The sequence below is a fragment of the Desulfomicrobium salsuginis genome, from assembly GCF_054657795.1.
In genome coordinates this window covers 284,049-396,345 of the sequence record NZ_BAAHYA010000001.1, presented here as the reverse complement: position 1 = coordinate 396,345, position 112,297 = coordinate 284,049, and the positions used below count along the sequence as shown (strand labels likewise).

Here is a 112,297-nt window from a genome sequence, read left to right as displayed (position 1 = left end):
CCTGGACGGCCACACGGACATGGACCAGGTCCGGGCCGTGAGCGGGTAGCCATGATTCTTTCCTCCAGCCAGCTTCGGGCTCTCAAGGAGCGCAACGACGAAGAGCTGCGCAAGGGCAAGCACGGCAAATACGGATACCCGGCCCACACCATTCAGGACCTGCTGCAGACCATCGAAGCCGTGAAGAAGGAAAAGAAGAAATGGAAGCAGCTGGCCCAGGACAGGGGCAAGGCGCTGCAGGAGATCTTCGCCACGGCCGCCAGGGCCGTGCCCGCGTCTTCCGAGGCCGAGAACGACCTGTAGTTCCCTCTTCCCCGGCTTTTCTCAGTAATCGTGCTTCCAGTTGATTCCGGCGCCCTGCCGGGAGTCCGTCCCGACCTCGGTCTCGACGCTGATCTTCGGCGTCAGCTGTACCTCGACCTTGGTCCGGTCCTGGCCGGACACGCTGCGCTGCGTCCGGATGTAGTATTTCCCGCCGACGTACCCGCCGACCCCTACGGATGTTTCGTCCTCCTCGTCCTTGCGCACATCGACCTCCTGCAGCCCCAGACGGGACTTGACGGCCCCGAGCACGTCCAGGCCGGTGCCGACACCCGTCATCTCGGCCGCCGCCTGGGCCAGGGCCACGGCCTGCAGGGGCGAGATCTCGCGCATGGAGCGGCCGAAAAGGATCATGGCCAGGAGTTCGTCCTGGGGCAGGGCGGGGATAGAGGTCAGGTTCAGGCGGAAATTCCTGGCCGGTCCGTTCAGATGGACCTGCACGACCGTATCCAGGACGCGGGTTTCGCCGAGCATGTCCAGGAAGGGGTTGGGCGGGCTCTCCCCTGCCATGAGCAGGGAGCCCTTGGTCAGGTCGAAGGTGCGGTCGAGGAAGTCGAAGGTGCCGCGCAGGAGGTTCATCTCCCCGCTCAAGGCGGGACGGGCGTGGTTTCCGCCGATGTGCAGCCGGCCGCCCCATTCCGAATCCAGGCCGCGTCCCTTGACCGTGAGCCTGGCGGGAATGTCCACGTTCAGGTCCATCCCGATCAGGAAGCGTGGCTCGACAACGGGTGTATGGTTCCCCGTGGCGTTGGCATTGATCTCGCGGATGTCGATGTGCGGCGCTTCCTTGGCCGTGGACCTGGGCAGGGCGATGGTGGCGGGGTCCAGGGTCAGGTTGCCTGTGAGGTCGGCCGCGTCCAGGTCGCCGCTGAAGCGGAAGGGGCCTGCGGCCGTGCCCTGGATCAGATCCAGCCGCAGCAGGCGGAAGGCCTTGAGATTCACGTCGAAGGCATAGGTCAGGGCGCCCAGGTCCACCGTGCCGCGTCCGGCGGCCCTGCCCGTCCCGCCGTCGGTGGCCGTGGCGTTCAGCTCGATGGCAGTTCCCGTGGCCAGGGCGTCCACGTCGGCGGACTCCACGGCCGTGCCGCTGCGGAAGTTTTCGTAGCGGCCGCCGCGGACCTTGGCCGTGCCGGTCAGGGCTGGGTTCGACCATGTCCCGCCGACCCGCAGGTCGAGTTCGCATTTGCCCGCCACGGCCTGGTCGTCCAGGCGCAGGAGGGTGGGCAGGATGCCGAGTTCGGCGTATCCGCCGATCCGGCCCGAGAGAGGGGCGTCGGGGCTCACGTCGACGGATGTCAGTTCGGCCCGGACGGGGCAGGCCAGTTCCGCGTCCAGGGCGATTCCGCTGGCCGAAGCGATGGAGGCCCGCGCTTCCACCCTGTCGCGTCCGAGGCGTGCCTGCGCTGTTGCGCCGAGGTCCTGCAGGTTGCCGATTCCGCCGCCTCTGACGCGGATTTCCCGGGCCTCCATGTCCAGCACCGCATCGGGATTCAGCGGAGAACCCTGGACATGCAGCCGTGCGTTGACGAGGGCCCCGGGCATGCCCGGAAAGGCGGAGCGGAGCATGGCCGGGTCAAGGTCCCGCAGCTCGGCCGAAATGTCGGTGCTGTCCGGTGCGACGGCTCCCCGGCTGGTCAGCCTGGCGCGGCCGAAACTCAGGACCGCCTCCCGCCACTCGGTTCGGCCGGCGTCCCAGGTCACGTCGAGCGGGGATTCGAGACGCACCCGTTCGCGCAGAAGGGTGCCCTGCAGGCTGTCGATCCGCAGCCGAGCCGGGGACGGCGAAAGGAACCCTTTGGCCTCGATGTCGGTGTGGGCCGAGGCGCGGCTCAGACCCAGGTCGAAGGCCAGCCCCCGATCTGCGCCTCGCACCGATGCGGTGATCCGGTCCGCCCTGAGCGAGCCCGTGTCCACCGCGTCGAGGGAGACCCGCATGTCCGTCCCGCGCAGCGGGTCAGGCCAGACCGTGGATCCGTCGACCGACGCCCGGCCGATGTCCAGGCCCATGAGGCCGATGCCACGGCCGCGGCCCTCGACCCGGACATGCTGTGCTCCCTTGCCTCTGGTCAGTTCGGCATGGGCGGCGAGTGTCCCCCGCAGGTCCTGGCCCAGGATCAGCCCCGGGACGCCAAGGTCCTCGCTTGAAACGTCCACGGTTCCGGCAAAAAGCAGGGTGGCCGGGTCGAGGTCGCCTGTGGCCTGGATTTTCGTGCCCGGCGCTTCAAGCAGGAAATGGGAGACGCGCACGTCCCGGCCGGCCGGCGTGGCCTCGATGTGCAGGCTTGCGGGCTGGCCAGCCGCTTGCGCTGCGGCCGTGAGGCTCACGGCCGGGAGCTTCGGGAGATTCTGCAATGTCGCGCTGGCCCGCAGTCCGTTCAGTTCAAGCCCCGAGGCCGCGAATGCGCCGCTTTGCGCCGTCAGCTTAAGGGCGAAAGAGGCCGGCGCGCCTTCGGCCGTCCCGCGCACGGATGCGCCGTTCGGCAGGCTCCGGCCATCCCGGCGCAGGGTGGGCAGGGTGGCGTCAAACTCGGTCCGGAAGCGCGACGAGGCCGGGTCGAGTTCTCCGCTCATGGTGACCTGGGTGCGTGCGCGCAGCGTGGCTTCACGGATCAGGACGCGCTCGGCTCCGGCTTCGAAGACGGCCTGGAGGCGGCCGTCGCGGCCCAGCAGCTCTTCGATGTCCCGGGGAAGCCCCGCGATGCCGGTTGCGTTCACGGCCAACTCCCCCGACAGGCTTCGTGCGTCGGGCGCCACAGCGCCCTTGAGGGCCGAAACGAAGGACCCAGAAAGGCCGGATGTCCCGATGCCCAGGGGGATGTCCCGCATGTCGATCCTGGCCGCGATGTTCATGTCCCGGCCGACCCGGCCGTTGAGGTCGCCGGATATTTTTTCCGAGGTCAGGTGAAGCTCGTCGATGGAGATGGTCGTGAAATCGCCGCCCAGCGTGGCGTTGGCGTTCCACGTGCGCATGCCTTCGGGCAGGCTGGGGGCCGTGGCGCGCATTTCCCCCCGCCCCTGCCAGCGGTTCAGCCCCGTCGGCATTTCCAGGACGAGGTCCGCCGCCGCTTCGGACAGGGCCTGGCCGGAGACGTTCCAGGCCGCAAGGCTGGCTTGCACGCTGGCACGCAGACCGTCGCCGTCCAGACGCAGGGCGGCCAGCGCCGACGCCGCGCCGGGACTGACGGCGGGCGGCGTGACGGCGCCCAGGTCCTTTGCCCGCCCTTCGAGCCGGGCGTCGAGCGTGCCCGACCCGCTGTCCCAGGTGGCGTTGCCCCCGATGTTCGCGATGCGGCTGCGCACGTCGAAGCGGGTCAGGTGCAGGATCGGATCCCGCCACGAGCCGCTGGCGGCGATGTCGGCCTTCTCGGGCGGCAGCCCCGACCACCCGGTCCAGGCGGGTCCGGGCGTGAAGCCGGCCTGCAGAGCCACCCGCGGTCCATCATCGAGGTCCAGGGTGGCGTTGCCGGAGAGCTGCAGGACATCGGACAGCCGGGCCTCCAGGGTCAGAGGACAGTCGCGGAACGGTCCGCTTCCGGATACGGCCAGGGAAATGCCTTCGGTCCCGTTCACATGGGAAAGGGAATGCAGCAGGCCCCCCGGTGCCTCCCGCAGGTCCAGGCGTACGTCCATCTCGCGCCTGGCGAAATGGGCCCGCCCCTCCAGGTCGAAGGCGTCCCCGTCGCGGTCCAGCCGCGTCAGCTGCAGGCTGGCCCGGGCTTCCCGCGCGTCAAGCGCGACCGCGCCGTGGAGGGAGAGGAGCGCCGCGTGCCCGGCCACCGCCTGTCCGACCCGGATCGTGCCGGCATCAATGCTGCGGATGCGAAGCCCCGGCAAGCCCGCGCCGCCCGAGGATTCCCCGGCGGCCGGGAGGCGTTCCAGGGCGAGGGTCCCCACGCCCAGATGGTTCAGGGTGACGCGGCCGAGGAACAGCTCCCCCAGGACCGGGCGGATGGTGATGTCCTCCGCGAACAGCCATGGCCCAGCGGCGTCGCTGACGGTCAGTTCTTCGAGTTTCCACTGTGCCCCGATGCGCAGGCCCTGCATTTCGAGACGGAAATGCGGCCCGGCCGCCAGGCCGCCGATGGCGTCCAGAAGTGCCTGCCTGCCGCGCTCGGTGCCCAGGGTGACGGCCGCGAACATGGTCGCCGCAACGACGACGGCGGCCAGGGCGAGAAGGAGACGCCTGCGTATGGGCTGTGCAAGCGCCGCCATCAGAAGGCCTGCCCCAGGCTGATGTAGAGTTGGAATGGGTCGTCGATGCCGTCCCTGCGGTCCAGGGGCACCGCCACGTCCAGGCGGATGGGGCCGATGGGGGTGTAGTAGCGCAGTCCCGCGCCCGTGCCCCAGAAATATGCCTCCTTCTCGGCCGGACTGCGCCCGGAGAACGCGCCACCGCCGTCGCCGAAGATGACGAACCCGTACTCCCTGTTGATGCGCCAGCGCAGTTCCGCGGAGAAATCCACGGCGCTCACCCCGCCCAAGGGCTCGTCGTCCTCGTCGAGCTGGCCTGCGTACTGGTAGGCGTACCCGCGGATGGACCCGCCGCCGCCGGCGTAGAGGAGCATGTCCTCGGGAATGCTCTCGCGGCTGGCGCCGGCCAGGAGGCTGTAGCGGCCGCGGGTGGCCAGGACGAGGGACTTGTCCCTGGTCAGGGGCAGGTAGTGGCGGCCCGAGACGTCCCAGAAGACGAAGGACGTCCCACTCTGATCAATGCTGGCGAACGGTTCCATGCGGGCGGCCAGGGTCAGCCCCGTGGTGGGCTCCAGCGGGTTGTCGGCGCTTGAGAACTCCGCGATGAGCGGCGTCGAGATGAGGTTGAAGGTGCGCACTTCGTCGTTGTCTACGCGCGAGAGACGGTAGCCGAGGCCGTAGCCGACCTCGAGTTCCGAAAGGGGGCGCCGGACCATGGCGGACAGGATGAGGTTGGTGGCGTCGTAGACGTCGGTCTGTTCGCTCTTGTACCTGGCCGTCAGGCCCAGGCTCTGGCGGGGCTGGCCCATGTTGGGCAGGATCAGTTCCGAGCCGGCCTGCTGCAGCTTTTCCGAGACGGACGAGTCCAGACGCAGTTCCTGGCCAGCGCCGAAGATGTTGCGGTGCGTCCATCCCAGCCCGGCTCCGAGGCCCAGGTCGGAATAGTGCCACAGGCCCGCGCGGACGGTGCGCGGCGGGGCTTCGAGCAGGGACACGCGCATGGTCACGCTGTCTGCGCCCGGCTGATGGATCGGGTCGATGCGGACCGAGCGGAAGAGCCCCGTGCGGATGAGGTTTTCCCTCGTCCTGTCCACCAGCCGCCGGTCATAGGGGGCGCCTGCGCTCCATGCCAGTTCCGGGGCGACGAAGGCTTCGGAGATGGTCTCCAACCCGGAAAATTCGGTCTCGCCGAACGTCGCGGCCCGGCCGGGATCGACGACGTACGTGACGTGCACTTCCCGGGTGGCGTGGTCGGCCGCCACATCGCGCGAAATCAGGGCCGGAGAGGGGTGGCCGTATTCCTTGAGGCGTTCGAGAAGGGCAGTCTCCACATCGAGGACCGTACCGGAGGAGTAGCCGGAGCCGGTCTGGATGCCCATGAGCGTGTCGCTCATGAGGCTGGCCGCAGCGGGGTCTGCGGGCCGCAGGATCAGTTCTGGCCTGGCGAAGACGAAGCGGGAGCCGGGGTCGATGCGGAAGCGCACCGCCGCAGGACGTGCCTGGGTGTCGAGCTCGCCCTCGATGGAGGCCTGGAAATACCCCCTGGAGTCGAGGGCGCGGGCAAAGGACTCGACATCGCCGCGCATGCGCTTGCGCAGCAGGCCGGGGGAGTCCGGCGGATTCTCCCGCAGCCCCACGCAGTCCGAGACCGAGGCCAGCAGAGGGGTGAGGTCTTCGGGCAGCGGCGGGATATCCACCGTGTACTCCATGGGCGCCGCGACGCCGGGCCGCGGGCCGAGACAGACCGCAACGGCAAGGCAGAGCGCGAGGAGAAACCGGACCTGCGATGCTGGCATTCGGGCTTCCTAAGGTCGGGTTGGCGGTGCGTCCGGGCCGGGGAGCCAGGATCGGACGAAACGGTCGACGTCGAATTTCCGGCGTGCGCCGGCCAGATTCATGTACCTGATCTTGCCGAAAACCGGCCGTTCGGTCCAGCCGCGGTCGTGCACGCCGCCGATGGACCAGGCGATGCCCGTGTACCCGTTGCTGTCGCGGCCGTCGAGGCTGTAGCGGTCGTTGAGGAGGATGGCCGCGCGCATGGCGTCCTCGGCCGACGGCGACCACTCCAGGATCTTCTTGGCCCAGTACATGCGCAGGTACCCGTGCATCTTGCCGCAGCGGACCATCTGGGTCTGGGCCGCGTTCCACAGGGGGTCATGGGTGCGGGCCCCTTCGAGTTCCTCCGGGGAATAGATGGCCGGCCGCGGGTCCTTGCGGTGCCGGTGCAGGGTTTCCCGGGCCCAGGCCGGGAAGCCGGATTCACGGTCGTAGTCCGGGGTGTGGAGGCAGAAGTTGTCCGAAAGCTCGCGGCGGACGATCAGTTCCTCCAGAAACGAGTCCACGTGCTCGCCGGACAGCTTGCGGGCCATGATTTCGAGCGCCACGCGCTGGACCGAGATCATGCCGAAGTGCAGATGCGCCGAAAGGTTGGAGCAGACGTCGCGGTTGGGGTCATTGCGATCCGGGTAGCCGCGCAGTCGGTGTTCCAGGAACTCATCGAGCAAGGCCAGCCCTGCGGCTTCGCCCGGCTTTACGAGCAGTTCCTGGCGCATGAGGGCGGGGCTCAGGCCGGCCCGCAGTCCCGCGATGTCCGTCGGGCTCAAGCCTCTCGGCCACGGGTGCGGGTGGGGCGGCAGGGCGGGGAAGTCGTCCAGGAATTCGTGCAGCTGCCGCCGGATTCTGGGCCGGATCGTCTTGGCCATGTACTCGCGGCGGTCCGTGGCCACACGTGCCGGGACGATGTTGCGGGAGTCCACTTCCCAGACCGGCTGGGTGCTCGCGTCCAGCAGATCACGGGTCCAGTCTCTCTTGGCTCGCAGGGGGTCGAAGTCCGTGACGACGAGGGCCGCGTCGTGGGCGCGGGCGAAGGCGGCGGCCTCCTTGCCGGGCTCCCCGCGCAGCGCGAAGAGGGGGATGCCCTCCCGGCGCAGGGCCGCGCCGGTTTCCTCCAGGCCCTGCAGAAGGAAGTCGAAGTGCGCGGTCGTGGCGGCGCCAAAGGACGGCGCCAGGCAGAAGACGACGGCCACGGGCCGGCCCAGGCGCAGGGCTTCGAGCCTGGCGCAGGTCAGGCCCCAGTTGTCGGCCGCGCGGAAGTCGCGGTGCATCCAGTACACCACCGGTCCCCTCCCTTCCGGGGCAGCCCTGAGAACGTGCGCGCGTCGCGGGTTCATGCTCGTGTCTCCTGCTGCGTGCAGCCCGTCCCCGCGTCGCCCGCGCGGTGGCGTCCGCGCAGCTGGCCGCAGGCGGCCATGATGTCAGGGCCGTGGCTGCGCCGCACGAAGGCGGTGCGGCCCAGGGCCTTGAGGGCGGCCGCGAAGCCTTCGGTTCGTTCCCGGTCCGGCGCCCGGTGGGGGGCGCCGGGTACGGGGTTGCACGGGATGAGGTTGATCTTGGCGCGCATGTCCCCGAGGAGTTCGTGGAGTTGGCGCGCGTGCCGGTCGGCGTCGTTGGCGTCGCGGATGAGGATGTACTCGACCGTCATGCGCTCGCGTCCGGGCAGGGGGTAGCGCAGCATGGCCGGAATGAGCTCCCGCAGGGGCCAGGCCCGGGCCCCGGGCATGAGCCTGTCCCGCAGATCCTGGGTCGGGGCGTGCAGGGAGACGGCGGGCAGGGCCAGCCGCAGTCGCCCGAGTTCGTCGAGGCGTTCCGGGATGCCGATTGTCGACACCAGAATCTTCCTCCAGGAAAGATGGGGCCCGCTGGCCCGCGCGAGGTTTTCCAGGCAGCCGCGCAGGGCCGTGAAATTGAGCAGGGGTTCGCCCATGCCCATGAACACGGCCCGCTCGGGCAACCGGCCCGTGGCGGCGCGGAGTTCCTCGGCGGCGGTTGCGATCTGGGCCAGGAGTTCGCCTGCTGTCAGGTTGCGGACGAAGCCGGAACCGCCCGTGCGGCAGAAGGTGCAGCCCACGGGGCAGCCGACCTGCGTGGAGAGGCAGACGGTGTGCGACTTGGGCATGTCCATGATGACGGTCTCGACGGACTGCCCGTCGGCGAGTTCCAGGAGCAGCTTGCGGGTGCCGTCGGCGCCGGTCTGCCGGTCGCGCACGGGCAGCAGGTTTTGGGGCGGCCACAACCCGGGCGCGCGATCATGCTTCGGAAGGTGTGTCTGCAATGGGCGGGCGCTTGGCATCGTCAATATTTGTCCAGTTGTCCGGAGGTGTCAACCGGATGCCCGGATGCGCCCGTTTCGTCTTTCTACGCATAAGACAACGCATCAACTCGCAAGAGATATGCATGCTCTTGCATGACGTGTTGAAGAGAATTCATGATATGGATTGCTTTATTGATAAAGATTGATAATGATATCTCGCATATCCGACGACAATGGGAGGATGGATGGCCGCAAGCGTCGCGGGTGAGGTCATCGACAGCGCGACGGACCGGGTAAGGCTGCATCATGCATGGCGGGCGCCGGGCTCCGGCGCACCCGTACCGGGAGAGCCCCATTTTCCCTTGAAACATGCGGCAGTGCGTGACATCAACGGCACTATCCGACGAGATGGACCCGGCGGCCGTTCGTGACGGCGCTGCGGAAACTGTGCGAGGCCAGCGGCGACGACGCCTGATGGCGGCCTGTCCCGGCGTTTTCCCGACCTGCACACTTCAACACGAGACAGCACATAATGAATGAAAGCAAATCATCGGATGTCGAAGTTTTCGTGCACAGGAAACTCGTCGTTTCCTTCCGCTGTCCGTCCTGCAATCTGGAAAAATCCATCAACGTCGAAAAGATCAAGGACGTCTCTCATTGGAAAGTGAACGCAACGTGCCGTCGTTGTGCGCACAAGTTCAAGGTGTCTTTCAATTTTCGCAAATACTATCGCATGGAAACGTCCCTGCACGGGCTCCTGTACGCGTCGTTCGAGACACTTGAGCCTTTGGGGGATGTGCACGTCACCGATCTGTCGCTGACCGGGATCGGCTTCGAATCCGAGAGGTGTGCGCTCGGCGTGGGCGATATCGTGGTCGTACGTTTCCTGCTGGACGACGAGGACCAGTCTCCCCTGGAAAAGGAAATCGAGATCACCTCCGTCCGGGGCTCCAAGGTTGGTGCCGTTTTCCGGGACACGAGCGGCTTCGATACGGTACTGGGCAGATACATTCTCCCCTGACGGGGTGCACGCATATGGCGATGCGAGAAAGGAGCTCTTTCGATGACTGAAGTGGAGGGCGCGCGTTCCGCGGGCAAAACATGGTGTGTGGTGCTTGTCCTGGTGGCGCTGATCGGCGTCGGTTTCGCCGTGGCGCTGGCCGTCTGGCCCGATCTGCTGTCCCTGGGATCCGGGCGCATCGTCGGGCAGGTCTCCATCGCTCCGCAGGAGGCGGCCCAGGCCGGCGGACAGTGGCGGGTGGTCAGCCAGTGGCAGGCCGCGGGTGAAATGCAGGACGCCGGGAACATCTATCTCGTGGAGTTCAAGGCCATTCCGGGCTGGGAAGCCCCGGCGCCCGTCGTGCTGAAGAAGGGCGAAGCCGGAGGGCGCGTCGAGGGCGTGTACATTCCGGCCCCCTTTGCGGAGCAGACCATCCTGACCTGCACCGGTGCGAGCACCCTGGCGGGGAGGCTCGCGCCCGAACTCGCGCAGCTCTATCTCAGACAGTCTGGCGCCGACGAGGTCAAGGTCGTCCCGGGAGCGGGGGCGGACGAATTTTCGGTGCAGGGCATTTTCTTTGCCGCCAAGGAGATCCGCAAGATCGAGATCCAGGGGCGCGGCACGCAGTTCGGCTTCATGGCCCTCAAGGACGGGCAGTGCGACGTGGCTCTGGCCGCGCACAAGCTCTCGCCCGTCGACGCCAGGTCCATGGGCGCCGACGCCATTACCGGCGAGAGCGAGCACCGGCTCGGCATGGACGCGGTGTCCGTGGTCGTGCACAGGGACAACCCGGTCAAGGCCCTGACTCTGGAACAGGTGGGGAAGATTTTCGCCGGCGAGATCACCAACTGGGAGCAGGTCGGCGGGCCGTCGGCGAAGATCAACGTCTTCGCCCTCAAGGATACCTTCGCCACGCGCGGCTTCTTCGAGAGCGTCTTCCTCGGCTCGCGGCCGATTTCGCCTGATGCGCGGGAAGTCGATGTGCAGTCCCAGCTGCCCGAGTTCGTGGCCCGCGATCTCTGGGGCATCGGCTTCTGCAGCATCACCCTGGCCGGCCCGTGCCGCGAGATGCCCCTCAAGGCCAACGCCGATTCCGAGGCCGTTCTTCCCGGCCCCGAAAGCATTCGCGCCCTGACCTACCCGGCCAGCCGGAGCATGTATCTCTATGTCCGGGGCGATTCGAAGAACGTCTACGCCCAGGAGTTCGTCAAACTGTGCCTGTCCGGCGCCGGACAGGGACTCGTCGGGAAATTCGGCTTCGTGACCCTTGGCGAGCTTGCGGGCTCCGCTGCGGCCGAAACGCACGTTTCAGGGGCGCAGCAGGCCGCGTCGAACCTTCCGTCGATCTTCCGCCCCGGAGCGCCGTCGGTCCTCAAGGCCCCGGCCATCACCGGGCCCCTGCCGAGGCTGGTGCAGCTCGACGGGGAAGTCGTGCCCGACGAGGCCCGCAAGGCCGTCCTGCAGGAATATCTGGACGGGGTGTACGGCGCCGAGCGGCTGCCCATCGTGTTCCGCTTCCAGTCCTCGAGCCTGGAGCCTGACGCCCAGGCCATGCAGGACATCGGCCGCGTCGCGGCCCTGATGAAGGAACCGGCCAATGCGGCCAAGGCCGTCATCCTCGTCGGATTTTCCGATTCCGTCGGCGAGTACGCCTCCAATCTGGCCGTGGCCGTCAAGCGCGCCGAGGCGGTCGCCGACAAGCTCCGGGCCAGGGGGCTGCGCAACATCACCGTGCTGGCCGCAGGCGAGGAGGAAGCAGTGGAACCCAATGAATCCCGCATCGGCCGGGAAAGAAACCGCCGTGTCGAGATATGGCTGAAATAGCGAACACCCCCCCCGAAACCGGCGAGCCCGCCCCGAAGGCCGCCGTGCAGCGAATCCTCGTCATCGACGACGACAAGCTCATGTGTCTGGCCCTGGCCAGGATTCTCGTCTCCGCCGGGTACGAGGTGGTCCAGGCCTACAACGGCGAGGAAGGGCTGCAGAAGTACCGCAGCGGGAAATTCGACCTGGTCATCACGGACCTCATCATGCCGGACAAGGAAGGCATCCAGATCATCCGGGAGCTGCGCAAGGAAGACGGCGCCATACGCATCATCGCCATGTCCGCCGGAGGACGCGGCGGTGCGACGGATTACCTGAAGTGGGCCAGGCTCATGGGCGCCAAGCAGTGCCTGAGCAAGCCCATCAGGCGCGAGGAACTCCTCGTCGCCGTCTCCTCCGTGCTGACCGCGCCGTGACGGGCGCGCCCCATACGACCACATGAACCTTTGCCCCTGCCGCATGCGGCAGACCGCGCGAGTCGCATATGGAAAAAAAGACGTCTCTCTTCAATCTGCTCCAGTTCAAGATCCACCTCGGCGTGCAGTTCATCCTGGCTGCATGCTTCTTCGGGCTGGGATATTTCATCTACGTCACCCAGCTGGACTTTCTGGTCAGCGACATCCGCAGGCAGGGCGAGGAGCAGGCCGAGATGGTCGCCTCGGCGAGCGTGACGGCCATCCAGCGTCAGAGCGTCTTCCTGCTGGAGGAGCTGGCCGCCAAGGCGGAATATTCACCGCGGGTCGCCTACTGCCAGATCGTCGACGTGGTGGGTAAATCGTTCCTGACGGGGCAGGTCAGGACAGGGCTGACCCGTGACGACCTCATCAGCGCCTACACGCCCAAGGACGTCATCATGGTCACGCGCGACGTCCTCTCGGACGGCAAGCGCATCGGCCAGGTCAAGCTCGGCATGTTCATCGACAAGGCCCGCAAGGAGGTCCAGCGCACCGCCCTGCAGCTCGTGGCAGCCTTCGCCGCGGTGCTGAGCGTCATCGCCATCTTCATCTACGTTTTCCTGAACCGGGTTCTCATCAGTCCCGTCGTCAACCTCTCCTCCCTGACCAAGAGCCTCGCCCGGGGGCAGTTCGTGACCACGGACCTGGACCAGCGCCAGGACGAGATCGGCGTCCTGGCCGAGGGCTTCAACATCATGAGCCGCAACCTCAAGGAGGTCTACGAGGACCTGGAGAAGAAGGTCGACGAGCGGACCCAGGACCTGAACAACGCCTACCACGAGCTGCAGGCCATCTTCGACAACTCCCTGGTGGGCATCGCGGTCTTCTCCTCGGACCACAAGGTCATCCGGGCCAACAGCCGCTTCGCCGCCATCTTCGGCTACTCCATCGAGGAAATGCCGCTGGTCGGCCCGGAGCGCTTCCACATCTCGTCCCGGAACCACGAGGATTTCGTGAACAGGTTCTACGGGCGTCTGGCGGAACGCGAGATCGCCCAGATGGAGTACCAGTTCCGGCGCAAGAACGGCGCCGTGTTTTGGAGCCAGGTCTCGGCCAAGGCCATCGACCCCAAGGACCTGTCCCGCGGCGTGATCCTGGTCATCGAGGACATCTCCGACCGCAAGAAGGCCAGCGAGCTGCTGCGCCAGCACGCCGAGGACCTGCGCCAGGCCAAGGAGGAGGCCGACAACGCCACGCGCTCCAAGAGCGAGTTCCTGGCCAGGATGAGCCACGAGATCCGCACGCCCATGAACGCCATCCTGGGCATGGCCGAAATGCTGCAGGAGACGAGCCTCAACGACGAGCAGCGCGAGTACGTCAAGACCTTCAGCTCGGCGGGCGAACTGCTGCTCGGGATCATCAACGACATTCTCGACTTCTCCAAGATCGAGGTCGGCCAGATCAAGCTCGAGACGATCTCCTTCAACCTGCCGGAGCTGGTCGAGGACGTGGGCAAGCTCTTCGCCTACCGCGCCGAGGAGAAGTCCCTGGCCCTGACCCGCAGGGTCTCGCCGGGCCTGGCCAACCGCTACATGGGCGACCCGACCCGCATCCGGCAGATCATCATCAACCTGCTCGGCAACGCCATCAAGTTCACGAGCAGGGGCGGCGTGACCCTGGCCGTCGGCGAGTCCGTCATGGACGACGGGGCGCCGTGCTGCCTCTTCGAGATCCGGGACACCGGCATCGGCATTCCCGCCTCCAAGGTGGACGCCATCTTCGAGAGCTTCGCCCAGGCCGACTCCTCCACGACCCGCGAGTTCGGCGGCACGGGCCTGGGGCTGGCCATCTCCAAGAAGCTCGTGGAACTCATGGGCGGCAAGATCTGGGTCGAGAGCGAAGTGGGCAAGGGGACGTCCTTCTTCTTCAAGCTGCCGCTGAAGCCCGATTTCCAGATGCAGCCTGCCGAATTCAAGCTGAAGATCCCGGTCGACACCCGCCTGCTGGTCATCGAGGACATGCCCGAGGGGCACGAGAGCATTTCGAGCCTGGTGCGCAGCTGGGGCATCGTGCCCACGTCCCGCAAGTCCGCAGCCCTGGCCGTCGACGCCTTGAGCGCCAACAAGGGCGACCGGGCCTTCCAGGCCATCCTCGTCGATTCCGTGGTGGACCACGAGCAGGGCTTCGACATCGTCCAACTCCTCATGGGGCAGGGCATGCAGCTCACCAGCGTGGTCCTGGTGGCCGATTCCGAGGCGGAGCTGGCCAAGCTCCCCGGGACGTCGGACATGCCCGGCCTGTCAACCATCCTGCGCAAGGACTGTCCGGCCACGCTGCACGACAGGCTCTTCGAGGCCATTTCCGAGGCCCAACGCAAACGTCTGACCGGGCTCCAGGACAGAAGCTGGAAGATCCTGCTGGTCGACGACGTCGAGGCCAACAGGCGCGTGGTGGAGCTGTTCCTGAAGTCCCTGAGCGTGACGCTGGTGCAGGCCGAAAACGGCCGCATCGCCGTCGAGAAGTTCATGGAGGAACCTTTCGACCTCGTGCTCATGGACATGGAGATGCCGGTCATGGACGGCCTGGAGGCCACCCGGCGCATCCGCATGTGGGAGGCCGAGAAGCGGGAGTACAAGACCCCCATCATCGCCCTGACGGCACACGCCTTCCAGGAGCACCGCCAGAAGACCATGGACGCCGGCTGCACCGAATTCCTGGCCAAGCCCATCAAGAAGCAGGCTCTGCTCGAAGTTGTCGACCGCTTCGCCGGCCAGCTCGAGTCCCTGGTCCCCGAGACCCGGGAACCGGTCAAGCCTCTGGCGGCCCACGTGTACGAGGAGAAGGACTCCCCGGTCCAGATCGATCCGGAGCTCGAGGACCTGCGGCCGCTGTTCCTGCGCACGGTGCGCGACTTCCAGTCGCAGCTGGCCGACGCCATCACCACCAAGGACTTCGTGACCATGCAGCGCAGCGGCCACAGCCTCAAGGGGCTTGGCAGCACCTACGCGGTGGATGAGATCAGCCAGGCGGGCAAGATCATCGAAAGCGCGGCCAAGGGCCGGCAGCTGGAGGTAGTCATCGAGGCGGTCAACCACCTGGCCGTGTTCATGAACACGGGCGAGGCGCCGAAGATCCAGACCGCCGAGGAGCCCGAGGAGATGGCCGCGACGGACGTCCTGCCGGAACCCGTTTCGGGCCGTTATCAGGTCCACGTGGCGCCGGAGATGTCCGAGCTCATCCCCTTCCTCATGGACGCCATGCAGAAGGACCTCGAACTCATGAACAAGGCCCTGGTCCAGAAGGATTTCCCGACCCTGCGCCGCTTCGGGCACAGCCACAAGGGCTTCGGCAGCACCTACGGCTTCGACTACATCAGCATCATCGGGCAGCGCATCCAGACGGCTTCCGACGCACGGGACGCCGAAGAGCTGACGGCCCTGCTGTCCGCCCTGGGCAACTATCTGGAGCGCGTCGACATCCTCTACGACATCAAGGACGAACTGGTCGAGGAGGAGGCGCCGGAACCGGTGTCCGGCGGGGTGCAGATCGAACCGGTGATCGAGCCGGTCGTGGAGGAGCAGGATTACTCGGTGGAGGTCGACGAGGAACTGTACGAGCTGGTCCCCTTGTTCATGGACACGATGCGTACGAACATCAAGGAAATGCGCGAGGCGGTGACCAAGGGCAACTTCGATCTCATCTGCCGGCACGGGCACAGCCAGAAGGGGCTGGGGAGTACCTACGGCTTTGATTATCTCAGCCATCTGGGGTACAGAATAGAGACGGCAGGGATGCAGAAGAACCCGGAGGAAATCGAGCTGCTGCTCGACGAAATGGCAGGATACATGGAAAAAGTGCAGATAGTGGAGCGCAAAGCATGAGTATGTACAATCAGGACATTGACGCCATTGCGTCGCAATACGTGACGCCCATACCCATTTCGGTTCTGCTCATCGATGACGAGTTCCTCATCGGCGAGGCCATGCGCATCAAGCTGTCCGGCGAGACGGACATCACCTTCCATTACTGCAAGGAGCCCGACAAGGCCTTGGAGACGGCCATCTCGGCCCAGCCGACGGTCATCATGCTCGACCTCGTCATGCCCGGCGTGAACGGGCTGACCATGGTCAAGTTCTTCAAGAGCAGCGAGGATTTCAACGATGTCCCGCTCATCGTGCTCTCGGCCCGCGAGGAGCCCGAGCTGAAGAAGAAGGCCCTGGCCCTGGGCGCCAATGACTACATGATCAAGCTGCCGGACAAGCCCGAGCTCATCGCCCGCATCCGCTGCCATTCCGATCGCTACATCTTCAAGCAGCAGCGCGACGAACTGATCATGAAGATCAGGGCCATGCGCGAACACAACGGCGCCGGTTCGGCCCCGACGTATCTGGTCTGATCGTGCGCGGGGATGTGTCGTTCACGGGGCCGGAGCGTTCTTACCCGGTCCCGTTTCTCGTTTTTTAAGGTATTTCGACGTCTCGAACGCGAGGATTCAGGATGCCCAAGACCCAGCTCATAGCCATCAAGAACATCTTTCAGGAAGCCCAGGCCTTCGAGATGGCCTGGAACAAGTGCCTGCCCGACCTCAAGGCCCTTTTCCAGGTCGACCAGATCCGTCTCTACCGCTGCGACGAGAAGAACTCCGAGCTCTACTCCGTGGTCCTGAAGGACGGTCGGCCGGCGGAGGTCCGGCTGCAGATTTCGGCATCCAGCGTGGCCGGGTACACGGCCATGTCCCTGCTGCCCCTCATCCTGAAGGGCATCGAGCCCGCCGACCTCGAGGCCGTGCACCCCAGCCTGCGCTTTGACCGGGAGTACGACAAGCTGGTCGGGTTCGACACGGAGAACCTCATCTCCATGCCCATCCAGTACGAAGACTCCCTGTTGGGCGTCCTGCAGCTCCTCAACAAGAAGGGCGGCGCGTTTTCACGGGAGGACGAGGCCTTCTGCCGGCTCATCGTCAGCATCATGGGCCAGAAGATGTACGAGGAGCGCAAGCTCCCCAAGGGGCCCTACGAAAACCTCGTCATGCGCGGACTGGTGACCCGGCAGCAGCTCGACGACGTGCTGTCCAGGTCGTCCAAGCGCGGGGTCTCGGCGTCGCGTCTGCTGCAGTACGATTACGGGGTCAGGGCCGAGGACATCGGAGCCTCCCTGGAGCTCTACTACCAGACGCCCTTCGTGCGCTTTCAGGACAATCCCGTTTCCGACCAGGTCCTCAAGGGCATGAACCGGCAGTATCTGCTCAACAACCTCTGGGTGCCGCTGCAGGTCCGTGGCGACAGGGCCGTGGTCCTGGTGCACAACCCCCACGACTCCGAGATGATCGAGGAGATTCGCCGGACCATGAATGTCCACGAATTCGAGTTCAAGGTCGGCCTGCCCGAGGAGATCCTGGCCTTCCTGGGCGACCGCAGCCAGCTCCCGAAGAACGGCGGAGCCGCCAAGACCAAGTTCGAGGCGAAGCTGCCGGAGGAGATGGACGAGGACGAGGGTGAGCTGTCCGTGGACGACGACTTCGGCGAGGATCTGGCCGACACCTTCGCCGATCTGGAGGAGATCGCCGAGGAAGGGCTCGAGGTCTCGCAGGTCGAGGAGGAGGACATCTCCCAGGAGAGCCGCCAACTGGCCGTGCGCTTCGTGAACAAGGTCATCATGCACGCCCACAAGGCCGGCGCGTCGGACATCCACATCGAGCCGGCCAAGCCCGGCCGCCCCGGCATGGTGCGCATGCGCATCGACGGCTCCTGCGAGCGCGTCCTGTCCATTCCCGAGAGCATCATCAAGCCCGTCATCTCGCGCATCAAGATCATCTCCAACCTGAACATCTCCGAGCGCCGTCTGCCCCAGGACGGCAAGGCCAAGGTCCGCTTCAAGGGCCGCGAACTGGAGCTGCGCATCGCCACCCTGCCCACGGTCTACGGCGAGAGTGCGGTCCTTCGCATGCTCTCCTCGGGCCGGTCCATGCCCTTCGACAAGCTCAACCTGAGCGACGCCAACCGGGCGCACATCGAACGGCTCGTAGTCAAGCCCCACGGCATCTTTCTGGTGGTCGGCCCCACGGGATCGGGCAAGACCACGACCCTGCACTCCATCCTGGCGCGCATCAACACGCCGGACAGGAAGATCTGGACCGTCGAGGACCCGGTTGAAATCACCCAGCCGGGCCTGCAGCAGGTGCAGGTGGACCCGGCCATCGGCCTCGACTTCCCCCGCATCATGCGCTCCTTCCTGCGCGCCGACCCGGACGTCATTCTGGTCGGCGAAATGCGCGACCTGCAGACCGCGCAGATCGGCGTGGAGGCCTCCCTGACGGGCCACATGGTCTTTTCCACTCTGCACACCAACTCCGCGGCCGAGACCGTGACGCGCCTTCTGGAGATGGGCATCGAATCCCTCAACTTCTCCGAGGCGCTGCACGGCATCCTGGCCCAGCGTCTGGTCAAGACCCTCTGCCCGCAATGCAGGGAGGAACATGCGCCCACGGACGAGGAATGGACATTTCTGGTCCAGCAGTACGGCGAAAAGTATTTCCCGGAACTCGGCCTGGACCGTGCCACGGCCAGGACGTACCGGGCCAAGGGGTGCGGGCGCTGCTCCATGACGGGATACCGCGGCCGGACGGGCATTCACGAACTGCTCGTGGCCACGCCGGAAATACGCAAGGCCATCTCTCGCCGCATGACGGCCGACGAGATCGCCGAAATGGCCATTGAACAAGGCATGCGGACCTTGTATCAGGATGGCATCGCCAAGATATTCAAGGGGGACATCGACATCCTCCAACTGCAGAAAGTTACCCTGGCGGAGTAGCGCATGGAAGAGCCTGCCGAAAAGACCGAGGCGACGGCCGTTGAAGAGCCGGTGGTCATCCCGCCGAACCTCAAGCTGCGGCTCGAGAAGTGCCCCAAGTGCGACTACGAGCGGAGAAAGGGGGATGACGATTTCGCCTCCCCCTTCGAGTGCCCCAAGTGCGGGGTGGTGTACGCCCTGGCCATGGAGGAGGTGCGCCGACGCGACCGGGGCCAGGAGATGCAGGACGAGGCCGAGGCCGACGCGCTGCGCCGTCTGGCCCAGGCCCAGGACGAGAACCTCCGCAGCTCCCAGGTGGGCAGTGCCATGTTCGTGGGCCAGGAGAAGACGAAGGTTTGGATGATCGTGGCCGGGGTGCTGATCCTGGCGGCCGTGTGCGCGTTCCTTTTTCTGTGATGCCTGCCGCCGCCCCGTATCGGGGGCGCAGGCGCGATGCAACCGTGTGACCGATGGTGAGGTATGGCCAAGCTTTTTCCCTGGGATCCGTGGCTTGAGATGGAGTGCCTGAAGGAGGACATGAAGAGGCTGGTGGAGGATTCTGTCTGCCCATCGCCCTTTGCCGAGGGCCTCAGGAGGCTGGGGCAGTTCCGCCCCCTGGCCGATGTGGTGGAGACGGCCGATGGATTTCTCATCATGGTGGAGTTGCCGGGGCTGGAACGCGAGGACGTTTCTCTGGAGGTGCACGGAAGCGAACTGGCGATATTCGGCGAACGCAAGCCGCCCGCCGATCTCGCCGGGGTCGCCTTCCAGAGCATGGAGCGCTCCTACGGCTGTTTTTCGCGTCGTTTCGCCCTGCCCATGGAAATCGACCCGCCGTCCGTCGAAGCCAGGATGCGGGCCGGGCTGCTGCATGTTTTCGTTCCAAAACGCGTCGCCAAGCCGGAGAACAGGACCATCTCCATCACCTTCGAGGAAGAGTGACGCTTCGGGGGGTGACTGCATCCCTGCGTTGAGGACGTTCATCAAGGAGAAGATGCTGTGAGGATATCGCGACTTCTGGCCGTACTCGTTTTCTGGGCGCTCACGAGCGCCCATTTTGCTGCGGCGTCGACCCCCGACGTGCGCATGACCCCCGTCGTGCGCACGGTGCGGGAGGTGGCCCCGGCCGTGGTCAACATCCATACCGCGCGCATCGTCGAGCAGGAGGTCAACCCCTTCGGCACGCTCTTCGACGACCAGCTCTTCCGGCACTTCTTCGGCGACCAGGACCTGACCAAGCGCTTCGAGCAGCGCAGCCTGGGCTCGGGCGTCATCATCGACGGTCGCAAAAACTTGGTCCTGACCAACGCCCACGTCATCGAGGGCGCCTCGACCATCCGGGTCCGTCTGCTCGACGGGCGGCAGTACGACGGCGAACTGGTGGGCTCTGACCCGGATTTCGATCTGGCCGTGCTGCACCTCAAAGACGCCCGGGACCTGCCCCAGGTGGCCATGGGGGACTCGTCGGACATGATGATCGGCGAGACGGTCATCGCCATCGGCAACCCCTTCGGCTTCGGCAACACCGTGACCACGGGCGTGGTCTCGGCCATGGGCCGGACCATCGAAACCAAGCAGGGCACCTTCACGGATTTCATCCAGACCGACGCGGCCATCAACCCCGGCAACAGCGGCGGCCCCCTCATGAACCTGGCAGGGGAACTGGTGGGCATCAACACGGCCATCTACGCCGAGGCCCAGGGCATCGGCTTCGCCATCCCCATCAACAAGGCCCGGCGCGTTGTCGACGAGTTGGTCAGTCTGGGCCGGGTCCAGGCCGTGTGGCTCGGGCTGGAGGGGCAGGACGTGGACGAGCGCATCGCCAGCTACCTCGGTCTCGCTGAGGCCCGCGGCATGGTCGTGACCCAGGTTCACGAGCCCGCCGTGGAGCGGGCCGGGATCAGACCGGGCGACGTGATCATGGCCGTGGGCCGGGTCGACGTCGAGGACCGCGACCACTATCTGCGCATCCTCAGGAACTACACCCTCGGCCAGGACGTCCCCCTCGACGTGGCCGGCCAGGGCGGCCGGCGCACGGTCACGGTCCGCATGCAGCCCTTCACGGACGAGAAGGCCCTGGAAATGGCCGAAAAACGCTGGGGACTGACCGTGCAGGTCCGGGACCGCGGCCTGGTCGTGGCCGGCGTGCGGCCCGGCAGCCCGGCCCAGCAGCTCGGTCTCAAGCCCGGCGACGCCCTGGTCAAGGTCGCCGGGGAGGCGCAGGCCTCGGTCACGGATTTCGCACGAGCCTTCAAGCGTTACCGCATGGCCAACACCGTGATGCTGCTCGTTGCCCGCGACGGCCGGGGCTATCACGTGCGCCTGCGGGTCTGACCCGACAACCTAAGGAAACACCGATGAGCATCTGGTACAATCATGTGCGCACGCGCATCCGCATGGGCGCGATCGTCGATAATTTCACCCTGATCCGCGGCCGCGCGGCCAACCCCGCGCCGGTCATCAAGTCCGACGCGTACGGGCACGGCCTGCGCGAGACGGCCAGGGCCCTGTTCGCCGCCGGGGCGCGGACCATGGCCGCAGGCACCGTGGGCGAGGCCGCCGTCCTCAAGGAGACGACGCCGGGCGCGGAGGTCATCTCCCTGCTTGGTCCCATCGACGCGGCGGATTACGGGCTGGTCTGCGACCACGACATCATCCCCTTCGCCGGCAGCTCCGAGCAGCTGCTCCTGCTGGAAGAGGCCGCGTCCAAGGCGGGCGTGCCGGTCCGGGTCGCCCTCAAATTCGACACGGGCATGTCCCGGCTCGGGTTCGGGACCGACGAGGCCGGCGGGGTGGCGGATCTTCTGGAGGGGCTCGGCAACGTCCGGGCGGTCATGGCCGCCTCGCATCTGGCCACGGCCGACGGCCCCGACCAGGACGGGTACGTGCAGGAGCAGGCTGGGCGCTTCGAGGGCATCCTGCACGCCCTGCATGCGCGGGGCCTCGACGTGCAGGGCAGCCTGGCCAATTCCGCGGCCATTTTCGGACACCCACGGACGCACCACGGTCTGCAGCGGCCGGGTATAGCGCTCTACGGCGGCAACCCCTTCCACGGCACGGGCCTTGCGCATCTGGGCCAGGGGCTCAAGCAGGGCATGGACGTGGCCAGCCGTCTGGTGCAGGTCCGGACCATCCCGGCCGGCCGCACCGTCAGCTACGGGCGGACCTTCACCGCCACGCAGGAGACGCGCGTCGGCATCGTCGCTGTGGGCTACGCCGACAACTACTCCCGCGGGTTGTCCTCGCGGGCCCAGATGCTCGTCCACGGCCGCAGGGTCGATGTGCTCGGCCGGGTCTGCATGCAGCTCACGGCCGTGGATCTGGGGCCCGTGCCCGAGGCCGCCGTGGGGGACGAGGTCTTCGTCCTCGGCGGGCCCGGGGGGAACGCCATCAGCGCAGATGAAGTGGCCGCGTGGTGGGGGACCATCACCTACGAGGTCTTCTGCCTGCTGGGGCAGAACCCGCGCGAATACGTCGAGTAGGCGCGCTGTCTGGCGGCTCGAAACACATCGCGCCGTTCCCGTGCACGCGGGGACGGCGCGTTTTCATTCCGCGAGCCAGCCCAGCCCCTGGCACAGGTCGTCCAGCAGGTCCTGCGGGTCTTCCAGGCCGATGTTCAGGCGGATGAGCGTCCTGTCCTGCAGCGGGCCGCCGAAGCGCCGCGCAGGGCGCCCCGTGGTCGCCAGGCTCATGAAGCCGCCCCAGCTGTAGCCGATGCCGAAGAACTGCAGGCTGTCGAGGAAGCGGCCGAGGGCGTCGTCAGGGTATTCCTTTTTCAGCGTGATGGCGAAGAGCCCCGACGAGCCGCGGAAGTCCCGCTTCCAGCGGTCGTGCTGGGGGTGGGAGGGCAGGGCCGGGTGCAGGACCGTGTCCACCAGCGGGTGTCCGGCCAGGCCCGAGGCCACGGTCAGGGCCGAGGCCTGGTGCGCGCACATGCGCACGCCCAGGGTCTTGAGCCCCCGCAGGGCCAGGGCGCAGTCTTCGGGCGAAGCGTAGATCTCGCGGCAGGCATAGAAGTCGGCCAGGGTCTGCGCGTGGTCCGCGTTGGCTGACACCGAGCCCATGAGCAGGTCCGAGTGGCCGCAGATGTACTTTGTCACGGACTGGATGACCACATCCACGCCCAGCGCGAAGGGGTCGAGAAACAGGGGCGTGGCCCAGGTGTTGTCGAGGACCGTGACGATCCCGCGCCTGCGCGCCTCGGCGGTCACGGCCGGGATGTCCTGGATCTCGAAGGTGATGGAGCCGGGGGACTCCAGGAAGACGAGGCGCGTCTCGGGACGCAGGAACTGCGTGATATCCGCGCCGACGTCCGGCGGGACGGCGTCGCAGCGCACGCCGAATTTCCCGAGGACCTCGCGGCAGAAGCGGGTCGTGGGCCCGTAGACGTTGTCGCAGACCAGCACGTGGTCGCCGGCCTGCACAAAGGCCATGAGCGTCTCGGAGATGGCGCTGATGCCCGAGGGGAAGACCCGCGTCAGGGCGGCCCTCTCCAGGTCCTGCAGGGCTTCCTCCAGCATGCGCTGCTGGGGCAGGCGGTCTGTGCCGTAGGTGATGCCGGGGTATTCGCCCCGTCCTGCCCGCAGGAAGTCGGCGTGGCTGTCGAAGAGGACGGTGGAGCCGCGCTGGACCGGAGGGCTGACGGTGCGTGCGGCCGGGCAAGGCGTCAGGGGGGCGTGGATCAGTCGTGTGGAGGGGCGCATGGGGGGAACTCCCGTGTTTAGCAAGAACCGTGCGGAAGAAAATCGGGCTTGAGGTTTTGACGAAAGGGATTTCCTCGTGTAGGTACTCCCGAAATATTCTGGAACAGGAGGGGAAGCTATGGGTTTTCGACACAGTGGGCAAGGCCCTGTTGACTGGCTGCATGTGCTGTGCGCGTTTCTCTTCGCCCTGGCCCTCGCCGGCGGGGGATGCGCCCCCAAGGCTGCGGGACCTGGTTCCGCAGGCATGCAGGCTCCGGATCAGCAGACCGCCTGTGCGCCTGTGACGACCCCGGAAAACGCTCCCGTTCCCGCTCCGCCCCGCGAGGCCGACTTCTCGGCAGTTTTCGACGAACACGATCATCTTTTCGGCGACATGTCCCTGAACGGGGACGTTGAAGACGGCGAGCAGGAAGACGCGGCCATGACGCAGGACTCCCTCGAATCCGTCGAGGACGTTCCCTCGGTCAGCGATATCGTGCTGGCCGAGTACGAGGATTGGCAGGGTGTCAGATACCGTCCCGGGGGGACCGACTACCGCGGCGTGGATTGCTCCGGGCTGGTCCAGGCCATCTTCCGGGATGCCTTCGAGGTGGACCTGCCCCGCTGCTCCACCGACCAGGCCAGGCTTGGAGAGGCCGTGCCCAAGGGCGACATCCGCCCCGGTGACCTCCTGTATTTCATCGACCGCGGCCGCAAGCACGTCGGCGTGGCGGTCAACGATCATCAGTTCATCCACGCGTCCCGCCGCAAGGGCGTGATCATCTCCAAATTCGAAGGCTACTGGTCCAAGCGTCTCATCCGCGTCCGCCGGATTCTCGACGAAAAGGACCAAGACGCGCTGATGCGCAAGGGCGGCTGAGGCCCGAGCCTCGCCCCGATCCCGCCCCGGCGGCGGCACATGGGAAAATGGGCATGCGCTGTCTCACGTTTCCGATTCCCTTCATCCGACCGCTCCTCGTTCTCGCCGCCTGCGCCCTTTTCCTGTCCGCCGGCTGCGCATCCAAGACCGTCATCCAATCTGTCCCGTCTCCTTCTCCCGTACAGCAGCCCGCCAGGCAGCCTGCCGTGACGGAAACCCTCCTGGCCAGATACGAGGCCTGGAAGGGCGTTCCGCACCGCATCGGCGGCACGGACCACCGTGGCGTGGACTGTTCGGGGCTCATGCAGATCGTGTTCCGGGAAGCCTTCGACATGGAGTTGCCGCGCACCTCGCGGGAGCAGAGCAGGCTTGGGCAGAACGTGCCGCCGGCCGACATGCGGCCCGGCGACCTGGTCTATTTCATCGACAAGCGCGGCGATCACATTGGCGTGGTGGTCGAGCGCGGCAGGTTCCTGCACGCGTCCGCGACCGTCGGGGTGACCGTATCGCAGTTCGACGCCTACTGGTGGCCGCGCCTCAAGCGGGTGCAGCGCGTGCTGCCGCCCTCCCTCACCGCGGCCCAGTCAGGTTTCTGAGCCTCCTGGCCAGCATCCATCCGTACATCCCCCCATTGATCAGCAGCACAGCCGCGGCCAGGGCCAGCTGAACCCCGCGCGTCAGCCCTTCGGGGTAGATGACCGCCAGCAGGTAGTGCTCCAGGAAACTCCCGTCGTACCCGGCCTGGCCGGCCCGGCGCAACAGCTCGTTTTCCAGGTCCGTCAGGGGGCAGTACCAGCCCGCGGCCTCGACCAGGAAGCCCCAGACGACGGCGGGAAGATGGATGAAGGCGAAGCGCGGCCGGCGTTGCACGGCCAGGGAGCCGAAAACCACCAGGCAGATGAAGAGCAGGTGCAGGGCAAGGACGGCGTTTGCGGCCAGGAGATGGAGCATTGCGGCCCCCGCAACGTGAAGCGGGGAAGGAGTCGCCCCCTTCCCCGCGTGTTCGGTTCTAGACTTCGAAGAGCATTTCCAGGTCCGACCTGGTGAGGCTCTTCCAGGCCGTCTGGCCGGGTATGATGGAGTCGGCGATGCCTTTCTTGGACTCCTGGAGCTTCAGGATCTTCTCCTCGACCGTGTTCTCGCAGATCATCTTGTAGGCGAAGACCTGGCGGGTCTGGCCGATGCGGTGCGTGCGGTCCGTGGCCTGGTCCTCCACGGCCGGGTTCCACCACGGGTCGTAGTGGATGACGTAGTCGGCCGAGGTCAGGTTGAGGCCCGTGCCGCCCGCCTTGAGCGAGATCAGGAAGATGGGGATCTCGGGCGTGTTGTTGAACTTGTCGACCTGCTCGAAGCGGTCCTTGGATGTGCCGTCGAGGTAGCAGAAGGGGATCTCGACCATGTGCAGCCAGTTGCGGATGATATGCAGCATCTGCACGAACTGCGAGAAGACCAGCACCTTGTGCCCGTCGTCGATGATGGAGGTCACCAGGTCCTTGAAGGCCTCGAACTTGCCCGAGGACAGGTTGGCGTTGAAGCCGGGCATGTCGAGCTTTAAGAGGCGCGGATGGCAGCAGATCTGGCGCAGCTTCAATAGCGCGTCCAGGATGGAGATCTGGCTCTGGCCGATGCCCTTCTCGTCCACGTCCTGCAGGACCTGTTCTTTCAGCTTCTTGGCCAGGGCGGCGTAGAGGTCGCGCTGGTCGTCGAGCAGGGCCGAGTAGTAGATGTTCTCGACCTTGGGCGGCAGGTCCTTGGCCACCTCGTTCTTGGTGCGGCGCAGGATGAAGGGTTTGACGCGGGCTTTGAGGTAGCCCAGGCTGTCGTCGTCGCCGTCCTTGATGGGCTTGACGAAGCCCTTCTGGAAGGAGGCCTGGGAGCCCAGGAAGCCGGGCATGAGGAACTCGAACAGGGACCACAGCTCAAGGAGCGTGTTCTCGATGGGCGTGCCAGACAGGCACAGGCGGAAGCGGGCCTGCATCTTGCGCACGCTTCTGGCCGTGATGGTGTTGGGGTTCTTGATGTTCTGGGCCTCGTCCAGGATGATGGCGTTGAACTCGAACTTCATCAACTCGTCCAGGTCCCGGCGCAGCAGGGCGTAGGTCGTGATGATGAGCTCCGAGGACTCGATCTTCTTGAAGAGGTTCTCGCGCCGGGCGCCGTAGATGACCAGGCGCTTCATGTCCGGCACGAACTTCTGGGCCTCGCGTTCCCAGTTGGGCAGGACCGAGGTGGGCACGATGATGAGGTTGGGGCCCTTGTGCCCCTGTTCCTTCATGTACTGCAGGAAGGTCAGGGTCTGGATGGTCTTGCCCAGGCCCATCTCGTCGGCCAGGATGCCGCCGAAGTGGTACTCGCGCAGGAAGTTCAGGTAGCTCACGCCCTGCATCTGGTAGGGGCGAAGGGTCGCGGTCAGGCCCTTGGGCTGGGTGATCTGCTTGATCTCCTGGAAGTCGTTGATCTTGTCACGCAGCGTGTTCCAGAACCCGTCGGACGTGGTCTCGGGGATGTCTTCGAGGATCTTGTCCAGGACCGGGGCCTCGAAATTCTCGAAGCGCTTCTTGGGTGGCTTCTCGGGGTCCAGGCCCAGGGCGATGAGCTTGTGACCGAGCTTCTCCAGCCACGACTCAGGCAGGCTCGTGTAGGAGCCGTCCTTGAGTTGCACGTAGCGCTTGCCCTGGGTCCAGGCCTTCCAGATCTTGTCGATGGGCACGGAGATGTCGTCGTATTCGACGTTTATCTCCAGATTGAACCACTTGTCCTCTTCCTGGGTCTCCACCGTGGCCACGACGTTGGGAGGCGTCAGGCGGACCTTGTAGCGGGTCAGCTCCTTCTCGCCGTAGACGCGGTAGGCCTCGACCAGCTTGGGGTAGGCGTCCAGCAGGAAGGTGATGGCCTCTTCGGGCTCCAGGAACCATATGGAGCTGCTTCTGGGCTGGAAATTCATGTCCACCAGGGTCGTCAGCAGGGCCTCTTCCTCCTCCTGGTCGCGGCGGATGAGGAAGGACTTGCCCTCGAACTGGTAGCTGCCGGTCTGCAGGTCCTGGTTGGGGCCAGGCAGGGAGATGTCGCCGTGCTCGGTCTCGTAGATGTTCTGGATTTCGAGCGTCAGCAGGCTCCCCTCTTCGTTGAGGTAGAGCTTGGGGTTGTAGGTGGCCGGCACGAAGATGGGCTGCATGCGTTCCAGGAACTCGTCCTGGCCGTGCAGGTCCGAAGCCGGGATTTGGGTCCAGACGCGGTCCAGAAACTCCGAGATGTCGGCGTGGGGGATGACCGGCGGCGCGGTGACCAGATCCTGGATCAGGCTCGGACGCAGGCCCGTCTGCACGGGGTAGAAGCTGTGCTTCAGGCAGACCCACAGGGGCAGGTGGCCGTAGAAGGACACGTTCTGGTTCAGGATGGAGAAGGGCACCTTGCCCTCGCGGCCGAGCATGATGTCGAAGGTCAGGCCCTCGTCCGTGAACTTGGGGCGCAACTGCAGCCGCATGGGCGTGCTCTCGATGCGCACGGGCTGCTCGGTCTCCTCCCAGAGCTGGTAGTACTCGTTCTTGATGGCCCAGAAGAACCAGGTCATGAGGCCGAAAGGTATCTCCACCCGGTGGCCGTAGTAGTCGAGGTACTGACCGATCTGCTCGCAGACCCTGGGCAGTTCGGGCGAGATTTCGCACCAGTCGGGGTTGCGGACGATCTGCTCCAGGGTCACGGGGTTCTGGACCGTGGACAGGCCGGACTTGTTCTGGCGCGCGCGGAAGAACTCGACCTGCAGGCGGCCGGGTTCGGCGAAGAAGCGGTAGATGAAGTAGTGGTGGCCCGGTTCCGGCTCCAGGGCGGTGGAGAAGAAATAGCGGAAGCTCTGCTTCCATTCGGACTTGACGGGCTGGGCCTCGTTTTCATGTTTGACGTCCATTTTCGAGAGCAGGCCCAGGGCCGTGGCCGCCACGTGGCGGCAGATGCCGGAAAAGGAATCTTCGCAGTTGCAGTAGGAATGGACGCTGCCGTGGTCCAGATTGATGCCCAGTTCGGACGTATAGGTCTGGAATTCGTCTCCCTGGATCTGACCCTCGACGTCCCAGGTCTCCTCGTCGCGGCGGACGTCGATCTTCTGGATGCCGCCGTCGGCAATGAGATACTGGGCCCCGTCGCGGATATGCTCGGGGATGTTGTCTGACAAAAATGAGTTCAGGATGTGCTGAACGCGTGATTCGACGGAAGTAGGCATTTTGAGGGTTTATCTCCTAAAACCGCATTGGCGGTGATGTGGGCCGTGTCCGCGCGGGGCGGCGGAAATCAAGAGCTGCCGGAGTTCGCACGGTACATCGGTCCATCTAATCAAATCAGAATTCTTTATCAAGAGCCCGGAGAACTTTGGGCGCATCTTTTTCCGTCTTGCCGAAAAAATACATTATCTTTTGCTTATGTAGCAGGAATTGGTGGGGGAAATCCCGACGGATCAGGGGGGGGCGTATGACAATTTGGTCGGTGCCCGCTGGGGAGGAAAGCGAAAGAGAAGTTGACTTTTTGGGGGCCGAAGGCCAATTTCAGGCTGGAAGCGACTCCATCCCCTTGGGGCCAAAGGACAAAACATGATCCGCATTACCGACATTCTGGACCAGGCGTCCACGTACCTCTCCCCGACGGATGTGGCGCTCATCCAGAAAGCCTATGTTTTCTCCGCCGCGGCCCACGCGGGGCAGATTCGCCTTTCGGGCGAGCCCTATCTGTCCCATCCCCTGGAGGTCAGCAACATCCTCGTGGACCTGCGCCTGGACGCGGCCACCATCGTCGCCGGCCTGCTGCACGACACCGTGGAGGACACGGACGCCTCGGTGCCGCAGATCGTGGAGCAGTTCGGGCCCGAGGTCGGCGCCATCGTCGAGGGCGTGACCAAGATCAGCAAGATGAATTTCGAGTCCAAGGAGCAGGCCCAGGCCGAGAACATCCGCAAGATGATCCTGGCCATGGCCGACGACATCCGGGTCATCCTCGTCAAGCTCGCCGACCGCCTGCACAACATCTCCACCCTGGAGTTCCAGAAGGAGTACAAGCAGCGCGCCATAGCCCAGGAGACGCTGGGCATCTACGCCCCCCTGGCCAACCGACTGGGCCTCTACCGCATCAAGGTCCAGCTCGAGAACTACGGCCTGCGGTATCTGAAGCCCGACGTCTACGCCCAGATCTCCGAGGGCATCAACCGCTACCAGGACCAGGGGCAGGCCTACATCGACAAGGTCTGCGCCATGATCCAGGACATCCTGGAGCAGAACGACATCAAGGGCCGCGTCAAGGGCCGCGTCAAGCACGTCTACTCCATCTACCACAAGATGAAGCAGCGCGGCCTGACCCTGGACCAGATCTTCGACATGATCGCCTTCCGCGTGGTGGTGAACAACCTGCGCGAGTGCTACACGGTGCTGGGGCTGGTGCACTCCCTGTGGAAGCCGGTGCCGGGCAAGTTCAAGGACTACATCTCCATGCCCAAGGCCAACATGTACCAGAGTCTGCACTCCACGGTCATCGGGCCCGACGGCGAGCGCATCGAGATCCAGATCCGCACCGAGGAGATGCACCAGCTGGCCGAGAACGGCGTGGCCGCCCACTGGTCCTACAAGGAGCGCGGCAGCAAGAAGGCCCAGGACGCCGAGCGCTTCAGCTGGCTGCGCCAGATCCTGGACTGGCAGGGCGACCTCAAGGACTCCCGCGACTTCATGTCCACCCTGAGCCTCGACCTCTTCCAGGACGAGGTCTACGTCTTCACGCCCAAGGGTCAGGTCAAGGAATTGCCCGAAGGGGCCACGCCCGTGGACTTCGCCTACACCATCCACACGGAGGTCGGGAACCACTGCGCCGGGGCCAAGGTCAACGGCCGCATCGTGCCCCTCAACACGCCGCTCAAGAACGGCGACACCATCGAGATCATCACCGACTCCTCCCGCAACCCCAGCCGCGACTGGCTGCACTTCGTCAAGTCCGGCAAGGCGCGCTCGCGCATCAAGCACTGGATCGGCACCGAGGAGCGGGCCCGCAGCCTGGCCCTGGCCAAGGAACTCCTGGAGAAGGAGGGTCGGCGCATGGGCATCAACGTGGCCAAGGCCATCAAGAACGGTGAGTTCGACCCGGTGGTCAAGGAATTCTCGTTCCGCCACATCGACGATCTCTTTTCCGCCGTGGGGCATGGTCGCATCACGGCCCGCCAGCTGCTGAGGAAGCTCCTGCCCAAGGAGGAGCAGAAGCCCGAGGAGCGCAAGCAGGCCGACAAGGCCGCCGCGGCCCCGGCCAAGCCCAAGGACTCCTCCGACGCCATCAGCATCAAGGGCGTGGACGGGGTGCTCATCCGCTACGCCCAGTGCTGCAACCCCCTGCCCGGGGACCCCATCATCGGCTACATCAGCCGCGGCCTGGGCGTGACCATCCACACCCAGGACTGCCCCAACGTGGCCAACATGGAGGTCGAGCGCCTCATCGACGTCAGCTGGGGCGGCGAGGAGGAGTCCAAGGTCCTGCCGGCCAGGATCAAGGTCATCTGCAAGAACCAGCGCGGCGTGCTCGGCATGGTCAGCGGGCTCCTGGCCAAGGAGGGCATCAACATCGACTCGGGCCAGTTCACGTCGGGCGTGGACGGGATGTCGGAGCTCGATTTCGTCATCGAGGTCAAGACCACGACCCAACTTTACGGGATCATCGAGAAACTGCGCAATCTCGAGTCCGTCCACGAGGTGACGCGCTCCTCGGCGGGGTGAGATAGGGGGCCGTGACGCTCACGGCGTCAGGAACAGGAAAGGGGTTTCGGCATGCGGCTGGAATCCCTTTTTGTCATGGACTGAAGGCTTTTTCGGGTTGAGGAGGTGCGTTGAAAGGCATGGATTCCCGCCTTCGCGGGAATGACTCGATACTGACTCGTAACGATATGTCATTCCCGCGAAGGCGGGAATCCATGGGCGAAGGTCCGAGCGTTTTCGTTTCGGATGGCGTCATTCCCGCGAAGGCGGGAATTCATGCCGTTTGTCCGAAACGACCGCGCTGGGGCGCGGTCAGCCCACGCTGACCAGTTCGATCTCGAAGGTCAGGGCGAAGCCCGCCAGGGGGTGGTTGGCGTCGAGAGTGACGTCGGTGTCGTCGAGTTCCACGATCAGGGCCGGGACCTCATTGCCGTCGGGGGAACGCAGGACGAGCTGCTCGCCCAGGGCTGGCTTGATCTCCGCCGGGAAGGACGTGCGCGGGATGCTGATGACCATCTCCTCGTTGTGGGCGCCGTAGGCCTCCTCCTCGGGGATGGTCACGGTCACGCTCTGGCCCGGTTCCAGCCCGACGATGGCCTTTTCGAAACCGGGAATGACCATGTCCTGGCCGAGGATGACTTCGAGGGGTTCGCGGCCCCGGGAGGAGTCGAACTGGGTGCCGTCGTCCAGGGTGCCGGTGTAGTGAACCAGAACCCTGGTTCCTGCTGCAAGTGCCATGATGCGTCCTTCTTCGGTAAGAGTGTTGGGAAAGTTATCCGGCGCGTTCGAGGTCCCTGAGCCAGACCTCCAGGGTGTTGGGCTGTCCGGGCTGGTGGTCGTCGGGGTAGAGCAGGGCCGACATGTAGAAGACGCTGCCGATGTCCAGGCTGCGCCGGGCGCTTTGGGAGAACATGTCCAGCCGGTTTTCGACCATGGGACGCCGTTCGGGGCTCATGGCCTGCAGCAAGGGTGCGGCGTCCTCCGCCAGGCTCGCCAGGAGTTCGGCCTTGCGGCGCATGCCTTCGCGGTATCCGTCGTCGTCGCCCTTGTTGTGCAGGAGATCCAGGGCGGTTTCCTCCGCCTCCCGGACCAGTCGAATCCGTTCACGCAGAAAATCGAGTAAATTCCTCATGGAGACCTCCGTGTTCTTTCAGGCAGGCTTCAAGCCGCGTGTCCAGGGGGAAGATCAGTCCATCCCCGTGAGCCGTGTAAAAGGAGCGTTGCCTGCGTTGGAATCTGCGGATCTGGCTCAGGTTTGAGCTGCCGATGGGGTCGCATTCCAGTACCGGCGAACGCATGGGGTTCTGCAGAAGATCGAAGACCAGGTCCTGGGCATAGGAGATGGCCTCGGAGATGAAGACCTTCTTGCTCGAAAACGGCAGCAGGTCGCGAACGACGCGCAGGGAGTTCTTGTAGGTGCGCTTCTCCACCAGCCGCAGGCTCTGGCGGAAGATGCGCTTCTTGATGAAGAAAGGGACCTTTCTCTGTCCCATGGTCGCCACCAGCGTATCGTCGGCGTCGGGGTGCGGCACGCGGAATATCCGCGATGCCTGCTTGCGCGGGCATTCGACCTGCAGGTCCGCGAGCATCTCGACGTAGGTGTGGGCGAACTTTCCCCGCCCGGCCGAGAATCCGAGCATGTTGGGCACGAAGTAGTTGTGGGCGATGACGTCGGCGGCCAGGTGGGACAGGTAGCCATAGGCGTAGGCCTGAGCTTCGGCACTCTCGGCCTGGCGCAGCAGGGCCCGACCCATGTCCCAGTTGTGAGAGTGCTTGGGCGTGTAGGCGCAGCCCTTGCCGATGAAGATGTCGGCCGACAGGCAGCCGTAGAGATACTGTTCGGGGTGTGACGCCAGGACCGAAGCCAGGGCCGGCGCGAAGAGGTGCAGATGGGCCAGGACGTTGTTGCCGATGGCCATGTGCACCCCTGGTCCCCAGGCCAGGGCGTCCTGGGGAAGGAGAAGGAGAAGAAGAAAGGCGAAGAGAAGGGCCATGTTCCCCCGGGTCAGTTCTTTTCCCGCGTGGCGTGGAAGGTGATGTCCGGCCATTGTTCCATGATGTATTCCAGGCGCCAGGCGCTGTCCACCAGCAGGGCCAGGTTGCCCTCGGAGTCCGTAGACAGGGAGTGGAGCAGGTCCTTCTGGAAGCGGCCGAGCAGGGATTTGTCGTCGCAGTGGACCCAGCGCGCGGCCGAGAGGTTGACCGGGGCGTAGATGGCGTCCACCGAATACTCATCTTTAAGACGCGAAACGATGACGTCAAACTGCAGCACGCCCACGGCGCCCAGGATGTAGTCGTTGCCGATCATGGGCCGGAAGACCTGCACGGCGCCTTCCTCGGCCAGCTGCTCCAGGCCCTTCTGCAGCTGCTTGGCCTTCAGCGGGCTCTTCAGGATGACCTTGCGGAAATGCTCGGGCGCGAAGTTCGGGATGCCCGTGAACTTGAGCTCCTCCTTGGTCGAGAAGGTGTCGCCGATGCGGATGGTCCCGTGGTTGTGCAGGCCGATGATGTCGCCCGCGAAGGCCTCCTCCACGCCCGTGCGATCCTGGGCCATGAAGATGGTGGCGTTCGATATCTGCACGTCCTTGCCGATGCGGTGGTGGCGGATCTTCATGCCCTTGACGTACTTGCCCGAGCAGATGCGCATGAAGGCGATGCGGTCGCGGTGGGCCTTGTCCATATTCGCCTGGATCTTGAAGACCACGCCCGAGAACTCCTCCTCGAAGGGCGAGACCTCCCGCGTCACGGCCGGGCGGGGGCGCGGGTGGGGAGCCAGCTCGACGAAGGAGTCGAGCATCTCCTGCACGCCGAAATTGTTGATGGCGCTGCCGAAGAAGACCGGGGTCTGGGTCCCGGCCAGGTAGCGCTCCACGGAAAAGGGGTTGCCGGCGCCCTCCAGCAGCTCTAGGTCGCGGCGCAGGTCCTGGGCCTGCAGGCCCAGCAGTTCGTCGAGCTTGGGGTCGTTCACGTCGCTGATGACCACGCCCTGCTGGATGCGGCCGCCGTGGGTGGCCGAGAAGAGGTGGATCTGCTTCTTGTAGATGGAGTAGGTGCCCTTGAAGCCCTTGCCCATGCCGATGGGCCAGCTCAAGGGGGCGCACTCGATGCCCAGGTGCTCCTCGATGTCGGCCAGCACGTCCAGGGGGTCCAGGCCGTCGCGGTCGAGTTTGTTGATGAAGGTCATGATGGGCGTGTTGCGCATGCGGCAGACGTCCATGAGCTTGCGGGTCTGGGCCTCGACGCCCTTGGCGCTGTCGATGACCAGCAGAGCCGAGTCCACGGCCGTCAGCACGCGGTAGGTGTCCTCGGAGAAGTCCTCGTGGCCCGGCGTGTCCAGGAGGTTCACGTCGAAGCCGTTGTACTCGAACTTCATGACCGAGGTGGTCACGGAGATGCCGCGCTCCTGTTCCATCTTCATCCAGTCGGAGGTGGCGTGGCGGGACGCCTTGCGCGACTTGACCGTGCCGGCCATGTTGATGGCGCCGCCGAAGAGCAGGAGCTTCTCCGTCAGGGTCGTCTTGCCCGCGTCCGGGTGGCTGATGATGCCGAAGGTCCGGCGTTTTTCCACGTTCTGTCGAATTTCTCGTGCGAGTGCGCTCATGAGTCTCTCCCGATGCAATCTGGCCCTGTGCTGGGCCAAGGAGGCAGTAGGCGCGATATCGGGAACAGTCAAGGAAGGCCGGGTCCGTTCAAATTGTGAAAATTTTCGCCAATCCCTTGACCCCGCTTCCGGCTCTGCTATGCTGAACCAAAATACTTTCCTATCATTCAACCAGTTATGGAGGTGTGCCATGCAGTATGCGGAAAAGGATCTGCCCGTTCGGCTGCACGACGGGGAAATGCTCGTGCTGGACGACGGCAACGAACTGCGCTGGGAGAGCAATGGCGAGGCCAAGGCGGTGTTTGTCGGCAGCAGTTTCGATGCGGCCATGGAGCTTTTCCCCGGTCAGGAGGAGACGGTCAACGTCGGAGGCAAGAACTTCGTGCTGACCGCCTTTTTTGAGGACGCCATGGAGGTCAAGAAGGCCTGACGCGGGCTGCCGCATCATTGTTCGTGTTCGCGTGCAGGGAGCGCGGTCCGGGTCCCCCGATCGGTCGAGGCCGATGAGGGGGATCCGGCTTTTCCAGCCCCCTGTCGCGGCTTGCGGGCTCTCCGGCCATGGCGTAGAAGCGCGCCATGACAACAGGAGGTGCCCACATGAAGTGGTACGCATATTTTATCGTGATCGCGGCCGTGCTCTGCGCGTCGGGGGCAGGGGCCGCCGAGACGCCGGCCGCGTCCCTGGCCAACGTGCAGCGGGCCATCGACGGCAATGACCAGGTTCTGCTTGAAAAGTACGTCGACGTGCGGGGAATCATCGCCCGCGGGGTGGACGTCTTCGTCAAGGACTACGCGGCGCACCCGGCCGGAGAAGGGGGCGACCCCATGCTCGACATGCTGTCCGGTGGGCTGGCCGCCCAGTCCGGCACGGCCGCCGACCAGTCCATGAAGCTCATGCTCATCGAGGAGACGCGCAAGTTCGTCATCCGCGGCGTGGCCTCGGGTGATTTTTCCGGACGGCCGTCCCAGCGGCAGGACTTGCCCGAGGGCGGCATCTTTTCCGTACTCTTCGCCGATGTGTCCACGGCCCGCAAGGAACTGCGCGGCGTGCAGGTCCAGCCGCCCAAGGGGGAACTGGCATCGGCATCGGCGACCATGTTCGATCACGGCAGCAAACGCGGCTATCCGGTCAAGCTGGGCCTCAAGCGTCAGGCCGAAGGGTACTGGAAGGTCACGGACGTGACGAACATGGCGGAGCTCATCCGCATCGTGCGCAAGGAGGCCGAGGCGAGGTAGCCCGCTTTTACCCGTTCGCCGGCCATGAAGCCCCGCCCGTGCGGGGCTTCATGCTTCCTGGGGCACGGGCAGGGACGGGCGGCGCAGGTCGGCCAGCTTGATGGCGGCCACGCCCGAGAGGAGCAGGGCGCTGCCCAGGACCTGCACCGGCGTCAGGATCTCGCCCAGGACGAGAAAGGCGAAGACGGCGGTGAAGGCCGGCTCCAGGGAGACGATGATGTTGGCGATGCTCGCGTCGAGCAGGGTCAGGCTGACGTTGTAGAACCCGTAGCCGCCCACCGTGGGGATGGCGCCCAGCAGGATCATCACGGTCCAGCCGCGCACGCTGTCGCCCAGCCAGAAAAAGTCCGCGGCGCGAACCGCAGATCCGGGGATGCTCCCGCCCGTCATGTTGATCAGGAAGAGGAACGAGCCGGCAAAGGCGAAGATGTAGAGGAGCGTCGTCCACGGCGAAATGCCGCGTTCGGAGGTCACGCGGCCCATGAGGCTGTAGGCCGTGTAGCACAGGCCCGTCAGCAGTCCGGCCACGACGCCCAGGAGGTTGACCTGCCAGGTCGCGGCCTGCAGCGCGCCGGAAATGAGGGCGCAGCCGGCCATGCACAGGGCGATGGCCGAGATTTTCAGCCAGCCCATGCTCTCGCCCAGGAACTTCCAGCCCAGGACGGCGGTGTAGGCCACGGAGCAGTAGACCATGACCGTGGCCACGGCCGCGCCGTTGTTGGCCACGGAAATGGCCCACAGGCCGTTGAACCCGGCCAGCATGAGCCCGAACAGGGCCAGGAAGGGCAGGTGAGCCCGGTCCACGCGCAGGAGGCGGGGGCTGGCCACGAGCATGACCGGGAGCAGGGTCGCGACCACGAAGACGTTGCGCCAGAAGGCCAGGACCAGGGGCGGCATGTCGAAGTTCGTGACCAGGTAGCGGATGAAGATGGAGGTCGTGGACAGGAAGACGGCGCTGACGAGGGCCGCGGTGTATCCTTGGGCGGAGCGGGACATGGCCATGGGGGATCTCCTTCTTGTGCAGGGCTGGAAGGTGGTCTAGAGGGAAATTGGCCCTGCAAGAAGGGGCAATTTTTCAGAAAAACGACCAGTCCAATTTTTTCCCGGAGAAAACAGTGCGCCTCGCCCTCGACTTCGAATCCGAACAGCCCCTCTATGCCCAGATCGGCCGGCACTTCCGCGAGGCCATCCTGTCCGACAACCTGCGTCCGGGCGTGCGCCTGCCGGCCGTGCGCACCCTGGCCGCGAGCCTCGGCGTGAACCGGGCCACGGTGGAGAGCGCCTATGCCGAGCTCGTGGCCGAAGGGCTCGTTGCCTCCCGCCAGGGCAGTGGCTTCTACGTGCTGGCGCACGCGCCGGGCGAACCGGCCGCGGCGTCCCGTTCCGGGGACTGGCCCGCCTGGCAGGGGCGCCTGCGGTACGGCGGCTACGAGGCCATGAGCGCCTACCTGCCCGAGGCCAGCCGCCAGACGGACTGGATCGCCCTGGACGGCGGGGCCTGCGACCCGAGGCTCTTCCCCATGGACGAGTTCCGCAGGCTGCTCGGCCAGGTCATGCGCCGGGACGGGGCCGCGGCCGTGGAGTACGGGGAGATCGGCGGCTACCGGCCCCTGCGCGCCACCCTGGCCCAGGTCCTGGCCAGCCAGGGCGTGCAGACGAGCGCGGACAGCATCCTCATCACCGCGGGCTCCCAGCAGGCCCTGTCCCTGGTCGCCGCGCTGCTTCTCTCGCCCGGCCAGGGCGTGGTGGCGGAACGCCCGACCTACGCAGGGGCCCTGGACGTCTTCCGCGCCCGCGGCCTGGCCGTCCACACCGTGGGCGTGGACGAGGACGGCATGGACGTGGACGAGCTGGAGCATATCCTCGAACGCCACCGCCCAGGCCTGATCTACACCATCCCCAATTTCCACAACCCCACGGGCGCCTGTCTCGACGGGCAGCGGCGCAGGCGGCTCATCAGCCTGGCCGGGCGTTACGACGTCCCCATCCTGGAGGACGACTACGTCGGCGACATCCGCTACGAGGGCCGCGCCCAGCCCACCCTCAAGTCCCTGGACCCCGACGGCCGCGTCATCTACGTCGGCACCTTCTCCAAGATGCTCATTCCCGGCCTGCGCGTGGGCTTCGTGGTGGCCGACGGCCCGGTCTACGACCACCTCCTGCGCTCCAAGCGCTGCCACGACCTGGCCACCTGCAACCTCATCCAGCGCGCCCTGCGCGAGTATGTGTCCGTGGGCCGCTATCACGCCCACCTGCAGCGCTCCTGCACGGTCTACCGCCGCCGTCGGGACGCCATGCTGGCAGCGTTGGAGCGGCACATGCCCGCGGGTTCGTCCTGGGTGCGTCCCAAGGGCGGCCTCTTCGTCTGGGCCAGGCTGCCGGAGGGCATGAAGGCCTCGGAGGTGCTGCCCTGGGCCTGCGAGGAGGGCATGGTTTTTGCGCCGGGAGGGAATTTCCATCTCGACCCGGCCGAGGGCGAGGGGTGCATGCGGCTGAATTTCGCCTCGAATAGCGAGGCGGTCATTGAAGAGGGGATCAGGCGGCTGGGACGGGCCGTCGGTCGCCAAGACAGTCCGGGGCGTTGTTGATCCCGTGGCCGCCGGGTATTACGTAACGGACGTTTACGATTCGGACTATGACAAGGAGGCGTTCATGCCCGAAATTCCATCAGCCGAAGCCTGCGACCTTTGCGGCCGCAGCGGCGACACCCAGAACCTTGTGCCCATCTCCGCTCTGCGGCCTTCGCTGCAGCGCTTCATTCTGTCCCTCCATCCCGTGCTCAGTGCCGAGGGTCGGATCTGCCCCGAGGACGTGAACGAGTACCGGAACCGGTACCTGTCGGAAATGTTGGAGGAGGAGAAGGGCGAACTGACGCGGCTGGAGGAGGACGTCCTGCGCAGCCTGCGGGACGAGGAGCTGCTCTCCTCCAACATCAACGAGGAGTACTCGGAATCCCTGACCATGGGCGAACGGCTGGCGGACAGGCTGGCCGACTTCGGCGGCAGCTGGAAGTTCATCCTTATCTTCGCCGGTACGCTCGTGGTCTGGATCTGCTGGAATGCGTACCAGGCGGCGCAGGCCTTCGACCCGTATCCCTTCATCCTGCTCAATCTGGTGCTCTCGTGTCTGGCCGCCCTGCAGGCCCCGGTCATCATGATGAGCCAGAACCGGCAGGAGGCCAAGGACCGCCTGCGCTCCGAGAACGACTACCAAGTCAACCTCAAGGCCGAGCTGGAGATCAAGCACCTGAACGAAAAGGTGGACCACCTGCTGACCCGCCAGTGGCAGCGACTGCTGGAAATCCAGGACCTTCAGGTCCAGCTCATCGAGGACCTGCGCAGCCGGTCCGGCGAAGCCCCGGCGCGTCGGGAGAGGGCCTGATGATCCTGCCGCCGATGGCTGAACTCCTGGCCTCGTACGGATACGCGGTGCTGTTCGTGGGGACGTTCCTCGAAGGGGAGACCGTGCTCGTCGCTGCCGGCTTCCTGGCGCACCGCGGCTACATGGACCTGTGGCTGGTCGTCCTGTGCGCGTATCTCGGCAGCCTGGCGGGGGATCAGCTCTTTTTCTTTCTCGGCCGCCGGCACGGGCAGCAGTGGCTCGCACGCCACGAGGGGTGGCGGGCCGGAATCGAGCGCGTCGACCGGCTCATGTCGCGGTACGGCTGGGTTGTCCTGCTGGGCTTCCGCTTTGCCTACGGGCTGCGCTCCGTGACCCCGTTCGCCCTGGGGTTGAGCGGGCTGCCGGCCGTGAAATTCGCGGCCTTCAATCTCGTCGGGGCCCTGATCTGGGCGGTAGTCGTGGGAGGTGCGGGGTACCTGTTCGGCTCCACGCTGGCGCTCTTCCTGGACCGGCTGGCCCACTACGAGCATCTCTTGGCCGCCGGAATCCTGGCGGCGGGCGTTGCCATCTGGGCCGGTCGCCGTTGGCTGAACAGGCGGAGAAAGGCCTGACGTCGTAGGGACGAAAAATTTGTCGCCCCTACAGATACGTGGGGGGCGGGGCGGTTAATCGTATGTTCAGACCTGTCGTCCGCCTGCCCATTTTCTGCACACGATCACGAATACACGGCCTCGGGCGATACCGTGGTGTCTCTATTTTTGCCTTTGTGTCGACCTGTTTTTGACCGAATTTGTCGTGACGCGTCATGATTCCCGCACGGAGGACTGATGCCGTACAATTCAAAAATCCATCGTCGACGTTCCATTCGGTTGCCGAATTATGATTATTCCAGACCTGGTGCGTATTTTGTGACCATCTGCGTGCAGGGCCGATCGTGCCTGTTTGGCGACGTGGTGGGCGGGGAAATGCGGTTGAACGATGCTGGTGTGATGTTGAATCGTTGGTATAATGAATTAATGCGCAAATTTGATGACATTGCCTGCGACGCCTGGGGGTGCATGCCGAACCATGTCCATTTCATCGTCATGAATACCGGCCCCGTAGGGGCGGACCTGCGTGTCCGCCCTGCCTTAAACACCCGTCCTGACATGGACGGATACGTGGTTTCGCAGAAAATGGGCGAACACGTAGGTTCGCCGAAAACGGGCGAACACGTGGTTTCGCCCCTACGGCGTGTGGTGCAATGGTTTAAAACGATGTCCAGCAATGAATATATTCGCGGCGTGAAACAACACGGGTGGCCACGGTTTTTCGGTCGGTTATGGCAACGCAATTATTGGGAACACATCGTGCGCGACGAACCGGAATTGAACCGCATCCGGGAATACATCGCCAGCAATCCCGTACGATGGGAAATGGATCGTTTGCATCCGGGCCAGGAATTGCGGGAAACTCGGGCCGTGTATGGAATTGGTCATCCGGCGGATGATGCGGATTGGATGAAATGACGCCCCCTCGCCCCGCCGTTATTCGCGACGCATTGTCCATGACCGGGCGGACACGCAGGTCCGCCCCTACGAACCGCCGTTTTTGGCGATGCGCACGATGCGCTGAATCTGACGGCACAGGCCCATGAGCTGGTGGTATTCGTTCAGCCGCGGGTTGACCCGGTTCAGCAGGCGCTTGATGGACAGCATGAAGTAGTCGGGGTTCTCGGGCTTCAAGTAGTCGATGTCGATGAGGGTTTCGCGCAGTTCCGTGAAGAGGATCTCGCGCTCTTCGTGGTTGATGTAGCGGTCCTTGGGCTGGCCGGCCGCCTTGAAGGGTTTGCCGAGGGCCTTCTTGAAGCACTCGTAGAGCACGACCATGACGGCCTGGCTCAGGTTCAGGGAGGTCAGGTTCTCCGTGGTGGGGATGGTCATGAGCTGGTTGCACTGATCCGTTTCGTCGTTGGTCAGCCCCCTGTCCTCGGGGCCGAAGACGATGGCCACCGTGCCGCCGGTGTTGCGCTGCTCGACGATGAGCGGCGCCGCTTCCTCCGGCGTGTGGATGGCCTTGCGCCAGCCCCCTGTCCTGGCCGTGGTGCCGTAGGAGAAGGAATACCGGGCCAGTGCCTCGGCCAGGGTGGCGTGGACGCGCACGTTGTCCAGCAGGTGCCGGGCGTGGTGCGTGGCCAGGGGCAGGGCCTTGTCGATGTTCCAGTTCCACGGGTCCACGAGCACGATCTGGCCGCAGCCCATGTTCATGCAGGCCCTGGCCACGGACCCGATGTTCTCGGGGTACTTGGGCCTGAAGAGGATGACGTCGATGTTGTCGAGCATGTTCATCAAATCCAGAGGTTGAGGGCGTTCAAAACCCGTTGTGGCAAGGCTCGAGCCGATTTTGAAGGGTGAAGTGCAGCCGACTGCATGAGCCTTTCAACATCGGTGAGCAACGAGGTCCGGAACGGGTTTGGGGCGGCCTCCTACACGTTGAAGAGGAAGTGGACCACGTCCCCGTCCTTCAGGACATATTCCTTGCCCTCGACCCTGAGCACCCCGGCGGCGCGGCATTTGGCCTCGGTGCCGTGCTTGACGTAGTCGTCGTAGGCGATGACCTCGGCCCGGATGAAGCCGCGCTCGAAGTCCGTGTGGATGACGCCCGCGCCTTGGGGGGCCTTGGTGCCCTGGCGGATGGTCCAGGCGCGCACTTCCTTGGGACCGGCCGTGAAGTAGGAGCACAGGCCGAGCATCTCGTAGCCCGTGCGGATGACCAGATCGAGGCCCGACTCGGTCACGCCGTAGGACGCCAGGAACTCCTGGGCCTCCTCGGGGCTGAGGCCCACCAGCTCCTCCTCGATGCGGGCCGAGATCTTCACGGAACGGGAGCCGCGGGCTTCGGCCAGGGCGCGCACCTGGCGCACGTAATCGTTGTCCTCGGCCAGCCCCTGCTCGTCCACGTTCATGCCGTAGATGACGGGCTTGAAGGTGATGAGCAGCAAATCCTTGCGCAGCTCGGCGCCGAGGTCGCTTTTTAGCTCTTCGAGTTCGGAGGCGGGTTTGCCGGCGTTGAGATGCGTGATGAGCCTTTGCAGCAGTTCGATCTGCACGCCCAGCTTCTTGTCGCCCTTGAGCTGCTTGGAGAGACGGTCGGCCTTGCGCTCGGCGGCCTGCAGGTCGGCCAGGATCAGTTCGGTGTCGATGATGTCGATGTCGCGGATGGGGTCGACCGTGCCGCTGACGTGGATGACGTCGTCGTTCTCGAAGCAGCGCACGACATGCAGGATGGCGTCGCATTCGCGGATGTTGGCCAGGAACTGGTTGCCCAGACCTTCGCCCTGGCTCGCGCCCTTGACCAGCCCGGCGATGTCGATGAAGTCCACCGTGGCCTGGATGATCTTCTGCGAGTTTACCAGCTCGACAAGCTTGGCCAGCCGCGGGTCCGGCACCGGGACGACGGCCTTGTTCGGCTCGATGGTGCAGAAGGGGTAGTTGGCGCTTTCGGCGTTCTGTGCCTTGGTCAGCGCGTTGAAGAGGGTGGACTTGCCCACGTTGGGCAGACCCACGATGCCGATGCTCAGTCCCATGATATCTCCTTCATGCCGCTCTCCTGTACGCATTTGCAGCGCGCGCCGGGTGCAACGCCGATGAGCGCAAACTCACCGCTTGCGATGCGCGGGGCGACGTCGACGGGAAACGGAATGGAATTATTGTGGTGTGCTCATGCGCCCGGCGGACGGACGCGAGGTGGCGAAGCCATAATATGATAGGCGGCGGGAGGCAAGGCGCGGTTTTGGGCCGGTTTTCGCCGTGACCTGGGGACTGGATTTGACTTTTGTCACGTGACGCATTACAGGGGCCCGCATGATCAAGTCGTTCGCGGACAAGCAGACCGAGCAGTTCTGGGTGAGCGGAAAGGCGGGACGACTGCCCCCTGACATCGCCCGCCGCGCTTTGCGAAAGCTCTCCGCTATCGACGCCGCATGTCAGGTCGAAGACCTGCGTGTTCCTCCCGGAAACCGCCTGCACCTGCTTGAAGGCGATCGAACCGGCCAACATTCGATCTCCGTCAACGATCAATGGCGCATCTGCTTCCGTTTTGCGGACGGTGACGCCTTTGATGTCGAGATCTGCGACTACCACTAAGGAGGTGTGCCTCATGAGCATTCCCAATAAGAGACCATTGCAACGCCGCCCTGTCCACCCCGGTGAGATCCTGCGCGATGAATTTATGACCGATTACGAGCTCACCGTCAGCGGGCTCGCTTCCGCCCTGGGAGTTTCCCGGCAGTCGATCAATGAGTTGCTGCGCGAGCGTCGCGCGGTCAGTCCCGAGATGGCTCTTCGGCTGGCAAAGTTCTTCGGCAACTCGGCTGATTTTTGGTTGAATTTGCAACGGGCCGTCGATCTCCATCAGGCGAAGCTGGCTCTTGCGGACGAAATGCGCAACATCAAACCGTTGCGTGTGGCCTGACGCGAATTATTGGATGATTCCTTCCTGCCTTGCCGACCTTTCTCTGACTTCCTTAAAGATTGGTGGGAAATCCCTCGCATCACGGCTGACTACTCTCGTCTAAGAATTTGAGCTTTCCCCCGAACGGGTATAAGCGGCCCCTATCACAACTTGCGAGGGGGATTTTCATGAACGAATGCCGCATCAACCCGTGCTGCCAGGACCTCAGTTCCTTCAAGGTCATGGACGTGCTGGAGCGGGCCTGCGCCCTGGAGAGCCAGGGGCGGGACGTCGTGCACCTGCAGATCGGCGAGCCCGACTTCGACACGCCCGAGTGCGTCAAGGACGCCGCCTGCAAGGCCATCCGCGACGGCCGCTGCCAATACACCCACTCCCTGGGCATCATCGAGCTGCGCGAGGCCATCTGCGCCCACTACCACGCCAAGTACGGCGTGGACGTCCATCCCGACCAGGTGCTCGTCACCTCGGGCACGTCGCCGTCCATGCTGCTGGTCTTCTCGCTCCTCTGCCGGCCAGGCGAACGGGTCCTGCTGTCGGACCCGAGCTACGCCTGCTACCCGAACTTCATCCGCTTCACCGGCGCCGTGCCGGACTTCGTGCCCGTGCGCGAGGCCGACGGCTTCCAGTTCCGCGTCGATCAGGTCAAGGCCCGCATGGGCGAGGACGTGCGCGGCATCCTGGTCAACTCCCCGTCCAACCCCACGGGCACGCTCGTCAGCCCCGAGGTCTACTGCGGGCTGGCCGAGCTGGGGGCGCCGCTTTTCTCCGACGAGATCTACCACGGCCTGGTCTACGAAGGGCAGGAGCACACGGCGCTGGAATTCACGGACAACTGCTTCGTCTTCAACGGCTTCTCCAAGCTCTACGCCATGACCGGCTGGCGCCTGGGCTACGTCATTGCGCCCAGGGTCTACATGAAGCGCCTGCAGACCATGCAGCAGAACTTCTTCCTGTGCACCAGCTCCATCGCCCAGTGGGCCGGCGTGGCCGCGCTGACGCAGGCGGGGCCGGACGTGGAGCGCATGAAGGCCGTCTACGACCAACGGCGCAGGTACATGATCGGGAGGCTCAGGGAGCTGGGCTTCGGCATCGAGGTCGAGCCGACGGGCGCGTTCTACGTCTTCGCCAACGCGAAGAAGTTCACGAACGACTCCATGCAGTTCACCTTCGACCTGCTGGAGAAGGCCGGCGTTGGCGTGGCGCCCGGCGTGGACTTCGGTCCCGGCGGCGAGGGCTACATCCGCTTTTCCTACGCCAACTCCATCGAGAACATCGAGGAGGGCATGCGCCGTCTCGAAAAATATCTGGGAGGCCTCAAATGAACATGGTCGAAGTGGCCCTGAACCGGCCGTGCTGCTCGGGCTGCCTGGCCTGCGTGGAGCTGGCCCCGGAGATTTTCGCCTACGACGAGGCCGCCCACGTGGCCGTGATCCTCAAGAACCCCTGCGAGGAAGACCTGGCCCGCAAGGCCGCGTCCTACTGCCCGGACGACTGCATAGAGGTCATAGAATAGTGGACATTGGAAAATGAACACAAAAGGGGCGCCCCGCATGGAGCGCCCCTTTTCGTTGCAGGATATGACTCGCTTAGGCAGCGCTGCGAGGGTTGACTTCGCTTTCCAATTTTTCCCCAAGATTTTGAGCTGCAACCTCAAGCTCATAGTGCGATTGCAGGTTCATCCACGACTGAGGATCCACGCCGAAATAGCGGCCGAGCCTTAGCGCCGTGTCCGCGCTGATGGCTCTTTTCCCGTGCACGATCTCGTTGATGCGGCGGGGAGGAACGCTGATGGCCTTGGCCAGCGCGTACTGGGTAATGGCCAGGGGCTTCATGAAATCCTCGAGCAGAATTTCTCCGGGATGGATGGGGCCTGGAATCAGGTTCTTCATGGTGTTGTGCTCCATTAGTGGTAATCCACGATTTCCACATCGTGCGCATTGCCGTCACGCCATGTGAAACAGATGCGCCATTGTTCGTTGATGCGTATGCTGTGTTGTCCGGAGCGGTCTCCAGACAGGCTTTCGAGCCGATTGCCTGGTGGCACGCGAAGAAAATTCAAGTCAACCGCCGCATGCAGTTGCAGCAGTTTGCGCAAGGAAACTCGTTGAATGTCCGGGGGAATTTTTCGCGAAGTTCGCTCACGGAAGAGTCTGTCGGTTTCCTTGCAAGCAAATGAGATGATCATGAAGTGCTAATAACGCGTCGCGTTCATATTGGCAACTCCGCTTGACTGCGTGGTGAATCTTCTTACTGAGAAATTTTATTATTTATTGTCAAAACATACCGGAGGCAGTCATGACCGCCATTTCCAACGATACCCTGGCCAACATCCTGTTCCGCCTGCACTGGGAAGAGCACGGGGTGCGCCATGAAGACAGTTTTTATGCCCAGAACGTGAACCTGTGGCGCGATGTATTTCCTGCGGGGCTGGAGAAGGAAATCCTCGGCCTGGAGGAAGGGGGATCCCGGCATGTGGACCTGAAGCCTGGAGTTCATGTGCCGGTGCGGGACATGCGCAAGGTCGTGACCGTGCCGCGAAAGGCCTTCAAGGTTGCGCCGGACCTTCCCCCCATTGTCCCGGCCCAGGGCCGTTTCTACCCGCAGGGCTTGCTGCGCGGCCTGCCCGGCATCTATCCGCAGAACATCCAGCCGTTTCGGGTCATCAATACAGGCGAGGACACGCTGACCGTCGATCTGAACCATCCCCTGGCCGATGTGCAGGCGCGGCTCGAAATTACGCCGCTGGCCGTCTGGACCAAGCAGGCGGAGTTCGGCGGGCAGTGCCAGGACTGGATCTGCGCCCTGACCGATGGGCCGGGGCTCAAGCGCAAGGCGGACAGGGGGACGGATTTCGGCCTGGCCGCGCCGCTGGAAAAGCCGTTGGGGGAGGGCGACGCCGCGTTCTACGCCACGCCGCGCAAGGTCGCCCATGTGGACAGCCAGGCGCGCGAGAACATTACCAAGGTCTATGCGCGCCTTTTGCCCGGCAGGAAGCGCATACTGGACCTCATGGCCGGCTGGCAGTCCCATCTGCCGGAAGGCGTCACGGCCACGGGCCTGGGTATGAACGCGGAGGAGATGGGCGAGAATCCGGCCCTGTCGTCCCACGTGGTACACGACCTGAACGCCGACCCGGTCCTGCCGTTCGCGGACCGCGCTTTCGACGCCGTGATCTGCAGCCTGTCCGTGGAATACCTGACCCGGCCCGTGGAGGTCTTCCGCGAGATCGCGCGGGTGCTGGAACCCGGAGGGCTGTGCGCCGTGGTCTTCTCCCACCGCTGGTTCCCGGATCAGGCCGTACGGATTTGGACCGAACTGCACGAGTTCGAGCGGGTTGGGCTGGTCACGGAATATTTTCGAAAGAGCGGCCTCTTCAAGGATTTGTCCACATTGTCCGAGCGCGGCTGGCCCCGGCCCATGGACGCACGGGACCGCTACTATCCCATGATCCAGCATTCGGACCCGGTGCACGCGGTCTGGGGCGCCGCGGGCTGACGGCCGCATCCCTGCTGCCCGAAAAAGGTGACGGCCGCTCCTGTGCGGGGCGGCCGTCGTGTCGAGGGTTGGATTATTCCATGTCCGAGAGACGTTTCTGGATGGCGTCCAGTTGGGCCTGCAGTGCCTCGGCCTGGTTTTTCAGAGCCTGTTTCTCCATGGTCGGGTCAAGCCCGGCGCGGGGGGCGAAGCGGCCCTGGTAGCCGGCCCCAAAGAAACGGTTCCTGCAGCCCCGGCCGCCGCCGAAACCCATCCCGCGGCCGTACCCGTAGCCGGCATTGCCCGGCATTGCCGCGCCGGAGCAGTATCCGGCTCCCCTGCCTGTCATGGCGCCCATTCCCATGGGTCCCGTTCCGTCACCAGCTGGCATGACGATCCTCCTTCCCGCGGTCGCGCGGGAGCGGTTGTGTGGAAAAATGTCATCCTTCCTTGGAGTCGGGGCGCATGTGCCTGTTCACGGCCTCGTGCAGCGATGTCACGGCCAGGAAGGCGCAATGGTGGTGGTCCTCCGGAATCTGCCCGGCCCGGGCCAAAACCTCTTCGCCGGTGATGTCGAGGATCTCCTCGGCTGTTTTGCCCACGGCCATCTCGGCGGCTATGGACCCACAGACCACGCTCGGCCCGCAACCGTCCGTCTCGAAGGACGCGGCGCCGACCCGCTCGCCGTCGAACTTGAGGAAGATGGCCATTGAGTCGCCGCAGGGCCCCCGAAGTTCCGCCGCGCCGTCGGCGTTCGCAAGGGCGCCCCGGTTGGGCGGATCGATCCAGCGCTGAAAGGCCTCCTCGCCCCATGCCTCCCTGGTGTCCTCGTTGATGGTCTCCTGCAGGACCGCGACGATGCGGTCGAAATCATCACCCATGTGCGAAGCTCCTCGTGTTCTTATGTGAAAATGTCGGGACGATAGCCCTTGGGCAGGTGCGCCGTGCCCAGCACGCAGGGAATCCCCGCCGCGCGGGCCGCGCCCCCGGCCAACCGGGCAGCGTCCGGGCACAGCCCGTCGCCTTCGACCCAGCCGTCTTTGTCCTTGTGGGCGAACATGCACGTGCAGAAATGGATCTGTTCGGCCCCCTTGCTCTTCAGAATCCTGGCCATGTCCGCCACGCCGTCCCCAGGGCAGCGGCAGGTGAAAACCCCCACCAATTCGTGCCCATCCCCGTCCTGAAAGCCTTCGCGGCCCTGGTCCAGGGCCTTGAGGCACGAGGTCAGGGGGCATCGTGTTTCGTTTTTTTCGCAGCGGATAATGCCGATCTGTTTCATGTTTTCTCCGTGGAAAGATGTGCTGTGCCCGGCCAGTTTCAGATGGCGGCCATGCTTGGAAGGGCTGAAGCAACAGCAATGCCATTGCCGAAATATGGGCGGTTATCTTTCAACTAACCGGCATAACAGATAAATTATTTCAGGAAGCGCAGCGGCATCAAGGCAGGGACGCATTATCGCAACCCTCGGGACCGCCAGGGTTGCGGCACTGCAGTGCTCAACCTGCCCATGCAAAAATTAGGGGCGCATGCAAAATTTGATGGGTGACCCCTGATTTTCGTGGCCCATGATGTACGCGAATGGGTCGTATCGCATGGGCAGATCCGCGTGTCTGTTCATTTTCCATACGGCCACCCGTGCGGTTTGTAGTGCGAATTTTTTTTTTTCGCCTCGTCCTAATAATGGTAACAAAGCTGGGCGATGAACAGAACCTCGTCCGTGGTCTTGTAGACGAAGCGGTGTTCGTCGTTGATCCTTCGGGACCAGTACCCTTTGAGAGCGTGCTTGAGGGACTCGGGCTTGCCGATGCCGGTGAACGGCTGGCGGGAGGCTTCGCGGATGAGCTGGTTGATCCGGGCCAAGGTCTTTGTGTCTGTCTTCTGCCAGTAAAGGTAATCCTCCCAGGCGGTTTCGGAGAAGACGAGTTTCATTCCGCCAAAGCTCTTTCCAGGCCCTGGCCGGATTCGAGTTCGGAGATGGCCTTGAGCAAGCGCATCGCGTTTTTTGGGCTGCGCAGGAGATAGGCCGTTTCTTCCAGGGCTTCGTAATCCTCCAGGGACATCATGACCACCGACTGGTCCTTGCCCCGGGTGATGATGATCGGTGCGTGGTCCTCGCAGACTTGGGTCATGGTCTGGGCCAGATTGGCGCGGGCATTGGTATAGGTGATGGCGTTCATTGGTTGTCTCCGTATGTACAATATTCTGTACATAATTCGTGCGGAGATGACAAGGGTCGGGGCGAATGATTTTTCGCCCCGACAACTGTGGACGTTTTGACTGCGTGACGTCCAGCGTAAGTCTGGGGGGCGTGGTCAGAGCGTAGCAGTGCGGGATGCGAGCAGCGCCTTGGCGCAGCCGCTGGCCATGATTGTGGCGCAGCCTGCCAGTTGCAGGGCAGACAGGTTTTCCCCGAAGATGGTCCAGCCGAAGAAGACCACGGCCAGGGGTTCGAAATAGGCCAGGGTGCCGAAGGTGGCGGCGGGCAGGCGGCTGAGGGCCGCCACGGCGAAGGTGATGGCCAGGAAGCCGGGGATCAGGCCCGTGGCCAGGAGCCATAGGCCGTTTCCGGGGGTGATTTCGGGCCGGGAGTGCAGGAAGAAGGGCAGCATGACCAGGGCCCCGGTCAGGAGTTGGTAAAAGGCGCGGGTCATGACCGGAACGTGGGGGCGGATGCGACGGTTCATGAGGATGAAGCCCGCGTAGCAGAGCATGGCCAGGGTCGCCAGGCCAAGGCCCGCGGCATGGTTGGAGCCGTCCGCGAAATCGAGCCGGAATTCCATCATGGCCGCGAAGCCGAGCATGGCCAGGCCGATGAGAATCCAGCCCGCGGGATTCAGCCGCTCCCCCATGAAGAAGTGCGCGAAGACCGAAGCCGCTACCGGGGCCAGATAGACGAGCATGATGGCGTTGGCCATGGAGGTCAGGTTCATGGCCTGCACGTAGAAGATGATGAACCCGGCCAGGAGCGCGCCGTTGGCGATCACGGGCCAGGTCGGCCAGCGTCTGAGCGTCACGGCCTGACGGGTGGCCAGGAGAAAAATGGCCAGGAACCCCGCACCGAGCAGGAGGCGGAAAAAGGTGACGGTTTCGGCGGGCAGGCCGGTGATTCTGGAGAAGACGCCGATGGTGCCCATGAACAGGGCCGAGAGGATGGCCAGGGCGATGCCGGTTGTGTCCAAAGGGAAATTTCTCCGTTGCGCAAAAGGAAAGGACCGGAACGCATGCGCGCGCCGGTCCTTTTTCTATTCGAGGATGTTGACCGTGGCCGGGCCCCGTTTGACGGGACGGTGGTACTGGACGTCGGGCCTGCCGAAGAGCATCGCGTAGCCGATGGCGTGATCGGCCGGGATGCGCAGGGTTTCGCGCAGCTGTGGGCAGATGGCCAGGGCCATCATGAACATGCCGTCCCACAGGGTGCCAAGGCCATGGGAGCTGGCCAGGAGCTCGAAGGTGGTCAGGGCGATGTGCGCGTCCTGCACCGCGCAGGGCACGCCGGGCGGGGTGCTCGTCAGCAGCATGTGCGGCGCGCCGCGGAAGATGGCGTCCTTGCCTGCGGTCCTCCAGGCCTTAACGGCGAAGCCCAGGTACTGCGAGACGATGCCCTCGGGCAGCCTGCCCGCGTCGGCCAGCGCCCCAAGGCGGTCCAGGGTCTCGCGGCGAAGCTGGTCCATGAAGGCCTTGTCCCGGACCACCGTGAACACGACGCCTTGGGCGTTGACCCCGCTCGGCGCGTGGCAGGTGGTGTTGACGAGCTCGTCGATGAGGGCCGCGGGGACGTTTTCGTCCCTGTAGCGCCGTACGGAGCGACGCCACTTGATCAGGTCGGTCATCTGCGCCGGGGACGGCAGGTCTTTCGCCGGTTCGCTCCCTTCGGGCGTCAGGCCGAGGATGGACACGGCCCCCGTCGGGCAGACCGTGTAGCAGTGCTGGCAGCGGTAGCAGCGGCCCTCGTCGGTCATTGCGGGGAATTCGTCCATGGCGATGATGCCGGCCGGACAGTCCGCCGCGCATTCGCCGCACTGGATGCATTTGTCCTTGTCGATGTTAAAGTCGATCATCGGCGTCCCTCTTATCAGGCCGTTGAAAAATGGCGATCTGCTGCGTCAGCGGAAAAAGCCAGACCGCTTATGTATGCACAATACACTGCGCGTCCTGGCTTTTTCCGCTTCCTTGCATCTCACCATTTTTGAACGGCCTGCGAATTTTGAATTTTTCAACAGTCAGTTATTCGCTGACGCTTTCCAGGGCCGGAAAGCTGTCCAGATGCGGTTTGATCGCCGCTCCCAGCCAGGCGATGGTCTGCCCCAGATTCTTCATGTTGCCAAGCCCTTCGGCGTCGCCCTCGACCTCGCCCTTGTCGCGGCCGTAGCCCATGTTCCAGTAGACCGAGCCGGGGATGAGCATCTGGTTCATGAGGAACATGTGGTTGATGGTGTCGTAGACGTGGGTCGCGCCGCCGCGCCGCACGGCCACCACGGCCGCGCCGATCTTGCCCTTGAAGGCCCGGCCGTTGGCCAGGGCCACGAGGCCCGCGCGGTCAAGCAACGCCTTCATCTCGGCCGAGACGTCGGTGAAGTAGGTGGGGGAGCCGAAGATCAGGGCGTCGGCCCGCAGGAGCTTCTCCATGACCGGGTTGAAGACGTCGTTCTTCATGGCGCAGCGGCCGTCCATGTTCTCGAAGCATTTGTAGCAGGCCTGGCAGCCGCGGATCTTTTGTCCGCCGACCTGGACCAGCTCCGTCTCCCACCCGGCCGATGCCAGGGGCTCCAGAACCCTGTTCAGAAGAATTTCGGTGTTGCCGCCCTTGCGTGGGCTGCCGTTGACTGCGATCGCGTACATATTTCGTCCTCCATGTTGGGATTGACTGCGTGTTTCGGGCCAAGCTAGAGCACATATCGACGTTTTTGAAAAGTATTGTCTTGAATGTCTGGTACGTACACGGAGTATAGTAATGAGCAACGACCGACCTGCGCCCTGCAAGATCAAGGAGATAGGCGGAAAGCGCTACCGCTGCTATTTTGAGCTGACCCTGTCCGTCATCGGCGGGAAATGGAAGCCCATCATCCTCTACCACCTCTCCCTGGCCGACGCCGTGCGCTTCGGGGAGCTCCGGCGGGGCATGCCCGACGTGACCGAGCGCATGCTGACGCGCCAACTGCGCGAACTGGAGGCCGACGGCCTGGTGCACCGCGAAGTCTACCGCGAAGTGCCGCCCCGGGTCGAGTATTCCCTGACGGCCATGGGCGCGAGCCTGATCCCGATTCTCAAGCAGATGCAGGCCTGGGGGGTGGAATACGAGGAGTTTCTTGGCGGGGAAGGGCGTTTCGGGGAGGAAGGTTATGAGCGTCCACCGCTCGCGGATACGTCTGTCTGCACGGCGGCAGGGGCGGAGTGACAGAAGGCGTGCGGAAGGTGGCGCCGCCTCGTTGTCGAGGAGTCGGCTGACGCGGGAGCCCGGATTAGCCCCCGATCCCCTTGGCTCACGTCAAAGCCTGGCCTGCACGCCGCCCAAGTACTCGCCTGACGGGGCGATAATGTTGTCGCCGGCCTTGATGGCCAGTTCCGAGCCGGCCTCGGCAGCGAGCTTGTGTCAGGACGACGAGTTGATGTCGCGGTCTACCGGACAGGTCCGGCCTGTATTCTCTGTTTGTCAGTTGCCGCCCAGCCTGTCCCTGTTCAGAGGAATCGGCGGAAAGTCGGCTCCTGGTAGCCATTTCACGTCGGAATAGATGACGAAGTCGCCACCTTTGCCGTGCTTCTCTCGCTACTGCCGAAAATGGTGGTTAAAAACATGGAACACGGGTTTGTTCAGTTTGAGGATTTGCGTGCCGACCGCGGACGTTGCTGCCGACAGACGTGAGAGCATCTCGGCTTTTCCCAACGCCTTGGTTTTGGTCCAGGCGCCGAGAAACGGAGTGCCCTCAAACTCATATCGATCCTTCAGATACAGCCCAACGTTCTCGATGATGAACAATTCTCCAATTTTGCCACGATGCACATGACCGACAACGGCCATCTGCACCATCCCTCTCCCGATTGCCCCGTAAAAATCGTCGATAGTATCCGTAAGTTTGCCGCAAGGTACTGTCTGGATCTGGCATGTCGCGTTCAGTTCGCGGGCCGTCATGGATGTATTGCCAAGTTTTGGCAATTTCGTTGGCCATCCGCAGCGGCGCAGTTTTTCTTCAAGAACCAGTGTTGACCTCTCTGTTGAATAGTGATTGATTATTGTTTCATATGCTTCCGCGAAGCGATCAAATTGAAGGGCCCAATCCATGGTCACAATCTCATCGTCGTAATGTTCCGGTTGCATGGAGAACGGATAATCATCATATGTTGTTATCAAATCTTCATGCAGCACGAAGGCGTCTCCTTGAAACCATCGCTCCATGAGCTTCGGCGCGACGACCCATCCCATATTGCGCATCACTCCCGGCAAATCGCTCAGTTTCAACATGTCAATTTCGACTTTCTTGCCTTGCGTAATGTACGCAGGACTCAATTTTGATTCGAAAGACAGTGTGCTCTGGATTTTCACTGGATTCTTTTCTTCTTGATACCGCATCACTCCTCCAACTCCAGTCGTTGTGTTTCAAAGCAAAAATTAAATATTGTTGGTCGCATTTCATGCTGAAACCATGTTGTACCGCAATCAAAACCATCATAAACAGGGCTTTCGTATATATATTTATCATTTTTTTTGTCATAAACCTTCGCATATCTGCCATAATGATCATATTTTGTTATCAGTGTTATAAATTCATTGAGCTTATAAAATTCAACTCTGTATCTACCTTTTGGGCTAATTCGTTCATAATTAATTTTTCTTGATCCTAATTTGTAAAAACTGTCGAAATAAAAATCAAAATTAAATAAAATGTGAGCAATAATTATAAGAAAAACAATTTTGTTGTTACTAAAATATTTTGTCATAATATTTCTATTCATTATTTACGTTACGTATGGGTCGATAAAGCAATTTAAATTCAGCGTAATATTTTTCGAAACATCATCAATTTCCACATGCGTATCGCCCTCACCATTCGTCGTTCCTTGGACGATTCCCCCGCTCTCCAGTTCCATTTCGTAGGCGACATCAACCACGGGCCGGCCGTTGCTTTCCAGAATGAAATGTTCCGTGAATTTGTCGACATGCTCCGGGACAATGGGCAGCAGCGGCCTCGCTCCCGACCCCACGCCCGGACTCCCTTCCGAGTTGATTTTGATCTTGGCTCCCCCAACGTACACGCCCGAAGGGTCGATCTTGATAAAGCCTGAGCCGGCCTTGATGGTCAGTTCCGAACCGGCCTCGACGACGATCTTGCGGCCCGCCGCCACGTGGGTCTCCCGGCCCGTGGCCACGAGCCATTTGTCGCCGATCCGGCAATGGCTGCTGCCACGGACCGTCAGGTGGTCGTTCGACAGGAGTTCGACCTTGCGGTCCCGGTGGACCGTCTGCTGGTCTTCGCCCTTCACCAGGGAATAGGAGAAATTGTCGATGGTGCGGTGCTGGTCGTGGAGGATGTGCTCCTTCCAGTCGTTCTTCACGTAGACGTTCACGTCCTTCTCGGCATGGACGTAGATCTCCTCCTGTCCCTTCCTGTCCTCCACGCGCAGTTCGTTGAACCCGCGCGGTTCGCCTTGGGTCCCCGGCGTGGACATGGATTTGAAGACCGTGCGCGTCTTGTGCTCGGGGAGAGGGTACGGGACCGGGTTGAAGCTATTGATAGGTGATTATTGGCCCCAGAGATTCAGGCATCCAAGCCCAGACTCTCAGGGTCTTTATTGGCAGCCCAAAAGTTTAGACGTAAATCTATGGCAATGAATATGGGAGCGGAACTCCCCGGTGTGGATAAAATGTATCTGGATCGTCTTCGCTAAGTACTCTCATGTCAATAATATCAATGAGAAGCGTGACATCAAGCGGGTTGTGCTTGATTTCTTTCAAGTACCCATCTTTCGATATTCTTTTGCAAATATCTTCTATTACAGAATTATGTATTGCAGCTATTACAGCAACATTTTTATCTTTTTTAACATGGAAATACTTCAATATGTATTCGTCATCTTTCCATCCTCGTGTCGAATAAATGTATAATCGAGCTACATTCATGCACTCTATTAGATAATGACCAGGTATGTATTTAATTTTCATAGATGCATATCCATCCTGATTTAAAAAAAACATGATAAAAATTGAAATTGAAAAAATAAAACGTTTCAAACAAAACAAATATATATAAGCATTATGATTAGTTATCACAAAAAACTTCATCTCCATTCCCGTCAATATAATGATACTCTCCATATGCTGAGATAATCATATAGAATATACATTTGTTTTTCGCGTTTGACGCAAAGTATTGGTCATCAGAACTTGGCCTAGAGCTTGATGATGTATGTGTATGAAAATTCCCGATAGCATTTGCAGGTTTTGGGTTAGGAATGACACTCCTTGATTCGCCTTTTTTGAGATTGCTTACAGAGTATTCCCCAGGGCCGTCTTCAAGAATCCAGCCAGAGTATTCCACACCATTGCTTCGGGTAAGTTCCATGACCTTTGCCAGGCCATCTTGAACTTTTTTGCTACTCTTTGCAGCCATCACTGCTCTGCATATTTCCTCCTCTGAGATCACTGTTGCAGGTACAGACTCTGCCAGGCCGGGAAATATCGAACCAGCATTACCCATGCTTTGGACGTCTTCTCTTTTGAACGAACTGACTTCGCCTACATTCGTACTCAAAAATGGCAGCAGCGGCTTCGCTCCCGACCCCTTCCCCGGACTCCCGCCCGAGTTGATTTTGATCTTGGCTCCCCCAACGTACACGCCCGAAGGGTCGATCTTGATAAAGCCTGAGCCGGCCTTGATGGTCAGTTCCGAACCGGCCTCGACGACGATCTTGCGGCCGGCCGCCACGTGGGTCTCCCGGCCCGTGGCCACGAGCCATTTGTCGCCGATCCGGCAATGGCTGCTGCCACGGACCGTCAGGTGGTCGTTCGACAGGAGTGCGACCTTGCGGTCCCGGTGGACCGTCTGCTGGTCTTCGCCCTTCACCAGGGAGTAGGAGAAATTGTCGATGGTGCGGTGCTGGTCGTGGAGGATGTGCTCTTTCCAGTCGTTCTTCACGTAGACGTTCGCGTCCTTCTCGGCGTGGACGTAGATCTCCTCCTGTCCCTTCCTGTCCTCCACGCGCAGTTCATTGAACCCTCGCGGTTCGCCTTGGGTCCCCGGCGTGGACATGGATTTGAAGACCGTGCGCGTCTTGTGTTCGGGGAGAGGGTACGGGACCGGGTTGAGGGAGTTGAAGACCCGGTCCGTGATGATGGGCCGGTCCGGGTCGCCCTCCAGGAAGGTCACGACGACTTCGTGACCGATGCGCGGGATGGCCATGGTCCCGAACTGGCCTCCCGCCCAGCCCTGGGCCACGCGGATCCAGCAGCTGGCCCTTTCGTCGCGCCCGCCCTGCCGGTCCCAGTGGAACTGCACCTTCACCCGGCCGTACTGGTCCGGGTAGATCTCTTCGCCGTCCGGCCCGGTCACGATGGCCGTGTGCAGGCCGGGGACGAGGTATCGCGGGTGGCGCGACGCGGGGATGAAACGGGTCGTGTTGGGGATGGCCTGGACCTTGGCGGCATACGTCATGCCCCGGTCCGGTGCCTCGTGCTCCAAGACCTGCGGCTGCTCCCCCCTGTGCTCCACGCGCACGGCCCACCAGCGGCGGTTGAGGTCCAGCCGGTGGTGGTCGTAGAGTTCGAAGACGTATCCCGGCGTCATGCGGGAGGCGTCGGTGTCGGCACGCACGAGTTCGCCCAGGCACAGATTACGTTGCAGTTCCAAGTCCACATACCGCTTTCCGTCTTTCTGCAACTGGTAGAGGTGCGGGTAACGGTATTGCTCCAGGGTCATGCCGGGCGGGACGGGCGCCTTGGCGGGATCGGTCTCGGCCAGGCCGACCTGCAGGTCCAGGCGCGTCTTCTCGAAGTTCCACTCGCGGAAGGTGAAGGCGTCGCTGCCGATGGCCCGGCCCGGCTCCATGCTGCGGACCGTGGCCGTGTCCGCCTCGGTGCCCGCGCCGGGATGAAAGCGCAGCAGGCTTTCCCCGTGAATGCGGGGGCCGTCCTGCATGTCCGAGAAGCAGAGCACGTGGCGGTCCTCGTGGTGCTCGAAATAGAAGTAGATGCCTTCCTCCTCGCACAGGCGCGAGATGAAGTGCAGGGCGGTCTCGCCGTACTGCACGCAGTACTCGCGGGGCGCGTAGTCGAAGAAGCATTTGAAGGCGTAGCTGTCGCCGGTGAAGTTTTGCTCCTTGAGGATCTGCTCGATGATCCGGGGCACGCTCAGGTTCTGGAAGATGCGATGGTCCCTGGTCAGGCCCAGGAACCACAGTCGGGGCACGATGGTGGCGCGGTAGTGGGTGCGCACGTTGGCCGTGTGCAGCTGCTCGAAGACTCGGACGACGCCGTGCACGAGCCTGACCCCGCCGCTCCTGTCCGCAATGCGCAGACACGCGGGCCTGGCCAGGACCTTGGCGAAATCGATGTTGTCGGACTCGTGAACCAGTTCGATGACGAACTCGTAGGGTTCGTGCACCTCTTCATGGCCGGAAAAGGCGTAGACCCTGAAACCCGTCTCTCCGGAAGAATCGAAGGTGAACCACGAACTGTCTGCTGTCGGATGCCGCATGAAACCTCCCCGCGCCATGTCCCGGCACGCGTTTTCCGTTCACCGTGCCAGCATCGCGACAGCATAACTATTCGGTAATGTGTGTACTTTTTGCGGGAGGAGTCTGGTGAGAAGAGACTTGGCGGAGGCGGAGTCAGTACGGGATAGACGGAGAAAAGCCGGAATGTGCGCCACGGCGGGTTGCCTGACGGCGATCACCCCGCCCCTTCAGTTGAGTGCTGAAATATGAGGGCCTGCAATTCGAGTTTTTGTTAGCAATGGCAGATGATGAGAAGTGCAATGCGGTTGATTTTGGGCAGAATTGGCGATTTTAAGGCCATTTAAAGGGGCTTTTTTGAGAAGAAACATCAGAAAATTAGGCTGTTATTGGTCTCAGAGACCCCTATCCAGAACAGAGACCCCCTATCCAGAACAGAGACCCCTATCCAGAAGCCGCCAAGTCCTGGCGTAGCCGGAAATCAGGGCCACCACGGCCTGCCCGGTGTCGGAAACCGGCCTGTTGGTGGTCAGGGTGCGGGCCAACAGGTCCAGCGCGGCCCGGGCCTCTTCCACGCCGCGTTCGGCCAGGCGATGTCGATTCAGGGAATACCCTTTGAGGAGATGGTCTTTCAGAACCGATGCGGCCCATTGCCGGAATCGCACGCCGCGCTTGCTGTTGACCCGGTAACCAACGGAGATGATGGCGTCCAGGTTGTAGAACTTGCGGGTACGTTCCACCCGCCGGGTCCCTCCGGCTTGAACTTGTAAGAATTCCTTACAGGTTGCCGCCTTCTGCAATTCATCGTCCGCATACACTCTTTTCAGGTGCATGGTGATGTTCTGGGGCTTGACCTGAAACAGCTCCGCCATCTGCGCCTGGGTCAGCCAGACGGTGTCGCCATCCAGAGTAACCTGCACCGGGTTGGGCGCGTCCGGGTCTTCGTAGATGATGATCTCGCTCATGGCCGCGCATCTCCAAAGGCCTGGCCGAGGATTTTCCGGGGCAGGAAGATCTCCTTGATCGACAACCAGCGGTCTTCCAACTTGGTCATTTTCAAAACTCCACAGGCGTATCGGATTGCGGCCATGTCCGTTACAGCCGAAACAGGAGAAAGTGGTCGCACTTCTCCCGAAAGGTGTTTCATGTATGCCCGGCCATTTTATGCGAAGTCAAACGATCTTTGCTGATTACATGCGGATTCATCCGCTGGGACAAGGTGCATGGCCTGTCGAAATCGGGCTGCAGTGGAAGCAATCGGAATTTCGAACAGGTGGACCGTGCAACTGCGTGGCCGGGAATGCCCGGTTGACGCATCGGCCTGGGGCGTAATCATCTTCCGTGCCGGTCGAGCGGGCTTCAGAAGGTCATGAGCCACGTCACCACGGCTCCCGCCGGGATGAGCAGCAGGCCGGGCACGAGGATGCGCGGCAGGAGCTTGCCCGGGTCCTGGTGGAAGTAGTTGCAGGTCATCAGGTAGCAGATGTGCATGGGCGAGGCCATGATGCCCGCGTACCCGGCGTACATCCCGAAGCTCAGGATGATCGGGATGAGGTGGGGCTGGCCTGAGGACTGGGCGAGTCCGAAGAGAAGCGGGAAGGTCGCGCCGACGAAGGCGATGGTCAGGCCGGCCACAAAGCCCACCAGAAAGGGCAGGACGATGGCCATGACGTAGATCGCACCGCCTCCGCCGAGGGCCTGTGCCAGGACGTCGACGACGTGGCCCTGGTGCAGAATCTCCTTGAAGATGAAGATGGCGCCGACCACGGCCAAAAGGGACATGGTGTTGTCCTTGCCCGCTTCCCGCAGCACCGCCGTCCATTTGGCCTGGGCCATGAACAGGCTGACCCCGGAAGCCAGGATCAGGGCCGCGATGACCCCGTATTCCATGGGCCTGCCGGGCCAGAGCACGGCGCAGAGCCATTCGCCGCCGATGGACCCGGCGATGGCCGTGAAGAGCGGAAGGCCGCCGAGCCAGTCCTGAGCGTTGCGGGACTCGGCCGCGATGGCGGGCAGCCGGGGCGCGTTTTTCAGGGCCGGGCGCAGGATCAGGAGCCAGCCCAGGCCGATGGCCACCAGCGGGCCCGCCCACAAGAGCGCGACGATCCCGGTCACAGGGATGTGCGCCAGGGAGGAGGCCAGGATCAGGCCCGGATACAGGGGCCAGGCCAGCTCCCAGATGTGCCGGAACCAGTAGTTGATGAGGGCCTGGTCTTTGGCGGGGATGGCCAGCTCCGAGGCCGCCTTTTCGACCATGGGCGCCGAGAAGATGGCCCCGCCGGGCATGGGCAAAAGGCCGATCAGCGCCGGGAAAAAGACCAGCAGCAGGGAGCGGGAGCGGATCTGGGCGCGGATGGCGCGCATGAACCGTTCCGACTGGCCGGAAGCCGAATACAGGGCGCTGAAGGCCAGGATGACGGCGATGATGGCGCAGAGCACGAAGGTCTCTTCGGTTAGCAGTGCGTCCGGGATGGCGCCCAGCCAGGCCAGGGGCGAGAGGCCGAAGAGGATCGCCAGCATGAAGCTGCCCGCCAGGATGGACAGGCCCAGCCCCAGCTTGAGCCGGATGCCCGCCAGCATGACGGCGAAAACGAGGATGATGGAGAAGATTGCGGTCATTGGGTTCTAGCCGCAGCACTTCTTGAATTTCTTACCGCTGCCGCAGGGGCACGGGTCGTTGCGGCCGACTTTGGGATTCTCGTGGCGCACGGTCTCGGTCTCGTGCTCGCCGTCGAGGTAGTACCAGCGTCCCTCGCGGCGCACGAAACTGCTGCGCTCGGTCAGGCGCTGGGTGCCGCCCTTGTGTCGGAACGTGGCCCGGAAGCGGACCATCCCTTCATCCCCGTCCTCGGAGGCCTCCAGGATTTCGAGGTCCAGCCAGTCCGTCTCCTTGTTCCAGCGCCGGATGTCGTCCTCGTGGAACTCCTCCCGGTGCTCTTCGACCATGGACTCCCGCAGGTGAGCCATCTCGTTGCGGGTGAAGGCAGTGAAGCGCGAGCGCATCAGGGCTTCGGGGGTGGGGGCGACGGTTACGCCGGCGATGACGGGGCCGCAGCAGTTTTCGTAGGCCAGGCCGGAGCGGCAGGGGCAGTCCATGTTACGCGTCCTCGTGGCTGCAGCCTTCGTGGGTGCACAGGATGGGCTGGTCGGCGATCGCGCCGCGTGCCCAGTCCCCGAGCACGTCGCGGGCATCGCCCGCGCAGCCTCTGACGACCGTGATGCCGTGTTCGGCCATCTTGCTGATGGCGCCCTGGCCGATGTTGCCAACGAGCATGATGGTCACGCCCTTACCCTGCATGGTCACGCCCACGGTGGACTTGCAGCCGCAGCCCGAAGGCGGGAGGAAGGTTTCCTCCTCGACGACGGCCTTGTCGTTGTCGAGGGTGAATATGGTGAAGGTCCGGGCATGGCCGAAGTGCTCGTCGACGCGTTTTCCGGCGGTGGGAATGGCGATTTTCATGGCAAAACTCCTTGTTTTTCGGATCAGGTTGCCCGTATGATCGTTTCACACCGACGTCAATGTGCGACACGGCGGAGAAAAGCTCCGCAGGAGGCTGGAAATGAGCGAAGGAAAGCCGAAACATTATCGGAAATTGCAGGAGATGTACCCGGATCTGATCGGCGCCGCCGAAACCCTGGGCAGGACGGCCCAGGAGGCGGGGCCGCTGGGCGAGAAGGAGATGCAGCTGGTCCAGCTCGGGGCGTCCGTGGCCCTGCGGTCCGAGGGCGCCGTGCGCAGCCATGCCCGCCGGGCCCTGCAGGCCGGGGCGACGGCCGCGGAGGTGCGGCACGCGGTCATCATCTTGACCAGCACCATCGGATTCCCTACCGTCGCGGCGGCTCTGGACTGGCTGGAAAAAGTCCTCGAATAGCCCTTTTTCGAACCTGATTTCATGGAGAGCGGCCTCATGGGGCCGCTTTCGCTTGGAGTGCACCATGCAGAAAATGGAATTCATCGCCACGGACAAGGCCCCGGCCGCCGTGGGTCCCTACTCCCAGGCCGTGCGCGCCGCGGGATTCGTATACGTCAGCGGCCAACTGGGCCTCGTGCCCGCCACTGGCGCCTTCGCCGGCCCGGATTTCGAGGCCCAGGCCCGTCAGTCCCTGGCCAACGTGGGCGCCATCCTGGCCGCTGCCGGTTGCGGCGTGACCGACGTCGTCAGCGTGGACGTGTTCGTCACGGACCTGTCCAACTTCAAACTCTTCAACGCCATCTACGACGAATTCATGGCCGGACACAGGCCGGCCCGCGCCGCCGTGCAGGTCTCGGCCCTGCCCCTTGGCGGAGTGGTCGAAGTGAAGTGCGTGGCCGTGGCCCGGCCCTAAGGAACATTCATGGTCAACAAGCGAACCCGACGTTTCGGCGTTTTTCCCTCGGCCAACGAGGATGCCCAGGCCGCCCAGCGGCACAAGGGCACGCCCCAGTGCACCTCCGACTCCTACCGCCTGGCCTTCCAGGATCAGGAGTTTCTGCTGCGTCAGGAACTGCGGCCCGTGCGACTGCAGCTGGAACTGCTCAAGCCCGAACTGACCCTGCAGGAGCACCAGATCGAGTCGACCATCGTCGTCTTCGGCAGCGCCCGCATTCTCGACCCCGAGCAGGCCAGCATCCGGCTGGAGAAGGTCATGGACGGGCTGAAGAAGAACCCCGACGACCTCGTGCTGCAGCAGGAACTCGTCCGGGCCCGCACGGCCATGACCAACAGCCGGTACTACTCCGAGGCCCGCAAGCTCGGCAGGCTCATCGCCGAGAGCATGGACAGGCACGGGCACGTGGTCGTGACCGGCGGGGGCGGCGGCATCATGGGCGCGGCCAACCAGGGCGCCCACGACGTGGACGCCATCAGCATCGGCATGAACATCGTCCTGCCCTTCGAGCAGGAACCCAACCCCTACATCACCCCGGAGCTGAGCTTCCAGTTCCACTACTTCGCTATCCGCAAGATGCACCTCTTGATGCGGGCCAAGGCCATGGTGGCCTTCCCTGGCGGCTTCGGGACCATGGACGAGCTCTTCGAGACCCTGACCCTCATCCAGACGCGCAAGGTCAAGCCCATCCCGGTCCTGCTCTTCGGCCGGCGTTTCTGGCAGAAGGTCATCAACTTCGAGGCGCTGGTGGAGGAGGGCACCATCAACGAGGAGGATCTGAAGATCTTCCGCTACGTCAGCACGGCCGAGGAGGCCTGGGAGATCATCTCGGCCAGCAACGGCCCGACCACGGACGGCAAGTACTAGTTCAGTTCCCCACCGCACCGCGCACGTCGGCGATGATTCGCCCGGAGAGCGCGCGCATGACCCGGCTCATGGCTTCGACCACCGAGCCGGGATTTTTTTTGGCGCTGGGCTCGGACTCGCGGTAGGTGCGCTGGAACAGGACCATGTCGGGCGCGGAGGCGGCCCGCAGGTCCAGCAGGGTGACGGTCAGTTCGGCCGTGGCCAGCCAGCGGTCCTGACCGTCCACTTCCAGCCATTCCTCGACCATGCCCTCGATACGGTGGGTGGCAGGCAGGGCCGAACCCGGCCCGGCCACTGCCAGGAACAGGCCGCTGGCCTGCAGGTCGCGGCGCAGGTAGTCGGCGGCCAGGATCTGGGGCGCGCTGCGCCACTGGTGGTAATGATATTCCTGACGGCCGAAGGACAGGTCGCGGTAGACGATCTTGGCCGTGTTGTACTCCGGGGCCACGCCGAAGCGGCTGACGCTGAGGACTGCCTGCGCCCGTTCCCCGGACACCGCCGGGGGATCGTACTCCAGGGTGTAGTAGCGGGTGTCGGGCGCCGCGGTGCGGGCCGCGCCGCAGCCCGTCAGGGCCAGGACGAGGATGGCGAGGGCGATCAGGCGGATGTGCATGGTATTCTACTCCTCGGTTGCCCGGGGGGCTTTGGGTTCTCCGAACAGGAGCTGGGCGGGCTGGTCCTTCACGCTCGTGATGAGGGCGTTCAGGTTGCCCGAGGTCTGTTCCATGTTCTCGGCCGTGGCGGACAGTCTGTCTTCGAGGTCGCGGATGGTGGCCTGCATCTGCAGCATGGTCGCCTGGCTCTGGGTCATGAAGGCGTCGGTCTTGAGGGCCGCACCGGCCAGGGCGCCCATGGTCGTGTCGACGTGGGGCCGGTTGGCGTCGAGCATGGCCTGGAACTGCGCCAGCACGGCGTCCATGCGCGTCAGTTCCTCAGTGGCCTTGTCCATGAGCCTGCGCGAGGCCTCGATGCTGCCGTCCACGTTCCTGGCCATGGACTGCAGGCGCTGCGGGCTGGCGGCAGCGTTGATGCTGGCCAGGAGCGTGCGGATGTCCGCGGAAATGTCGCCGATGCGGGCCTGGGCCACGGCGTTGTCCAGGGAGCTGAAGGCGTTTTTGGCCTGGTCGGAGATCCCCCTGAAGTCGATGGCCTTGATCTGGGCGGCGATGTCGTTGATCTCCCGGAACAGCTTGCGGATGTCCGAGGGCTTGGAGGCGATGACCGGGTGTTCCGGCGTGAAGTCGAGGGCCGGCGTCGGGCCGTCCAGGGGCGTGCGCTTGTCGATCTCCACGAACATGGCGCCGGTGATGCCGACGTTGGAGATGGCCGCGACGCTGCCCGCGAAGCGCTTCTCGTCACCCGCGTGCTCGTCGTCCACCTGGATGACGACCTCGATGAGGTGGTAGTCCGGGGCGATGCGGATGGCCTGGACGCGGCCCACGGGCACGCCGCGGTACTTGACCGGCGAGTCGACGTTCAGGCCCTGCACGGATTCGTCGAAGTAGGTCACGTAGAGTTCGCCCTTGCGCAGGAAGGAGGTCATGCCGAGCCAGATGATGGCCAGGGTGGCCAGGCCGAGCCCGGCGGTCATGAACAGGCCCACGGAAAAATTGACGCGAGAGGAAGCCATTATCCCTCCATCCCGGGCTGGCGGTTGAAGAATTGGCGCACGAAGGGGTGCGCGCTTTTTTCCTTGAGTTCGTGCGGGTCGCCTTCGGCGATGATGGATTTCGACGCCGCGTCGAGCATGACCACCCGCGAGGCGATGGTCAGGATGGAGGACAGCTCGTGGGTCACGACCACGAAGGTCGTGCCCAGGGTCCGGTTGAGGCGCAGAATGAGCGCGTCGAGTCCGGCCGAACTGATGGGGTCCAGGCCGGCCGAGGGCTCGTCCAGGAAGAGAATCTCGGGGTTCAGGGCCAGGGCGCGGGCGATGGCGGCCCGCTTCCTCATGCCGCCCGAGAGTTCCTCCGGCAGATGATGCTCGAAGCCCTCCAGCCCGACCTGGCGCAGCTTGAGGCGGACCAGGTCGTCCACGGCCCGTCCCCGAAGGCCCGAGTACTCGGTGATGGGCAGGGCCACGTTCTCGCCCAGGGTCATGGAGGAGAAGAGCGCCCCTCCCTGGTACATGACGCCGATGCGGGCCAGAATGCGTCTGTAGGATGCGTCGTCGTCGGGGTCCATGTTCATGCCGGCGATGCTGATGCCTCCGGCCATGGGCCTGTACAGTCCGACCATGTGCTTGAGCAGGGTCGACTTGCCGCAGCCGCTGCCGCCGAGGATGACGAAGACTTCGCCGGCGTGGATGTCGAAATTCAGGTCGCGCATGACGACATGGTCCCCGAAGCCCATGGTCAGACCTCGTACGGTGATGACGGGCGCGCTCATGGCCGCCAGTACCTCAGGATCACGGCCAGGACGGAGTCCGTCAGGACGACCAGGAAGATGCTTGTGACCACGGCCGAGGTCGTGGCCTGGCCGACGCTGGCCGCCCCGCCGCGCACGCGGTAGCCCTTGAAGCAGCCCACTGTGGAGATGAGCACCGCGAAGATGACGCTCTTGAACAGCCCCCAGTTGATGTCGAAGATGGACAGGGTGCTCATGGTCTGGGTCATGTAGGCGTTCAGGGTCAGGTTCAGGGTGCCCACGCCGATGACGAGGCCGCCGGCGATGGCGAAGAGGTTGGAAAAAACCGTCAGCAGCGGCACGACCAGGACCGAGGCGATGACCTTGGGGGCCACGAGGAACATGGCCGGCTTGAAGCCCATGGTGATCAGGGCGTCCACTTCCTCGGACACCCTCATGGTCCCGATTTCGGCGGCAAAGGCCGAGCCCGAACGCCCGGCCACGATGATGGCCGTCATGATGGGCCCCAGCTCCCGGACCATGGCCAGGGCCACTAGGGAGGCGACGTAGATGTTGGCCCCGAACTGCTGCAGCTGCACCGCGGACATGAAGGCCATGATCAGCCCCAGCAGGAAGCTGATGAGGCCGACGATGGGCAGGGCGTCCACCCCGACGCGCTGCATGTAGGAGATCGTGTCGCCGAGGCGCAGCCGTCCGGGGTGGACCAGGAGGGAGGCCAGGGCCGTGGTCGTCTCGCCGACGAAGGCGACATGGCTGGCGGTCTGGTCGACGACGTGCATGGTCTTTTCGCCGAAGCGCGTCAGGAGGTCCGGTCTGGTGCGGCGGATGGGGCCCGGCTCGGGCGGGGAGTCAAGGCGCAGGAAGTCCAGGAGTTCACGAACGTGGTCCGGGGTGCGCTCCATTTCGAGCTTCCCGCCGGACGCTTCGGCCAGGCGCCTGAGCTCCATGATGACCAGGGCGCCGCAGTCGTCCATGCGCGTCACCCCGCCCAGATCGACGCGGATACGTGTCGGCAGCGGGTGCGGGACGTGGGCGAGCCGGTCCAGGATGTCCGGGACGGACTGCAGGTTCAGCGCGCCCCGCAGCGTCAGGGACAGGGCGTCGGACCGGGTGGCGATGTCGAGATTGGCAGTGCTGTTCATGGTGCGGTCGAATTGTTCGATATTCGGACCTCATAGCCGAGGGCGGACAGGCCGTCTACTCTGCGGAGGCGCCGCCCGGCGTCTTGTGACGGGATTCCCGATCTTGAAACTGCGACCAGGGTGTGACAAAGGGGCCTGAAGACACCGCGGCGTCCTCGATCAAGCCGCGGTCCCCCACCATGTAACCGGAAGTTTTTCATGACCCTTCGCCTTCTTTGCCTTTTGGCCGCCCTGATTCTCGGGTTCGCGGCCCCTGTTCGCGCCGAGTCCCTGCCGTCCGTCCCGGAGTCCCTGTACCCCGAACTCGAATATCTCCTGACCGTGCCCCAGGGGCCGGCAGACCTCGCCCCCGACAAGCTGAACGCAATCGTGTCGTTTGTGGCCGCCACGCCGCAGGACAAGAGCATGGCCATGCGGGACCGCGACAAGGCCTCGGGTGCCTTCCACTCCTTCACCCTGCGCGGGGATCTGGCGCGGGTCGTGGACTACGCCTACAACCCGGACATTCCGGTCTACGTGACCATGCCGTCCTCGGTGCGGGAGCAGGAATGGCTCGAACCGGCCACCCGCGAGGGCCTCAAGGGACTGTCGCGCGCCGTGGAGCAGGGCGGGTCTTTCCTCCTGCGCGGGCGCGAGCGCGAGACCATCACGCCCGACGCCAACACGGGCGGGTATTACGTCTACAAGCAGGACCGGGCCATGGCCGTCTTTCCAGGCCCGACGGGGCCGGTGCTCGTCTCCGTGGCCTGCCAGAACGAACCCTCCGACATCGGCCGCAAGGGGTTGGTGGTGGGGCCCGACTCGGACTGGAACTACCTCTACTCGGCCGAGACCGGGCTGACCAAGACGGGCCTGGGTTGGGTCGATTCCTACATGTACAATGCCTACTCGGTCCTCGTGTTCGTCTCGGACACCAACGCCGGCGTCGTGCGCGCCGGCTCCTTCAAATGGCTGAACGCGGGTTGGGCCAAGGTCAACATGGTCAAGCAGATGCACATCGTCAACGGCATCAAGCGCTTCGCCGCGGATTTCAAGGCCGTTCTCGAATCCCCCCGTCTGCCGCAGGCCGGGGAACTGGCCGCCATGTACAGGGAACTGCAGGGGGACAGCCCCGAGAGCCTGCGCGCCCAGGTCGCCCCCTACCTCGACGCCATCGCCGCCGGCGAGTCGTCCTCGTCCCTGGCGGGCCCCTTCAAGAAGCTGCTGACCTCGGGCGAGTACCTGCGGGACATGAGCCGCGAGGAGATGGTCAAGATCGTGCTCAAGGAATTCCTCAAACAGCGTCTCGGCCGACAGACCCTGATCCAGGTCGCCCGGGCCGGGGCACCCGGGACGGCGCACCCCTGACAGGCGGGTCGCCCCGAAAACAACGCTGCAGACGCGCCGGAGTCCCATGTCCCGTTCCACATGCCCCGCGTCCCTTCTTCAAGCCCTTCGCCGCCGGGCGGCCATGACGGAGAACCGCTCATGACCCGGCCCGGCGACGAGGCGCGTCAGCGGGCCCGCGGCATCCGCGACGAGGCTCTTTCCCGGCTGGCCCAGCGGGACCGGGACTCCATCGACCATCTGCGGGCTGAACTGGCCGAAATGAAGGCCATGCTGCGCGAGCAGGGCGAACGGCTGGCTGCCCTGACGGCCCTGGTCTCCTCCCTTTCCGTCACGCCCGCCGGGCCTGATTGCGCGGCTCCCGCATCCACCCCCCGTCCCTTGTCCGGCGCAAAGCGCGCCGCCCTCGAGCGCATCCGAGAATTGCGCCGCCAGGACCTGTCTTTCGCCCGCATCTGCGAGATCTTCCAGACGGAGCAAATCCCGACGCTGTCCGGGGACGGACAGTGGTCCAAGGGCACCCTGTGGAACCTCTGGCGCAACCACGCCCGCCAGCTCGGCCCGGACGACAGGGACTGACCTCCGGCCGCGCCGCACCTGTCGCGACGCCTTCTTCGAATTTCCTGGCCGTACAGCGAGGGGCCTGGATAAGCAGGCCGATTCGTGGGATACGATGTCCACGGCTGCAATGCGTCAGGACAACGTCCCGGCCTGCGCGCAGAGGATTCCGGGTATCGGGCGGGATTGGAGGGAGTGGCGTTCATGAAGCAGTCAGAAGGGTCTTTCCACATGCCGCCGCACCTCGGCACGGGCGACGGCCGGCCCAGGCGGGTGGGGTTCGAACTGGAGTTTTCCGGTATTTCCCTGGATGACGCCGTCGCCGCCCTGGAGAAGTCCATGGGCGGGCGCGTAGCGTCGCGGACGGCCGCGGAAGTGCGCTTTCAGTCCGACGGGCTCGGCGTGTTCCATGTCGAACTGGACTGGTCCTTCCTGAAGGTCAAGGCCGCCCAAACCGGCGCCGATGCGGACAGGGGCGGGGAATGGCTCGAACTCCTGAGCCAGGCGGCGGCCCTGTTCGTGCCCGTGGAGGTGGTCTGCCCCCCGCTTCCCCTCACCGACATGGCCAGGCTGGAGCCGCTGCTGCACGCATTGCGCGAGGCCGGCGCCGTCGGCACCGAGGAATCCCTCCTGGCGGCCTACGGGCTGCACATCAACATCGAGATGCCGCAGCTGGACGCCCCGACGCTGCATGCCTACCTCAAAGCCTTCTCCCTGCTGCAGTGGTGGTTGGTCGAGGCCCATGACGTGGATATCGCACGGCGGGTCAGCCCCTACGTCGACCTCTACCCCGAGGCGTACATGCGACTGCTGTGTGCGGGTTCGGAGCCGGGCATGGACAGGATTTTCGAGGCGTATCTCGAACACAATCCCAGCCGCAACCGCGCCCTGGACATGCTGCCCCTGCTGGCGCACATTGATGAAAAGCGCGTGCGCCGGACCGTCAGCGACATGAAGGTCCGGGCCCGTCCGGCCCTCCATTACCGCCTGCCCGATTGTCTCATCGACCGCCCCGAGTGGTCTCTGTCCGATGCCTGGAACATCTGGTGCGTCGTGGAGCGCCTGGCCGGCAGCGGGGACGACCTCCGCGCGCTGTCCGATGCCTTTCTGGCCGCCGAAAGGCCCATCCTGGGCGTGAGCCGCGGCGACTGGGTCGAGTTCGTTGACCGATGGCTGGCAGACCGCGCGTTGGCGTGACCGGCAACGGCCGGCTCTGGTCGCCGGCCTGGTGGTGCACCCGGCTGGCCCTGCGGCTGGCCGGGGCCGAGCCCGTGCGCATCAGCGTGCGCCACAGGGCCAGCGTGCGCAGCATGGACGCGCTCGTCATCGGCGGCGGCAACGACATCAGTCCCGAGCACTTCGGCGGCGACCTGTCGGGCAAGGTCAAGGCCGATCCCAAGCGCGACCTGCTGGAGATCGAGTGCATCCGCTGGGCCCTGTCGCACGGGGTGCCGCTGCTGGGCATCTGCCGTGGGGCGCAGCTCATCAACGTGGTCCTGGGCGGCACGCTGCACCAGGACATCCGTCACCTGCGCAAGCGCACCTCCAACCGGCCGGGCCTCCTGCCGACCAAGCGGGTGCGCCTCGACCCCGACTCCCTGGTGGCAGGCGTCTGCGGCACAGACAAACTCAGGGTCAACAGCCTGCATCACCAGGCCGTGCACAGGCCCGGCACGGGACTGACCGTGGTGGGGCGGGACCGCGACGAGATCGTGCAGGCGGTGGAGTGCGTCGGGGAGCGTCCGGCCATCGGCGTGCAGTGGCACCCGGAGTACCTGCTGTACCTCCCTTCGCAGTTTGCGCTCTTCCGCTGGCTGGTGAGGAATGCGAAGAGGGAATGATTTTCGGTGCGACGTGCGCTGCGAGGGAGCCGCACGATAAGGGGATGGATCCCCGCCTTCGCGGGGATGACTCGGTGACGATGCGATCCGGCTGAGGTACTCATCGTCAGCAAGCAGATCCGTTCAATGCCTTCGCGGGGATGACACGGTGACGACGCGATCCGGCCGATGTACCTACCGTCAGCACGTAGATCCGCGCGGCGTGGCTACGGCATTCAGCGGTGGTACGACGTCATCCCCGCGAAGGCGGGGATCCACGTCCATTCAGTATGTTCACCCACGCCGGTGGAATGCCCTCTCGGCACGTCTTGGAGCGCGCGGCGTCAGCCGGCAGCAGGCGCAGGTCCGCTTTTCTTTCCGGCTACATGAACAGGTGCAGGACTCGCGGCATGAAGGTCGGCACGTCCCAACCGGGAACGTAGCGGTTCAGGGTCTCGATGGCGGCGACGGCCAGCAGGCCCGCGTGCAGCATGGTGGCCAGGGCGATGACGATCATGCAGCCCTTGAGGCGCATGGGATTTTCGCTGACGCGGACCACGAGGGACAGGGCCATGGCCAGGACCAGGCAGGCAGCAGAAGCCGCTCCGGCGTAGAAGATTTGGGGCAGGTGCAGGTTGAAGACGCCCTTCAGGCTGAGGTACATCCAGACCGTGATCGCCAAGGTGACCAGCCCCAGGGCGATGTGCCACGTGCACAGGAAGGGGGGGGCGAAACGGTAGTAGTCGCGGCCCCAGTCGTCGGCGTTGCGGCGCAGGAGCAGGTAGACGAGGCCTCCGGCGGCGGTCAGGCACAGGGCCATGGGCAGCCACAGGGCCGCCAGGGGCCACACGGCCGAGCCCCATGGGGGAAGAAAGGCCGGGTCGTCCAGGGGCAGGCCCCGGAAATAGAGCAGGGTCAGCAGGACGAGGCCCCAGTATCCGCATTTGACGGCCACATTGCCGACGCAGCCGAGCAGGACATGCACGGTCCGGCGATCCTTGGCCGTTTTCCAGCCCAGGTCGTAGGCCACCAGGGCCAGGGTCCCGAAAAAGGGCAGGGCCAGGGTCACGGCCAGAAGCATCAGGTTGGCCATGGCGAATTCGGACTGCCAGAACGGGCGGCCCATGACCAGGGCCCAGCCGGCCAGCACGGCGACCCAGAAAAGGGCGTGTCCGCGCACGCCGAGCCGCGAAACCTGACGGGCTACACGGGCCGGGAAGGGTTTGCCGGAAACCAGGCCGATCAGTTCGCTGACCAGGGAGATGGCCGGCGCGCCCCAGAACAGGGCAGCCAGCAGGAGCAGTAGGGGGAGCAGGGCAAACGCCCACTGGGGTACGGAAAGCGCCATAGGTACCTCGCGCGTGATGTCTGTATGTCGAAGAGTATGGTCAAGGGTATCGAATGCGGGCTATCTGCACCAAAAGGGCGCAAGAGGCAAGGCGCGCACTCCCTTGAAAATCGGCCCGTTCTCTCCTATGCCTCGGTCGTAACCACGGGGGATATGGTGGTGAAGCCATGAAAACAGTGCTGGCCTTCGGGGCCGGAGTGCTTGTCGGCGTCCTGCTCACGTTCGCCGCCGGCATGTACGTGCATCCGGGTCAACCCGGCCGGGCTGCTGCGGAAAAGGCCCTTGCCGGGCTTTTCGCCGTCATGCGGGCCGTACCGGCGCGGATGTCCGCCGCCCTGGACGCAGTCACCGCCCCCAAACCGGTCGTCCTGCGCCGACCCGTCGCGCGCGTGCTGCGCATGACGCGCACCGGAGTCGTCCTGCTCCACACCATCCTGCCCGACGAAACGAAAGCGGCCGCAAGGCCGATCCCCGACGAACGACGGCAAACGGCTTCCCTGCCGGCCCCTGAAGCCGCGCCTGCGGCAGGTCCTGAAACCCCGCGCGGTCCGGAACCGGCGCAGTCCCCTGCGACGCCGGCGTCCCGAGCCGAAGGGGGCACGCCACCGAAGGCGGCCGTCAAGGCCGGTCCCGAGAGCCTGTACGCCCAGGCGCTCAAGGCCTACGAAGCCGGCCGGCACGAGGAGGCCAGACAGCGTTTCGCCGAGTTTCTGCAGGTTTTCCCCGGCCATGCCCTGGCCCCCAACGCCCTCTACTGGACGGGCGAGACGTGGTACGACCAGGGCCGTTACGACCTGGCCATGCAGGCCTTCGCCCGCGTGCTGCGGGAGCATCCCCGCCACGCCAAGAGCCCGGACGCTCTGCTGAAGATGGCTTATGCGGCCATGCGCCAGGGACGCAGCGACGCGGCCAGGGCGTATCTGGACCAGCTCGATGCGCGCTATCCCGATTCCGGCGCGTCCCGGCTGGGGCGGCAGGCGCGGGGCAGGCTGCAGGGCAGCGGCGAGAGCGGCACCATGGTTGCGACCCATGGATGAGTTCGCCGCCAGTCTGGCCCTGCGCCATACCCGCGGCCTGGGACCGCGGACCTGGAAGCGCCTGCTGGACGCCTTCGGAGGCGCGGCGGCGGCTGCCGACCAGTGGGCGTCCTGGGCCGGGCGCGGGCTGACCTCGGCCCGCGTGCAGGAGGCGTTCGGACGCGGTGCCTGGCGGGAGAAGGCCCTGGCCGAGGAGCGCAGGGCCCGGGAACTTGGCCTGTCCGTCGTGTTCTACCGCGACCAAGCCTGGCCCGACCTGTTGCGCGAGATTCCCGACCCTCCGCTTTTCCTGTACCATCTCGGCGACCTGAGCCTGCTGACTCGGCCCTGCGTGGCCGTGGTCGGTTCCCGCGCGGCGTCGCGCTACGGCTTGGGCATGGCCGATGCCATGGCTTCCTCCCTGAGCCGCGCCGGGATCTGCGTGGTTTCGGGCTTCGCCCACGGCATCGACCGCGCCGCCCATCTCGGGGCCCTCGGAGGTGTGGGCGGGACCATCGCCGTCCTGGGCACGGGTCCGGACCTGGTCTATCCGGCGTCCAACCGCGACCTTTGGGACCGCGTCGCCGCCGAGGGCCTCATCGTCAGCGAATTCGCGCCGGGCACGCGGCCCGACGGCATGAATTTTCCCCACCGCAACCGCATCGTCAGCGGCCTTTCCCTGGGCGTCCTCGTGGTCGAGGGGGCCATCGGCAGCGGCAGCCTCATCACGGCCGAACTGGCCCTGGCCCAGAATCGCGACGTCTTCGCCCTGCCCGGCCCGGCCAATCTCAAAACCTACCAGGGCAGTCACCAGCTCATCCGGCAGGGGGCCTGTCTGGTGCAGAGCGGCGAGGACATCCTGCGGGAACTGCAGCCGCGCCTGACGGGACTCTCCTTGCCTGACGCCACCTGCTTCTTATCAACTCAACATGGTGCGGAGAAGACCGATCGGCCCGAACCGGACGACCCCGAGCACAGGGTGGTGCACCGTCTGCTCCGCGGCGGCGACCCGCAGCACATCGACGCCCTGACCCGCGGTACGGGGTGGCCTGTGGACAAGGTCAGCGCCACGCTCCTCTTCATGGAATTGCAAGGCCTTGTGAAGCAGCTGCCGGGGATGTACTATGCCCTGGCAACCTGAATGAAGGCATCGGAGAAACGCATGCAAAAGATACCCCTGCAACTGGCGAGGCCCGACATGGTCCTGGCCAAGCCCGTGACCCGCGACAACGGCATGGTCCTCGTGGCGGCCGGCACGAAGCTGACGGAATCCCTCATTTCCAAACTGGGCAACATGGGGGTGGAGGAGGTGGCCGTGCAGGGCGACGCCCTGGGCATGGGCGACGGCTGCGGCGCCGAGGCCCTGGCCAAGAAGCAGGAACGGCTGGACTTTCTCTTCCGCAACTTCACGGAAGACAAATACATGCAGCGCGTGAAGGGGCTCATTTCCGACTACTATGCGCGCAAGTGCGCCCTGGCCGCGGCCCAGGCGGCGCAGGCGGGAGGTGAATGATGGACGAAGATCTGCGCACGAAGCAAAAGGGCGAGATCCTGGCCGTCAAGGACCTGCCAACCCTGCCCGGAGTTCTGGAGGAGGTCGCCGTCCTCGTGCAGGACCCGAACACCTCCACGGATCAGATCAGCAAGGCCATCTCCAGGGATCAGGTCCTGTCGGCCAAGGTCCTGAAGATGGTCAATTCGCCCATCTACGGCTTTCCCGGACGCATCGGCTCCATCCAGCACGCCCTGGTGCTCCTGGGCTTCAATGTCATCAAGGGCATCATCATCTCCACCTCCGTGTTCGACGTCATGAACGAGAACATGAAGGGCCTGTGGGAGCACAGCCTGGGCTGCGCCTTGGCCAGTTCCGCCATTGCCCGCGCCATCGGCTGCAAGGACCCGGAGGAGTACGCCGTGGCCGGCCTGCTGCATGACATCGGCAAGGTCGTGGCCGCCGTGCAGCTGCCGGACAGCCGCGCGGCCATCGACGCCCTGGTCCGCGAAAAGGACCTGGCCTACCGCAGGGCCGAGGCCGAGGTTCTGGGCTTCGCCCACGACCGCATCAACCTCTGGCTTTGCACCTACTGGAACCTGCCGCCCAACCTGAAGGAGGGGCTGTCCTACCACCACCGGCCCATGTCGGCCTCCCTCTACCCGAAGGTGGCGCAGGTCGTGCACGTGGGCGACTTTCTGGCCCGACTCTACGGCGTGGGCAGCGGCGGCGACGACCAGGTCAGCACCCTGGACGAGGGGGTGCTGGAGGCCCTGGAGATCACCCCCGAGGTGCTGTACCGGATCATGGACGATCTGGAGCGCGATTTTATGGACCTGGTCTAGGACGGCGGACATGAAGGACGGCAAGCATTTCTTCCTGGTCACGGCCGACCCCAAGCTCGAAGGGAGCCTGCGGGCCCTGTGGCCCGAGGACGACGTCAAATGGACCTGCTTCGGCCGGGGAACCTCGGCCCTGGAGTTCCTCTTTTCCGAGCCGCCAGACCTGCTGGTCGTGGATGAACAGCTGCCCGACCTGGCCGGGGCCGATCTGGTACGTCTCATCAAGGGCGAGAACGTCTACCGCCAGCTGCCCGTGGTTCTGTGCCTGGCGGACGAGGATGTGGCCGAAACCCTGGATTTCAGCACCCTCGAGATCGACGATTTCCTGGTCAAGCCCATCTCGCCGGCCACGGCCAAGGCCCGCCTCGTTTTGGCCTACCACCGCTCCACCCGCGAACTTGACGCCAGCCCCCTGACCAAGCTGCCGGGCAACACGTCCATCATCCACAAGATCCAGGACCTCATCGACCGGCAGGAGGACTTCGCCCTGGCCTACATCGACCTGGACCACTTCAAGTCCTTCAACGATAAGTACGGCTTTTCGCGCGGGGACGAGGTGCTGCTGATGACGGCCCGGGTCATCGTCAACTCCATCCGTGGCTTTATGGGCGCCAGCACCTTCGTCGGGCACGTGGGCGGCGACGACTTCGTCTTCATCGTCCCGCCCGACAAGGCCGAGAGCGCCTGTCAGCAAGTCATCGACAACTTCGACTCCATCGTGCCCCATTTCTACGACCAGGAGGACCGCGCCCGCGGGGCCATCCATTCCCTGGACCGGCGGGGCAACGAGCAGGTCTTCCCCATCATGGCCATCTCCATCGCCGTGGTCTTCAACCGCGGTGGCCGCCTCAAGCACTTCGGCGAGGCGTCCCAGATCGCCATGAACCTGAAGAAGGAAGCCAAGAAGAACCCGGGGAGCTGCTATGTCATGGACAAGCGGTCCAACGCCTGACCCCGTCGCCCTGTTCCTGCTGTACCTCGACGCCCAGCGCGGCTACTCGCCGGCCACCGTGGCGGCCTACGGCTCGGACCTGGAGGGCGTGCACGTCTTTCTGCAGCGGCGGGGCAAGGGCCTGCACGACCCGGCGGCGGTGAGCAAGAACGACGTCACGGCCTTCCTCGCTGACCTGCACCGCAGGAGCCTGGCCAAGTCGAGCGTCTGCCGCAAGCTCTCGGCCCTGCGCGCCTTCTACCGCTTCCTGCGCCAGCGCAAGCTCGTGGCCGAAGACCCTTGCGCGTCCCTGTCCAACCCGAAGCTGCCCAAGCTCCACCCCAAGGTCCTGAACGTCGACCAGGCCGTCCATCTGGTCGAGAGCGACGTCACGCCCGACCCCGAAGGCCTGCGCGACCTGGCGCTGCTGGAGGTGCTGTACGGTTCGGGCCTGCGCGTCAGCGAGGCCCTGGGGCTCGATTTCGGGGATGTGGATCTGGATCAGCGGCTGCTGCGGGTGCTGGGCAAGGGCAGGAAGGAGCGGGTCGTCCCCCTGACGGGGCCTGCCGTGGAGCGGTTGCGGCGCTATATCGAGCAGAGGGGGGCCTTCGGCCCCGCGCTGCGGGAACAGGCCGTGTTTCTGGGGAAGCGCGGGGGGAGGCTGACCCGCAAGCAGGCCGACCGCATCGTCAAGGCCATGGCGGCGCTGAGCGGCGTCCCGTCCACCATCAGCCCACACACCCTGCGCCACAGCTTCGCCACGCACATGCTGCAGGCCGGCGCGGACCTCAGAAGCGTGCAGGAGCTGCTGGGCCACTCGCGCATCTCGACCACCCAGCGCTACACCCACCTTGACCTGGCGCAGATCATGCGCGTCTACGACGCGGCCCATCCCCTGGCGGGGAAGTCGGGCGAGTCCGAAGAATCCTGAAAGAGCCCCCGGCCGACCTTGCGGCGTCAGCGCCGGTGTTCGTCGATGATTTCCCGGGCCATGTCGGCCGCCCTGCCGGTGAAGTTCCGGCAGCGCGCCATGAACCCGCGTTCGCGGAACATGACCTGGCCCCCGGGGGTCCCGAGGTCGCACCCGTCGAGGAGCGTCCGGCAGTCGCGGCTGCCGAATTCGCCCTCGAACCTTTCGATGAGCTGCCCGCCGGCCACATAGACCGCGTCCATGGCGTCCTTTTCCGACCTGCGTCCCAGCACCGCTCCCACGGCCATGAGGGCCCCGCTCAGGGCACCGCACGGGCCGCAGGTCCGGGCCTGGCCGCTGCAGAAGGCCGAGGCCACCGCGGGCAAGAGCGGCGACTGAATCCCTTCGGCCCTGGTCACGGCCAGCAGGACGCTTTCCGCGCAGTAGAAGCCGGAGTCCCAGAGGTCTTCGGCGGAGTGCCGTACCTCGTCGTGCGATATTTCAGCCATGACGATTCCTGGGCTACTGCATCTGGTCGGCCCCGGCCAGGGGCACGGCCAGGTCGTTGGACAGGACCCACAGGGCCAGCAGGTGGCGCAGAGTCAGGTCGGCCTGGGCCATGGAGTCGCGTCCCGCGTCCTGGCTCGCCATCTCCTGGATGGCCATCATGTACTCACGGGCCAGGGTGAACTCGGCGCAGATTTCGCGCACGAAGTCCTCGTAGGTGTCGGGGTCCTGCTGGTAGAGCTGGTCCAGGACGCTCATGGTCCGGGTCAGGTTGAAGAGGGTGATGTCGCTTATCTGGGGCATGGTGCTTCTCCGTGAAAAGAGCCGGCCGCGGTGCATGTCCGCGGCCGGCTCGCTGGTGTTTGAAATATGGCGGCTACAGGCCGAGCTGGCTCAGCAGGTCGTCCACGTCGGTCTGGGACGCCCCGGCCTGGGGGCCTTTGAGCCCCGTGGCCCGCTCCTTGGATGTCTGGCGGATCTCCTCGACGCTGCGCTCCGGGTTCTCCTCCATGGCCTTCATGGACAGGCCCGTGGCCATGTAGAGTTCGAAGACCACCTTCTCGATCTGCTGCAGGGCGGCGACGATGCGCTTGATGCGCTGGCCCGTCAGGTCCTGGAAGCTGAGGGTGGTCATGATCTCCATCAGGTCCTCGCCCAGGGCCTGCTGGCCTGCGCGCAGCTCCGCGATTTCGGGAGAGGCTTCCCGGGCGGCCAGGGAATCCAGAAGCGCCGCGGATCGTTCCGTCTGGTCCAGATGCTTCTCGACCAGGGTCATGATGCTCTCGGTAGCCTTTTCCGTGGTCTGCAGGATGGCGCCGAGCTGGGTCGAGGCTTCGGAAAACATCTCGCCGGCCACGGGCGCCGGCGTCTCCACGGGCAGCGCCGTTCCGTTTATCGCGGCGGCGTTGATTTCCTTGTAGATGGACTTCAGACCGTCCTGCAGGTCCTTGCTGATGGCGCGGTAGAATTCGCCCTCGGTCAGAGCCATGGTCAGGGCGCGGTTGATCTCTTCCGAAAGCGCCGCGGAGATGACGTCGCGGATGGTGCTTTCGGCCCGGGCCGTGATCCTGTTCAGCAGTTCCTGGCTCAGCTGTTCCTTGTGCATCGGGCCTCCGGTCAGGATGAGGGGGAGAGGTGCCTCTCCCGCAGTTGTTCGCGCTGCCGGTCGACCACGAACTGCACGATCTTTTCGCGCTCGGCTTCGCGCATCTCCCTGAACTCCAGAGCCCAGACCTTGTGCCCCCGGTGTTCCTCCTCGCGGATGAGCACGCCGGTGGTGCCCGCCAGGCTCTGGGGCTGGCTGCCCAGGGCGACGACGACCTCCACGGCCTGGCCCAGCCGGAAGTCGCGGTCCGCGCTGAAGCGCAGCCCGGCGCCGCTGATGTCGTGGATGAGGACGGTTGCGGGGAAATCCTCCTGCAGGGACTGCTGGGTCAGGAGCGCGAGGATGGCGCTCAGCTTCTCGTTCATGCTGCGCAGGTACTGGACCAGCCCGTCGGGCATGGCGTCCTGGGCGGCCTCAGAAAGCTGAGGCCCGGACGCGGCCGGCGAGGCGTTGAAGAGGGGCTTGAGGCTGCCCTCGGGCAGGACCCGCAGATACCCTTTCAGGGCCGTGTCGATGCGTGCAAAGGTGCGCTCCGCGACGCTCATGTTCCCTCCGTCACCAGACGTTGGTGTCGACTTCCATGACCATGGCGTGCACGGGGCAGACGGTGACGCACATGTTGCAGGCCGTGCACTTCTCCTGGTCGAAATCGACCTTCCTGGTTTCGAGATTGAGGTGCAGCGCCTTGGACGGGCACAGCGCCGTGCACAGGCCGCAGTGCATGCACAATTCCTCGCTGCGCGAGATCTCGTGGGCCACGGGGGTGACCTTGATGCCCTGCTCCTGCAGGTAGGTCACGCCCTGACGGTAGTGCTCCGTGGTGCCCGAGAGCTCCAGGATCATGTGCCCCTCGCGGCGAGGGTTGATATTGGCCTGCAGGATGTTGAAGGTCAGGTCAAAGAGCTTGGCCAAGTTGTACATCATGGGCTGGCCCGACGATTCCGGGGGGAAGCGCAGGCTGACGATGCGGCTGTATTCGTGGGTGGTCATGTGCTGTCCTGCCGTTGGCGGCTACTTGCCTTCCTTCAGGTACGCCTGGGCCCGTTTGGCCTCGGCGGAATCGGGGTATTTCTTGATCAGGTCCTCGAGGACCAGCTTGCCGGCCTGGTCCTTCTTCAGCTTGTAGAAGGAGATGCCCTGCTTGAGCAGCGCCGGCCGGTACTTGTTGGACTTGCTGTGCTCCTCGATGACCTTCTGGTAGGTCAGGACGGCGTTGGCGTAGTCCTGCAGCTGGAAGAAGCATTCGCCCTGCCAGAAGATGGCGTTGGGCACGAGGGGATCCTTGGGGAAACCCTTGACGAACTCGGCCCAGGTCGTCTGGGCCTGCTTGTACTTCATGGCGTAAAAGGCTTCCAGGGCCCTCTGGTACAGCTCCTGTCCAGGCACGTCGGAGGGAGTCTCAGCTCCCGCTGCCTGGGCCGGCTGAGGCGCCTGGGGTTGGACGACGGCCGGCTTGCCGGGAGCCATCGGGGCGACGGGGGGCTGGGCCGCGGGAGCCTGACCGGCAGGCATCTGCGGCGCCATGCCCGGTGCGGCGGGGGCGGCTTCGGTCCTGGGCATCTCGTCGAAGACGACGCCGAGCTGCGAGGCCATGAACATGTTCCGGCGCTCCAGCTCCTGGACCTTGGCGTTCAGGGAGTCGATGGTCAGGCCACCCTGCATTTCCTGGGTGCGGCGGTAGTCCTCCATCTGGCCGCTCAGAGCCGCCAGCTGGCTGCGCATGGAGTTCAGCTCGGCCCAGCTGTTGGCCTGGACCGGCTGGGAGCGGGCCAGGTCGGACTCGATCTTGGTGATGCGTTCCTGCAGCTTGGCCTGCTCCTGTTGCTGGTAATAGACTTGGCTGCTCAGGCGGTCGAAGTCCTTCTTGGACGTGACGCAGGCCGGAAGGGTGCCGAGCATGACGGCCAGGGCTCCGGCCACGAGGATTTTGCTGGATGCGCGGAAAGAAGTCATGGAAACCTCTCTGAAGTGCTGTTTTGCTCTTCCCTGGCCTCCCGTTTCCCGGGAGCAAGGGGTTATTTTTTCAGGGCGCGTTTTCTGCCGAAAAGGATATAGCCCACACCGCCCAGGACCGGCAAGATGACTTGGGCCACAATCCAGGCGGCTCGTTCCTGCTGCGTCGGGAATTCGTGTTTGTACAGGTGCATGATGGACCACAGGTTGGGGATGATGGGCACCAGCAGCACCGGCAGGGCCCAGACGGGTATGTCAGCGAACATGGCGATTCCTTATGAAAATGAGGTAGATGCCGAGGAGAACGGCGCACAGCGCGATGAACTGGGTCACGCTGATGGGGCCGAAATCGCCGCGGTAGTCGGAGCGGAAGAGTTCGATCACGTAGCGGAAGGCCCCGAACAGGATCAGGAAGAGGCCCATGAGCTGTCCCGGCGCCTTGACGAAGGGCTTGGCCGCCAGGATTGCGGCGAAGCAGGCCAGCCCGGCCAGGCTGTGGTAGAGCTGCGTGGGGTGCAGGGGCACGTTCAGGGGCGCCAGCGAATCGGGGTGATGGAAGGTGATGGCCCAGGGCAGGTCGCAGGACGCGCCGTAGCAGCAGCCCGCAGCCAGGCAGCCGATGCGCCCGATGGCCTCGCCCAGTCCGATGCCCGGGGCCAGGAGGTCCATCCAGACCCAGGGGTCCTGCTTTCTGACCCTGAGGAAAGCCAGGGCCAGGATGGCGGCCATGATGGCCCCGCCGGAAAAGACCAGGCCGCCTTTCCAGAACATGAGGATTTCCTGGGGGTTGTGCCAGAAATACGTCGGGTTGATGAGGACGTACAGCAGGCGTGCGCCCAGAATGGCGCCCAGGATGATGTAGAAACCCAGGTCCGAGACCGTCTCGGGGTTGAGGCCGCGCTGTCTGGCTTCGCGCATGGACCAGCCGATGCCCAGCAGAAATCCGGCGGCCACGAACAGGCCGTAGGTGTGCAGGGCGAAGGGGCCGAACTGGATGCCGAACAGCACGAAGGGCGGGAACTCAAGGATTGTCGGAAACACAGCGTCGCCTCTGCTGGTAGAAGGACACGAGAAGGGCGCCGGCGCCGATGCAGATGCCCATGTCGGCTACGTTGAAGGCCGGCCAGTGCCACTGGCCCACGTAGAAGTCCAGGAAGTCGATGACCACCCCGAGCCGTACGCGGTCCACGAGGTTGCCCAGGGCCCCCCCGAGTATCAGGCCGAGGCCGAACACGTAAAACGGGCCGTCGTCGTCCTTGCTCCTGGCCAGCACCGCGATCAGCCCCACTGCCAGGATGGAGACGACGACGAAGAACGGGCGCTGCCAGTCGATGTCGTGCCGGTTCAGAAAGCCGAAGGCCGCGCCCCGGTTCAGGACGTGCACGATATCGAAGAACCCCGGAATGACCGTGAAGCCCTTCTCCCAGACCGGGATGGCCTGCTGGATCCAGAGCTTGGTCAGCTGGTCCAGGGCGATGACGACGCCGGCCAGCGCCGCGATGAGGCGGTAGCGCCGCCTCATGTCCGGCGGCGGGCAGGGGACGTGCTTGGGCTTAGGCATGGTAGTCCTGCAGCACCTTGGTGCAGCGCGGGCAGACCTGGGGATGGGCCGGGTCCGTGCCCAGGTTCTCGTCGTGGATCCAGCAGCGGGCGCACTTCTCTCCCTTGGCCCTGTCCACGACCACGGACACGCCGGCCACCTCGCCCTGGACGGCGTCGGCCGGGGCCGGGGCGTCGGTGACGGCGGCCTGGCTGACGATGAACACGTCGCGCAGGTCCGAGGCCACGGACTTAAGGCTCTCGAAGGCCTCGCCCGTGGCGTGCAGGGTCACGCTGGCGTCGAGGGAATGGCCCAGGGCCTTGGACTGGCGCAGGGGCTCGATGGCCTTGGTCACGTCGCCGCGCACGGCGAAGACGAGGTTCCAGACGGCCTCCTCCTCGTCGCTCAGGAGTTGCCCTTCGATTTCAGGAACGCGCATGGCGAAGACCGTACCGCCCGCCGGGCGCATGGCCTCGGGCAGGTGCTGGAAGATCTCCTCGGCCGTGAAACTGAGGATCGGCGCCATGTCGTTCACGATCATGAGCAGGATGTGGTACAGGGCCGTCTGGGCCGAGCGGCGCTCCAGGCTCGTGGCGCCGGTGACGTAGGCGCGGTCCTTGATGATGTCGAGGTAGTAGGAGCTTAAGTCCGTGGTGCAGAGGTTGTGCAGGTTGTGGTAGACCTTGTGGAACTCGAAGCCCTCGTAGGCGGCCTGCACGGCCTGGTGCCGCGAGCGGACCATGTTCAGGGCGTAGCGGTCCAGGGACAGCATGTCGGCCGTGGCCACGGCGTCCGCGGCCGGGTCGAAGTCGCTCAGGTTACCGATGATGAAGCGGCAGGTGTTGCGGATCTTGCGGTAGGCGTCGACCAGGCGGCCGATGATCTCGTCGGAGATGCGCAGGTCCTCCTGGTAGTTCTCGGAGGCCACCCACAGGCGCAGCACCTCGGCGCCGTGCTTGGCGATGACCTCCTGCGGGGCCACGACGTTGCCGATGGACTTGGACATCTTGCGGCCCTGGCCGTCGAGGACGAAGCCGTGGGTCAGCACGGCCCTGTAGGGCGGCACGCCGCGGGTGCCCATTGAGGCCAGAAGAGACGAGTGGAACCAGCCGCGGTGCTGGTCCGTGCCCTCCAGATACAGGTCGGCCGGGAAGGAGCACTCCTTGCGGCCCTCGACCACGGCGGCGAAGCTCGTGCCGGAGTCGAACCACACGTCGAGGATGTCGTCCTCCTTCTCCCAGTGCGTGCCGCCGCACTTGGGGCAGGTCAGGCCCTGGGGCACGACCTCGGACAGGGGCGCCTCGAACCAGTAGTCCGCGCCGCGGGGGTGGGACTCGAAACGGTCGACGATGCCGTGGGCCCAGTCGCCGTCGAAATACGCGTCGCCGCAGTCCTTGCAGAGCAGGGCGATGATGGGCACGCCCCACATGCGCTGGCGCGAGATGCACCAGTCGGGGCGGAACTTGATCATGCTGTGGATGCGCTCCTTGCCCCAGGACGGGACCCAGCGCACGTCGTTGTCGATGGCGTCGAGGGTCTTGGCGCGCAGGTCGTTCGCTTCCATGGCGATGAACCACTGGGTCGTGGCCCGGAAGATGACGGGCTTCTTGCAGCGCCAGCAGTGCGGGTAGGAGTGCCGGATCTTCTCGCTGGCCAGCAGGTTGCCGACCTCGGTCAGCTTGGCCATGACCAGGGGGTTGGCCTCGAAGACGTTCTTGCCGCCGAAGAACTCCACGGACGGCAGGAAGCGGGCCTGGTCGTCCAGGGGGGAAAGGATCTCCAGGCCGCAGCGCAGGCCCGTCTCGTAGTCCTCGCGGCCGTGGCCCGGGGCGGTGTGCACGCAGCCCGTGCCCGCGTCGAGGGTCACGTAGTCGGCCGTGACCACGGGGGAGGGGCGGTCGTAAAAGGGGTGGCGGGCGACGAGGCCTTCGAGGGCCGCGCCCGTGACCGTGGCCAGGGACTTCCACTCGGACCAGCCGAACTTCCCGGCGCAGACTTCGGCCAGTTCCTTGGCCAGGACGTAGAAATTCCCGCCGGTCTCGATGAGGTCGTACTCGAAGTCCGGATGCACGGCCACGGCCAGGTTGTCCGGGATGGTCCAGGGCGTGGTGGTCCAGATGACGATGTAGCTTTTGCCCGCGGCGGCCTGGGGGAAGACTTCAGTCAACCGGCCGGCCTCAATGGGGAAGCGCACGTAGATGGACGGGGAGGTGTGGTCGTCGTACTCGACCTCGGCCTCGGCCAGGGCCGTCTCGCAGGAGCCGCACCAGTAGATGGGCTTCTTGTTGCGCTGCACCGAGCCCTTCTTGTAGAAATTGGCCAGTTCGCGGGCCGTGGCCGTCTCGTACTGGGGCGTCATGGTCAGGTAGGGCTTGTCCCAGGTGCCCAGCACCCCGAGGCGCTTGAACTCCTCGCGCTGGATGTCGAGGTACTTGAGGGCGTATTCGCGGCACTTCTGGCGGATTTCGAGGATGGAGAACTTGTCCTTGCCGCCCAGCTCCTGCTCGACCTTGAGCTCGATGGGCAGGCCGTGGCAGTCCCAGCCCGGCACGTACTGCGCCTTGCGGCCCGTCATGTTGCGGTGCTTGACGATGACGTCCTTTAAAATCTTGTTCATGGCGTGGCCGATATGGATGTGGCCGTTGGCGTAGGGAGGCCCGTCGTGCAGGACGTAGGGTTCCTTGCCGTCGTTGGCGGAAACCATGGCCCCGTAGGCGTCGCTTGCGTACCAGCCCTCGAGCACCTTGGGCTCGTTTTGGGTCAGGTTGGCCTTCATGGGGAAAGTGGTGGAGGGGAGATTGAGGGTTTTCTTGTAATCGCTCATGGGGCGGCGCTCCTGAAAGGTTATGCTCTGCGCCGTCCGCCCGCGGGACGGACGGCGCTGGTTCGTCAAGTAATGAAGTGGAGAACAGTGGAATATCCCGCACCCGAAGTCAAGTTTGTTGCCCGTCGGCCGACTGTTGAAAAACCTGGAACGAGGACGCCCGCATGTGTGCGGCGTACCAAACCGCGCTGAGACCCAGGTCGCCCCAAAACTCGTTCTGGCAAGGCGCGAGCCGATTTTGAAGGGCTCATGGAGTCGGCTACACTTCACCCTTCAAAATCGGGGAGCAACGCAGTCCAGAGCGGCTTTTCGGGTGACCGCTTACAGACCCTTTTCCCAAGCGTAGGCCGAGAGGGCGATGGCGTCGATGTCGTCGTGCTGCGGGGCCCAGGCCATGGTCGCCCGGATGCGCGACGGGTCGGAGATGAGGGCCGGCGGGTCGCCGGCGCGGCGTCCGCTTTCCACGACGGGGAAGTCGACGCCGCTGACCCGTTTCACGGACTCGGCGATCTCGCGCACGGAGTAGCCGTGGCCGTAGCCGCAGTTGAAGACGCCCGAGGGGTTGCCCGCCTCCAGGTGGCGCAGGGCCAGGACGTGGGCCTCGGCCAGGTCGGCCACGTGGATGTAGTCGCGGATGCACGTGCCGTCGGGCGTGTCGTAGTCCGTGCCGAAGATGTGCAGGGCTTCGCGCCGCCCCAAGGCGGCCTGGGAGGCGACCTTGATCAGGTGCGTGGCGTTGGGCGTGCACTGGCCGATGCGCCCCGCTGGGTCGGCCCCGGCCACGTTGAAGTAGCGCAGGATGACGTAGGTGAAGCCCGGGTGCGCGGCGGCCGTGTCCTCAATGACCCACTCGCTCATGAGCTTGGTGCGGCCGTAGGGGTTGATGGGCCTGGTCGGGCTGTCCTCGGTCACGGCCGGGGTGTCGGGCATGCCGTAGACCGCGGCGGTGGAGGAGAAGACGAAGCGGGGGATGGCGTTCTTGACGGCCAGGCGGATGAGCTCCGTCGTGTTGTTCGTGTTGTTCATGTAGTATTTGAGCGGGTTCTCCACGGACTCGGGCACGACGATGGAGCCGGCGAAGTGCAGCACGGCTGAAAAGCCTTCCTCGGCCATGAGGGCGTCCAGGCGGTCCGCGTCGGCCAGGTCGCCGACCACGAGGCGCGCCGGGGGCAGCACGGCTTCGGCCCTGCCCGTGGACAGGTTGTCGTAGACCACGACCTCGCAGCCGGCCTCCAGCAGGGCCAGGGTGGTGTGGGACCCGATGTACCCGGCTCCGCCGGTGACCAGTATCTTCGCCATGGATTTTTCCTCGCGTTCAGGTTGACTTTGCCGCTTCGCTCTTTACAGAAAGCCTTCGTGTCTGCAAAGCGGTTTGGCCGTGTATGACAGTAACTGCGCACAATAAGCGAATCACCATGAAGGAGCACCCATGCCCACCGGTTTCACCCTCGTTTCCTCCACGCATGTCCCGGAGATAGCCTCCCAGGCCGACCTCTACGTCCACGACAGAACCGGTGCGCGCATCCTCTCGGTCAGAAACGACGACGAGAACAAGGTCTTCGGCATTACCTTCCGCACGCCCCCGGCCGACTCCACGGGCGTGGCCCACATCCTGGAGCACTCGGTCCTGTGCGGGTCGCGCAAGTACCCGGTCAAGGAGCCCTTCGTGGACCTCCTCAAAGGCTCCCTGCAGACCTTCCTGAACGCCATGACCTACCCGGACAAGACGTGCTATCCCGTTGCCAGCCAGAACCTGAAGGATTTCTACAACCTGACGGACGTGTACCTCGACGCCGTCTTCTTCCCGCGCATCACCCCCGAGATCTTCGAGCAGGAGGGCTGGCACCTGGACCTGCCGGCCGCTGACGCGGAACTGGCCGTCAAGGGCGTGGTCTACAACGAGATGAAGGGCGTCTACTCCTCCCCCGACTCGCAGCTGGCCGAGCAGTCCCAGCAGTCCCTCTTCCCGGACACGACCTACGGCCTGGACTCGGGCGGCCATCCCCGCGCCATCACGGACCTGACGTACGAGCAGTTCGCGCGGTTCCACAGCACCTACTACCACCCGTCCAACGCCTGGATCTTCTTCTACGGCGACGACGACCCCGAGGCGCGTCTCGAACTGCTGCGCGAGTACCTGGACCGCTTCGAGGCCCTGGACGTGGATTCGTCCGTCGGCCTGCAGCCCGCCTTTGACGGTCCGCGCGAGGTGCGCCAGGGCTTCGAGGCCATGGGCGAGGAGGACGAGGCCCTGGGCATGCTGACCATGAACTGGCTCCTGCCCGGCAAGGAGGACCCGGAAACGGTCCTGGCCTGCAAGATCCTCGACGGCCTGCTGACGGGCATGAACGCCTCGCCCCTGCGCAAGGCACTCATCGAGTCGGGCCTGGGCGAGGACCTTACGGGCGCGGGAGTCGAGCACGAGATGGCCCAGATGTACTACTCCGTGGGCCTGAAGGGCGTGCTGCCCGAGAATTTCGAGGCCGTGAAGGCCCTCATCCTCAAAACCCTCGAGGACATCGTGGCCGACGGGTTCGAGGCCGACCTCATCGAGGCGGGCCTCAACTCCGCCGAGTTCGACCTGCGCGAGAACAACACCGGCTCCTACCCGCGCGGCCTCATCGTCATGCTGCGGGCCCTGGGCTCCTGGCTCTATGACCTGGACCCCCTGGAGCTGGTGGCCTTCGAGAAGCCCCTGGCCGCCCTCAAGGACCGTCTGGCCCGGGGCGAGAAGGTCTTCGAGGAATTCATCCGCCGCCATATCCTTGAAAACCCCCATCACACGGTGGTCGTCCTGGAACCCGAGGATGGTTACGCAGCCCGCGTCGACGACGAGGAACAGGCGCTCATCCGCGCCCTGCGCGAAGCCCACGCCGACCTGAGCGACGAGGAGCTCGTGCGCCGCACGGAACAGCTGCGGCGCATGCAGGAGACCCCGGATTCCCCCGAGGCCCTGGCGACCCTGCCGTGCCTGTCGCGCGTGGACATCGACCCCGAGGTGCGCGTCGTGCCCACCGAGGCCAGCGACTGGGACGGGGCCACGGCCCTGCTGCACGACCTGCCGACCAACGACATCTGCTACCTGGACTTGGCCCTGGACCTTGGCGCCGTGCCCGAGCGGCTCATCCCCCTGGTGCCCCTCTTCGGGCGCGCCCTGACGGAGATGGGCACGGACCTCGAAGACTACGTGTCCTTCTCCAAGCGGATCAACAGCAAGACCGGCGGGATCTACGCCCGCACCCTCCTGACCCAGCGCGAGGGCGGGCCCGACCCCGTGGCCCGGCTCGTGGTGCGCGCCAAGGCCGTGGGCGCGAGGGTGGGGGACATGCTCGACATCGTGGGCGACGCCCTGACCCGGCCCCGCTTTGACGACCGCGAACGCTTCCGGCAGATGGTCCTGGAGGAGAAGGCGGGATTGGAGCACGCCCTGGTGCCCTCGGGGCATCATTTCGTGGGCCTGCGGCTGCGGTCGCGCTTCAACTTGGCCGACAGCCTGCAGGAGCGCATGGGCGGCATCGAGAGCCTCCTCTTCCTGCGGGAACTGGCCGGCAGGATCGACGGTGACTGGAACGGCGTCTTGGACGACCTGGAGACCCTGCGCCGCGCCGTGGTGCGGCGCGGCGGCGCCGTGGTCAACCTGACCATGGACGAGTCCATGCTCGCCGGACACGGCGAGCGCTTCCGGGAATTCGCGGCCGGCCTGCCCGGCGGCGTGGCCGAGCGGGCGGTCTGGTCCGGCCCGGCCGCGGCGGAACACGAGGCCCTGATCATCCCGGCCCAGGTCAACTACGTCGGCAAGGTCTGCGACCTGCACGCGGCCGGGTACGGGTTCCACGGCTCGAGCCTCGTGGCCTCGAAATACCTGCGCACGACCTGGCTCTGGGAGCAGGTGCGCGTCCTGGGCGGGGCCTACGGCGGTTTTTGCAGCTACGGCCGCCTGACGGGTCTCATGAGCTTCGGCTCCTACCGCGACCCCAACATCGCATCCACTCTGGAGGCCTTCGACGGCTGCGGCAAGTTCCTGGAGACCGTCAGTCTGGACCGGGGCGAACTGCTCAAGGCCATCATCGGCACCTCCGGCGACCTGGACCCCTACCAGCTGCCCGACGCCAAGGGCTTCACGGCCATGACCCAGCACATGGCCGGCGTGACCACGCCGACGCGCCAGCGCATCCGCGACGAGGTGCTGGCCACGGAAGAAGGCCATCTGCGCTCCTTCGGCACGCTCCTGCGCGAGGCTGCGGCCTCGGGGCTGGTCTGCGTCATGTCCGGCGAGGAGGCCCTGGCCAGGGCCGGCCTGCAGGGGCTCGAACTGCCGAGGAAGCTGAAGCTGCTCTAGGAAGATCGACCGGGCCCGGAGGAGTCGGGAATGCGCCGCTGCGGCGGCATCCGTCAGGTTTTAAAAAGGTTTTGATAAATGTCGGTTCGCGTGGCATGAGGGTCACACTGAATCCGCCGGCCCAAGGCGGACGAGACCTCAAACGCGGTGAACCGATGAACGACATCTCCCACTCCTCCCCGGGCGCGCACTCCGACGAACTGCTGTTTGCCGCGGAAGCCGACGCCGCCGGCTTCAGGGCGCTGCCCGGATGGAAGCTCCTCATCGTCGACGACGAGGAGGAAGTGCACGTCATCACCAGGATGGTGCTGGAGGGCATGACCTTCTCGGGCCGGGGGCTGTCCTTCCTGAGCGCCTATTCCGGCCGGGAGGCCGCGGAGATCCTGCGCGCCGAGCCCGACGTCGCCGTCATTCTCCTGGACGTGGTCATGGAGACGGGGCAGGCCGGCCTCGACCTGGTGGAGTTCATCCGGGGCGAACTCGGCAACCGTCTGGCGCGCATCATCCTGCGTACGGGGCAGCCGGGCCAGGCCCCGGAACGCGACGTCATCACCCGTTACGACATCAACGACTACAAGCACAAAACCGAACTCACGGCCCAGAAGCTCTTTTCCACCGTGACCACGGCCATCCGCTCCTACAACGACCTGCGCGCCATCGAAAAGACCCGCCAGGGCCTGGAGCTCATCATCTCCTCCACGCGCGGGCTTTTCCAGCGCGGCGACATGGAGCTTTTCGCCCGCGGCGTGCTGGACCAGATGAGCTCGCTGCTGCGCGTCAACGAGGACTGCCTGTTCCTGCATTCGCCCTCCGGCTTCGCGGCCACGGTCCAGGACGGGGACATCGCCGTGCTGGCCGGCACGGGGGAGTTCAGCCACTGCGGGATCGGCCTGGCCTGCAGCCTGTCCCTTGACGTGCTGGACGCCCTGCGGACGGCCGTGCGGGAGAAGTCGAGCCAGTTCACCCGCGACCATTTCGTGCAGTATTTCCGTTCCAGACGAGGCGGGGAAAACCTGCTCTATTTCCGCCTGAACCATCCGTTGAGTCCCTTCGAGCATCGACTGGTCGAGGTCTTTTCCCGCAACGTGGCCGTGGCCATGGACAACATGCAGCTCGGCCTGGAATTGGCCAACAGCCAGAAGGAGATCATCTTCACACTGGGCGAGTGCGTGGAGTCCCGGTCCAAGGAAACGGCGAGCCACGTGCGCAGGGTTTCGGAATGTTGCCGCCTCATGGCCGAACGCCTCGGCTTCGCCGCCCAGGACGCGGAACTCCTGCGGCTGGCCTCGCCCATGCACGACGTGGGCAAGATCGGCATCCCCGATTCCATCCTGCTCAAGCCCGGGCCCCTTTCGACCGAGGAGTTCGAGGTCATGAAAACGCACACCCGCATCGGCTTCCAGATGCTCAAGGGGTCGCCGCGGCCCATCATGCAGGCCGCGGCCGTCATCGCCCACGAGCACCACGAGCGGTGGAACGGGCAGGGGTACCCGCGGGGGCTGCGCGGGGAGGGGATCCATCCTTACGGCCGCATCGCCTGCCTGGTGGACGTCTTCGACTCCCTGCTTTCCCGCCGCGTGTACAAGGAGGCCTGGCCCTTGCCGCGCGTACGAGACTACATCGCCGACGAGCGGGGCGGCATGTTCGACCCCGGCATGGTCGACATCCTGCTGGGCGATCTGGATGCCTTCATCGCCCTGCGTAACGAATTTCCCGACTGAACCGACGGGGTCCTGTTCATGAGAAACGACGACATGATGGATGAAGTCCGCTTCGCGGAAGAGACGCCGCCGGCATCGTCGGAAGGCAATGGCGCGTGGAAGGTCATGATCGTGGACGACGACGATTTCGTCCACAAGGTCACCGAACTGACCCTGGGCGACTACCGCTACCAGAACACGCCCGTGCAGTACCTGCACGCCTATTCCGCCCTCGAGGCCAAGATGCTCCTGGACGAGCATCCGGACACGGCGGTCATTCTCCTCGACGTGGTCATGGAGACCGAGAACGCGGGCCTGGAGTTCGCGCGGTATGTCCGTCGGGAGGCGGCCAACACCTTCGTGCGCATCATCCTGCGCACGGGGCAGCCGGGCCAGGCGCCCGAACGCAAGGTCATCACCGAGTACGACATCAACGACTACAAGCACAAGGCTGAGCTGAGCGAACAGCGCCTGTTCACGGCCATCACGGCGGCCATCCGCTCCTTCAACGACCTGCGGACCATCGACCAGAGCCGGATCGGGCTGCAGAGCGTCATCGCCGCGTCGGCGGAACTGTTCGCGGTCAAGGCGGTGCAGGACTTCTTCGTGCTCGCGCTGGAGCACATCCTGCGCACGGGCCGCTGCGCCGGCCTGTCGTGCTCCGAGTTCGGCCTGGTCGGGACGGTCCGGGAAGGCCGGGTCGAGGTCTTCGAGTCCCGGGGGCTGTTCGACCCAGGCGACGGCTTTTCGGGGCCGGCGCGGCGCATGCTCGAACTGTGTTGCACCACATCGGCGCAGCGCCGTCTGCATGTCCTGGAAAAGGAGTTCGCGGCAGGCTTCTACAACAGCCACACGGACCAGGACTATGTCCTCTACGCCTCCTTCGGCCGCCCCTTGAACGAGATGGAGCAGGGCCTGCTGCACATCCTTGGCGGCAACATAGCCGTGGCCCTGAACAACCTGTTCCTGACCGAAGAGATCGTGGCCACCCAGCGCGAGGTCGTGCTGACCCTGGGCGAGGTCGTGGAGACGCGTTCCAAGGAGACGGCCCAGCACGTCAAGCGCGTGGCCGAATATTCCTACCTCCTGGCCGTCAAGGCCGGGCTGTCCGAAGACAAGGCCCAGCTCCTGCGAATGGCCTCGCCCATGCACGACGTGGGCAAGATCGGCATCCCCGACTCCATCCTCTTCAAGCCGGGCAAGCTGACCGAGGAGGAGTTCAACATCATCAAGACCCACACCGTCATCGGCCATTCCATCCTCAAGAACTCGCCGCGCCGCATCATGCGCACGGCCGCGACCATCGCCCTGCAGCACCACGAGCGCTGGGACGGCACGGGCTACCCGCACGGGCTGGTGGAGGACGAGACGCACATTTTCGGCCGCATCACGGCCCTGGCCGACGTCTTCGACGCCTTGGCCTGCGACCGCGTCTACAAGAAGGCCTGGCCCCTGGACGAGGTCCTGGCCTACTTGCGGGATCAGCAGGGGCGGCAGTTCGACCCGCGCCTTGTGGACATCTTTCTGGCGAACATCGACGGGTTGCTGGCCATCCGCGCCACCTACCCGGATTAGGCGACCGACGGGACACGGAGGGTTCATGACCGGAAACGACCTGCGCGACGACCTGGTGTTCGCGGACGAGGAAGTCGTCGCCGCTCCCGCGCGGGGGCGGGACGCCTGGAAGCTCCTCATCGTCGACGACGAGGAGGAGGTGCACAGCATCACGCGCATGGTCCTGGGCGGCTACGAATTCGAGGGCGCGCCCCTTGTCTTCCTGAGCGCGTACAGCGCCGAGGAGGGCCGCCGGGTCATGGACGACAATCCCGACGTGGCGGTCATGCTGCTTGATGTCGTCATGGAGACGCCGCACGCCGGCCTCGATCTGGCGAGCCACGTGCGCGAGGCGCTGGGCAACCGGCTGGTGCGCATCATCCTGCGCACGGGCCAGCCCGGCCAGGCTCCGGAACGGCAGGTCATCATCGACTATGACATCAACGACTACAAGAACAAGTCCGAGCTCACGGCCCAGAAGCTCTTCACAGCCGTGACCACGGGCATCCGCTCCTTCCGGGACCTGCAGGCCATCGACCGCAGCCGTCAGGGCCTGGAGGACATCATCACCGCCTCGGCGGACCTCTTTCGTTCGAGCAGCCTGGAGCGCTTCGCCCGCGGGGTCCTGACCCAGATGACGTCGCTCCTGCGCCTGGAGGAAAGCTCCATGTACCTGGGCGCGGGTTCGGGATTCGCGGCCCGGGACAGGGAGGACGACTTCGTCATCATCGCAGGCACCGGCGATTTTTCGAACATGAAGTCCCGGCTGGCCAGCGAGGCCCTGGATGGGCAGGAGCTGGAGCTGGTCCGCAGGGCGGTCGGCGCCGACGACTGCCTGTTCGACCACGAGTGCTATGCCGGCTGCTTCGGCATGGACAGCGGGTCGCGCCATGTCCTCTTCCTGCGGATCAAGCGCTGCCTCTCGGAGCTGGAGCAGCGCCTCGTGCACATCTTCGCGGCCAACGCCGCCGTGGCCTTCGAGAATCTTCTGCTCAACCGTGAGATGACCGAAACCCACCGCGAGGTCATCTTCACCCTGGGCGAGGTGGTCGAGAACCGGGCGCTGATCGAGGGCCTGCACGTGCACCGCGTGGCCGAAATGGCCCACCTGCTGGCTTGCAAAGCCGGCCTCGACGAGGACGACTGCGAACTGCTGCGCCTGGCCATGCCCATGCATGACGTGGGCAAGGTCGCCATCCCCGACCGCGTGCTGCTCAAGACCGGCCCCCTGGACGAGGTCGAGCGCCGTATCGTCGAGGAGCACCCGCGTCTGGGATTCGACATCCTGAACCGTTCCGGGAACCGCATCATGCAGGCCGCCGCGCGCATCGCCCTGGAGCATCAGGAGTCCTGGGACGGCAGCGGGTACCCGGCGGGCCTGAAGGGCGAGGACATCCACATTTTCAGCCGCATCGCGCGGGTGGTGGACGTGATGGACTCGCTCTTGAGCGAGCGCGTCTACAAAAAGCCCTGGAGCGTGGAGGACACGCTGGCCCGCCTCCGGGAACAGCGCGGCCGCCAGTTCGACCCGGCCCTGGTGGACCTGCTCCTGGGGCACCGGCAGGAGTTCCTGGCCCTGCGGGAGAACATTCTTCAGCAGAGCCGGGATGTTGAAATGGGGGAGAGCGAAAAAAAATCTTGACCGTGCAGTCTCGTTCACCTACTAAGCCCCTCTGCCTGGAGGGGTTCCCGAGTGGCCAAAGGGAACAGACTGTAAATCTGTCGTCGAACGACTTCGGAGGTTCGAATCCTCCCCCCTCCACCAGCCGACCACAACCCGCTTTCGAGCGGGTTTTTTCGTTTGTGCGCGTCGAGTTCAGCAAATTTTCCACGTCATGATGGGAACATCACGCGTCACTGCGAGCGTAGCGCGGCAGTCCATGCCTTTCCATCATTTCACTCCAGATGGATTGCTCGCGCATAGCCCGACCCGTTCGTCGAAGCCTCCTCGCAATGACGGCGCTCGTGATGCGTCATGACGCGTGAAACGCGGCAGTGGCCGCCGATTCCGTGCATCGCGTACGGCAAGGGGATTCTGCCCGATTGCGCGCCCGAGGCTGGACGAAATCCCGCGGATATGTGATTTTCGCGCGAAAGGAGGCCTCCCATGTTCGTACGCACCCTCTTCGTTGCTGCGCTTCTTTTGTGCTTTTCCGGGCTCTCGACGGCGGGATATGCCGAACCCGTGCACGGCGCGCGCGGGATCGTTTATGGCGAGTACCAGCTGCATGTCGCCAGCGATCCGGCACCGGCCGGTGCCAACGCGCCCGTCCGCCTGGATCTGACGCTGGCTGACCCGAACGGGGCCACCGTCACGGATCTGGACCCGGCCGGCGCTCCGGAACTGGCCATCGTCCGCCAGGGGCTCGACGTGTTCACGCTCATGCGGCCGTCCATGGGGGCAGGGGGCGTGTTCACCATGAACCTGACCTTTCCCGTGCCGGGGACCTACTTCGTCTACCTGGGCCTCACGCCCCTGGGCGGCCGGCCCGTCACCGCCATGGCCGAACTGCAGGTCGCTGGCGATGCAGTGGCCCCGCTGCCTCTTGAGGTACACGTGCCGGGCAGGGTGGTGAGCGAAACCCTGGGCGCGGACATCGCCGTGCACAAGACGCCGACCGCCCATCGCATAGACCTCGGCCTGATCCAGCCCGACGGTGCCCCGCTGACGGATGTGGACATTGCCTCGGGCGATCTGGTCATCCTGAGCGCGGACGGAAAGGAATTTTTCCACGCCCGTCCGGTCCCGGCCGAAAACGCCACCACCGCCGCCTTCGAAGCCGCCTTCCCGCGCCCCGGCATCTACAAGGCCTGGGCCCAGTTCCAGGGGGCTGGCAAAGCCCTGGAACTGCCTTTCGCGCTGGAAATCACTGATTGACGAGAGAATAACCACAGACCAAGGCGCCCGATCTCCACTTTTCCCTTGACGCTCGCCCACGCCTTGGATAGCTACGACTTCGCTGTTTTCGCCAGGATAGCTCAGTTGGTAGAGCAACTGATTCGTAATCAGTAGGTCGAGAGTTCAATTCTCTTTCCTGGCTCCAGTAAGAATAAGGGGTTAGCTTAAAAAGCTAGCCCCTTTTGTCTTTCATTTTTGACTATCGGGCAATTCTGTCCCCCATCTGTCCCCCAAGGGCTGTTCCAACGGGGTGTTTGATGCCGATAGTGTAAGCGTGCGCGGCGATTGGCGTAGGGAAGCCCGACTCGGAAACCTACCCACGAACGAGAGTGCCAAATTTTTTGTGTGTAAACGGCAGCGTTAGAGGTTGGTCATTTTGTCTTTGAACCGGGCGCAGAATCTTGTCAGCGCAGATTTCCAATCTCTGGACAAATAGGTCGCAAATTTCATTCACCCTTTCCAACCTTGCGCCAAACATATCGCAGTCGTGCAGACAAAGCTGCGCATTGACTGCATGTTCGTCGTCGAAGACCTGGCCTACTTCAAGATGGTCGACGCCAAAACCGGCAAGCTCATCTTCATCAGCGCCAATCCGACCTACTCCCCGTTAAAAGCGGCGCCTAAGGTAGCCTCAAAAACGACATCCGCATCATCGACAAAGCCGTCTGTGTCGGAAGGGAGTTGGTCTGAGCTGTCACTTGGACAATGTTCGATGTCATACATTTTAATTGGTTGCGTAGTATGCGAAGGCTGTGATAGGGGCCGTGTAACAAGTTTCGCGGTCCTAAATTCGCGAGTATTGCAATGACAGAAGAAAGATGGGCTCAATGGCCCAAAGACACAAGGCCTGACTACTGCATCACGCTGACATTCAAACCAGGCGTGGAGCGCCCTCAACGGTTATTTAAGGCTGCTGCAGACTTCATCGAGTCCCTGCAGCAACTTGATGTCACCCTTGTATCAGCAATCGACTCAAAAATTCAGCCTGTCTTTCTTCTTGAGAGAATCGAAGAAGGCTCTGTAAGAATATGGGTTAAGCAGTTCCTAGAAGCTGTTCCAGACGATTCGATTAGAAATTTAGACTGGAAGCCAGCAGTCGGTCAATATCTTGTTGATGTGAAACACGTTATATTGCGCTACCTCGACGACAACAAGTCACTTGGAACCCACAACGAATTCCACAAACTGACTTCGAGGGTCTACGACGCAGCGGCACAAAGCGGGGCGCTGAAATATCCGGCCTACAAACAAATCCCAGCCTCTGACATGGCTAAGTGTATGGCTCAGATTTGTGAATCGGTGTCCACGCTTCAAGAAGGCGAGCGTGTGATCATTTCTAACGATAACGGAGACTCCGGCCTGGACTCCTCGGCTATCATCACGCAGGAACAGATCGAGGACTTGCTCGCCCGCAACACCATTAGGAATTCTTCAGAGCTGATTCTCATGGTCAGAAAGCCTGATTTTTTAGGGACTTCCATGTGGGAGTTCAGACACGACAAGAAGACGTTCAGCGCCAAGATCGCCGATGAACAATGGTTGAAAGAATTCCAAGGTGGCAAACTGGATATCAGGCCAGGGCATGCTCTCCGCGTCCTGCTGGACGAAGACACGATTTATGGAGAGGACGGTGATGTCATTAGGGCCGACAGGACCATCACCAAAGTTACCGGCGTCATCAAAATGAATCACCCTAGACTTGAGATGTGAGAAATGGGCCTGAGGGCCAATTTATCATGTTAGTGCTCCTGGCTCCAACAACGCAATTAGTTAGAAATCTATCGCGCCAATTAGCGCGCAACTTGCTGCTATCATGGGTGTTTTCACGCTAAACAGCCCGTAACTTCACCAGCGAGAGAATTTTATCTGACAGCGCCCACTAACCCGCGCCACAGCAGCGCTCATTAGAACATGTCCCGTCACTGCTAAATACTTCGCTTCCCGACAGCGAGAGCGGATAATCCCGAGAAGAGGGTGTGGGCGGTTTTGGTTCAATTGCGGGTTAATTTAATTAGTCCTTGACAGCTAAAATGCACCCAGACTAAAAGTAAAAAAACGCAGCCTAGAGCTGCCCTGATTATCCGTAGACACGCGCAGCCCAGAGCTGCCCTGATTTTCCGTGACGCATGCAGCCTCGTGCTGCTCCTATCTTCCGTGACGCATGCAGCCTCGTGCTGCTCCTATCTTCCGTGACGCATGCAGCCCCGTGCTGCTCCTATCTTCCGTGACGCATGCAGCCTCGTGCTGCTCCTATCTTCCGTGACGCATGCAGCCTCGTGCTGCTCCTATCTTCCGTGACGCATGCAGCCCCGTGCTGCTCCTATCTTCCGTGACGCATGCAGCCTCGTGCTGCTCCGCCCAAATTGCACAATCCATGATTTGGTTGGTATGTCTTAACGTGTTGTTTAGTCGAGCACTAAAGCTTTTGGTTCAACAGTGTCAGTAAGCAGAGGTTGCAATGAATATAATCGATAAACTGAGCGAAAGCCTTCCTGTTGCTTTTCCTAGAAAGGACGTTGGAAGACTTACTGGTGGTATAATCAGTTCAAAGTACATGGCCAATTGTGACTCAATTGGTCAAGGGCCCAAGGAACGTTTCATCCTTGCTGGCAAAGTTTGTTACGATAGAAAGTCATTTTTAGAATGGCTTTCTTCGAAAATTATACAATCTGCCATTATGTCGAGTCGAGTTGAGAGTCATGATTTGTATTCTTCAAGGAGTGACGTATGAGTTTAGAGGAATATTCTGATGGCATGAGCAATCATAATGATGATGCTCAGAGAATAGTTCAAGAGATTGTGAAGGCTCTTAGTGTTTCACCGGAAACACTCGCGAAGATAAAAGAATTCAAGATCTCTATCGTTCCTGTTGTAGTGCCTCGTTTTGAAATCACAATTATTCCTGAAAAGTAAATCTCATGGGCTGGGATTTTCCCGGCCCATGAAGAGGAGTCATTATGAGTAATAATATATTTGACGATATTGAGCGGGCGATCGAGACAAAGCAGCCCGTGACGCGTTCATTCAATATAGGTGGAAAGCGATGCCAAGGGTCGACGGACGAGGTTATTGATATTGAGTTGATAAGCAGTTCGGTGTCTGAGCCGAAGCCAGGAAGTCGTTGGGATAGTAGCTCGCCAGCAACAACCCATCGTTTTGGTGAAGTAACGCCCGCTGCTCCAGCAAGCAATTTTTGCTTTCCAAGCCCAAGCTTTATGCCTTCGAGTGTCGATAAGCCACGCATGGCGCCTGACGTATGCAAGCAGGTAAATAAAATTGATGCTGCGCAATTGCCGTCAGATCTTATCTCGGACTTAAATAGGAGAATCTTCTTTGCTCAGATTGAATTTGTATTTTCTATGCTCAGCGATGCATTTCGCATTTTATTTTTTGAAAAAATAGGAGCGGGAACTGCTCAAGCATGGGATTATGTAAGGCGGATGAAATCAGCTAGCGTTACGGAATCTGTGGGGATCATTGATCTGGCGATTAAGATCTTAGGACGAAGTAGGTGTAAGGCTGCGCTGATTGTAGGATATCTCCTCGGATTGAGACCAGAATACTGTTTTCGAACATTTCCTGTAAAGTCAGAACTTGATTCGATCATTCCACTACATAATTCACAAATAAAGGAGCTAATTCCTAAGCAACTTGTGATCGAGGGGCGGTTATACTTGCTCAAATCCATTGACTATCTGAACGATTATCGCGGGATGAAGGAACAGGCCGTTTGCTTATACATGGACAAAGCACGCCCTAAGAATAAATTTTTCTTGATAGCTAACCGCGTTGAAAAGGAAGGCAGTTATGTTCTTGAAATTGGTACAACTCCAGTTCCAGCTAGGCTGTATTCTCGTGCAGAGATGGCTATTCATGAAAGTGCAACCATAATTATCTGCATGGACATGACGGTTGCAATGGAGTTCAGGCGTATTGCGCGTGAATCGTCCCTGCTAGAAAGGGTAAGGATCATTATTTCTGGATACTTTGGAGATTCAAGTGCTTTCGAAGCCTTGGATCTCACTGATTTGCCTGATCACCGCGTTGTGATCGTTTATGAATTTACTCAGGACGGGTTGGTAAGTGCTTCTAAGCTTGCGGAACGTTGCGAAAAGGCCGGGGCAACGAGTGTTAAAATTTACCAGTGGCCCATATTTGCAGGTGGAGGTTTGGCTGGTGAAGATCAGGACTGTGCTGAGTCGCTTGGCCAAGATCAGTGGAAGGATACGCTTTTGGTGCAGGCGGATTATTTAGATGATATAGAACGGCCATCCAAGTTTGCACGTGCCATATGCAATAGAGCTCTTTCGATTTCGGATTATAAGAAATTTATCATAGATATCGGTGTTGTCACAGCGCCGCTAGATAGTTCTAAGGAGTCTATAGGCCGCAATGAGGCCGAAGAAGTCAGTTTTATTTCTCTTGGTGAAATATCAGAAGATAATCCTAAGGACGATGGGCCTCTGACTCTGGAACAGCTCATAAATCCAGAAAATTCATCGGTTTTATATGGGCCTACAGGAACAGCAAAAAGCTTCGGAACGGATGAGGTTGCAATAGGAGTCGCTACTGGAACGGAAGCATTTGGGATACCAGCGCTGCGCGCTCGTGCTGTGTGTATTATGGATGGAGAAATCTCGCCACAAAAGAGAAAGAAGCATATCATGCAGTTACTTCAAACAAGACCTAATCTGGTCGCTCTCGCTAATAAGAATATACACGTTAGGCGTCCTATGTCTGGATTTAAACGGTTTGACGCAGCGTATGCTGATATTCTTATTCCAAAATTGAAGTTGCTAAACGCTGAGTTGTTTATCATTGATAATCTGCAGGCTTTAGATCCAAAAGCTGGTAAATATAGTTCTGATAATTTGAATGAGTTTATCCAAAAATTGGAGTTTAATGGAATTGCAGTCTTCATTGTTCATCATTCTGATAAAGAAGGGATAACTTACAAAGGGCCTACAGATCTCACGGATTTGGCGCAAAATGTATTTAGGGTGGATGGGCGCAAGCAATTGCGATTGTTGAAGGATAAGAGCGAACAGGTGGAAGAAGCGTGTAAAGAAGGCGGTCCAGTTATTCGGTTAACTGTCGAGAAAACTAAAATCTGTGGGCTTGATGATTGCAGTGTGATTTATCACCTCCCAATGTATGGAGTTTGGAAGTGGATTGAAGGGGAGCTAAGTTCAGCATTTAAAACATTGCCTGAAAGCAATAGTGGTGACTCGACTACTGGCGAAAAGGATAGTCCTCTTGTTGAGGCTGGTAAGTTGATTGATCTGTCCCCAGATGAGGAAAAGGTGTATGCGTTTCTCAAGGAAAAAAACTATAAACGACTTCAATTGGAGGCTGTGACCGGATTCAAAAAAGATAAATTAGGTCTTTTACTTAAGAAACTTGACAGGCTTAATTTGGTCAAACCAGAAGGCGCTGGCAAGGCGACTTATTATCGTTGTGTATAGAGTCTGTGTCGCATTATAGATCACCATTCTGCAAAAAAACAGGGTGCCTCTGCGTACGGGGCGCCCTCTTTTTTTTGCATCCAGTAATGCTGGAGTTCCGTTGCGCGTGATTTTTCGCTCGGACGACCTCGTCTGGTTATGTGTTTATGAGTAGCCTCTGCAAGGGGAAAGATCCTTGTGAGGTGTCCTGTAGCTCTTGCCGTCCAGAACGACCTGATAGGCGCCGTGCATGATTCGTTCGACAGGTGGCCGCGCCCAGCAGCTTGTTGTGGAAGGCGTCGTTCCACTCCGAGTAATCCAGATTGCTGGTGATGATCGTCGGCCGCCGATCGTAGCGATCCGTGATGACGTCATGGAAGTCTTCGTCCTGTCCGGGGCGCATGGGCTTGAGGCCGAAGTCGTCGATGATGAGCAGATCCGCCTTGGTCAGCACCGCCAGCTTGCGCTCGTAAGTGTCCACGGCCCGATCCGAGACGAGCTGGCCCAAGTGTCAACGGAATTCGAAATGTGACCCACCTTTGCCGATTTTCGGCAAGTTAAAACTGACCCACCCAGCCTAATCCTCTGTCTGCATGACCGGAATCTGTTGACCAATGCTTCCGGACTTACGCTTGTCCTTGAGCCGGTAACTGTCCCCGCGAATCTGAACGACATGGGCATGGTGCAGAAGCCTGGCTCCAGCGTTGCCGATGTCAGCGCGGTATTGCTACCGAAGGCTAGTTCCCATTCCTCAAAGCTCAGATTCGACGTCAGGATGACCGAGTCCGACTCATATCGTTTGGCTATGACCTGGAAGAACAGATTCGTCTGAGTCTCGCTGAACGGGAGGTAGCCGATCTCGTCGATAATCAGCAGCCTCGGGCCGAGGACGCTCCGCTTGAGGCAATCCTTGTAGCGCTCCTGCCGTTGTGCGCTCTCCAGATGAAGCATCAGATCCGCCGCAGACATGAGCGGACCTTGATGCCGCACTGCGTGACCAGATAGCCCAGAGCGATGGCCAAGTGCGTCTTTCCTGTCCCGCTTGGCCCGAGGAAGATGATGTTCTCCTTACGGTGCACGAATGCCAGGCTGGAAAGCTCCAGCAAACGTTGCCTCGGCGCCCCCGTGGCAAAACTGAAGTCGTAGTCGTCCAGCGTTTTGATGGACGGAAATCCGGCCATCCTAGCCATGGCCTGCCGTGACCGTCCCTGAAGCAGGTCGTGTTCACTCCTGAGGACGGCCTCCAGATAGTCAGCTTAACTGCTTTTCTCCTGTGCCGCGATCAGAGTGTACGAGGTAGCAGTTTTCGAATGCACGACCCGGCCGTTTTCACGTGTTCCGCGCAGGTGGTTCTTGCCGGTGCCGCAGGGCAGGGGCTGAAGTCTTTCTCTGATTGCTGTTGGCTTGTGGTGTTTTGCGGTGAGATTACGCCTCATTTGCTCCGCTGATCACCCGTCGATTGTAGCCTATAGGCGAGTTTTGCTCTGAAATGGACAGGGCTTGCGCCGCCTCTTCTCTGGGAATGCGCTGGGTTTTCGCTGAAAATCAGGGAAAAAATTGTGTCAAAAATATTAAACTCAATAATTTCAAAATGATAAACAAGTTGCTTTGTGGGGGTAGGGCTCGTGATGGCACTATTGCCTACGTCGAAAATTTATTTGTGAAAATCCATTTGTCTCAATCTGCCTGGGACCTACGCTAGCAAAACAGGATTGTTCACTAGGCGCTCTAGGTGAGACACGAGCTGGCCTCGTGTCTCACTATTCATGATAGTTTGTAATATTGCTTTAACCACTCAATAAAGGAGTCACGCTCGTAGAGAACTTTCTTGCCCATTCTGATTTTTGATGTAGGCCCTTCCCCTCTATTGTCGATGTTTGCCAGCGTTTTGGCGCCGAGTAGTCCCCCGAGATTGCTGACCGCTACACTACGTGTAAATATTGGCGGCAATGACTCGCTTATTTTCTCTACAAAAAACATCATATCTTGATGCATGTTTCCTCCTGACTTAAGTTAATAAATGATAAAAAGCCATGTATAGTGCATATTATAGTGGGATATTTGTTGTTTGTAACATGTATTTATAGATACAGCCCTGTGTTAAGAAGAGTTTAAGAGCGTAACAAATTTTCAAAAATAATATGATATAATATACGCACTATTGATCACTATTCGCAATTTATCGCTCACTAGTGTGAATATTTCAATACTGGAGTTATGCAATGAAAAGTCAAGAAATGAGAATTATGTATGCAGGGTATGCTGACAGAGTTGAAGGAAGAGACAATTCTTGGAAAGTTATTCCGGACAGTGAAGTTGCCCGTAAACAAGCGTTGGAAGATGGATATACCGCTTTCAGTACGACATCGTTCAGTTACGAGCCAACAGATGGAAGACCAGAGCCAATCCGCTATGGCTCTCTCATTTTGGACATAGATTATAAATCAGATCCTGAGGTAGCAGTTAACTTCACAAGAGATTTAGTTTGGGGAACACTTCTTGGGACGTATGGTGTTAATCCATATAACTTAAAGTACTGGATATCCGGAGGAAAAGGGTGCCATGTGGAAATTCCAGCGGAAATATTTGGCGCAGAGGACGGGCACCCATTTTTGCCACTCATATATAAAGAAATGATAAAATTTATAATGCGCACATGGAGCGAACGAGATTGCGCCAAAATTCTGGATTTACAAATGTACAATATGGGTAAGGGAAGGCTTTTACGGTGTGAAAATATTAAAAGGGCTAACGGGCGGTACAAGGTCCCAGTCACATATGACGAATTAATGAAATATGATGCTAAGCTTCTACTCGCTATGGCAGATACACCAAGACTGGATTTTCCTGTTGTGGCGGATCCACCCGAGAGATCTTCAGCGGTGGAGCAATTATATTCTTCTGTTTTGAGCATTAGGAATATCCTGAGTAGACGTCGTGGAGCGAGACTGGGCTTAGATTCACTTCTGGATTGTGGATTTATCGCACACTGCTGGAACAATAGGCAGGCCCTCTCAGAGCCGGAATGGTGGGCTATGGTTAAGATATTGATGGGTTTTGGCCCTGAAGCCAAGCCGATCGTCCACTTCTTCAGTCAAGGGTATCCCAATTATTCTGAAAAGGAGACAGAAGATAAGATTCGGCGCTGTGAACACCAATCTAATGATCTACCTTGTTCGCATTTAAAAGAACTTCATAACTGTGGCAAAAATTGTAACGTGGGGAGCCCCCGATATCTTTGGATGAGGCAACAGGCGATAATCTCCCAGGCTGCATCGGCTTTTACCCTTGAAGAAGACGGAGTGTATTACGGTGCAGACAAAGATAGCTTAGTTGCGGGGCAGCGTATCTGTAGTTATGTGAAAATATTGGGAAAGCTTCGGACCCCGGAGTCTTTGGAGTGGTCGAGGCTCGTTGAGATTAAGGCGCCGGACGGTGTGAAGAAAAAGATTATCATCAACATGAAAGATTGTGTGGGGCGTGGTGACACCGTGAGGGCGCTCCTTGCAGATAATGGCGTTGAGTTTTCTAATGCCCCAAAGGCACAGTCCTTATTCATGGAATATCTGCAAGCAAATGCTCCGGCGGGCCAGTTGTTTCTCCGTTTTAGCAAGGTCGGTTGGCAGGGAGACGCATATGTGCTGCCTGACCAGATTTTTGGGAGTCCATTCGATGAGGAAATTTATTTTGAAAGCCATATGACGAGCCTGCATCAGGTTTCTGGTTCACTCGATGAATGGAAAGACCATGTAGGCAAATTTTGTAGGGACAACTCTCTGCTTGTTCTGCTGACCAGTTATGCGTTGACCGGACCACTGCTAAGGCCATGTGGTTTCGAAGGTGGCGGTATTCATATTTACGGTTCATCCTCAGCTGGAAAGTCGACTGCTGCCCATGTGGCCGGGAGTGTTTGTGGCGGGGGAGGTCACAAAGGTTTTATGCGACAATGGAACAGCACGCATAATGCAATTGAAAACACAGCTGTCTTGCACGATGACAATCTCTTGGTCCTTGATGAGATAGGGCAAGCTTCGGCGGAAACTATTGCTCAAATTCCTTACATGCTCGCTAATGGTCAGGGCAAGGCACGTATGAAATCAGATGCTTCCGCCCGTAACGTTGGCAATTGGTTGCTTAACTTTCTTTCCACTGGGGAGCTTACGATTAATGATAAGATTCAGGAGACGGGTAAATACACCGTTCATGTTGGACAACAGGTCAGGGTTATCGATCTGCCCATTGACGCTGGGATTGGGCAGGATCTCTACCAAAATAAACATGGTTATGATGATAGCGCGCGTTTGAGCGATGACCTTGGAAGCAGTTGCCAGAAGTATTACGGTAGTCCACTGCGCGCATTTTTGACGGCATTTTGTGGTTCAAGCCCATCTAAGAAGATGCAAAACGTCGCCCTTATCTGTGAAAAAGCGCAGAAATTTGTAGAGAAAAATAGTCCTGAAGGTTCTTCTGGCCAAGTACGTCGCGTGTGCCGCAAGTTTGCATTGATCGCAAGCGCTGGTGAATTTGCCATCAACTGCGGGATTTTTCCTTACGAGAAAGAAGATGTATCGAAATCTGCTGCTCAGTGGTTTAAAATCTGGCTAAGCCAGCGTGATTGTATTGGGGATCTAGAAACCTATAAAGGACTCAGGAGAATTCAAGATCATTTTGAGCTTGAATCAGAACAGCGGTATGTTCCAATTTGTTATGCAAAGACAGATACGCGTATGAGAAAAGCGGGCTACTCTTGGAATGATAGTTCTGGTTGTAAGCGCTATTTGATGTTGCCTGCAGTTTTCAATGAAATTTTGCGGGGCGTCAACAGAAAGCCTGTCTTAGATGAGTTGAGTAAGCGAGGATGGATTGAACTTAAGAATGATGGTACTATTCGCGAAACGAAGTCTATTGATGGTGCTAATCATCGAGGGCTCACCTTTATTCCTAGCGCCTGGGAGGAAAAAGTTGATCAAGAGTCGACTCTTAGCGTTGAAGCGTCGTCGTTAGATCTGGATGATTTATTTTGATAAAGTTGAGTTTGTGCGTTTTGTGCGAGTTTGAAGCTGTGTAATACTGAAATAGCCTGATTTTATCAGGTTTTTTTATGTCGCACAGACGCACAAAACGCACAGGCTATTTTTGCGTTTTGATAAAATAGGGTAGTAATGAATAAGATATATTTATTGTTGTAGTAAATTTTTATCAAGCATAGATGATGATTAGTAAAGTGTATTAACACATTCATCATTCGAGTATGAATAAGTTTTAGACTCAAGGTCTTTTGTGGAGTATGGATAATGTTTCGGGAAAAAACGTCTGTGCGTTTTGTGCGTTTGTGCGAGTTAATATTTGCAAGAAAAATCTGGATTTTTTGCCAGACAGAGCCACTCGTGTCGCACAAAACGCACAGCAAAATGCCGATCAAACTTGGGCCAATAAATAATTGAGATCCGATGATGCTCAATACAATTTGGTTAATTCAGATAGATGTTATTGAGGCTGAATAGTTTGAGCACTTTGATAAAATTGAAAGGCTGGTAGGACGCGATCACCTACCAGCCTTCCTTGCCCCAATGGGCTCAACCAAATGCTTGAATATGTCTTTTATGATCCGCAATCAGAATAGGCGTAACAAGACTATTTGGTTCTTCGTCGTTTGATGTGGAATTCATGAAGCCACCACGACCTGAATCGGGGCCGCAATCAGGTAGACCATGGTGATGAAGTTCTCCACGTTCCGGTATCCTCGGGCCCTGGCCCTTGCCGCCTGGAACAGGCCATTGAAGCCTTCGAGCCTCGCATTGGTGTGCAAGGAGTGCCAACGATGAAGGATTCGCGGCAAATGCCTTTCAAAGCTGGCCAATGCTCCGCGCAGGGGTTCCAATAGCGGGCAGTCGGCCGCGTACTCGGCGGCATGCTTGAGAAAATGGGTGATGCGCCACTTGGCGGCCTGCTTCGATTCGGCCCGTCGAACCCAGCGCAGAAGTTCTTTGACACGGTAAGCCTTGGCTGTAGCGAAGCCCTGCTCGACGAGTTCCAGGAGTGCGTTCTCCTGATTCTGCGTGCGTGTTGTTTCGGCACCCTTGAGCACGGCCCAGCGGGTGTGGTCCGGCAGCTTTGACTGCCTGGCCTCAAGCCTTCTGACGTCATCGACGGCCTTGGTGAAGAGTTGGACGACACGGAACCAGTCTACTGTCACCGAGGCAGATCTGAACTTCTGTTCGACGGCGGAAAGGAACGCAGGCGACATGTCACAGACCACCTCGACGATGTTTTCAGGATGGCCTTTATGGGCTTCAATGAACGCGCAGAACTGCGTCAAGCATTCCTTGCCTTTGCCGGGAGTCGCGAAGACCACGGGTTTGTCGGGCCGGTCCAGGTCGATGAAGACGGTGATGTAGTTGTGTCCACGCTTGGACGCGGTCTCATCCAGACCGATGGCCTTGAGTTCTTTCAGGTTCAGCACGGCGATGGCTTTGGACACATAGTGGCGAACAATTCGCCACAAGCGGGTATCCGTTACCTCGACGTGACGCGCGACGGCATTGACCGGCATTTCTCGAACGAGGCTCATGACAACCTGCTCGAAAAGGAGGGTAAAACGGCTGCCTTCCCTGGCCCATGGGGCTTCGACGCGTCGGATTCCATGCTCGGGGCAATTGATCCTCGGCAGTCGGGCTGTGAGGTAGCAGTGATGCTGGAAGAAGTTGAGATGCCGCCACGTGAATTCCTTGAAGTCATGAGCCTTGCACGCGGCTCCGCACTTGGGACACGGGTACAGCGCTCCGCGGTCGGCACCGATCTCCAGGTGGAGCTTTGAAGGCGAGTGGTCGGTATCAAGACGTTGGCTCATAACTTTCCAGGGCGGCGTGAGGCCGAGGCCCAAGGCAAAAATTTCTTCAGCTTGCATGGCAGTCCTCCTGAGGGAGGGCTACCCAAACTGATTGAGGTCGGTCAATTCCACATCAAACGACGAAGAACCGACTATTTTTTCTTCTTTTTGGATTTGCGGGCGGGAGCATCACGCTGGTTGTCAAGTCTCATAACTGTATTGGCATAACAATTTTAGTAACTGTGCTGATAATTATTGCTAATCAGTAGTATTCTTCTGGCATATTGACCTGCTCGGCTCTTTTCAGACCAGTCGAAACTTGAGATAGGTTTCTCCCTCAACCACGAGGGAACTGATGAAAAAGGGAAGATTTTCCGAAGAGCAGATGGTAGGCATCCTGCGCGAAGCCGACCGCAGCCCGGTGGCCCAGGTGGCCAAGAAGCATGGAATCAGCGAGCAGACGATCTACACGTGGCGCAAGCGGTTTGCAGGCATGTCCGCCGATGACGTGAAGCGGCTGCGCCTGCTGGAGCAAGAGAACACGCGATTGAAGAAGATCCTTGCGGAGCGCGACCTAGAAATCGAGGTCATGAAAGAGATCGCCGCAAAAAAGTGGTAGGCGCACCCGCCCGACGGCTCCAGGTGGCGTACGCCAGGAGTCGCGGACTTTCACAACGCAGGGCGTGTGCGCTGTTATCCACTTCCCGGTCGTCGCTTCACTACGAGTCGCGACTGGAGGCCCGGGACAAGCCGCTGATGGTGGCCATGGCTGGTCTGGCTGCGACGTATCCGCGTTTCGGATACCGCCGGATCAACGTATTCATGGAACGGCTGGGGCATGTCATGGGCGTCGACAGGGCGTTCCGGCTGTGGTCCAAGGCCGGGTTGCAGGTGCCCAGGAAGCGGCCTCGGAAACGCGTGGCTGCATCCCGCCCAAGACCGCAACTGCCGATGGGAGCCAACGAACTGTGGGCGTACGACTTTGTCTACGACGCTTGCGCAAACGGTCAGCAGATCAAATGCCTGACCGTAGTGGACGAATACACGCGTGAGTGCCTGGCTATAGATGTTGCCGGCAGCATCAGGTCGGGCCGGGTGATCGAGGTGCTGTCCCGCCTGATCAGCGAACGTGGAGCCCCTCTGAGCCTACGCTCTGACAATGGCCCGGAATTCGTGTCGAAGGCGCTGCTGAAATGGGCGGCTCGGGAGTCTCTGGAACTGGCGCTGATTGAGCCTGGCAAGCCATGGCAGAACGGTTTGAACGAGAGTTTTAACGGCAAATTTCGCGACGAGTGCCTGTCGATGGAATGGTTCCGGTGTCGGGCCGAGGCGCGGGTTGTGATCGAGGGATGGAGAAGGCACTATAACTCCGTTCGTCCGCATTCAAGCCTGAACAACATGACGCCCGAGCACTTCTGTCGGCAGTATGGGAAAAACCTGAACCATGGGGAAACCCTCAAGAATTGAGTGGTCCGAAGTTTCCCGGCAGGTCAATATGGAAATTTAATGATTTGTATGACAATTTGGCGCTGCTGTTTAGCATCTGACTGCTCGTCTGTTGAAAAATCAAGAGGTGGGTAGCTACGCGATAAACTACCCACCTCTGTTGCCCACAATGGGCGCTGTTTTGTAGATTTCGGTATATATTATAGTAATAGTCCGCAAGAAAATTCATTATGACTTTCTGAGGACAATCTTATTATTTAGTGACGCCTTGAATCAATGGTGATTTAAAAAGATAGTGATTACTGATGGCCATTAGCTTGGCCATCAGTGTCAGTTGATTGTGAGTCTTTGGGTGCACGTCTTTTATGGATAACGGTCTTCGACGCGTCGAAGTTTTTGGTCATTACGTTGAAATCATGAATCAATTCTTCAAGGCTGTTTTTGGCTTCGTGCAGCTCATTATCCAAAGGCCTTAATATGGCCAATTTATATGGTTCTCTCATGGACTTAAAATATTCTATTATTTTCGTGAGTTTTTGTCGGTGATAAGTGTCGTCCTTTACTGTATTTTGTTTCAGAGAGTGCCCACTGGAATATCGATCTTTAATTCTGTCTTTATATTTCTGGAAAAGAATTCTTTGATCTTCTTCTGTCTTTTTATTTGCAATAGTTTTTAATTCTCTTATTGCATATCGTTTGTCGTGTCTGATTTCATCTCGAATCTCAATTGGTATTTTGTTGAGGGATAATATTTCTGAAACTGTGGACTCTGTCTTGCCAAGCAATTTTGCAAGGACTTTTTGCGATTTTCCTTCGAACTTCTCCTGTAATCGCTTGAGAGCCTCGGCGGTCTCTATGGCGGTCAGATCTTCTCGGACCAGATTTTCCACTAGGGCAAGTTCTTCAGGGTCTCCGGTTGTGAACCAGGCGGGTATTGATTCAAGCTTGAGTCGTTCATGAGCTTTGAATCGGCGTTCGCCAGATACGATGATGATTTGTCCGTCTTCCAGCTCTTTGACTAGGATGGGCTGGAGGAGCCCTTTCTCCTTGATCGACTCTGCGAGCTTTTCGATTTCAACTTCTGAGAATAACTTTCGTGGCTGATCAGGGTTTGGTGTCAGACCGCTCAGCGCGAGATTGTAGAGCTTTCCGCATTTATAGTTTCCCATGTCGTCTCCCTCGGAATGAATCGTTCGATGGCTTCTGAGCATTGGGCTTATCATTGAGCAATATAGAATTTTTCGACAATTCCTCTTCGCCGTGAATTATAATCCCAGTTCCATTCGCGCACGCTCGATTCCTTTCTTCTGAACTTCGAGGTCCGGGCTTTTCTCGGAGTTATGGATCGCGCTGCGGATCAGGGCATCAACTTTTTCCCGTCCGTTGGGTGATTTTGCCGCTTCCCGGGGAGTCTGTCCGTCAAGGATCGGAAGAGGGGTATCGACCCATTGACCCCAGTGGTCGAGAAACATGTTTTCCATGTGTTCCTTGACCGCAGGGTCTTGCATCATCTTGTTGTGGAAACCAAGCGGGTCTTCATCGTCTTCGGCGCGCTCTCCAGCGGCACGCATTGGCTTTATGCTTGTGGTTTTGTAGTGCGCCTTGTCGCCCATCACGCTCTGAATGATTTCCCGGATTTCAGCCGCTCTTTTTTCCGAGTTCACTTCGACGGTCATGGATTCACTTTCGATGTCAATGTAGCCGAGGATGGTGTTCGACATTGTCGTGATTTTCGCTGTTTCAAGGCGACTCCAGGGGATTGTTACGCCAGCGAGTTCACCTCTCTCAGTATAGTCGGCGTTTTCAAGGAGCTGTTCTGGCGACTCCGTCACGCAGAGGTGGACCAGGGCGTCAAAGGCATCTTTCGGGCTTGAGATGCGGTAGTGAAGCGTCTGCAGGGAGAGAGGATCGCCATCCGTGTTCGACACAGACGGAGGGTTGATGGCCGCCGCGTACAATTCCAGAAAAACCTCGCGAATCTCATATTCGTATTCTGGCAGCTCATCCGTTGAGAGCGCTTTTTTTCTGCCTATCAAGGAAGTGCGCAGGTCGATGACATGCGCTTTCCATGGCAGAGGGAAGGATATGGGGCTCGCGGCAGAAAGAAATTCAACGTCGTCGACCCTGGAGATGGCACAAAACAGGATGGACCCTTGAGCCAGCCACTCTGAGGCGCTGTGATCTGTGACCCTGTGCAAACTGCCGGTGAGAATGTCGATGCAGGCGAAGCCGTTGCCCGGAAAGACAGCCGTGACCTCATAGAACGAAAAGACCAGACGACCTACGGATTCAAGGACGTGAAGTTCCAGGCTGTCGATCTTGTTTGATCGTTTTTGGCGGTAGAGTTCCGCGATCGTGGTGTCGGCGGGGAGGGCAATTTCAAAATCAAGTTCATCGATGTCCGGCTGCGTCAGATCCCAGCTACAGAGAATCCAAGGCACCATCACCTGTGAGAGTTCATCGATGGTGTCCTCGTGATCGAGTTCTTCGCTCCAGAGCAGGAATGTGTCGATGGCCTCGTCCATGCCTTCTGCTTCAAGCGTGTTTTGCGCAAAGGTCATGAGCTTGCCGGTCAGGCTTTGGAAGGTCTGGCTGATTCTTCGGTAGGAAAAATCCTGACTTTCTTCCTTGGGCAGGCAACATTTCTTGTATTTCTGTCCACTGCCGCAAGGGCATGGGGCGTTCCGGGATATTTTCACCGCACATCTTCTCCCTGAAAGGATTTCGGTATCAAGCCGTCTTCTGGTTCAACTCCTACGATTGTTCGTCATTTTCCACAATCTGAACTCGCAAGGCTTGTTCGGCAAGGATTGCGACACATTCGGGACACTATGTGTGTCGCTTCGCAGTGGTATAATCTGTTCTGGTGTCGTTGGCTGCTGGGAGTGCGCATTTTCATGAATTTTAAATTTAGATCAATTTATTAATAACAGCATATATTCAAATAAGGGGTATTATCATGGCATATCGTTCACGCGTTGGTATTTGTGTCCCTGGAGAAATTGCAGTCGCTATGCAAGAAAGTATTGGTGAATTGCCAAAACGACTCAAAAGAGAAGTGCTTGCCTTGCTCAAAGAGGCTGATGTTAAAATTGAGAATGAAGGCTGCCAGGCATGGTGTTGGGACAGGTGCACTTGGAATTCATCGAGTCCAGATGTAGCCTTTGTGGAAGATTATCTTGGTGATCTTCATGCTGATGATTATTTGTTCATACGCATAGGTGAGGATATAAACGACATAGAGGTTTGCGGCGATTATGTTGATAATCCGCTTGGAATGAACATGGATCGGACCATCTCATTTTCTTGAAAAGTGACAACGTGATCTACAGGGTTCCGGTTGTCTTGGCATGGTTCAGCCGGAACTTATTAGCCGGATTTTCTTATCATCTTGGAATTGATCATTTTCCACCCGACATAGCGTGTCAGTTCGTCAACCAGAGGATGCGAGAGGAAGGCGCTCAGGTGTTGCCAGGAGGTTGTCCGGAAATTGACGCCTTTTGAGGTACATTTTG

General features: G+C 62.1%; 103 protein-coding genes, 2 tRNA genes and 2 pseudogenes (1 of these 107 running past the window's edge). 53 read left to right on the top strand and 54 right to left on the bottom strand.

What is annotated here, in order from left to right; genetic code table 11:
- Together ACYQ3G_RS01740 and ACYQ3G_RS01735 are read left to right on the top strand one after the other, a co-directional pair.
- Positions 1-49, top strand: the final stretch of a protein-coding gene (locus ACYQ3G_RS01740) for an ATPase, T2SS/T4P/T4SS family (RefSeq protein WP_459821806.1). Its footprint begins 2,060 nt before the window's first position; the window shows 49 of its 2,109 coding nt (coding positions 2,061-2,109); its start codon lies beyond the left edge, outside the window; the stop codon is at positions 47-49.
- A 2-nt stretch (positions 50-51) separates the two neighbouring features.
- Positions 52-303 (top strand): hypothetical protein, encoded by a 252-nt coding sequence (locus ACYQ3G_RS01735; protein WP_028578170.1) that lies wholly within the window; start codon positions 52-54, stop codon positions 301-303.
- A 21-nt stretch (positions 304-324) separates the two neighbouring features.
- Here the strand turns inward: ACYQ3G_RS01735 and ACYQ3G_RS01730 are convergent, their stop codons facing one another.
- Genes ACYQ3G_RS01730 through rlmN form a run of 4 tightly spaced genes read right to left on the bottom strand, consistent with a single transcriptional unit; the run spans position 325 to position 8,584 of the window.
- Positions 325-4,533: a translocation/assembly module TamB domain-containing protein gene (locus tag ACYQ3G_RS01730; protein WP_459821804.1), complete on the bottom strand. Its 4,209-nt coding sequence runs from the start codon at positions 4,531-4,533 to the stop codon at positions 325-327.
- On the bottom strand, positions 4,533-6,308 hold the full coding sequence (locus ACYQ3G_RS01725) for an autotransporter assembly complex protein TamA (protein ID WP_459821802.1): 1,776 nt from the start codon (positions 6,306-6,308) through the stop codon (positions 4,533-4,535). The genes ACYQ3G_RS01730 and ACYQ3G_RS01725 overlap by 1 nt, the downstream gene beginning before the upstream one ends.
- A gap of 9 nt (positions 6,309-6,317) precedes the next feature.
- The gene (locus tag ACYQ3G_RS01720) at positions 6,318-7,682 is read right to left on the bottom strand and encodes a deoxyribodipyrimidine photo-lyase (RefSeq protein ID WP_459821800.1); all 1,365 of its coding nucleotides are present in this window, start codon (positions 7,680-7,682) and stop codon (positions 6,318-6,320) included.
- Entirely contained in the window at positions 7,679-8,584 is a 906-nt protein-coding gene (gene rlmN, locus ACYQ3G_RS01715; protein ID WP_459821798.1) for a 23S rRNA (adenine(2503)-C(2))-methyltransferase RlmN, read from the bottom strand. Before rlmN ends, ACYQ3G_RS01720 begins: the two co-directional genes overlap by 4 nt.
- 721 nt (positions 8,585-9,305) lie before the next feature.
- Here rlmN and ACYQ3G_RS01710 point away from each other — a divergent pair.
- The 10 genes from ACYQ3G_RS01710 (at position 9,306) to alr (ending at position 22,095) form a co-directional block, all read left to right on the top strand.
- Entirely contained in the window at positions 9,306-9,623 is a 318-nt protein-coding gene (locus ACYQ3G_RS01710) for a PilZ domain-containing protein (protein WP_459821796.1), read from the top strand.
- 42 nt (positions 9,624-9,665) lie between these two features.
- The gene (locus ACYQ3G_RS01705) at positions 9,666-11,426 is read left to right on the top strand and encodes a phosphate ABC transporter substrate-binding/OmpA family protein (RefSeq protein WP_459821794.1); all 1,761 of its coding nucleotides are present in this window, start codon (positions 9,666-9,668) and stop codon (positions 11,424-11,426) included.
- Positions 11,414-11,842 carry a response regulator gene (locus tag ACYQ3G_RS01700; protein ID WP_459821792.1) on the top strand — a complete coding sequence of 143 codons (429 nt, stop codon included), beginning with the start codon at positions 11,414-11,416 and terminating at the stop codon, positions 11,840-11,842. The genes ACYQ3G_RS01705 and ACYQ3G_RS01700 overlap by 13 nt, the downstream gene beginning before the upstream one ends.
- 68 nt (positions 11,843-11,910) lie before the next feature.
- A complete protein-coding gene (locus ACYQ3G_RS01695; RefSeq protein ID WP_459821790.1) occupies positions 11,911-15,702 on the top strand; it encodes an ATP-binding protein in 3,792 nt (1,263 codons plus the stop codon).
- Positions 15,699-16,217, top strand: coding sequence for a response regulator (locus tag ACYQ3G_RS01690; RefSeq protein ID WP_051307206.1), 519 nt, complete (start codon positions 15,699-15,701; stop codon positions 16,215-16,217). The genes ACYQ3G_RS01695 and ACYQ3G_RS01690 overlap by 4 nt, the downstream gene beginning before the upstream one ends.
- 101 nt (positions 16,218-16,318) lie before the next feature.
- Positions 16,319-18,634, top strand: a complete 2,316-nt coding sequence (locus tag ACYQ3G_RS01685) for a GspE/PulE family protein (protein WP_459821787.1) — start codon at positions 16,319-16,321, stop codon at positions 18,632-18,634.
- Between the two features lie 3 nt (positions 18,635-18,637).
- On the top strand, positions 18,638-19,030 hold the full coding sequence (locus ACYQ3G_RS01680) for a hypothetical protein (protein WP_459821785.1): 393 nt from the start codon (positions 18,638-18,640) through the stop codon (positions 19,028-19,030).
- A gap of 63 nt (positions 19,031-19,093) precedes the next feature.
- Positions 19,094-19,555, top strand: coding sequence for an Hsp20/alpha crystallin family protein (locus ACYQ3G_RS01675; protein WP_459821783.1), 462 nt, complete (start codon positions 19,094-19,096; stop codon positions 19,553-19,555).
- Positions 19,556-19,612: 57 nt separating this feature from the next.
- A complete protein-coding gene (locus ACYQ3G_RS01670; protein ID WP_459821781.1) occupies positions 19,613-20,947 on the top strand; it encodes a trypsin-like peptidase domain-containing protein in 1,335 nt (444 codons plus the stop codon).
- Between the two features lie 23 nt (positions 20,948-20,970).
- Positions 20,971-22,095, top strand: a complete 1,125-nt coding sequence (alr, locus tag ACYQ3G_RS01665) for an alanine racemase (protein WP_459821779.1) — start codon at positions 20,971-20,973, stop codon at positions 22,093-22,095.
- Between the two features lie 63 nt (positions 22,096-22,158).
- Here the strand turns inward: alr and metC are convergent, their stop codons facing one another.
- A complete protein-coding gene (gene metC / locus ACYQ3G_RS01660) occupies positions 22,159-23,316 on the bottom strand; it encodes a cystathionine beta-lyase (protein ID WP_459821777.1) in 1,158 nt (385 codons plus the stop codon).
- Between the two features lie 118 nt (positions 23,317-23,434).
- Here metC and ACYQ3G_RS01655 point away from each other — a divergent pair, with 118 nt between their 5' ends.
- Both ACYQ3G_RS01655 and ACYQ3G_RS01650 read left to right on the top strand, forming a co-directional pair.
- Entirely contained in the window at positions 23,435-24,175 is a 741-nt protein-coding gene (locus tag ACYQ3G_RS01655; RefSeq protein ID WP_459821775.1) for an NlpC/P60 family protein, read from the top strand.
- Positions 24,176-24,228: 53 nt separating this feature from the next.
- Positions 24,229-24,771, top strand: coding sequence for a C40 family peptidase (locus ACYQ3G_RS01650; protein WP_459821773.1), 543 nt, complete (start codon positions 24,229-24,231; stop codon positions 24,769-24,771).
- On the opposite strand, the gene ACYQ3G_RS01645 is transcribed toward ACYQ3G_RS01650, so the two are convergent.
- Positions 24,746-25,126: a DUF2784 domain-containing protein gene (locus tag ACYQ3G_RS01645; RefSeq protein ID WP_459821771.1), complete on the bottom strand. Its 381-nt coding sequence runs from the start codon at positions 25,124-25,126 to the stop codon at positions 24,746-24,748. The genes ACYQ3G_RS01650 and ACYQ3G_RS01645 overlap by 26 nt on opposite strands.
- 58 nt (positions 25,127-25,184) lie before the next feature.
- Positions 25,185-28,391 carry a DEAD/DEAH box helicase gene (locus ACYQ3G_RS01640; RefSeq protein WP_459821769.1) on the bottom strand — a complete coding sequence of 1,069 codons (3,207 nt, stop codon included), beginning with the start codon at positions 28,389-28,391 and terminating at the stop codon, positions 25,185-25,187.
- Positions 28,392-28,755: 364 nt separating this feature from the next.
- On the opposite strand from ACYQ3G_RS01640, the gene ACYQ3G_RS01635 reads away from it, so the two are divergent.
- Positions 28,756-30,909: a RelA/SpoT family protein gene (locus ACYQ3G_RS01635; RefSeq protein ID WP_459821767.1), complete on the top strand. Its 2,154-nt coding sequence runs from the start codon at positions 28,756-28,758 to the stop codon at positions 30,907-30,909.
- A gap of 291 nt (positions 30,910-31,200) precedes the next feature.
- Here the strand turns inward: ACYQ3G_RS01635 and ACYQ3G_RS01630 are convergent, their stop codons facing one another.
- The 4 genes from ACYQ3G_RS01630 to ACYQ3G_RS01615 are packed head-to-tail and all read right to left on the bottom strand — an operon-like array spanning position 31,201 to position 34,489.
- Entirely contained in the window at positions 31,201-31,626 is a 426-nt protein-coding gene (locus ACYQ3G_RS01630; protein WP_459821765.1) for an FKBP-type peptidyl-prolyl cis-trans isomerase, read from the bottom strand.
- A 34-nt stretch (positions 31,627-31,660) separates the two neighbouring features.
- On the bottom strand, positions 31,661-32,020 hold the full coding sequence (locus tag ACYQ3G_RS01625) for a hypothetical protein (protein ID WP_459821763.1): 360 nt from the start codon (positions 32,018-32,020) through the stop codon (positions 31,661-31,663).
- Positions 31,992-32,882 carry a zinc dependent phospholipase C family protein gene (locus ACYQ3G_RS01620; protein WP_459821761.1) on the bottom strand — a complete coding sequence of 297 codons (891 nt, stop codon included), beginning with the start codon at positions 32,880-32,882 and terminating at the stop codon, positions 31,992-31,994. The genes ACYQ3G_RS01625 and ACYQ3G_RS01620 overlap by 29 nt, the downstream gene beginning before the upstream one ends.
- Before the next feature lie 11 nt (positions 32,883-32,893).
- Positions 32,894-34,489, bottom strand: coding sequence for a peptide chain release factor 3 (locus tag ACYQ3G_RS01615; protein WP_459821759.1), 1,596 nt, complete (start codon positions 34,487-34,489; stop codon positions 32,894-32,896).
- A gap of 190 nt (positions 34,490-34,679) precedes the next feature.
- On the opposite strand from ACYQ3G_RS01615, the gene ACYQ3G_RS01610 reads away from it, so the two are divergent.
- Both ACYQ3G_RS01610 and ACYQ3G_RS01605 read left to right on the top strand, forming a co-directional pair.
- The gene (locus ACYQ3G_RS01610; RefSeq protein WP_459821757.1) at positions 34,680-34,919 is read left to right on the top strand and encodes a hypothetical protein; all 240 of its coding nucleotides are present in this window, start codon (positions 34,680-34,682) and stop codon (positions 34,917-34,919) included.
- 167 nt (positions 34,920-35,086) lie between these two features.
- Positions 35,087-35,725 (top strand): hypothetical protein, encoded by a 639-nt coding sequence (locus tag ACYQ3G_RS01605; RefSeq protein ID WP_459821756.1) that lies wholly within the window; start codon positions 35,087-35,089, stop codon positions 35,723-35,725.
- 48 nt (positions 35,726-35,773) lie between these two features.
- On the opposite strand, the gene ACYQ3G_RS01600 is transcribed toward ACYQ3G_RS01605, so the two are convergent.
- Positions 35,774-36,727: a DMT family transporter gene (locus tag ACYQ3G_RS01600; protein ID WP_459821754.1), complete on the bottom strand. Its 954-nt coding sequence runs from the start codon at positions 36,725-36,727 to the stop codon at positions 35,774-35,776.
- A 113-nt stretch (positions 36,728-36,840) separates the two neighbouring features.
- Here ACYQ3G_RS01600 and pdxR point away from each other — a divergent pair, with 113 nt between their 5' ends.
- The 4 genes from pdxR to ACYQ3G_RS01580 all read left to right on the top strand — a co-directional run bounded on the left by pdxR (position 36,841) and on the right by ACYQ3G_RS01580 (position 40,575).
- A complete protein-coding gene (pdxR, locus tag ACYQ3G_RS01595) occupies positions 36,841-38,313 on the top strand; it encodes a MocR-like pyridoxine biosynthesis transcription factor PdxR (RefSeq protein ID WP_459821752.1) in 1,473 nt (490 codons plus the stop codon).
- Positions 38,314-38,377: 64 nt separating this feature from the next.
- Entirely contained in the window at positions 38,378-39,106 is a 729-nt protein-coding gene (locus tag ACYQ3G_RS01590; RefSeq protein ID WP_459821750.1) for a DUF1003 domain-containing protein, read from the top strand.
- Entirely contained in the window at positions 39,106-39,678 is a 573-nt protein-coding gene (locus ACYQ3G_RS01585) for a DedA family protein (RefSeq protein ID WP_459821748.1), read from the top strand. Before ACYQ3G_RS01590 ends, ACYQ3G_RS01585 begins: the two co-directional genes overlap by 1 nt.
- A gap of 216 nt (positions 39,679-39,894) precedes the next feature.
- Positions 39,895-40,575, top strand: coding sequence for a transposase (locus ACYQ3G_RS01580; protein WP_459821746.1), 681 nt, complete (start codon positions 39,895-39,897; stop codon positions 40,573-40,575).
- Positions 40,576-40,641: 66 nt separating this feature from the next.
- Here the strand turns inward: ACYQ3G_RS01580 and ACYQ3G_RS01575 are convergent, their stop codons facing one another.
- Together ACYQ3G_RS01575 and ychF are read right to left on the bottom strand one after the other, a co-directional pair.
- A complete protein-coding gene (locus ACYQ3G_RS01575) occupies positions 40,642-41,388 on the bottom strand; it encodes an RNA methyltransferase (RefSeq protein WP_459821744.1) in 747 nt (248 codons plus the stop codon).
- 143 nt (positions 41,389-41,531) lie between these two features.
- On the bottom strand, positions 41,532-42,632 hold the full coding sequence (ychF, locus tag ACYQ3G_RS01570; RefSeq protein ID WP_459821742.1) for a redox-regulated ATPase YchF: 1,101 nt from the start codon (positions 42,630-42,632) through the stop codon (positions 41,532-41,534).
- 277 nt (positions 42,633-42,909) lie between these two features.
- Between ychF and ACYQ3G_RS01565 the strand changes: the two genes are divergently transcribed.
- The 4 genes from ACYQ3G_RS01565 to ACYQ3G_RS01550 all read left to right on the top strand — a co-directional run bounded on the left by ACYQ3G_RS01565 (position 42,910) and on the right by ACYQ3G_RS01550 (position 45,032).
- Entirely contained in the window at positions 42,910-43,191 is a 282-nt protein-coding gene (locus tag ACYQ3G_RS01565) for a type II toxin-antitoxin system RelE/ParE family toxin (RefSeq protein ID WP_459821740.1), read from the top strand.
- Positions 43,192-43,204: 13 nt separating this feature from the next.
- The gene (locus ACYQ3G_RS01560) at positions 43,205-43,519 is read left to right on the top strand and encodes a HigA family addiction module antitoxin (RefSeq protein WP_459821738.1); all 315 of its coding nucleotides are present in this window, start codon (positions 43,205-43,207) and stop codon (positions 43,517-43,519) included.
- A 167-nt stretch (positions 43,520-43,686) separates the two neighbouring features.
- Positions 43,687-44,841, top strand: coding sequence for a pyridoxal phosphate-dependent aminotransferase (locus ACYQ3G_RS01555; RefSeq protein WP_459821736.1), 1,155 nt, complete (start codon positions 43,687-43,689; stop codon positions 44,839-44,841).
- Positions 44,838-45,032, top strand: a complete 195-nt coding sequence (locus tag ACYQ3G_RS01550) for a ferredoxin (RefSeq protein ID WP_459821734.1) — start codon at positions 44,838-44,840, stop codon at positions 45,030-45,032. Before ACYQ3G_RS01555 ends, ACYQ3G_RS01550 begins: the two co-directional genes overlap by 4 nt.
- Before the next feature lie 73 nt (positions 45,033-45,105).
- Here ACYQ3G_RS01550 and ACYQ3G_RS01545 read toward each other — a convergent pair whose 3' ends face one another.
- Positions 45,106-45,408 (bottom strand): HigA family addiction module antitoxin, encoded by a 303-nt coding sequence (locus ACYQ3G_RS01545; RefSeq protein WP_459821732.1) that lies wholly within the window; start codon positions 45,406-45,408, stop codon positions 45,106-45,108.
- 14 nt (positions 45,409-45,422) lie between these two features.
- The gene (locus ACYQ3G_RS01540) at positions 45,423-45,704 is read right to left on the bottom strand and encodes a type II toxin-antitoxin system RelE/ParE family toxin (protein WP_459821730.1); all 282 of its coding nucleotides are present in this window, start codon (positions 45,702-45,704) and stop codon (positions 45,423-45,425) included.
- 110 nt (positions 45,705-45,814) lie between these two features.
- Here ACYQ3G_RS01540 and ACYQ3G_RS01535 point away from each other — a divergent pair, with 110 nt between their 5' ends.
- Positions 45,815-47,014 carry a methyltransferase domain-containing protein gene (locus ACYQ3G_RS01535; RefSeq protein WP_459821728.1) on the top strand — a complete coding sequence of 400 codons (1,200 nt, stop codon included), beginning with the start codon at positions 45,815-45,817 and terminating at the stop codon, positions 47,012-47,014.
- 73 nt (positions 47,015-47,087) lie between these two features.
- On the opposite strand, the gene ACYQ3G_RS01530 is transcribed toward ACYQ3G_RS01535, so the two are convergent.
- The 8 genes from ACYQ3G_RS01530 to ACYQ3G_RS01495 all read right to left on the bottom strand — a co-directional run bounded on the left by ACYQ3G_RS01530 (position 47,088) and on the right by ACYQ3G_RS01495 (position 51,832).
- A complete protein-coding gene (locus tag ACYQ3G_RS01530; protein ID WP_028577575.1) occupies positions 47,088-47,384 on the bottom strand; it encodes a DUF5320 domain-containing protein in 297 nt (98 codons plus the stop codon).
- Between the two features lie 49 nt (positions 47,385-47,433).
- Positions 47,434-47,874 carry an iron-sulfur cluster assembly scaffold protein gene (locus ACYQ3G_RS01525; RefSeq protein ID WP_459821726.1) on the bottom strand — a complete coding sequence of 147 codons (441 nt, stop codon included), beginning with the start codon at positions 47,872-47,874 and terminating at the stop codon, positions 47,434-47,436.
- A gap of 20 nt (positions 47,875-47,894) precedes the next feature.
- Positions 47,895-48,272, bottom strand: coding sequence for a CGGC domain-containing protein (locus ACYQ3G_RS01520; protein ID WP_459821724.1), 378 nt, complete (start codon positions 48,270-48,272; stop codon positions 47,895-47,897).
- 395 nt (positions 48,273-48,667) lie between these two features.
- A complete protein-coding gene (locus tag ACYQ3G_RS01515; RefSeq protein ID WP_459821722.1) occupies positions 48,668-48,922 on the bottom strand; it encodes a Txe/YoeB family addiction module toxin in 255 nt (84 codons plus the stop codon).
- Entirely contained in the window at positions 48,919-49,170 is a 252-nt protein-coding gene (locus ACYQ3G_RS01510) for a type II toxin-antitoxin system prevent-host-death family antitoxin (protein WP_459821720.1), read from the bottom strand. Before ACYQ3G_RS01510 ends, ACYQ3G_RS01515 begins: the two co-directional genes overlap by 4 nt.
- 135 nt (positions 49,171-49,305) lie before the next feature.
- Complete coding sequence (locus ACYQ3G_RS01505; protein ID WP_459821718.1) at positions 49,306-50,172, bottom strand: DMT family transporter; 867 nt, start codon at positions 50,170-50,172, stop codon at positions 49,306-49,308.
- Between the two features lie 63 nt (positions 50,173-50,235).
- The gene (locus tag ACYQ3G_RS01500) at positions 50,236-51,051 is read right to left on the bottom strand and encodes a nitroreductase family protein (RefSeq protein WP_459821716.1); all 816 of its coding nucleotides are present in this window, start codon (positions 51,049-51,051) and stop codon (positions 50,236-50,238) included.
- A gap of 166 nt (positions 51,052-51,217) precedes the next feature.
- On the bottom strand, positions 51,218-51,832 hold the full coding sequence (locus ACYQ3G_RS01495; protein ID WP_459821714.1) for a flavodoxin family protein: 615 nt from the start codon (positions 51,830-51,832) through the stop codon (positions 51,218-51,220).
- A 112-nt stretch (positions 51,833-51,944) separates the two neighbouring features.
- Between ACYQ3G_RS01495 and ACYQ3G_RS01490 the strand changes: the two genes are divergently transcribed.
- Complete coding sequence (locus ACYQ3G_RS01490; protein ID WP_459821712.1) at positions 51,945-52,388, top strand: winged helix-turn-helix transcriptional regulator; 444 nt, start codon at positions 51,945-51,947, stop codon at positions 52,386-52,388.
- Between the two features lie 255 nt (positions 52,389-52,643).
- On the opposite strand, the pseudogene ACYQ3G_RS01485 reads toward ACYQ3G_RS01490, so the two are convergent.
- The 8 genes and pseudogenes from ACYQ3G_RS01485 to ACYQ3G_RS01450 all read right to left on the bottom strand — a co-directional run bounded on the left by ACYQ3G_RS01485 (position 52,644) and on the right by ACYQ3G_RS01450 (position 61,115).
- Positions 52,644-53,450: pseudogene (locus ACYQ3G_RS01485) on the bottom strand (DUF6402 family protein).
- 494 nt (positions 53,451-53,944) lie between these two features.
- Entirely contained in the window at positions 53,945-54,655 is a 711-nt protein-coding gene (locus tag ACYQ3G_RS01480; RefSeq protein WP_459821710.1) for a bacteriophage T4 gp5 trimerization domain-containing protein, read from the bottom strand.
- Positions 54,656-54,806: 151 nt separating this feature from the next.
- Positions 54,807-55,148 (bottom strand): hypothetical protein, encoded by a 342-nt coding sequence (locus ACYQ3G_RS01475; protein WP_459821708.1) that lies wholly within the window; start codon positions 55,146-55,148, stop codon positions 54,807-54,809.
- 97 nt (positions 55,149-55,245) lie between these two features.
- Complete coding sequence (gene tssI / locus ACYQ3G_RS01470; protein WP_459821706.1) at positions 55,246-57,678, bottom strand: type VI secretion system tip protein TssI/VgrG; 2,433 nt, start codon at positions 57,676-57,678, stop codon at positions 55,246-55,248.
- Between the two features lie 402 nt (positions 57,679-58,080).
- Complete coding sequence (locus ACYQ3G_RS01465) at positions 58,081-58,620, bottom strand: virulence RhuM family protein (protein ID WP_459821704.1); 540 nt, start codon at positions 58,618-58,620, stop codon at positions 58,081-58,083.
- 394 nt (positions 58,621-59,014) lie between these two features.
- A complete protein-coding gene (locus ACYQ3G_RS01460) occupies positions 59,015-60,274 on the bottom strand; it encodes a DUF401 family protein (protein ID WP_459821702.1) in 1,260 nt (419 codons plus the stop codon).
- 6 nt (positions 60,275-60,280) lie between these two features.
- Positions 60,281-60,847, bottom strand: coding sequence for a YchJ family protein (locus tag ACYQ3G_RS01455; RefSeq protein ID WP_488193057.1), 567 nt, complete (start codon positions 60,845-60,847; stop codon positions 60,281-60,283).
- Complete coding sequence (locus tag ACYQ3G_RS01450; RefSeq protein WP_459821698.1) at positions 60,753-61,115, bottom strand: NifB/NifX family molybdenum-iron cluster-binding protein; 363 nt, start codon at positions 61,113-61,115, stop codon at positions 60,753-60,755. The genes ACYQ3G_RS01455 and ACYQ3G_RS01450 overlap by 95 nt, the downstream gene beginning before the upstream one ends.
- 100 nt (positions 61,116-61,215) lie before the next feature.
- On the opposite strand from ACYQ3G_RS01450, the gene ACYQ3G_RS01445 reads away from it, so the two are divergent.
- The 3 genes from ACYQ3G_RS01445 to ACYQ3G_RS01435 all read left to right on the top strand — a co-directional run bounded on the left by ACYQ3G_RS01445 (position 61,216) and on the right by ACYQ3G_RS01435 (position 62,890).
- Positions 61,216-61,527, top strand: coding sequence for a carboxymuconolactone decarboxylase family protein (locus ACYQ3G_RS01445; protein ID WP_028577588.1), 312 nt, complete (start codon positions 61,216-61,218; stop codon positions 61,525-61,527).
- A gap of 64 nt (positions 61,528-61,591) precedes the next feature.
- Positions 61,592-61,981 carry a Rid family detoxifying hydrolase gene (locus tag ACYQ3G_RS01440; protein WP_459821695.1) on the top strand — a complete coding sequence of 130 codons (390 nt, stop codon included), beginning with the start codon at positions 61,592-61,594 and terminating at the stop codon, positions 61,979-61,981.
- A 9-nt stretch (positions 61,982-61,990) separates the two neighbouring features.
- Complete coding sequence (locus ACYQ3G_RS01435; protein WP_028577590.1) at positions 61,991-62,890, top strand: LOG family protein; 900 nt, start codon at positions 61,991-61,993, stop codon at positions 62,888-62,890.
- Position 62,891: 1 nt separating this feature from the next.
- Here the strand turns inward: ACYQ3G_RS01435 and ACYQ3G_RS01430 are convergent, their stop codons facing one another.
- Genes ACYQ3G_RS01430 through ACYQ3G_RS01415 form a run of 4 tightly spaced genes read right to left on the bottom strand, consistent with a single transcriptional unit; the run spans position 62,892 to position 66,399 of the window.
- The gene (locus tag ACYQ3G_RS01430; protein WP_459821693.1) at positions 62,892-63,503 is read right to left on the bottom strand and encodes an ABC-type transport auxiliary lipoprotein family protein; all 612 of its coding nucleotides are present in this window, start codon (positions 63,501-63,503) and stop codon (positions 62,892-62,894) included.
- A gap of 6 nt (positions 63,504-63,509) precedes the next feature.
- Positions 63,510-64,520, bottom strand: coding sequence for an MlaD family protein (locus ACYQ3G_RS01425; protein WP_459821691.1), 1,011 nt, complete (start codon positions 64,518-64,520; stop codon positions 63,510-63,512).
- Entirely contained in the window at positions 64,520-65,278 is a 759-nt protein-coding gene (locus tag ACYQ3G_RS01420) for an ABC transporter ATP-binding protein (protein ID WP_459821689.1), read from the bottom strand. Before ACYQ3G_RS01420 ends, ACYQ3G_RS01425 begins: the two co-directional genes overlap by 1 nt.
- Positions 65,275-66,399, bottom strand: a complete 1,125-nt coding sequence (locus ACYQ3G_RS01415) for an ABC transporter permease (protein WP_459821687.1) — start codon at positions 66,397-66,399, stop codon at positions 65,275-65,277. Before ACYQ3G_RS01415 ends, ACYQ3G_RS01420 begins: the two co-directional genes overlap by 4 nt.
- Positions 66,400-66,597: 198 nt before the next feature.
- Here ACYQ3G_RS01415 and ACYQ3G_RS01410 point away from each other — a divergent pair, with 198 nt between their 5' ends.
- From ACYQ3G_RS01410 to ACYQ3G_RS01395, 4 genes are all read left to right on the top strand, one after another.
- The gene (locus tag ACYQ3G_RS01410; protein ID WP_459821685.1) at positions 66,598-67,746 is read left to right on the top strand and encodes a hypothetical protein; all 1,149 of its coding nucleotides are present in this window, start codon (positions 66,598-66,600) and stop codon (positions 67,744-67,746) included.
- Between the two features lie 120 nt (positions 67,747-67,866).
- Positions 67,867-68,304, top strand: coding sequence for a ribonuclease D (locus tag ACYQ3G_RS01405; RefSeq protein WP_459821683.1), 438 nt, complete (start codon positions 67,867-67,869; stop codon positions 68,302-68,304).
- A gap of 183 nt (positions 68,305-68,487) precedes the next feature.
- Positions 68,488-69,480: an amidoligase family protein gene (locus ACYQ3G_RS01400; protein ID WP_459821679.1), complete on the top strand. Its 993-nt coding sequence runs from the start codon at positions 68,488-68,490 to the stop codon at positions 69,478-69,480.
- On the top strand, positions 69,453-70,124 hold the full coding sequence (locus ACYQ3G_RS01395; protein WP_459821677.1) for a gamma-glutamyl-gamma-aminobutyrate hydrolase family protein: 672 nt from the start codon (positions 69,453-69,455) through the stop codon (positions 70,122-70,124). Before ACYQ3G_RS01400 ends, ACYQ3G_RS01395 begins: the two co-directional genes overlap by 28 nt.
- A gap of 361 nt (positions 70,125-70,485) precedes the next feature.
- On the opposite strand, the gene ACYQ3G_RS01390 is transcribed toward ACYQ3G_RS01395, so the two are convergent.
- Positions 70,486-71,451, bottom strand: coding sequence for a hypothetical protein (locus ACYQ3G_RS01390; RefSeq protein WP_459821674.1), 966 nt, complete (start codon positions 71,449-71,451; stop codon positions 70,486-70,488).
- A gap of 167 nt (positions 71,452-71,618) precedes the next feature.
- On the opposite strand from ACYQ3G_RS01390, the gene ybgF (ACYQ3G_RS01385) reads away from it, so the two are divergent.
- From ybgF (ACYQ3G_RS01385) to ACYQ3G_RS01360, 6 genes are read left to right on the top strand one after another with little or no spacing between them, the layout of a single operon-like run.
- Positions 71,619-72,488 carry a tol-pal system protein YbgF gene (gene ybgF / locus ACYQ3G_RS01385; protein WP_459821672.1) on the top strand — a complete coding sequence of 290 codons (870 nt, stop codon included), beginning with the start codon at positions 71,619-71,621 and terminating at the stop codon, positions 72,486-72,488.
- The gene (dprA, locus tag ACYQ3G_RS01380; protein ID WP_459821670.1) at positions 72,481-73,608 is read left to right on the top strand and encodes a DNA-processing protein DprA; all 1,128 of its coding nucleotides are present in this window, start codon (positions 72,481-72,483) and stop codon (positions 73,606-73,608) included. Before ybgF (ACYQ3G_RS01385) ends, dprA begins: the two co-directional genes overlap by 8 nt.
- Before the next feature lie 21 nt (positions 73,609-73,629).
- Complete coding sequence (locus tag ACYQ3G_RS01375) at positions 73,630-73,980, top strand: hypothetical protein (protein WP_459821665.1); 351 nt, start codon at positions 73,630-73,632, stop codon at positions 73,978-73,980.
- Positions 73,980-74,804, top strand: a complete 825-nt coding sequence (locus ACYQ3G_RS01370) for an HDOD domain-containing protein (RefSeq protein ID WP_459821662.1) — start codon at positions 73,980-73,982, stop codon at positions 74,802-74,804. The genes ACYQ3G_RS01375 and ACYQ3G_RS01370 overlap by 1 nt, the downstream gene beginning before the upstream one ends.
- 10 nt (positions 74,805-74,814) lie before the next feature.
- On the top strand, positions 74,815-75,753 hold the full coding sequence (locus ACYQ3G_RS01365) for a GGDEF domain-containing response regulator (RefSeq protein ID WP_459821660.1): 939 nt from the start codon (positions 74,815-74,817) through the stop codon (positions 75,751-75,753).
- On the top strand, positions 75,725-76,663 hold the full coding sequence (locus tag ACYQ3G_RS01360) for a tyrosine recombinase XerC (RefSeq protein ID WP_459821658.1): 939 nt from the start codon (positions 75,725-75,727) through the stop codon (positions 76,661-76,663). Before ACYQ3G_RS01365 ends, ACYQ3G_RS01360 begins: the two co-directional genes overlap by 29 nt.
- Positions 76,664-76,689: 26 nt before the next feature.
- On the opposite strand, the gene ACYQ3G_RS01355 is transcribed toward ACYQ3G_RS01360, so the two are convergent.
- The 11 genes from ACYQ3G_RS01355 to galE form a co-directional block, all read right to left on the bottom strand.
- Positions 76,690-77,151: a C-GCAxxG-C-C family protein gene (locus tag ACYQ3G_RS01355; protein WP_459821656.1), complete on the bottom strand. Its 462-nt coding sequence runs from the start codon at positions 77,149-77,151 to the stop codon at positions 76,690-76,692.
- Between the two features lie 13 nt (positions 77,152-77,164).
- A complete protein-coding gene (locus ACYQ3G_RS01350) occupies positions 77,165-77,452 on the bottom strand; it encodes a hypothetical protein (RefSeq protein WP_459821654.1) in 288 nt (95 codons plus the stop codon).
- 73 nt (positions 77,453-77,525) lie between these two features.
- A complete protein-coding gene (locus ACYQ3G_RS01345; protein WP_459821652.1) occupies positions 77,526-78,254 on the bottom strand; it encodes a protein phosphatase CheZ in 729 nt (242 codons plus the stop codon).
- Between the two features lie 11 nt (positions 78,255-78,265).
- A complete protein-coding gene (locus ACYQ3G_RS01340; RefSeq protein WP_459821650.1) occupies positions 78,266-78,799 on the bottom strand; it encodes a PilZ domain-containing protein in 534 nt (177 codons plus the stop codon).
- Between the two features lie 10 nt (positions 78,800-78,809).
- Positions 78,810-79,244: an NIL domain-containing protein gene (locus tag ACYQ3G_RS01335; protein WP_028577608.1), complete on the bottom strand. Its 435-nt coding sequence runs from the start codon at positions 79,242-79,244 to the stop codon at positions 78,810-78,812.
- A gap of 21 nt (positions 79,245-79,265) precedes the next feature.
- Positions 79,266-80,207 (bottom strand): tol-pal system protein YbgF, encoded by a 942-nt coding sequence (ybgF, locus tag ACYQ3G_RS01330; protein WP_459821647.1) that lies wholly within the window; start codon positions 80,205-80,207, stop codon positions 79,266-79,268.
- A gap of 62 nt (positions 80,208-80,269) precedes the next feature.
- Positions 80,270-80,473, bottom strand: coding sequence for a PLDc N-terminal domain-containing protein (locus ACYQ3G_RS01325; protein WP_459821645.1), 204 nt, complete (start codon positions 80,471-80,473; stop codon positions 80,270-80,272).
- Entirely contained in the window at positions 80,463-81,248 is a 786-nt protein-coding gene (lgt, locus tag ACYQ3G_RS01320) for a prolipoprotein diacylglyceryl transferase (RefSeq protein ID WP_459821643.1), read from the bottom strand. Before lgt ends, ACYQ3G_RS01325 begins: the two co-directional genes overlap by 11 nt.
- Positions 81,229-81,768, bottom strand: a complete 540-nt coding sequence (gene lspA / locus ACYQ3G_RS01315) for a signal peptidase II (protein ID WP_459821641.1) — start codon at positions 81,766-81,768, stop codon at positions 81,229-81,231. The genes lgt and lspA overlap by 20 nt, the downstream gene beginning before the upstream one ends.
- On the bottom strand, positions 81,761-84,571 hold the full coding sequence (gene ileS / locus ACYQ3G_RS01310) for an isoleucine--tRNA ligase (RefSeq protein WP_459821639.1): 2,811 nt from the start codon (positions 84,569-84,571) through the stop codon (positions 81,761-81,763). Before ileS ends, lspA begins: the two co-directional genes overlap by 8 nt.
- A gap of 321 nt (positions 84,572-84,892) precedes the next feature.
- A complete protein-coding gene (galE, locus tag ACYQ3G_RS01305) occupies positions 84,893-85,870 on the bottom strand; it encodes a UDP-glucose 4-epimerase GalE (RefSeq protein WP_459821637.1) in 978 nt (325 codons plus the stop codon).
- Between the two features lie 130 nt (positions 85,871-86,000).
- Between galE and ACYQ3G_RS01300 the strand changes: the two genes are divergently transcribed.
- From ACYQ3G_RS01300 to ACYQ3G_RS01255, 10 genes are all read left to right on the top strand, one after another.
- Positions 86,001-88,910, top strand: a complete 2,910-nt coding sequence (locus ACYQ3G_RS01300; protein WP_459821635.1) for an insulinase family protein — start codon at positions 86,001-86,003, stop codon at positions 88,908-88,910.
- Positions 88,911-89,065: 155 nt separating this feature from the next.
- Positions 89,066-90,631 (top strand): DUF3369 domain-containing protein, encoded by a 1,566-nt coding sequence (locus ACYQ3G_RS01295; protein WP_459821633.1) that lies wholly within the window; start codon positions 89,066-89,068, stop codon positions 90,629-90,631.
- Between the two features lie 18 nt (positions 90,632-90,649).
- Positions 90,650-92,185 (top strand): HD domain-containing phosphohydrolase, encoded by a 1,536-nt coding sequence (locus ACYQ3G_RS01290; protein ID WP_459821629.1) that lies wholly within the window; start codon positions 90,650-90,652, stop codon positions 92,183-92,185.
- Positions 92,186-92,210: 25 nt separating this feature from the next.
- Positions 92,211-93,806: a DUF3369 domain-containing protein gene (locus ACYQ3G_RS01285; protein WP_459821625.1), complete on the top strand. Its 1,596-nt coding sequence runs from the start codon at positions 92,211-92,213 to the stop codon at positions 93,804-93,806.
- Between the two features lie 37 nt (positions 93,807-93,843).
- Positions 93,844-93,929, top strand: a tRNA-Tyr gene (locus tag ACYQ3G_RS01280).
- A gap of 342 nt (positions 93,930-94,271) precedes the next feature.
- The gene (locus ACYQ3G_RS01275; protein ID WP_459821622.1) at positions 94,272-95,042 is read left to right on the top strand and encodes a hypothetical protein; all 771 of its coding nucleotides are present in this window, start codon (positions 94,272-94,274) and stop codon (positions 95,040-95,042) included.
- Positions 95,043-95,132: 90 nt separating this feature from the next.
- Positions 95,133-95,208, top strand: a tRNA-Thr gene (locus tag ACYQ3G_RS01270).
- Between the two features lie 659 nt (positions 95,209-95,867).
- Positions 95,868-96,773 carry an LAPAL motif-containing putative phage structural protein gene (locus ACYQ3G_RS01265; RefSeq protein ID WP_459821620.1) on the top strand — a complete coding sequence of 302 codons (906 nt, stop codon included), beginning with the start codon at positions 95,868-95,870 and terminating at the stop codon, positions 96,771-96,773.
- Between the two features lie 1,017 nt (positions 96,774-97,790).
- Positions 97,791-97,976 carry a hypothetical protein gene (locus ACYQ3G_RS01260; protein ID WP_459821618.1) on the top strand — a complete coding sequence of 62 codons (186 nt, stop codon included), beginning with the start codon at positions 97,791-97,793 and terminating at the stop codon, positions 97,974-97,976.
- 44 nt (positions 97,977-98,020) lie between these two features.
- Positions 98,021-100,528 carry an AAA family ATPase gene (locus ACYQ3G_RS01255; RefSeq protein WP_459821616.1) on the top strand — a complete coding sequence of 836 codons (2,508 nt, stop codon included), beginning with the start codon at positions 98,021-98,023 and terminating at the stop codon, positions 100,526-100,528.
- A gap of 136 nt (positions 100,529-100,664) precedes the next feature.
- On the opposite strand, the gene ACYQ3G_RS01250 is transcribed toward ACYQ3G_RS01255, so the two are convergent.
- The 3 genes and pseudogenes from ACYQ3G_RS01250 to ACYQ3G_RS01240 form a co-directional block, all read right to left on the bottom strand.
- Complete coding sequence (locus ACYQ3G_RS01250) at positions 100,665-100,988, bottom strand: ATP-binding protein (RefSeq protein WP_459821614.1); 324 nt, start codon at positions 100,986-100,988, stop codon at positions 100,665-100,667.
- Positions 100,989-101,084: 96 nt separating this feature from the next.
- Positions 101,085-101,760 (bottom strand): annotated as a pseudogene (gene istB, locus ACYQ3G_RS01245) (IS21-like element helper ATPase IstB); the annotation flags it as partial.
- A gap of 511 nt (positions 101,761-102,271) precedes the next feature.
- On the bottom strand, positions 102,272-102,502 hold the full coding sequence (locus ACYQ3G_RS01240; protein WP_459821612.1) for a hypothetical protein: 231 nt from the start codon (positions 102,500-102,502) through the stop codon (positions 102,272-102,274).
- 227 nt (positions 102,503-102,729) lie between these two features.
- On the opposite strand from ACYQ3G_RS01240, the gene ACYQ3G_RS01235 reads away from it, so the two are divergent.
- Positions 102,730-105,531, top strand: coding sequence for a DUF927 domain-containing protein (locus ACYQ3G_RS01235; protein ID WP_459821610.1), 2,802 nt, complete (start codon positions 102,730-102,732; stop codon positions 105,529-105,531).
- Positions 105,532-106,172: 641 nt separating this feature from the next.
- Here the strand turns inward: ACYQ3G_RS01235 and ACYQ3G_RS01230 are convergent.
- Positions 106,173-107,414, bottom strand: a complete 1,242-nt coding sequence (locus tag ACYQ3G_RS01230; protein ID WP_459821608.1) for an ISL3 family transposase — start codon at positions 107,412-107,414, stop codon at positions 106,173-106,175.
- Between the two features lie 277 nt (positions 107,415-107,691).
- On the opposite strand from ACYQ3G_RS01230, the gene ACYQ3G_RS01225 reads away from it, so the two are divergent.
- Positions 107,692-108,803 (top strand): IS3 family transposase gene (locus ACYQ3G_RS01225; RefSeq protein ID WP_459821606.1). Its coding sequence is split into 2 segments (ribosomal slippage): positions 107,692-107,941 and positions 107,941-108,803, totalling 1,113 coding nucleotides; the frame shifts between segments, so codons are not numbered across the junction.
- A 278-nt stretch (positions 108,804-109,081) separates the two neighbouring features.
- On the opposite strand, the gene ACYQ3G_RS01220 is transcribed toward ACYQ3G_RS01225, so the two are convergent.
- Together ACYQ3G_RS01220 and ACYQ3G_RS01215 are read right to left on the bottom strand one after the other, a co-directional pair.
- Positions 109,082-109,951 (bottom strand): ParB/RepB/Spo0J family partition protein, encoded by an 870-nt coding sequence (locus ACYQ3G_RS01220; protein ID WP_459821604.1) that lies wholly within the window; start codon positions 109,949-109,951, stop codon positions 109,082-109,084.
- A 96-nt stretch (positions 109,952-110,047) separates the two neighbouring features.
- Positions 110,048-111,481, bottom strand: a complete 1,434-nt coding sequence (locus ACYQ3G_RS01215) for a YecA family protein (RefSeq protein ID WP_459821602.1) — start codon at positions 111,479-111,481, stop codon at positions 110,048-110,050.
- A 260-nt stretch (positions 111,482-111,741) separates the two neighbouring features.
- On the opposite strand from ACYQ3G_RS01215, the gene ACYQ3G_RS01210 reads away from it, so the two are divergent.
- Positions 111,742-112,092 (top strand): hypothetical protein, encoded by a 351-nt coding sequence (locus tag ACYQ3G_RS01210; RefSeq protein ID WP_459821600.1) that lies wholly within the window; start codon positions 111,742-111,744, stop codon positions 112,090-112,092.
- Positions 112,093-112,297: the final 205 nt, after the last annotated feature.

Bases quoted from the DNA above. Each gene is read 5' to 3' on its own strand.
- ACYQ3G_RS01525 (WP_459821726.1), bottom strand. From the start codon at position 47,874: ATGGGTGATGATTTCGACCGCATCGTCGCGGTCCTGCAGGAGACCATC.
- ACYQ3G_RS01275 (WP_459821622.1), top strand. From the start codon at position 94,272: ATGTTCGTACGCACCCTCTTCGTTGCTGCGCTTCTTTTGTGCTTTTCC.
- ACYQ3G_RS01530 (WP_028577575.1), bottom strand. From the start codon at position 47,384: ATGCCAGCTGGTGACGGAACGGGACCCATGGGAATGGGCGCCATGACA.
- ACYQ3G_RS01560 (WP_459821738.1), top strand. From the start codon at position 43,205: ATGAGCATTCCCAATAAGAGACCATTGCAACGCCGCCCTGTCCACCCC.
- ACYQ3G_RS01625 (WP_459821763.1), bottom strand. From the start codon at position 32,020: ATGAGGAATTTACTCGATTTTCTGCGTGAACGGATTCGACTGGTCCGG.
- ACYQ3G_RS01575 (WP_459821744.1), bottom strand. From the start codon at position 41,388: ATGCTCGACAACATCGACGTCATCCTCTTCAGGCCCAAGTACCCCGAG.
- ACYQ3G_RS01210 (WP_459821600.1), top strand. From the start codon at position 111,742: ATGGCATATCGTTCACGCGTTGGTATTTGTGTCCCTGGAGAAATTGCA.
- ACYQ3G_RS01510 (WP_459821720.1), bottom strand. From the start codon at position 49,170: ATGAACGCCATCACCTATACCAATGCCCGCGCCAATCTGGCCCAGACC.
- lspA (WP_459821641.1), bottom strand. From the start codon at position 81,768: ATGCCTAAGCCCAAGCACGTCCCCTGCCCGCCGCCGGACATGAGGCGG.
- ACYQ3G_RS01365 (WP_459821660.1), top strand. From the start codon at position 74,815: ATGAAGGACGGCAAGCATTTCTTCCTGGTCACGGCCGACCCCAAGCTC.
- ybgF (WP_459821647.1), bottom strand. From the start codon at position 80,207: ATGACTTCTTTCCGCGCATCCAGCAAAATCCTCGTGGCCGGAGCCCTG.
- ACYQ3G_RS01515 (WP_459821722.1), bottom strand. From the start codon at position 48,922: ATGAAACTCGTCTTCTCCGAAACCGCCTGGGAGGATTACCTTTACTGG.
- ACYQ3G_RS01550 (WP_459821734.1), top strand. From the start codon at position 44,838: ATGAACATGGTCGAAGTGGCCCTGAACCGGCCGTGCTGCTCGGGCTGC.
- ACYQ3G_RS01425 (WP_459821691.1), bottom strand. From the start codon at position 64,520: ATGGCTTCCTCTCGCGTCAATTTTTCCGTGGGCCTGTTCATGACCGCC.
- ACYQ3G_RS01475 (WP_459821708.1), bottom strand. From the start codon at position 55,148: ATGAAAATTAAATACATACCTGGTCATTATCTAATAGAGTGCATGAAT.
- ACYQ3G_RS01295 (WP_459821633.1), top strand. From the start codon at position 89,066: ATGAACGACATCTCCCACTCCTCCCCGGGCGCGCACTCCGACGAACTG.
- ACYQ3G_RS01680 (WP_459821785.1), top strand. From the start codon at position 18,638: ATGGAAGAGCCTGCCGAAAAGACCGAGGCGACGGCCGTTGAAGAGCCG.
- ACYQ3G_RS01490 (WP_459821712.1), top strand. From the start codon at position 51,945: ATGAGCAACGACCGACCTGCGCCCTGCAAGATCAAGGAGATAGGCGGA.
- ACYQ3G_RS01735 (WP_028578170.1), top strand. From the start codon at position 52: ATGATTCTTTCCTCCAGCCAGCTTCGGGCTCTCAAGGAGCGCAACGAC.
- ACYQ3G_RS01605 (WP_459821756.1), top strand. From the start codon at position 35,087: ATGAAGTGGTACGCATATTTTATCGTGATCGCGGCCGTGCTCTGCGCG.
- ACYQ3G_RS01555 (WP_459821736.1), top strand. From the start codon at position 43,687: ATGAACGAATGCCGCATCAACCCGTGCTGCCAGGACCTCAGTTCCTTC.
- ACYQ3G_RS01700 (WP_459821792.1), top strand. From the start codon at position 11,414: ATGGCTGAAATAGCGAACACCCCCCCCGAAACCGGCGAGCCCGCCCCG.
- ileS (WP_459821639.1), bottom strand. From the start codon at position 84,571: ATGAGCGATTACAAGAAAACCCTCAATCTCCCCTCCACCACTTTCCCC.
- ACYQ3G_RS01720 (WP_459821800.1), bottom strand. From the start codon at position 7,682: ATGAACCCGCGACGCGCGCACGTTCTCAGGGCTGCCCCGGAAGGGAGG.
- ACYQ3G_RS01645 (WP_459821771.1), bottom strand. From the start codon at position 25,126: ATGCTCCATCTCCTGGCCGCAAACGCCGTCCTTGCCCTGCACCTGCTC.
- ACYQ3G_RS01540 (WP_459821730.1), bottom strand. From the start codon at position 45,704: ATGATCATCTCATTTGCTTGCAAGGAAACCGACAGACTCTTCCGTGAG.
- ybgF (WP_459821672.1), top strand. From the start codon at position 71,619: ATGAAAACAGTGCTGGCCTTCGGGGCCGGAGTGCTTGTCGGCGTCCTG.
- ACYQ3G_RS01640 (WP_459821769.1), bottom strand. From the start codon at position 28,391: ATGCCTACTTCCGTCGAATCACGCGTTCAGCACATCCTGAACTCATTT.
- ACYQ3G_RS01375 (WP_459821665.1), top strand. From the start codon at position 73,630: ATGCAAAAGATACCCCTGCAACTGGCGAGGCCCGACATGGTCCTGGCC.
- alr (WP_459821779.1), top strand. From the start codon at position 20,971: ATGAGCATCTGGTACAATCATGTGCGCACGCGCATCCGCATGGGCGCG.
- ACYQ3G_RS01585 (WP_459821748.1), top strand. From the start codon at position 39,106: ATGATCCTGCCGCCGATGGCTGAACTCCTGGCCTCGTACGGATACGCG.
- ACYQ3G_RS01290 (WP_459821629.1), top strand. From the start codon at position 90,650: ATGAGAAACGACGACATGATGGATGAAGTCCGCTTCGCGGAAGAGACG.
- ACYQ3G_RS01355 (WP_459821656.1), bottom strand. From the start codon at position 77,151: ATGGCTGAAATATCGCACGACGAGGTACGGCACTCCGCCGAAGACCTC.
- ACYQ3G_RS01230 (WP_459821608.1), bottom strand. From the start codon at position 107,414: ATGCAAGCTGAAGAAATTTTTGCCTTGGGCCTCGGCCTCACGCCGCCC.
- ACYQ3G_RS01590 (WP_459821750.1), top strand. From the start codon at position 38,378: ATGCCCGAAATTCCATCAGCCGAAGCCTGCGACCTTTGCGGCCGCAGC.
- ACYQ3G_RS01390 (WP_459821674.1), bottom strand. From the start codon at position 71,451: ATGGCGCTTTCCGTACCCCAGTGGGCGTTTGCCCTGCTCCCCCTACTG.
- ACYQ3G_RS01730 (WP_459821804.1), bottom strand. From the start codon at position 4,533: ATGGCGGCGCTTGCACAGCCCATACGCAGGCGTCTCCTTCTCGCCCTG.
- ACYQ3G_RS01360 (WP_459821658.1), top strand. From the start codon at position 75,725: ATGTCATGGACAAGCGGTCCAACGCCTGACCCCGTCGCCCTGTTCCTG.
- ACYQ3G_RS01235 (WP_459821610.1), top strand. From the start codon at position 102,730: ATGAAAAGTCAAGAAATGAGAATTATGTATGCAGGGTATGCTGACAGA.
- ACYQ3G_RS01500 (WP_459821716.1), bottom strand. From the start codon at position 51,051: ATGATCGACTTTAACATCGACAAGGACAAATGCATCCAGTGCGGCGAA.
- ACYQ3G_RS01685 (WP_459821787.1), top strand. From the start codon at position 16,319: ATGCCCAAGACCCAGCTCATAGCCATCAAGAACATCTTTCAGGAAGCC.
- ACYQ3G_RS01400 (WP_459821679.1), top strand. From the start codon at position 68,488: ATGAAGCAGTCAGAAGGGTCTTTCCACATGCCGCCGCACCTCGGCACG.
- ACYQ3G_RS01455 (WP_488193057.1), bottom strand. From the start codon at position 60,847: ATGCCCGCGACGTGCTCGGGGACTGGGCACGCGGCGCGATCGCCGACC.
- ACYQ3G_RS01495 (WP_459821714.1), bottom strand. From the start codon at position 51,832: ATGTACGCGATCGCAGTCAACGGCAGCCCACGCAAGGGCGGCAACACC.
- ACYQ3G_RS01335 (WP_028577608.1), bottom strand. From the start codon at position 79,244: ATGACCACCCACGAATACAGCCGCATCGTCAGCCTGCGCTTCCCCCCG.
- ACYQ3G_RS01695 (WP_459821790.1), top strand. From the start codon at position 11,911: ATGGAAAAAAAGACGTCTCTCTTCAATCTGCTCCAGTTCAAGATCCAC.
- ACYQ3G_RS01535 (WP_459821728.1), top strand. From the start codon at position 45,815: ATGACCGCCATTTCCAACGATACCCTGGCCAACATCCTGTTCCGCCTG.
- metC (WP_459821777.1), bottom strand. From the start codon at position 23,316: ATGCGCCCCTCCACACGACTGATCCACGCCCCCCTGACGCCTTGCCCG.
- ACYQ3G_RS01260 (WP_459821618.1), top strand. From the start codon at position 97,791: ATGAGTTTAGAGGAATATTCTGATGGCATGAGCAATCATAATGATGAT.
- ACYQ3G_RS01620 (WP_459821761.1), bottom strand. From the start codon at position 32,882: ATGGCCCTTCTCTTCGCCTTTCTTCTTCTCCTTCTCCTTCCCCAGGAC.
- ACYQ3G_RS01435 (WP_028577590.1), top strand. From the start codon at position 61,991: ATGGTCAACAAGCGAACCCGACGTTTCGGCGTTTTTCCCTCGGCCAAC.
- ACYQ3G_RS01440 (WP_459821695.1), top strand. From the start codon at position 61,592: ATGCAGAAAATGGAATTCATCGCCACGGACAAGGCCCCGGCCGCCGTG.
- ACYQ3G_RS01675 (WP_459821783.1), top strand. From the start codon at position 19,094: ATGGCCAAGCTTTTTCCCTGGGATCCGTGGCTTGAGATGGAGTGCCTG.
- ACYQ3G_RS01255 (WP_459821616.1), top strand. From the start codon at position 98,021: ATGAGTAATAATATATTTGACGATATTGAGCGGGCGATCGAGACAAAG.
- ACYQ3G_RS01405 (WP_459821683.1), top strand. From the start codon at position 67,867: ATGACCCGGCCCGGCGACGAGGCGCGTCAGCGGGCCCGCGGCATCCGC.
- ACYQ3G_RS01705 (WP_459821794.1), top strand. From the start codon at position 9,666: ATGACTGAAGTGGAGGGCGCGCGTTCCGCGGGCAAAACATGGTGTGTG.
- ACYQ3G_RS01285 (WP_459821625.1), top strand. From the start codon at position 92,211: ATGACCGGAAACGACCTGCGCGACGACCTGGTGTTCGCGGACGAGGAA.
- ACYQ3G_RS01325 (WP_459821645.1), bottom strand. From the start codon at position 80,473: ATGTTCGCTGACATACCCGTCTGGGCCCTGCCGGTGCTGCTGGTGCCC.
- ACYQ3G_RS01480 (WP_459821710.1), bottom strand. From the start codon at position 54,655: ATGTCCACGCCGGGGACCCAAGGCGAACCGCGCGGGTTCAACGAACTG.
- ACYQ3G_RS01635 (WP_459821767.1), top strand. From the start codon at position 28,756: ATGATCCGCATTACCGACATTCTGGACCAGGCGTCCACGTACCTCTCC.
- ACYQ3G_RS01410 (WP_459821685.1), top strand. From the start codon at position 66,598: ATGACCCTTCGCCTTCTTTGCCTTTTGGCCGCCCTGATTCTCGGGTTC.
- ACYQ3G_RS01580 (WP_459821746.1), top strand. From the start codon at position 39,895: ATGCCGTACAATTCAAAAATCCATCGTCGACGTTCCATTCGGTTGCCG.
- tssI (WP_459821706.1), bottom strand. From the start codon at position 57,678: ATGCGGCATCCGACAGCAGACAGTTCGTGGTTCACCTTCGATTCTTCC.
- ACYQ3G_RS01650 (WP_459821773.1), top strand. From the start codon at position 24,229: ATGCGCTGTCTCACGTTTCCGATTCCCTTCATCCGACCGCTCCTCGTT.
- ACYQ3G_RS01345 (WP_459821652.1), bottom strand. From the start codon at position 78,254: ATGCACAAGGAACAGCTGAGCCAGGAACTGCTGAACAGGATCACGGCC.
- dprA (WP_459821670.1), top strand. From the start codon at position 72,481: ATGGATGAGTTCGCCGCCAGTCTGGCCCTGCGCCATACCCGCGGCCTG.
- ACYQ3G_RS01610 (WP_459821757.1), top strand. From the start codon at position 34,680: ATGCAGTATGCGGAAAAGGATCTGCCCGTTCGGCTGCACGACGGGGAA.
- ACYQ3G_RS01240 (WP_459821612.1), bottom strand. From the start codon at position 102,502: ATGCATCAAGATATGATGTTTTTTGTAGAGAAAATAAGCGAGTCATTG.
- ACYQ3G_RS01430 (WP_459821693.1), bottom strand. From the start codon at position 63,503: ATGCACATCCGCCTGATCGCCCTCGCCATCCTCGTCCTGGCCCTGACG.
- ACYQ3G_RS01600 (WP_459821754.1), bottom strand. From the start codon at position 36,727: ATGGCCATGTCCCGCTCCGCCCAAGGATACACCGCGGCCCTCGTCAGC.
- ACYQ3G_RS01565 (WP_459821740.1), top strand. From the start codon at position 42,910: ATGATCAAGTCGTTCGCGGACAAGCAGACCGAGCAGTTCTGGGTGAGC.
- ACYQ3G_RS01450 (WP_459821698.1), bottom strand. From the start codon at position 61,115: ATGAAAATCGCCATTCCCACCGCCGGAAAACGCGTCGACGAGCACTTC.
- ACYQ3G_RS01350 (WP_459821654.1), bottom strand. From the start codon at position 77,452: ATGCCCCAGATAAGCGACATCACCCTCTTCAACCTGACCCGGACCATG.
- ACYQ3G_RS01520 (WP_459821724.1), bottom strand. From the start codon at position 48,272: ATGAAACAGATCGGCATTATCCGCTGCGAAAAAAACGAAACACGATGC.
- ACYQ3G_RS01615 (WP_459821759.1), bottom strand. From the start codon at position 34,489: ATGAGCGCACTCGCACGAGAAATTCGACAGAACGTGGAAAAACGCCGG.
- ACYQ3G_RS01220 (WP_459821604.1), bottom strand. From the start codon at position 109,951: ATGGGAAACTATAAATGCGGAAAGCTCTACAATCTCGCGCTGAGCGGT.
- ACYQ3G_RS01420 (WP_459821689.1), bottom strand. From the start codon at position 65,278: ATGAGCGCGCCCGTCATCACCGTACGAGGTCTGACCATGGGCTTCGGG.
- ACYQ3G_RS01445 (WP_028577588.1), top strand. From the start codon at position 61,216: ATGAGCGAAGGAAAGCCGAAACATTATCGGAAATTGCAGGAGATGTAC.
- ACYQ3G_RS01415 (WP_459821687.1), bottom strand. From the start codon at position 66,399: ATGAACAGCACTGCCAATCTCGACATCGCCACCCGGTCCGACGCCCTG.
- ACYQ3G_RS01465 (WP_459821704.1), bottom strand. From the start codon at position 58,620: ATGAGCGAGATCATCATCTACGAAGACCCGGACGCGCCCAACCCGGTG.
- ACYQ3G_RS01370 (WP_459821662.1), top strand. From the start codon at position 73,980: ATGGACGAAGATCTGCGCACGAAGCAAAAGGGCGAGATCCTGGCCGTC.
- ACYQ3G_RS01690 (WP_051307206.1), top strand. From the start codon at position 15,699: ATGAGTATGTACAATCAGGACATTGACGCCATTGCGTCGCAATACGTG.
- ACYQ3G_RS01460 (WP_459821702.1), bottom strand. From the start codon at position 60,274: ATGACCGCAATCTTCTCCATCATCCTCGTTTTCGCCGTCATGCTGGCG.
- ACYQ3G_RS01340 (WP_459821650.1), bottom strand. From the start codon at position 78,799: ATGAGCGTCGCGGAGCGCACCTTTGCACGCATCGACACGGCCCTGAAA.
- ychF (WP_459821742.1), bottom strand. From the start codon at position 42,632: ATGGGACTGAGCATCGGCATCGTGGGTCTGCCCAACGTGGGCAAGTCC.
- ACYQ3G_RS01545 (WP_459821732.1), bottom strand. From the start codon at position 45,408: ATGAAGAACCTGATTCCAGGCCCCATCCATCCCGGAGAAATTCTGCTC.
- ACYQ3G_RS01300 (WP_459821635.1), top strand. From the start codon at position 86,001: ATGCCCACCGGTTTCACCCTCGTTTCCTCCACGCATGTCCCGGAGATA.
- ACYQ3G_RS01395 (WP_459821677.1), top strand. From the start codon at position 69,453: ATGGCTGGCAGACCGCGCGTTGGCGTGACCGGCAACGGCCGGCTCTGG.
- ACYQ3G_RS01630 (WP_459821765.1), bottom strand. From the start codon at position 31,626: ATGGCACTTGCAGCAGGAACCAGGGTTCTGGTTCACTACACCGGCACC.
- galE (WP_459821637.1), bottom strand. From the start codon at position 85,870: ATGGCGAAGATACTGGTCACCGGCGGAGCCGGGTACATCGGGTCCCAC.
- ACYQ3G_RS01655 (WP_459821775.1), top strand. From the start codon at position 23,435: ATGGGTTTTCGACACAGTGGGCAAGGCCCTGTTGACTGGCTGCATGTG.
- ACYQ3G_RS01265 (WP_459821620.1), top strand. From the start codon at position 95,868: ATGACAGAAGAAAGATGGGCTCAATGGCCCAAAGACACAAGGCCTGAC.
- ACYQ3G_RS01725 (WP_459821802.1), bottom strand. From the start codon at position 6,308: ATGCCAGCATCGCAGGTCCGGTTTCTCCTCGCGCTCTGCCTTGCCGTT.